Source organism: Streptomyces gardneri, from assembly GCF_006539185.1.
GTDB lineage: Bacteria > Actinomycetota > Actinomycetes > Streptomycetales > Streptomycetaceae > Streptomyces > Streptomyces gardneri.
Genome location: NZ_BJMN01000019.1, coordinates 1 through 114,690, shown reverse-complemented (window position 1 = coordinate 114,690; position 114,690 = coordinate 1). Strand labels below are relative to the sequence as shown.

Genomic DNA, 114,690 nt, shown 5'->3' with positions numbered 1-114,690 from the left:
GCTGATAGCCCGCAGGGTCGAGCCCGGCCACGAGGCCGCTTTCGAGCGGTGGGCGAAGGGCATCCTCGAGAGCGCCGCCCGCTTCCCCGGCCACCTCGGCTACGGGTTCTTCCGCTCCTCCGGGGGCGACGCCCCCTGGTTCCTGGTCCACCGCTTCCGTGACGCGGCCGCCTGCCAGGCCTGGCAGGAGTCCCCGGAGCGGGCCGCGTGGTTCGCCGACTGCCGGGGCCACCACCACACCGAGATCGCGCGACGCCGGCTGACCGGCATGGAGACGTGGTTCGCCAAGCCCGGCTCGACGCGACCGGCGCCGCCCCGGTGGAAGATGGCGATCAGCGCGACCCTGGCGATCTACCCCATCTCCCTGCTGGGCGGCTGGTTCCTGACTCCCCACCTCACCGCACTGCCGCTGGTGCTCAGCAGTGCGGTGATGGCGTGCGTCTTCAACGTCCTCATGACCTACGTGGCGATGCCGACGGTCAGCCGGCTGCTCCGCGGCTGGCTCGGCGGCGGAAGCTGAGGGCTAGGGCCTGTCGTCACATTCCCGTCTGCCCCGCGGCCCTTCGGGCGACGACGGGAATGTGACGACAGGCCCTAGGAGCGTCAGCCCCCGATCGTGATCTCCCGCTTGAGGATCTTGCCGGTGGGGCCCTTGGGCAGGCCCGGCACCAGCTGGACGATCCTGGGGTACTTGTACGGGGCCACGCGGGCCTTCACGAACTCGCGCAGTTCGTCCGCCGTGGCCTCGGCGCCCGGCCGCAGGGTGACGACGGCCGCGACCTCCTCGCCGTGCACCTCGTGCGGGACGCCCACCACGGCGGCCTCGGCCACGGCCGGGTGCTCGTAGAAGACCTCCTCGATCTCGCGCGGGTAGACGTTGTAACCGCCGCGGATGACCAGGTCCTTCTTGCGGTCCACGATGAAGTAGAAGCCGTCCTCGTCGCGCCGCGCGAGGTCGCCGGTGCGGAACCAGCCGTCGGTGAACGCGGCGGCGTCGGCCTCGGGCCGGTTCCAGTACCCGGCCATGACGTTCGGGCCCTGCACGGCGATCTCGCCGACGCCGCCGTCCGATACGTCCTTGCCCTCGTCGTCGAGGAGCCGGACCTGCACGCCGTCGATCGGGGTGCCGATCGAACCGGGCTTGCGCGGGCCGTCGAGCGCACCGAAGGTGACCACCGGGGAGGTCTCTGACAGGCCGTAGCCCTCGACGACCGCACAGCCGAAGACGGCCTCGAAACGGTGCAGCACCTCCACCGGCATCGCGGAGCCGCCGGTCACGCACAGCCGCAGACCGCCGTCGCCGTCCGCGAGGCCGGTCGAGCCGGCCGCGTCGGCGGCGGCGAGCAGGCCCAGGAACATGGTGGGCACGCCCTCCATCACCGTGACCCGGTCCCGGGAGAGGATCTCCAGCGCCTTCGCGGCGTCGAAGCGCGGCAGCAGCGTGATGCGGGCGCCGGTGAGGACCGCCGCGTTCAGCCCGCAGGTCTGGCCGAAGACGTGGAAGAACGGCAGGCCGCCGAAGACCGTGTCCGCCCCCGACATGCCGAGGACGCGGGCCACGGCCTCGGTGTTGGAACCGAGGTTCCCGTGGGTGAGCCGGGCGCCCTTGGGGCGGCCGGTGGTACCCGAGGTGTAGAGCAGTACGGCGAGGTCGTCGACCTCGCGGTCCTCGACCCCTGCGCGCGGCTCGACGCCGGCCAGCACGGCGCCGAAGGCCGGGTCCGTCACGTCGGCGCACTCGATGCCCAGCTCCGCCGCCGCGGCTCCGGCCTCGCCCATCGCCGCGCCCCAGGCGAGGATCAGCCGGGCCCCGCAGTCACCGGCGGCGTAGCCGATCTCGCCGGACTTGAGCAGCGGGTTCATCGGCACGGCGACCGCGCCGGCCCGCAGCACGCCGTAGTAGGCCACGGCGAAGTGCGGGATGTTCGGCAGCAGGATCGCGACCCGGTCCCCCGGTCCGATGCCCTTGCTCTCCAGCCAGCCGGCGACCCGGGCGCTGCGGTCGTCCAGCGACCGGTAGTCCAGGGCCTGGTCGTCCAGCTGGATCGCGATGCCGTCCGGCTGCGCCTCAGCGGTACGGGCCAGGTTGAGAGCCAGATTGGTCATCGTCGACCTCTTTCTGATCAGGGAGCCGGACGCTCAGCGGCCAGGTTACCGGCCAGTGTTTTCACCCGCTTGCCGGTCCCCAGCTTGCCGCTAGTGTCGATATATAGGGCATAAGTGCATCCTCTGTTCCCGCGCTCACCAGGTGAGGGGACGGGGACGTACGAGAGGAGCCTTCCATGTCCCGAACATTGCGGAGCGCGATAGCCCTGGCAGGGGCCGCGGCGCTGTCCCTGGGAGCGGTGTCCGTGAGCGGAGCGGCCCAGCCGGGTGCGGGTTCCGACGCGCGACAGGACGTGCGGATCGGCCTGCTGCTGCCGGAGAGCAAGACCACGCGGTACGAGAAGTTCGACCGGCCCTACATCGAGGCCAAGATCAAGGAGCTGGCGCCGGGGGCGCAGATCGACTACTACAACGCCGCCGAGAGCGCCACGACCCAGCAGCAGCAGGTCAACACCGCGCTCGCCAAGGGCGACAAGGTCCTCATCCTGGACGCCGTGGACGCCAAGTCGATCCAGTCCTCCGTGCAGAAGGCCCGTGACGCGGGCGTCAAGGTCGTGGCCTACGACCGGCTGGCGCAGGGGCCCGTCGACGCGTACGTCTCGTACGACAACCGCAAGGTGGGCGAGCTCCAGGGCCAGGCGCTCCTCGACGCGCTCGGCGACAAGGCCGGGACGGGCGAGATCGTGATGCACAACGGGTCGCCGACCGACCCGAACGCGGCCGAGTTCAAGGCCGGCGCGCACTCCGTCCTGGACGGCAAGGTGAAGATCGGCAAGGAGTACGACACGCCGAACTGGGACCCGAACAACGCCAACCAGCAGATGTCCGGCGCCATCAGCGCGCTCGGCAAGGACAAGATCGTCGGCGTCTACTCGGCCAACGACGGACTGGCCGCGGGTATCGCCACCGCCCTCAAGGCGGCCGGCATGAACGTGCCGCTGACCGGCCAGGACGCCCAGCTCGACGCGATCCAGCGGATCCTCGCCGGCACCCAGACGATCACGGTCGAGAAGCCGTACAAGCCGGAGGCCGACATCGCCGCCACGATGGCCGTCGACCTCGCCGAGGGCAAGGAGCTCCCGGCCTCGCTGGTGCCCACCACCGTCACCAGCGGCAGTGGCCAGAAGGTCCCGGCCAACCTGCTGACACCGGTCGTCGTCGACAAGACCAACATCAAGGACACCGTCGTCAAGGACGGCCTGTACACGGTCGACGAGATCTGCACCCCGACCTATGCCGCGGCCTGCGAGGAGGCCGGTCTGAAGTAGCGCCTCCAGCAGCCGCGAGGCGTTTCATCCCGGTGGGGCGGAGCGGCCCGTGCGAGCGGGCGAGCGGAGGAGGCGGTTTCGTTGCCCGAGTCAGCCGTGCTCACACTGCGGGGGATCTCCAAACGGTTCGGCGCGGTCCAGGCCCTGAAGGGCTTCGACCTGGAGGTCCACGCCGGCGAGGTCGTCGCCCTCGTCGGCGACAACGGCGCCGGCAAGTCCACCGCCGTCAAGACGATCGCCGGGGTGAACCCGCCCGACGAGGGCGTCATCGAGTGGGAGGGCCGCCCGGTCTCCATCCACCGGCCCCACGACGCCCAGAACCTCGGCATCGCCACCGTCTACCAGGACCTGGCCCTGTGCGACAACCTCGACGTCGTCGCCAACCTCTTCCTGGGCCGGGAGCTGCGCCGCTTCGGCGTGCTCGACGAGGTCCGCATGGACCAGCGCGCGCGGGAGCTGCTCGACACCCTGTCGATCCGCATCCCGAGCGTCCGGATCCCGGTGGCCTCCCTCTCCGGCGGTCAGCGCCAGACGGTGGCGATCGCCCGCTCGCTGATCGGCGCGCCGAAGGTCGTGATCCTCGACGAACCCACGGCCGCCCTGGGCGTGGAACAGACCGCGCAGGTGCTCGACCTGGTCGAGCGGCTCCGCGAGCAGGGTCTCGGGACCATCCTGATCAGCCACAACATGGTGGACGTGATGGCGGTCGCCGACCGGATCGCCGTGATGCGGCTCGGCCGGAACAACGGCTTCTTCGACAGGCGCTCCACGACCACCGAGGAGATCATCTCCGCGATCACCGGGGCCACCGACAGCGCCGTCACCCGCCGGCAGGCCCGCAAGCGGGAGGAGGAGCGATGATCCGCGACCGAGACCGCGCGGGCGGCTCCGGGGGCTCCGGCGACGCCGGCACCCAGGAACCGGCACAAGGTGCCGTACCGGCCGTGGACACACGCCTCCTGGTCCGCGAGGAGGGCATCAAGGGGTACCTCGGCGAGTTCCGCCGCAAGCTCCGCAGCGGGGAGCTCGGCTCCCTGCCCGTCATTCTGGCCGTGATCATCATCTGGACGGTGTTCGGCAGTCTCGACAGCACCTTCCTCTCGGCCCAGAACCTCTCCGACCTGAGCCAGCAGATCGTCGGCACCGGCATGATCGCCGTAGGCATCGTCTTCGTCCTGCTGCTCGGCGAGATCGACCTCTCCGTCGGCTCGGTCAGCGGCCTGTGCGCTGCGATCTTCGCCGTGCTCAACGTCCTGAACGGGATGAACGAGTGGCTGGCGCTGCTGATCGCCATCGCGGGCGGGGCGGCCGTCGGGCTCATCCAGGGGTTCTTCTTCGCCGAGATCGGCGTCCCGGCCTTCGTCGTCACGCTGGCCGGCAACCTGGCGTGGAACGGACTGATGCTCCAGGTGCTCGGCACCAGCGGCACGGTCAACATCCCGAGCGAGAGCATCGTCTCCGAGCTCTACTCGACGATCTACCACAGCCCGGCCGCGGCCTACGTGGCGGCGGCCGCCGGGGTGGGGCTGTTCCTGGCGGCCTCGCTCCTGGACGCGAAACGGCGCCGGGCGGCCCGGGTGCCGTCCCGGCCGGTCGCCGAGATCGTGCTGCGTACGGTCGTGATCGCCGCGATCGCGTTCGTCACCGCCTACATCCTCAACCAGTACCAGGGGCTCCCGCTGGCGCTCCTCGTGTTCCTGATCCTGCTCGTGGTGCTGGACTTCGTCCTGCGGCGCACCACCTACGGCCGGCGGATCTTCGCGGTGGGCGGCAACATCGAGGGTGCGCGCCGGGCGGGCATCAGCGTGCCGTTCGTCCGGATGAGCGTCTTCTCGATCGCCGGGACCATGGCGGCGGTCGGCGGCCTCTTCCTCGCGGGGCAGATCCAGTCCGCGAGCCAGACGTCCGGCGGCGGCAACCTGCTGATGAACGTCATCGCGGCGGCGGTCATCGGCGGTACGAGCCTGTTCGGCGGGCGCGGTTCGGTCTGGTCGGCGCTGCTCGGCGCGCTGGTGATCGGCTCCATCCAGTCGGGCATGAACATCATGGGCGTCAGCAACGCCGTCCAGTTCATGATCACGGGTTCCGTCCTGCTGGCCGCCGTGGTCGTCGACTCCCTGTCCCGCAGGAGCCAGAAGGCCGCGGGCCGCGCCTGATCCGCCGGAGGGCCACCCATGGGCACCGATGCGAGCAAGGACCGGCACGACGGCCGGAGCGAGACCGTGATGGAGCGCGCCGACCGACGCTGGCAGGAGGTCATCCAGGAGATCCGCGTCGTCCAGACCGGTGTGCAGATCCTCCTCGGTTTCCTCCTCACCGTGGTCTTCACCCCCCACTTCCAAGGTCTGGAACAGACGAACAAGACGATCTACATCGTCACGGTCGTCCTCGGGTCCCTGGCGACCGGCGCGCTCATCGGCCCCGTGGCCCTGCACCGGATCGTGGCCGGGAGGCAGATCAAGCCCCGGGCCGTCATCTGGGCCGCCCGCCTCACCATCACGGGCATCGTGCTCCTGCTCGCCACCCTGACGTCGGCTCTCCTCCTCGTCCTGCGCGTGGCCACGGGGGACGACTCGTACGTGCCGTGGATCGTCGCCGGTGTCCTCGCCTGGTACCTGCTCTGCTGGTTCGTCCTCCCCCTCTGGGTGCGCACCCGCTACACCAGCGGGGAGTGAGCGTCTGCGGCGGCGGGCGACCCTATGTCCCGTCGGTGTCCGACGTGCCGGGACCGATCCGCAGTTCGAAGTCGCCGTCGTACTGCTCGTGGCCCGCGATCACGGCGAGTTCGACGACCTCCACCCCCACCTCGCCGCGGACGATCAGCGGGTCCTTGCGCAGGTCCCTCATGAGCGCCACGCACATACCGATCATGACGAGCACGAACGGCGCCGCGACGAGGATGGTGAGGTTCTGGAGCCCCGCGAGCGCGTCGCCCTGGCCGTCGCCGATGAGGAGCATGATCGCCGCGACCGCTCCGGTGAGCACGCCCCAGAACACCACGACGGGGCGGGTGGGTTCGAAGGCGCCGCGCTGGGAGAGCGTGCCCATGACGAGGGAGGCGGCGTCCGCGCCCGACACGAAGAAGATCCCGACGAGGATCATCACGAGCAGGCTCATGGCACCGGCGATGGGGAACTCCTGGAGCACGCCGAAGAGTTGCCCCTCGGGAGTGGTCTCCCCCGCCAGTTCGCCCTGCTCGCTGAGCTTCATCGCCGTACCGCCGAAGACCGCGAACCAGACGAGGCTGACGGTGCTGGGCACCAGGATGACGCCGCCGACGAACTGGCGGATGGTCCGGCCCCGGCTGATACGGGCGATGAACATGCCGACGAAGGGCGTCCAGGAGATCCACCACGCCCAGTAGAAGACGGTCCAGCTGCCGAGCCAGTCGTGGATGTTCGCGCCGCTGGTCGCCTCGGTACGGCCGGCGAGCTGCGGCAGGTCGTCGATGTAGGCGGCGATGGAGGTGGGCAGCAGGTCGAGCACGATGATCGTGGGGCCCGCCACGAAGACGAAGACGGCGAGCACGACCGCGAGCACCATGTTGATGTTGGAGAGCCACTGGACGCCCTTCTCCACACCGGAGACGGCGGAGGCGACGAAGGCCACGGTGAGGACGGCGATGATGCCGACGAGCAGCCCGGTGCCGGTCTTCTCCATCCAGCCCAGTTCCTCGATGCCGCTGCCGATCTGGAGCGCGCCGAGGCCGAGCGAGGCGGCGGAGCCGAAGAGGGTGGCGAAGATGGCGAGGATGTCGATGAAGCGTCCGGGACCGCCGTACGCGCGCCGTTCGCCGATCAGCGGGACGAAGACGGCGCTGATGGTCTGGCGGCGCCTGCGCCGGAAGGTGGAGTAGGCGATGGCGAGTCCGACGACGGCGTAGATCGCCCACGGGTGGAGCGTCCAGTGGAAGAGCGTGGTGGCCATGGCCGTCTGCATGCGCTCGGCCGAGTCGACGGGGTGGGTGCCGGGCGGCGGGGTGCCGTAGTGGGCGAGGGGTTCGCTCACGCCGTAGAACATCAGGCCGATGCCCATGCCCGCGCTGAACATCATGGCGATCCACGACACGGTCCGGAACTCGGGGCCCTCGCTCTCCTGGCCGAGGGTGATCCGGCCGTAGCGGCTGATGGCGAGCCACAGCGCGAAGACGACGAAGCCGGACGCCGCGAGCATGAACGCCCAGCCGCCGTTGCGGATCAGTCCGTCGAGGAGCTCGCTGGAGACGCTCTCCAGGCTGTCGGTGGCCGTGACTCCCCAGACGACGAACGCCAGGGTGAGGACGGCGGTGACCCCGAACACGATCCGGTCGGTACGGGCGTGATGGTGGTGGTCGGGACGGCCGGGGAGGTCCGCCGTCACCGGCAGCCCTTCCCGGCCTCCCCGTTCGGCGCCTGTCCGGCGGCCGTCCGGCCTCTCGTCTTCCTGCGGCACAGAGGTCACCTTTCACTGCATTACGGAAAAACGTGACGATGTATCCGTAAGGCAGTACCACAGGCAGGGCCGGACTCGGTGGACCAACAGGCCTTCACGGCACGCGTAATGGGCCGACGACGGGGGCCGCGGGGGGTCAGCCGGCCGCGCCGCTCTCCAGGATGCCCTTGAGGGTCCGCTCGTCCTTCGGCATCTCCTTCCGCACGTGCGGGCGGACGACGAGCGGGACGAGGGCCTTGCCGATGCCGTGCCCCTCGAAGTCGAGGGAGAGGGTCAGGCGCGACCGCTCTCCGTCGTCCAGCGGTTCGATGGTGCCCTGGACGTCACCGCGTACGGGGCCGTCGATGCCGTGCACGTGCCAGTGCCTCGGCGCTTCCAACTCGATGACCTGCATGGTCGATGTGAACTCCCGCCGCCCGAGCCGCCGCGTGACGGCGACCTTCGAGCCGACGGCGAGGGGGGCCTCGCCGAGCCTGCGGACCGAGACCGCGCTCTCCTGCCACTCGGGCAGATGGGTCGGGTCGGTCACGTAGGAGAAGACGTCCGCGGGACTGCGGGAGATGTCGATGGTTTCCGTGATGGCAGCCATGGTGCCTTCTTCGTCCGACGGGAGACCTCACCGGGGCCCGAACCCCGGCGCGGGCTCGTTGTCGCTTCCTACGAAAATGGTCCCACGCGCTGCGGCGCCCCGCCAGCGACCGCCGGAGGGCCTGCCCCGGGGCCGGCCTCACAGCCCGCCCCCGGCCGCTGTGTGACCGGCGTTACGGACCATGATCGGCGCGGTTGACACAGGCGTAACGGGCATTCCGTACGGTCATGGCTCGAACGGTTCCACAGAGAGGCGCCCCCGTGACCCCACACGACACGCAGGACCCACGGGCCGACGCCACCGCCCAGGTGCGGACCGTCTGCTCGTACTGCGGTGTCGGCTGCGGCATGCTCCTCGACATCGGCCTGGGGTCCGACGGGCGCCGTACGGTCCTCAAGGCGACGGGCGACAAGGACCACCCCGCCAACCGCGGGCGCCTGTGCACCAAGGGCGCCACCACCGCCGACATGCTCGCCGCGCCCGGACGCCTGACCACCGCCCTCGTCCGGGACGACCGCGCCGGTGCGCCCGTCCCCACGGACACCGACCGGGCCATCGCCGAGACCGCCCGCCGGCTGCGGGCCGTCGTCGACGAGCACGGCCCCGATGCCTTCGCGCTCTACGTCTCGGGCCAGATGAGCCTGGAGGCCCAGTACCTGGCCAACAAGCTCGCCAAGGGCTTCATCGGAACGAACCGGATCGAGTCGAACTCCCGGCTCTGCATGGCGAGCGCCGGCACCGGCTACAAGCTCTCCCTCGGCGCCGACGGCCCGCCCGGCTCCTACGACGACTTCGAGAAGGCCGACGTCTTCCTCGTCATCGGCTCCAACATGGCCGACTGCCATCCCATCCTCTTCCTCCGCATGATGGACCGGGTCAAGGCCGGGGCGAAACTGATCGTCGTCGACCCCCGGCGCACCGCCACCGCCGAGAAGGCCGACCTCTTCCTCCAGATCAAGCCCGGCACGGACCTCGCGCTCCTCAACGGCCTGCTGCACCTCCTGCACGGCAACGGCCACACCGACCCCGCCTTCATCGCCGCGCACACCGAGGGCTGGGAGGCGATGCCGCCCTTCCTCGCCGACTACCCGCCCGCCACCGTCGCCGCGCTCACCGGCATACCCGAGCAGGACATCCTTACCGCCGCCGAATGGATCGGCACGGCGGAGGAGTGGACCAGCTGCTGGACCATGGGCCTCAACCAGTCCACCCACGGCACCTGGAACACCAACGCCCTGATCAACCTCCACCTGGCCACCGGCGCGATCTGCCGCCCCGGCTCCGGCCCCTTCTCCCTCACCGGCCAGCCCAACGCCATGGGCGGACGCGAGATGGGCTACATGGGCCCCGGCCTCCCCGGCCAGCGCTCGGTCCTCGCCGCCGGGGACCGGGCCTTCACCGAGGAGCTGTGGGAACTCCCGCCGGGCACGCTCCGCGAGGACGGCTCCGGCACCGGCACTATCGACCTCTTCCGGCGCATGGCGGACGGCGAGATCAAGGCGTGCTGGATCATCTGCACCAACCCGGTCGCCTCCGTCGCCAACCGCGCCACCGTCGTCGCGGGCCTGCGGGCCGCCGAACTCGTCATCACCCAGGACGCGTTCACCGACACCGAGACCAACGCTTACGCCGACGTGGTCCTGCCCGCCGCGCTGTGGACCGAGACCGAGGGCGTACTGATCAACAGCGAGCGGACGCTGACCCTCGCCCGGCCGGCGGCCGACCCGCCCGGCGAAGCGCTCGCCGACTGGCGGATCATCGCCCGTGTCGCCCGGGCCATGGGGTACGAGAAGGCGTTCGCGTACGAGAGCGCCGAGGAGGTCTTCGAGGAGATCAGGCGCGCCGCGAACCCGGCGACCGGCTACGACGTGAGCGGGGTGACGTACGAGCGGCTGCGCGAGACGCCCGTCCAGTGGCCCGCCGCTCCCGGCGGCCCGGACCGCAACCCCATTCGCTACGTGGACGGCGACGGCGCGGGGCCCGTCTTCCCGACGGCGAGCGGCCGGGCGGTCTTCCACGCCCGACCGCACATCGACGCCGCCGAGATGCCCGACGACGAGCATCCCTTCGTCCTCAACACCGGCCGCCTCCAGCACCAGTGGCACACCCTCACCAAGACCGGGAAGGTCGCCAAGCTCAACAAGCTCAACCCGGCGCCCTTCGTCGAGGTGCACCCCGAGGACGCCCTGCGGCTCGGCCTCGTGGAGGGCGACGCCGTGGAGATCGCCTCGCGGCGCGGCAGGGTCGTGCTGCCCGCGGTGGTCACCGACCGGGTCCGACCGGGCTGCTGCTTCGCGCCGTTCCACTGGAACGACCTGTTCGGTGAGGAGCTGTGCGTCAACGCCGTCACCAACGACGCCGTCGATCCGCTCTCCTTCCAGCCCGAGCTGAAGGTGTGCGCGGTGGCGCTGACGAAGACGGCGGGTACGCCCCCTCGGGACGAGGCGCCGCCGTCGGCCGCCGTGGCCCCGCGCGTGGTGATCCCGAGCGGGGTCGTGCCCTCCGGGCCGGCCGCCGCCTTCGGTCTCGCGCCCGCCCCGCCGCCCGTCCTCAGCGCCGAGGAACGGCAGTATCTCGTCGGCTTCCTCGCGGGCCTGGAGTCGGGCGCGCCGGGCGTGCCCGTCCTGCCGCCCGGGGCACCCTTCCGCGAGGAGCACGCCCACTGGGTCAACGGCGTGCTCGCCGGGCTGTACTCCCGCACGCCGGAGGACTCGGGGACGCCCCGGGACTCCCGGGCGGACCAGGGCGCGCCGGGTCGCGAGGTCGTCGTGCTGTGGGCCTCGCAGACCGGCAACGCCGAGGAGTTCGCGGCCGCCACCGCCGAGCGGCTCCTCGCGGCGGGCCACCGGCCGGCCCTCACCGGCATGGACGCGACCGACCTCAAGGCCCTGTCGCCCACCGCCGATCTGCTGCTGATCACCAGCACGTTCGGGGACGGGGACGCGCCCGACAACGGCTCCGGCTTCTGGGACGCGCTCACCGCTCCCGACACCCCCCGGCTCGACGGGCGGCGCTACGCCGTCCTGGCCCTCGGGGACTCCTCGTACGGAGACTTCTGCGGGCACGGGCGGCGCCTGGACGACCGGCTGGACGAGCTCGGAGCCGTACGCCTGGCACCCCGCACCGACTGCGAGCCCGACTTCGAGCCGTCCGCCCTCGCCTGGCTGGACCAGGTCCTCGCGGGCCTGTCCGAAGGCCTGTCCGAAGGCCTGCGGACACCCACGGCACGGCCCGTGCCCCCGGCCGCGCCGGCTTCGGCGCCCGCGCGCCGGCCGGGGCCCGCCACCACGCCCGCGCGGCTCGTCGGCAACCGGCTCCTCTCCCTGCCCGGGGCGGGGAAGGAGGTACGGCGGTTCACCTTCGACACGAGCGACGGCGGGGCTCCGCTCGGCTACGAGGCCGGGGACGCGCTCGGCGTCCGGCCCGTCAACTGCCCCGAGCTCGTCGCCGAATGGCTGGCCGTCACCGGTCTCGACGCGGACGCCCCCGTCGAGCTCTCCGGGTTCGGCGACATCACCTTCGGCGAGGCGCTGCACCGCCACCTGGACATCACCCGTACCCCGTCCGCGTTCCTCGGCTTCGTCACGGAGCGGACCGGCGACCGGGAGCTGAAGAGGCTGCTGCGCCCCGACAACAAGGACGGGCTCGCCCAGTGGACATGGGGCCGGCAGGCCGTCGACGTCATCGCCGAGCATCCCGTCCGCGCCTCCGCACAGGAGTGGGCCGACGTGCTGGGAAGCCTCAGGCCCCGGCTGTACTCGATCTCCTCCAGCCCGCTCACCGACCCCCACCAGGTCTCGCTGACCGTCTCCGTCGTGCGGTACGAGAACCTGCGCGGCCGCCCCCGCAAGGGCGTCTGCTCGCCGTTCCTCGCCGACGCCGAACCGGGCGCCCCCGTCCCGGTCTTCGTCCAGCGCGCGCCGCACTTCCGGCCCCCCGCGGACCCGACGACGCCGATGGTGATGGTCGGCCCCGGCACGGGAGTGGCCCCCTTCGTCGGCTTCCTCGACGAGCGCCGCGCGCTCGGGCACCGCGCCCCGAACTGGCTCTTCTTCGGCGAGCAGCACCGCGCGACCGACTTCTACTACGAGGACGAGCTCACGGCCCTCCTCGCCGACGGCACCCTGGACCGGCTCGACACCGCCTTCTCCCGCGACCAGCGCGCCAAGGTCTACGTCCAGGACCGGATGCGGGAGCACGGCCCGCAGCTGTGGTCGTGGCTCCAGTCCGGTGCGCACTTCTACGTGTGCGGCGACGCGGCCCGGATGGCGAAGGACGTCGACCGGGCGCTGCGGGACATCGCCGTGACGCACGGCGGCCACGACGAGGAGTCGGCGGCCGTCTTCGTGAAGCAGCTCGCCGCCGACAAGCGTTACGTACGCGACGTGTACTGAGGGCGGCGCCTCGTCCGGAGACCGGGTCAGGCGCCGCGTAAAGGCCGGTCAGGTCAGGTCAGGAGTGATCTGCCTCTTCCGGCTCGGCGTGGGTGCGGGCTCCGGCCGCCGTGAGCCAGGCGGCGACCTCCGCGGCTTCCGGGGTCTCCCCGGCGCGGGCGATGTCGAGCGGGGTGAGGCCGCCCCAGCCGATCCGGTCCATGTCCGCCCCGGCGGCGCGGAGCCGGACGGCGGTGGAGAGCCGGCCGCCGTGGCAGGCGCCCCAGAACGCCTCGTCGATCTCCTGCGGGGAGGGTGGCGGTGTGGCCCGCAGACCGGCCTCCACCACCTCGTCGAGGCCGAGTGTCGCGGCGTCCTGGAAGGTGGGCCTGGCACCGAGTTCGAGCAGGCGGCGGGCCGCGCGCCACTGCCCGAAGGCCCGGGCGTCGGCCAGCGGCGTCCCGCCCGCGATGACGGCTCCGTCGGCCTCGATGTCGGCGCCCGCGGCGACGAGGGCGTCGATCATCGGGACGTCGTCGTTGCTCGCCGCCCAGTGGAGGGGCGTCTCGCGGTGGGCCCCGACGAAGCGGGCGTCCGGATCGGCGCCCGCCGCGACGAGGACGGCGACGGTCTCGGGTCCGCGGGGCACGTGTCCCGGCCAGTCGGCTGCCAGGTGCAGCAGACTCCGCCCGCCGGGGCCGCATCCTTCCCGTTCCTCGACGACCCGGGCCGTGGCGAGGCCGGGATGCCCGGCGAGCAGGCGGCGCAGCGCGTCGAGGTCGCCCGAGCGGATCGCTTCGGTGACGGCCACGGCCATGGGGTCCTGGGAGCGCAGTGAGTGCGGGGTCTGCATAGGGACAGGGTGCCGCACTCAGGTGTCGTACCGGGTGCCGGTGAGGTGTCGGACCGGGTGCCGGTGAGGTGTCCCGGTATGGGGTGCCGTACGGCGTGGAGCGCGGTCCCCGCGATATTTCCGCGGTGCGCGGAGCCTTGTAAGACCCGCGGCCCGACCCTATCCTCGCCGAACAGAAAGCGCTTTCCATGTTCTCGGGAGCCCGGTATGCGGGACCGGACTCCCGTCCTCCGACGACAAGCAAGGAAGGCGACGACCATGAGACGACGAGTCGCACGGCGACTCCAGGCGGCACTGGCCACGTTGGCCCTCGCGGCCGCGACAGGGGCTGTCCTTTCGGCACCCTCGGCCTCCGCCGCGACCGGTGGCGCCACCGGCTACGCGACGCAGAACGGCGGCACGACCGGCGGCGCCGGCGGGCAGACCGTGCGGGCCACCACCGGGACCGCGATCCACGCGGCCCTGTGCGGCCGGGCCACCAGCAGCACCCCGATCACCATCGAGGTCGAGGGAACCGTCAACCACGGCAACACCGCCAAGGTGTCGGGCGGCAGTTGCAACACCGCCGCCGGGGTGATCGAGCTCAAGCAGATCAGCAACGTCACGATCGTCGGCGTCGGCGCGGGTGCCGTCTTCGACCAGCTGGGCATCCACATACGCGAGTCGAGCAACATCGTCATCCAGAACGTGACCGTACGGAACGTCAAGAAGTCCGGCTCGCCCACCTCCAACGGCGGTGACGCCATCGGCATGGAGAGCGACGTCCGGAACGTCTGGGTCGACCACGTCACCCTGGAGGCCTCGGGCGGCGAGTCGGAGGGCTTCGACGGCCTCTTCGACATGAAGGACAACACCCAGTACGTGACCCTGTCCTACAGCATCCTGCGCAACTCCGGCCGCGGCGGACTCGTCGGATCCAGCGAGACCGAGCTCTCGAACAGCTTCATCACGTACCACCACAACCTGTACGAGAACCTCGACTCGCGCGTCCCCCTGCTGCGCGGCGGCACCGCCCACATCTACAACAACCACTACCTGCGGATCAACGAATCCGGCATCAACTCCCGTGCCGGGGCCCGCGCCAAGGTCGACAGCAACTACTTCGAGGACTCCAAGGACGTCCTCGGCACCTTCTACACGGACGCGGCCGGGTACTGGCAGGTCAGCGGCAACACCTTCGACAACGTGACGTGGTCGAGCCCCGGCACCGAGAACAATCCTGCGGGACCGGACCCGCAGTCCAACACCTCGGTCTCCATCCCGTACGCCTACACCCTCGACGCGGCGAGCTGCGTCCCGAGCGTCGTGAGCCGGACGGCTGGAGCCGGCAAGGGCCTTCAGGTGTCGGACGGCGCCTGCTCACCCCAGACGCCGGCCCCGACCACCCCGGCCCCGACGACCCCGGCGCCGACCACCCCGGCACCGACCACTCCCGCTCCGACCACCCCGGCTCCGTCGACCTCCGCGCCCAGCGGGACGAACCTCAGCATCGGGGCCGGCTCCGACGGCTCGGGGAAGGCCGACGGGACGAGTTACGGCAACGTGCGGGACGGTGACCCGGCCACCTACTGGTCGCCCGCCGGGACCACCGGTTACGTCTCGATCAAGTGGGGCTCCCCCACCGCCGTGTCCAGGGTCGTCGTCAAGGAGGCGGCCGGTGCCACGGGCCGGATCGGCTCCTGGCGGCTCCTCAATGCCGACACCGGCGCCGTCCTCTCCTCCGGGAGCGGCGCGGGTGCCGTCACGTTCGCCCGGACCACCTTGAGCAAGATCACCTTCGAGATCACCGGCTCGTCGGGGACGCCTCAGGTCGCCGAGTTCGAGACGTACGCCGGATAACGGCACCGTCCCGACGCCCGCCGGGCCCCGGTCCACCAGGGCCCGGCGGGCAGCTCCATGTGCCGGCTCAGCTCACGAACTCCCGGTCGCCGTAGCGCACCTGGGCCTCGTTCCAGTCGGCGCCGAGCACGGCCGTGAACCTCTTGGCCAGCGGCAGGTCGGCGACCGGGGCGATGAGGATCAGCCGGCCGTCGAGGGTGACCGAGCCGCCGCCGAGCTTCTCGCGTGCCTCGGCGTCCGCGAGGAGCGCCGCGCGCAGATCCCCCGGGGTGACGCCCGGGACCTCGATCTCGACGGCGTCGGTCTCCGGCGACGTCCGCGGCAGGCAGCGGAAGGTGAGCACGGCCTCCTGGTCGTACTCCTTGGCGATGACGCCCGCGATGTGGTGGAGCCCGTCGCGTCCGACCCGGTTCACGTCGAACTCGCGCGACCGCTCGAACGTGGCCTGCTTCAGGTCGGTGGACCAGAAGACGCCGTCCAGGAGCTCCGAGGCGCCGGGCCGGGCTCCGTGGGCCCGGATGATCGCGCGTACCTCATGGCCGAAGCGCGTCAGGCGGGTGTCGAGCCGGGGGTCGTCGGGATCCGTGATGATCGCGGTGTTGTCGGTGGCGAAGAGCTCGGCGGTGGTGGGGCAGCTCTGCTCGCCGGGGCTCGCGTACGTGCTCTGCGTGCCCGCGATCGCCAGGGTCAGGGCGGCGAGGGCGGTGGTCAGGACGCGGAGCCCGCGCGGGGCGGTGGTGTGGTTCATGGCGTGATCAACGAGGCGTGTCGGCGGATGTTGCGTGGCCTCTGCGGCGGGCCGCAGAGACGGCCTCGCGGCCTCCTCCGGTCGAGGGCCTGGCGCTTTGGGCAGACAATGGAGGACATGGCACAGAACGCACCTCCACGCCACGGCCCCCCGACGCTGACCGTCAAAGGCCGGGCCATGCGGATCCGTACCCTCGGATTCCTCGTGCTCGCGGGTCTCGCCATCTGGTTCATCGCGGTCAACACGGGATCGGTCAGCATCCGGCTGTGGATCCCCACCGTCACCCTGCCCCTGTGGGTCGTGCTCACGGTCACGCTGCTCGTGGGCATCCTCCTCGGAATGTTCCTTTCCATGCGACGGCGAGCCAGGCGCTGAACGCGCCGCCCGGCTCGCCGTACCGCTTCGCCGCTTCGAAGCCGCCCGGGTCGTCAGCCGCGGGACAGCAGGTCGCGCAGGCCGGCGGTGAGACGTTCGTACTCCTCGGGCCGGTTGTAGATCTGCCCGGAGATCCGGATGCCTCCGCCGCCGGGCCGGTTCCAGATGAGCACGCGGCAGCCGAGCCGGGCGGCGATCTCCTCGCGCAGCGCGGCCGCCTCCTGCTTCGTGCGGGCGAGACCGGCGGGCAGGCGCAGCGACCGCATCGCCAGGCCCTCTCCGTACGGGAGGGATGTCACGCCCGGGATCCTTTCGAGCAACTCCGCTCCGTAGCGGACCAGTTCCGCGTTGTGGGCGCGGACTTGACCGGCACCCAGCCGGGCGATCAGGTCGAGGCCCTCGGGTGCGGCGAGCCAGCCGGTGTAGTCGACGGTGGCACGGAACTCGACCGCGCGCGGGAAGCCCCGGTCGTCCTCCCAGGAGGGCACGGGCGCGGCGACCCGGGCCCGGTGGGCGGGAGCCACCGCGAGGACCGCGCTGCCCGCCGGCGCGTACGCCCACTTGTGGAGGTTGCCGAACCAGAAGTCGGGTTCGCCCGCGAGTGGTTCGGCGAGCATGCCCGGCGCGTGCGCGCCGTCGACGACGGTGGTGATCCCGCGCTCGCGGAGCCCGGCGAGCAGTCGGGGCGTGGCGAGCGGCCGGGCGGTGGGCGAGGTGATCCCGTCGAGCAGGGCCACTCGCGTGCGAGGGGTGAGCGCGGCGAGCACCGCCTCGCTCACCGCGTCCTCGTCCGGCAGGTCGGGGTCGAGGCTGACGACGGCCGTCCGGGCGCGCCGGGCGGCCGCCGCGACGACCGTGCCGTAGCCGTGGTCGGTGACCAGGATCTCGTCGCCCGGGTCGAGGCGCAGGGCGTCGAGGGCGAGGTTGGCGGCCTCGGTGGCGTTGGCGACGAAGGCGATCCCGTCGGGGTCGCCGCCCAGGTGGGCCGCGACGCGCCCGCGGGCCTCGGCGATGCGGTCGGGGACGCCGACGAAGAAGGCGTCGGGGTCGGCCATGACCTCCTCCGTCAGCCGCCGTTGGGCCTCGGCGACCGGGAGGGGAACGGCGCCGAAGGAGCCGTGGTTGAGGTGGGCCACCGCCGGGTCGAGCCGGAACAGCTCTGCCCCGCCCGGGAATTCGCCTCTCTTGTGGTCCTGGACGTCCTTGCCGGCCCCGACGGAGGTGGTCATCGGACCTCGACGGTGACGGTGCGGCCGGGGGCCACGCGCGTGCGGACGACGGTGTAGGTCGCCCCGTCGATCACCTCTGTGCGGGCCTTCCCGACCACCCCGTCGACGGCGACGGCCGCGTGGGCGCCCGGGAAGCGCGCCACCCAGGTGTACGGGGCGCTGCCCGAGGTGTGGGTGAGGGTCGAGCGGCGGTCCGTGTCGTGGCGGAGGGTGAAGGCGGAGTCGCCGACGCGCAGGTCCTCGATGCTCAGCCAGTCCATTCCGGAGGGCAGGCGCGACTGGGTGGCGAGGGTGCGGGCGGGGGCGTTCGGCACGACGCCCATCAGGCCCTGGACGGTCTGGCCGACGAGGGTGAAGGAGACCTCGGGGTAGTCGCCGTTGGTGCCCTGGCGGGTGTTGACGTGCTGGACGTCCTTCTGGGCGTAGATGTGGCGCATCCACTTCCAGGCGGTGTCGGCGCGGTTGTTGGTGAGGAAGGTGTCGGGGAGGTAGGTCAGGGCCTCGATGTTGTCGGGGCGGCCTTCGCCTTCGGACTGCCGGTCGATGTAGTCGAGGTACGCCTCGCGCCGGTCACCGGGGGCGACGATCTGCTTCATCGGCATGAACCAGCTGTTCTCCTTGCCCCAGCCGGTCAGGGCGCGTCCGTCGGTGGTGTAGCCGCGCACCATGTCGGCGCCCGAACCGGTGCCGCTCCAGGTGGAGTTGAAGTAGGTCTTGAGGTCGCGCGCCTTGCGCTCGAAGCGGGCCGCGAGCGGGTGCTCGCCCTTGGCGCGGGCGAGGGAGGCCATCGCGCGGTAGGCCTGGTACTGCGAGCCGATGGCGTCGCCGGCCTCGGCCAGCGGTTCGTCGCTCTGCTCGTTGTAGCTCGCGACGCCCCGGAAGATGCCCTTGCCGGTGCCCTCGGCCACGCTCACCCGGCCGTTGTCCTTCTGCCCGTCGTGGAGGGTGACGAACTCGTCGGTGGCGTGGCGGTAGAACTCCCACAGAGCGGGGTCGTCGAGGTAGGCGGGGTCGCCGCTCCAGCGGTAGGCCTCCTCGGCCTTCTGGACCAGTTCGAAGGGGGCGGGCACCTCCCGGACGAAGAGGTTCGGGTCGCGGTAGTCGATGGAGAGGTAGGAGCGGTTGTCGAAGTTGAGCGCCCACACCGGGTAGTAGGCGTGCTCGGCGGTCGCGGAGGCGGCGAAGGCGCGGAGCATCTCCTTGTTCTCGGTGTGCAGACCCAGGACCCCGGCGCCGGAGAGCTGGTGGGCCATGTCGCGGGAGTAGTAGCCGCTGCGGTTGGCGTAACCCGCCCAGTAGGAGGGGGCGTAGACGCCGGTGCCGGTGCCGCCGGTCTGGCGCTCGTCGGCGTCGAGCGGGCCCGTGGTGCCGGGCAGGTGCACCCAGCTGTTGGCCTTGCCCTTGGCCCAGTCGAACATCTCGACGATCTCGGGGTCGCTGGAGGTGACGCGGGGGTCGGCGGGGGCGGCCGGGGAGACCATCACGTCGTCGACGTTGACCCAGCCCTGCCCGGACTCGAAGGCGATCTCCAGCCGGTCCCCGGGGGTGAGCGCGATCCTGCCGAGCGTGTGGCGGCGGTAGTTGGCGGCGGCGGGCAGGGTCCGATCGGCGACGGTGGCGCCGTTGACCCGCAGGACGTACCGGCCGCCGGGGCCGCCGGTGGCGATCCACGCGGAGACGAGGTAGCCGCCGTGGCCGGTGGCCGTCACGGTCTGGGAGACCTTCATGCCGCTGCCGGCGTCGAGGTAGGCCTGCCGTCTCCCGGCGTGCGGGTAGTTGCTCCCGACGCCCGTTCCGGAGGTGAACTCCCAGCCCGTACCGCCCTGTTCGAAGCCGGGATCGGTCACGGTCAGCACGGTGGGGGCAGGGGCGGGCGCGGCGCCGGTGGCGGGCGGGGCGGCGGTCGCCGGGGAGCCGCCCGCGGCGAGCGAGGCGAGCAGGGCGACGGCGGACAGCAGCGACAAGCGGGAACGCGTCATGGAGGTCTCCCGGGTCGGGTCGGGTCTGGTCGGGGCGGGGCGCGCGGCACGCTAGCAACACTCGAAGAGGGATTGCAATGGTTCTGCCATTGCTCAGCAGTCGATCGAACTGAAAGTTTTCACTGAAGCATTGCAAGTCGAGCGATCACCCTTGTAGTGTCCGGCCCCGTCCAGACCGCGACGAAGCGAGCGAGGGGATCCGACATGACGGACCAGCAGAGTGGAAGACAGCCGGGACGCCGGCAGGTACTGCGCGGGGGCGGCGCCCTGGCGGCGGCCGGACTCGGCGGACTCGGCCTCACCGGCCTGACGACGCTCACCGGCTGCTCGGGCAGCGGCGACACCGGCGCGGGAGGCTCGGGCGCCGCCGGGGATCCGCGCAAGGGAAAGATCACGGTCTGGTCCTGGCAGGGCCCGGCGGCCGAACTCAAGGCCCTGATACCGGACTTCAACAAGAAGTACCCGGACATCCAGGTGACCGTCGAGGACATCGGCAACCCCGCGATCTGGGACAAGATCACGACCGGTCTCGCCGCCGGCGGCCAGGGCCTCGCCGACGTCCTGCACATCGGCGTCGACTACCTGCCGGGGTATGTCGAGCGCTTCCCCGGCGGCCTCGCCGACCTCGCCCCGCTGGGCGCCACCGCCCACAAGGACGCCTTCGCCGCCGGTCTCTGGCAGACCGTCTCCCCCGACGGGAAGCGGGTCGACGCCCTTCCGTGGGAGGCCAATTCGGCGGGCTTCTACTACCGGCACGACCTCTTCGAGCGCGCCGGGGTCGACGTCGCGGCGCTCCAGACCTGGGACGAGACCATCGAGGCCGGCAAGCAGCTCAAGGCGCGCACGGGCGCCCATCTCCTCGGCATCGACAAGCCGGCCTCGCAGCCCGACGCCGCCAACTTCTTCCAGATGCTGCTCCAGCTCCAGGGCGCCTTCTACTTCGACCTGGAGGGCCGCGTCACCCTGGACTCGCCGGAGGCCGTCCGGGCGATGACGCTCATCAAGACCATGAACGACGCCGGTCTCGTCAGCAATCTGGCCGGCGGCTGGAACGCCCTGATGAGCTCCCTGAAGAAGGGCACCGCCGCCGTCCTGCCCTGGCCCACCTGGTTCGGCGGGATCATCGAGGAGCAGGTGCCCGAGGAGGCGGGCAAGTGGCGGGTCCGGCTTCCCCCGGCCGTCCGCCGCGGCGGCCCCACCGCGGCCACCGTGAACTCCACGCACCTCGCGGTCGCCGGCAGCAGCAAGCAGCAGGCGGCGGCCTGGTCCTTCGTCGAGTTCGCACTGACCCGCCCCGCCTCCCAGGTGCGGATCTACCGGGGCAAGGGCATCGCGCCCGCGCTCCTCAAGGCGTACGACGACTCCGTCTTCCACGAGCCGTCGGCCTTCTTCGGCGGGCAGCGCAAGGGCGAGATCTTCCTCGGCGCCCTCAAGGCGCCCGGCTCCGCCGTGAACTACACCGCCGACTACGCCCGCGCCCTGAAGCTCGTCACCGACGCCCAGTCGAAGGTGCTGCTGAAGGGCGCCGACCCGGCGAAGGTCCTCGGCGAGGCGGCGAGTGAGCTGGCCCGCCAGACCGGCAGGAAGAACGTGCGATGACACCGAGCGCGCCCGCCGCGGCCGTGTCCCGCCCCTCCGCGCCCCGCCTCTCCGCGCGTCGGCGCGGGCGGTGGGGCACGGCCGCCCCGTACCTCTTCGTCCTGCCCGCGGTGCTGCTCTTCGCCGGGTTCAAGCTCTACCCCATCGCGTGGTCGTTCCTCCTCAGCCTGCACCGGACGGTGGGCGGCACCGAGACCTTCGTGGGCGCCGACAACTACCTGCGCCTCGCCGACGACCCGCTGTTCTGGACCGCGCTGCGCAACACCGGAGTGATCCTCGTCGTGCAGGTGCCGCTGATGCTGGCGCTCGCCACCGGGCTCGCGGTCGCCCTCGACTCCACCCTGCTGCGCGGCCGGCCCGTCTTCCGGCTCGGCTTCTTCCTGCCGATGGTCACGGGCCTCGTCGCGTACGGCATCGTCTTCTCCGTCCTCCTCAACGAGGAGTACGGGCTCGTCAACTGGCTGCTCGGCCTCGTCGGCATCGACCCGGTGCCCTGGCTGACCGAGGGGCTCTGGGCCCGGATCTCCCTGGGCCTCGCACTGACCTGGCACTACACCGGCTACAACGCCGTGATCCTGCTCGCCCGGCTGCAGACGATCCCGCGCGAGCTGTACGACGCGGCCGCCGTCGACGGCGCCGGGGCGCTCGGCGCCTTCCGGCACGTCACACTGCCCGGGCTGCGGCCCGCGCTGCTGCTCACGACCGTCCTGTCCACCATCGGCACGCTCCAGCTCTTCGACGAGCCGTACGTCCTCACCGGCGGCGGGCCCGACAACGCGACCCTGACCATCGGCGTGTACCTCTACCAGAACGCCTTCAAGTACTTCGACTTCGGCTACGCCTCCGCCGTCGCGTACGCCCTCACGGTCCTCGTCGGAGTCCTCGGCCTGATCCAGTTCCGCCTGCTCGGGGAGAAGTCGTGACCGCCGCCCGCACACGCCACCCCGGCCGGAGCATCCTGCTCACCTCCGGGCTCGCCATCGCCCTGGCCGCCGTCGCGGTCCCCTTCTACTGGCTCGCCGTCGGCGCCACCCACAGCTCCCAGGACATCTTCGACAGTCCGCCGCCCCTGCTGCCCGGCGGCCACCTCGGGAAGAACCTCGCCACCCTCCAGGAGACGGCGGACTTCGGCCGGGTCGTGCTCAACTCCCTCGGCATCGCGAGCGTCTACACGCTCCTCGCCGGCGCCGTGTGCACCCTCGCCGGATACGGCTTCGCCACCTACCGGTTCCGCGGCCGCGAGGCGCTGTTCGGGCTCCTCATGCTCGGCCTGGTCGTGCCCGCGCAGATCACGCTCGTCCCCCTCTTCAAGATGATGGCCGAGCTGCACTGGCTCAACACCTACCAGGCCGTCATCGCGCCCAACCTGGCCCTGCCCTTCGGCATCTTCCTTATGCGCCAGTCGATGGCCGCACTGCCGAAGGAACTGCTCGACTCCGGCCGGATGGACGGCTGCGGGGAGTTCCGGCTGTTCCTGCGGGTCGCCCTGCCCCCGTTGCGTCCGGCGCTCGCGGCCCTCGCCCTGTTCCTCTTCCTCTACCAGTGGAACGACTTCATCTGGCCGCTGATCGTGCTGCGCGACGACAGCACGTTCACCATCCCGGTGGCGCTCGCCTCGCTCCAGGGCCTGGACGAGACCGACTACGGCGCCATCCTGGCCGGCACCGCCATCGCCGCCGTACCGATGGCGATCGTCTTCCTCGCGCTCCAGCGCCACTTCGTTTCCGGGCTCCTCGCGGGCGCGGTGAAGGAATGAGCACCCTCTTGAACGACACCGTGACCACCGCGCACGCGGCCCCCGCCACCGCCGAGCCGCTGCTCGACGACGTGTCGATCGCCGTCCTCGCCCCCGGCCACCCGGACGTACGGCCCGAGTGGGAGCTGACCCCTCTCTCCGACGGGCTGCGGATGCTCTCCGTACGGGCCGACGGGGTTCCCGTGGAGATCCGGCTGTCGGTGCCGCTCGGCGACGCGGCGGGCTACTGGCACCCGAAGGGCGGCTGGCGGCGGACGCTGGTGGCCGACTGGGAGGGCCTCAGCCGGGTCTGTCTGGTCGACGGGCCCGCCGTCGGCTGTCTGTACGAGCACTCCGGGGCGACCCTCCTCGCCTTCGCCGCCGCCGACCCGGTCCCCGAGGCCACGGTCCGCTTCGGTGTGTCGGAGGAGAACGACACCCACGTCGTCCATCTGACCCTGCCCGCGTCCGACGGGCCGCACCGCCTGCTGCTCGTCCCGCGCGCTCCGTCCGTCGCCGCCGCCATGCGGCCGCTGCGCACATGGTTCGCCGCCGCCTTCCCGCCGATGCCGGTGCCGGACGCGGCCCGCCTCCCCGTGTACTCCACCTGGTACGCCTTCAACCAGGACGTCACCGCCGACGCCGTCGAGGCACAGGCGGGTCCGGCCGCCGAGCTGGGCTGCGGAGTGCTCATCCTGGACGACGGCTGGCAGCGCTTCGGCAACGGCCGGGGGTACGCCGGCTGCGGCGACTGGCAGCCGGACCCCGCCAAGTTCCCCGACCTGGCCGGCCATGTGGCCCGGGTGCGCGACCAGGGACTGCGCTATCTGCTCTGGGCGGCTCCCCTGCTCATCGGTCCCGAGGCCGACTGCCACGACCGCTGGGCGTCCTCGGCACCCGCGCGGGCCACCGTGCCGGGCGCCTTCGTGCTCGACCCCCGCCTCCCCGACGTACGCCGGCACGTCGTCGAACTGTGCGTCTCGCTGGTCCGCGAGTACGGCGTCGACGGGCTCAAGCTGGACTTCCTCGACGAGGCGGCGGTCTACGCGGGCGACGGCGCCGGGGACGTCGGCCTGGCGATGACCGGGCTGCTCACCGAGGTGCGCCGGGCCCTGGAGGCCGTACGGCCCGGGCTGCTGCTCGAACTGCGCCAGCCGTACGTCGGCCCCGGCATGGCGCCCTTCGGGAACATGCTGAGGTCCTTCGACTGCCCGGCGGACGCGACCGCCAACCGCGTGCGGACCCTCGACACCTCGCTGCTCGCCGTGGGCGGCGCCGTCCACTCCGACATGCTGATGTGGTCCCGCTCGGCGCCGGTCGAGGCGGTGGCCCGCCAGCTGATCGGGGCGCTGCACGCGGTCCCGCAGCTCTCCGTGCGCCTGGACGAGGCGCCGCCGGAGCACCTGGCCGCCGTGCGGTTCTGGCTGGGGCGCTGGCACCGGCACCGGGAGCTGCTGCTCGACGGTCTCGTGGAGCCGGGGCGGCCGGACGAGCTGTACCCGCTGGTGGTGGCGGCGCGGGGCGACGAGTGTCTGGTGAGTGTGCACGGCGACCGGGTCGTGGCGCTGGACTTCGCCGCGTACCGCCGCTTCCATCTCGTCAACGGCTCGGACCGGGACCGGGTGATGGTGGACGTCACCGGGGGCGGCGGCCGGGTGGCCGCCCGCGTCCACGGGCCGGACGGCCGTATGATGGATGATCCGCTGACGCTCCTGTCGGAAGGGCCCCGCCCGCTGGCCGTCCCGCGTGGCGGTCTGGTGTCGCTCGTACTCACGGAAGGACCGCGATGAAGGTCGGTATCACCGACGTCGCAGCCCACGCACAGGTCAGCGAGGCCACGGTCAGCCGGGTGATCAACCGGCGGCAGGGCGTGTCGAAGAAGACCCGCGAGGCGGTCGAGCAGGCGATGGCCGAGCTCGGCTACGAGCGGGTCACGCAGGGGCAACTGGTCGCGGTGGTGACGGAGTTCGTCTCCAACCCGTTCTTCGCCGACGTCGCCGAGCGGATCGAGTCGGCGCTCGCGCCGCACGGTCTCAAGACGGTGCTCTGCCCCGTCTTCCCCGGTGGCGTCCAGGAGTTGGACTTCCTCACCTCCCTCGTCGACAAGGGCGTCGCGGCCGTCGTCTTCCTCTCCGCGTCCAACACGGTGGAGGGTGCGGACACGGACAGCTACGAGCTGCTGCGGCAGCGCCGCGTGCCGTACGTCGGGATCAACGGCGAGTTCGCGGACGGGGTGCCGGCCCCGGTCTTCTCCACCGACGACGCGCTCGCGGCCGAACTGGCCGTGGACCATCTGCACCGCCTCGGCCACCGGCGCATCGGCATGGCGTCGGGCCCGGCGGGGAACCGGCCCGCCGACCGGCGCGTGCGGGGCTTCGTCGAGGCCATGGGCCGGCGGGGCATCGACGACGCGGAGCGCCGCGTCGTCCGCCAGTCGTACAGCGTGGAGGGCGGGCAGGCCGCGGCCTCGACCCTGGTCGGCCTCGGTGCCACCGGGATCATCGCGGCCAGCGACTTCATGGCTCTCGGCGCCGTGCGCGGCATCCGCCGCCAGGGCCTGTCCGTGCCGGGCGACGTCTCGGTGGTGGGCTACGACGGTTCGACGGTCACCGAGTTCACCGATCCGGCGCTGACCACGGTCCGCCAGCCCGCTGACCGGCTCGCCCTGGAGGTGGGCCGCAGCGTCCTGGCCCTGGTCAGCAACCGGGAGGTCCCCACGGGCGAGCTCCTCTTCGACCCGGAGCTCGTCATCCGCGCCTCGACGGGCCCCGCGGCCTCTTAAGGCCCCGGGCACAGAACGGAAAGGGACACCGCCCGTGACGGAGACCGGGAAGACCGGGGCGGCCTCGCTCAGCGCGCGGGCGCGTGAGGCCGTGCTGCAGCGCATCGTCGACCGGCGGTACGCGCAGGGTGCCCGGCTCGTCGAACGGGAGGTCGCCGAGGAGCTCGGCATGTCCCGCGTCCCGGTGCGTGAGGCGCTGCGCGCGCTCGTCGCCGAGGGGCTGCTCGAACTGCTCCCGCACAGCGGGGTGCGCGTCCGCCGGCTCGAACGGGCCGACGTGGAGCATCTGTACGAGGTGTGGGAGCCGCTGGCGGTCCAGGCCTCGCGACTCGCGGCACGGGCCCTGGCGGCGGGCGGCGGCGAGGGACCCGCCGCGCTGGAGGCGGCCCTGCGGCAGGCCGAGTCGGCGGCCGCGGCGGGCGAGGGGACGCGGGAGGTGGCCGCCCACACGGCGTTCCACGAGGGCGTCGTTGAGCTCGCGGGCAATCCGCTCCTCGCCCGGACCATGGATCAGCTGAGCTGGCAGCTGCGGCTGCTGTTCGGCCTGCGCGCGGAGCCCGCGCACATGCGGGCCCAGCACGCGGAGATGTTCCGGCACATCGCCGCCGGGGACGCGGAGGCGGCGGCGGCCAGCACGCTGCTGCACGTGCGGGACAGCAGGGCCGTCGCGCTGCGCTCCCTCTTCGGCGACGCCTGAGAGTATTTGTATACCAAAACCAGCCCGACATCACCCCCTCGACGTGCACGAACGTCGTGAGGTGCGGATTTCGCGGGCTTGCGAGCACACCCTTGTCCGCCGACATCGGCTTGGTATACAAAAACGGGGAGCCCCTGGTCACCGGCCCCTCCCCCAAGGAGTCCCCATGCAGCCCGCCTCGTCCTCCTCGCACTCCCCCTCCGCGCTCTCCCGCCGCACGATGCTCGCCGGGGCCGCAGCCCTCGCCGGGACGACGGCCGCCATGGCCGCCACCGCGACCTCCGCCCAGGCGGCGGCCCCCGCACACGCCGAGGCCGCCGTGTCCGGCGCCGCCGGCCGCCGCGCCAAGGCCGTGGTCTTCCGGAACGTCCGCCCCTTCGGTGCGGCGAAGCCCACCGACCTGGTGGTCGTCGACGGGCGCATCGCGAACGGCCCGGCACCGCGGGGCGCGAAGGTCGTCGAGGGCGGCGGCCGGATCGCGCTGCCGTCGCTCGTGGACGCGCACATCCACCCCGACAAGACGACCTGGGGCGGCCCCTGGGTGTCGCGGCGCCCGGCGAGCAGCATCGCCGACTACGTCGCCCAGGACGTCGAGCTGTTCCGGGCCCAGCGCCGCCCCGTCGCGGAACGCGCGTACGGACTGATGGCCCACGCCGTCACCCGGGGTACGCGGGCGATGCGCGCCCATGCCGATGTCGCCCCGGCCTACGGTCTGGCCGGGGTGGAGGGCCTGGCGGACGCCCGCGAGCGGCTGCGGCACGCGCTCGACGTCCAGATCGTGGCCTTCCCGCAGCACGGCGTCATCCGCACGCCGGGCACGGTGGCGCTCCTGGAGCGGGCGGCGCGCGAGGGCACGATCGACATGATCGGCGGCATCGACCCGATCGGCTTCGACCAGGCCCTCGACGAGCAGCTCGACGCCGTCTTCGGCATCGCGGACCGCCACGGCGTCGGCGTGGACATCCACCTCCACGACCGCGGCGAGAAGGGCCTCAAGGCGATGCGCGGCATCATCGACCGCACGCGGGCCCTGTCGCTCGCCGGCCAGGTCACCGTCAGCCATGTCTTCTGCCTGCCGGGTCTGCCGGACCGCGAACTCGGCTCCCTCGCCGCCGACCTGGGCGCCCAGGACATCGCCCTCACCACCGTGGCGCCCTCCGACGCGCTGGTCCTGCCGATCGCGCGGCTGCGCGAGTACGGAGTGCGGGTCGGGCTCGGCTCGGACGGCGTCCGCGACTCGTGGAGCCCGTTCGGCAACGCGGACATGCTCCACCGCGCGCAGCTCCTCGGCTGGGTCCGGGACGTCCGTCTCGACGAGGAGCTGGAGGACTGCTACCGGGTGGCGGCCCACGGCGGCGCGGACGTCATGGGCCTCGCCCACGCCGACCTCAAGCCCGGCGCCCCGGCCGACTTCGTCCTCGTACGGGCCGAATGCCTGCCGCAGGTCGTCGTCGACATGCCTCAGCGCGACATGGTCGTGCACGGCGGAGCCGTGGTGGCCCGCAACGGCGAGTTCCTCGCCTGATCTCCACCCTCTCCTCTCTGGGAGCGCTCTCAAGCAGTGGGGGCTACGGATATCCTGGTCGGCGTCGGACCGCAGCTCAGCAGACGCCAGACGAGGAGCGACCGCCTTGCCCGATCAGACCACGGGGTCCCGCCCCACGCTGGAAGCCGTCGCCGCACGCGCGGGGGTGTCCCGCGCCACGGCCTCCCGCGTCGTCAACGGGGGTGCAGGCGTACGCGCTCCGCTGGTCGAGAAGGTGAACAGGGCGGTCGAGGAGCTCGGCTACGTCCCGAACCACGCGGCGCGCACCCTGGTCACCCGGCGCAACGGCGCGGTGGCCGTGATCATCGAGGAGCCGGAGTTCCGGATCTTCTCCGATCCGTTCTTCGAGCAGCAGGTACGCGGCATCAGCCGGGAGTTGACGGCCCACGACTCCCAGCTGGTGCTGCTGTGGGTGGAGGGTCCGGGCGACCACGAGCGGATCGCCCGCTATCTGGGCGGCGGGCACGTCGACGGGGCGCTCGCCTTCTCGCTGCACAGTGACGACGCGCTGCCCGCCCTCATCGACCGGGCCAGGATCCCGGTGGTGTTCGGCGGGCGCCCCGCTCCGGGCATCGACCCGGCCGTGCCGTACGTCGACTGCGACAACCGCGGCGGCGCCCGGGAGGCCGTGGGCCATCTGGTGGGTCTGGGCCGCCGGGCCGTCGCCCACATCGCCGGGCCCCGCGACCAGACGTCCGCCGTCGACCGGCTCCACGGCTACCACGACGTCCTGCCCGACGCCGATCCGGCGCTGCTGTGCCAGGGCTCCTTCACCGAGGACAGCGGCGCCCGCGCCATGGCCGAGCTCCTCGACCGGCGGCCGGACGTCGACGGCGTCTTCGTCGCGAACGACCTCATGGCGACGGGCGCGCTGCGCACCCTGCGGGAACGCGGGGTGCGGGTCCCCGAGGACGTCGCGGTCGTCGGCTTCGACGACATGGCCTCGGTGATCGACCGGACCTCCCCGGCGCTGACCACGATCCGCCAGGACATCGAGGGCATGGGCCGGCTGATGGTCAAGCTGCTGATGCGGCTGCTCGACGGGACCGACGGCGCGGCTCCCGCCTCCGTGATCACCCCAACGTCGCTGGTGCGCCGCGACTCGGCCTGACGCGAAAGCGGGGGCGGTGGGACCGGAGGTGTCTCCGGTCCCAGCGCCCCCGCTGTCCTCGGGGTCCGTGGGGTGTCTGGTCTGTCGTTCGGGGCGGTTCGCTCGGGTCAGTCGTTCGGGTCAGTCGAAGGGGATGACGACGACGGACCGGTCCGTGCCGGTCTGGACGCGCGAGTCGCCGTTGCCGATCGCGCTCCACACCTCGAGGCGGACCGTCCCGCCGTTCAGGTTGCCGAGCGTTCCGGTGGCGGACTTGAGACCGCGGGACTGGGCGTACTCCTCCCACCCGGTCACCGGGTCGGTGGCGAAGTAGTGGTACGTCTCCGTCCGTTCGAAGGTGCCGTCTCCGGTGAGGTCGTAGCTGATCCGGGCCTGCTGGCCGAGGCCGACGGCCGTTCCGGCGTCGATCTGGAGGCGGAAGGCGGTGGAACCACCCGCCCTGAGCGTGCCGTTGACGTTCCTGGCCTCGTAGACGAGCGGACGGCTCGGGGTCCCGTCGTGGTTCGCGCCCTGCGCCGAGAGGACGGTGTCGCTGCCCGCCGTGGCGCCGGTGGCCGTGGTGAGCGTGCCGCCGGTGCGGAGCTGGAAGGTGTTGCCCGTGGACGGCTCCGGGTCGGGATCTGGGTCCGGGTTGGCCGTGCCGTTGCCCGTCGCCGTGGAACGCGCGGGAACCGTCAGGGACTTGCCGTCGGAGAAGGTGACCGTGCGGGCGGTCGAGCCGTGGTTGTGGGCCACGTACGTCCGCGTGGTGCCCTTGGTGAGGACGGCCGAGGTGGGGATCGAGCCGGTGACGGAGGCGTCGGGGGCGCCGAGCGCGTCGAGGGTGGTGAGCCAGTGGTAGGTGTGGGCCTTGGACTCCCCCGCCTCCGGGGTGTATCCGGCGTGGCCCGCGTCCCACTTCGCCTTCGCGGCGGCCGGGTCGGCGAAGGACTGGAACTCCCAGAGGATGTCGCGCCATTCGACGGCGGGTCCGCCGTTCTCGCGTTCCAGCTCGGCGATGTTGCGCCGGACGGCGTCCTTGTGGCCGCCGAGGTGGAGTGAACCGCCGGTCACGGGCAGGACGTTGATGCCGTGGATCTCCTCGGGGTTGGCGGTCCACCAGGTGGAGTAGGCGGCGCCGCTGCCCCACACCATGCCGGCCGTGTCGTGCTGGAAGCCGGCGGGGAAGACCTGCTGGTCGGCGTCGAACCAGTACTGGGCGATGGCCTCGCCCTCCGTGGTGAGGAGGTAGGTGCCGAGGTCGCGCAGCGCGGTGTCACCGGTGGCCGAGCCCCACAGGACGAGCGCGGCGCTGAGGTTGGTCGACTCCGAGGACGACTCCTGGTTGTTGCCGGCCGCGAAGCCCTGGTGGCCGCTGGCCCAGCTGTGTCCGGCGTAGACGTCGAAGCCGCGCAGGAAGGGGAAGGCGCCGTCGGTACGGCTGGGATTGGCGGTGTCGCGGACCAGGGTCTTCACCATGGAGCCCCAGGCGGAGTCGGCGGCCCAGGCCTGGTCGTACTGGGCGACGATCGCGGCCGCGTAGACGTAGTAGCCGTAGTGGAAGTGGTGGTCGTTGAGTTCGGTGTCGCTGCCGTAGGAGGCCGGGTAGCCGGTGAGGGTCTTCCAGGCGTTGTCGTACGAGAACTCGGTGGCGCCGCCCGCCGTGAACCACTCCTGGAGGCGGCCCTTGATCAGGCCGAGCAGCTTGTCCCGGATCGCGCCCTCGCCGATCTGGTCGGCGAGCGGCACCAGCTGGGCGAGCTTGCCGAGGGCCTTGCCCGTCCAGTAGGTGTCGACGGCGCCGGAGAAGGGGTCGGAGGAGTTCGCGACCTCGTTCAGGTAGCCGCGCAGCCGGGCCGTGTCCACGCCTGCGCCGCCCGGGAGGCCGGGCAGGGTGGCGGCCGCCTTCTGGGTGGTGGTGAAGGAGGCCGACTCCCGGACCTTCATGGTGCCGCGGGGCGAGACGTACGTGTACGGGGTGAGCGGGTCGGTGGTGTGCAGCCACTGGTGCCGGTAGAGCGCCTGGAGGGTGCCGCGCTCGGCGCCCTCCTTCGCCTCGGTGGTGAGGCCGTAGGTGGCGCGGACGGTGCCCGCGTCGTAGCTCCAGTTCACCGTGGACCCGGTGACGAAGCTGTAGGCGTACTTCCGGTAGGTCGCGAGCGCGTCGGTGGAGGGCAGCACGGCGACGGAGAAGTAGTCCTTGCCGCCGAGTCCGGCGGTGAGGGTCGAGCCGGAGACGTTCCAGTCGGTGCCGCTGGGCGCGAAGAGGGCGTAGTGGTGGCCGGCGACGGTGATGCCGAGGACGTTGCCCTGGTCGGCGAAGACGGTGGGCGCGGTGGCGGTGGTGATCCGGGCGTCGCCGCCCGTGCCCTTGGCGTACACGAAGGGCATGCCGTGCCCGATGGTGGTGCGCAGGGTGCGGGTGCCGTCGGACCAGTAGGGGGTGACGGTCCAGTCGGACCAGGCGTCGACCTTGGTGTCGGGGGAGTTGAGCCCGGTGAGGCCGAGGGTCAGGTCGCGCTGGTGGGCGTACTCGTACTGGCGCCCGTCGCCGACGACGGCGGCGCTGGTCGGGTAGCCGATGTCGAGGCCGCCGGCCGCGGCCTGGTAGGTGAGCGGGTGGCCGTACATGGGGGTGGAGTACGGATTGTCCCCGTAGCGCTGGAAGGCGAGGGAGGACCACCAGTCGTTGGTGGGCACCGGCTTGCCCTGGGCGGCGGCGGTCACCTTGGGGGTGACCGGTGCGCCGGTGTTGGTGGTGGGGCCGGAGGTACCGGCGGGGCGGGTGTCGGAGTAGCTTCCGGCGCCCACGGGGACGGTGGCGGCGGCGGCCGGGGCGGCGGCGGGGCCGAGGCCCAGGGCGGCGAGGGCGGAGACCAGGGCCATGACGGCGACCGGTCGGGTGCGGGGTCCTGGTCGGGTGCGCAGGAGTGAGCGGGTGCGGGGGGCGGGCATGAACGGCACCTCATGTCGTCACGACGGATCGAGCACGGACGGGGGATGGGGGTGGTGCGGCATGCGTACGGAGTACTCCTCCCGAGAGCGCTCTCAAGCGCTTCGGATGGCCGAAAACGTAAAACTCTCGAAACGTAGGTGTCAAGACAGGCGACACAGAGGGGAGTTACTGCCTGCCCAGCGCCCGAGTCCAAGCCGTTACGCCTTCAAGTCTTGACGAGACACCCGAAGCGCGGGCACGCTCCAACCGCATTCTTGAGAGCGCTCTCAACCAGTTCTCTCGCTCGCTCCGGAGCCCAGGGAGGCCCCCATGCCCATCGACCGAGCCGTCAGATCCACCACCCTCGCCGTCCGGCTCGGGGCGGTCGTCCTCAGCGGGGCGCTGCTCGCCGCCTGCGGAGGTTCGTCGGACGGGGCGACCACGGACGCCGCGGGCGGAGACGTCACGATCACCGTGGACCTCTTCGGCTCCTTCGGATACAAGGAAGCCGGGCTCTACGCCGAGTACGAGAAGCTCCACCCGGGCGTCACGATCAAGCAGACGGACACCGAGGACGAGGCCGACTACTGGAAGTCGCTCCAGACCCGACTCGCCGGCGGTGGCGGCCTCGCCGACGTCCAGGGCGTCGAGGTGGGCCGGATCGCCTCCGTCACCCAGCAGCAGGCCGACAAGTTCGAGGACCTGAAGAAGTACGGGGCGGACGGCCTCAAGGGGCAGTTCGCCGAGGCGAAGTGGGCGGCGGCCACCGGGAAGAACGGCGAGGTCCTCGGCCTCGGCACGGACGTCGGCCCCGAGGCGATGTGCTACCGCAAGGACCTCTTCGCGAAGGCCGGACTGCCGACCGACCGCGAGGCGCTCGCCAAGGAGTGGGGCGACTGGGACGGCTACCTGGAGCTCGGGAAGCGGTACAAGGCGAAGGCCCCCGCCAAGAGCGCCTGGCTCGACAGCGTCGGCAGCCTCTACTCGATCATGATCGGCCAGGAGCAGGAGCGGTACTACGACGCCTCGGGCAAGCTGATCTGGGAGGAGAACCCCGCCCTGCGCGCCGCCTGGGACCACTCCGTCAAGGCGGCCGCGGACGGACTCAGCGCCAAGCTCGACCAGTGGTCGCCGCAGTGGAACCAGGCCTTCTCCGCCGGCTCCTTCGCCACGATGCCCTGCCCCGCCTGGATGCTCGGCTACATCAAGGGCCAGGCCGGCGAGACCGGCAAGGGCAAGTGGGACGTCGCGGCGCTCCCCGGCGGCGCGGGCAACTGGGGCGGCTCCTACCTCGCCGTCCCGAAGGCCGCCCAGCACAAGAAGGAGGCGTACGAGCTGATCAAGTGGCTCACCGCGCCCGAGCAGCAGGCCAGGCTCTTCGAGAAGCAGGGCAACTTCCCCTCCTCGACCGGCGCGATCGAGAAGGTCGCCACCGCCACGGACCCGTACTTCTCGAACGCGCCGATCGGCAAGATCTTCGGTGACGCGGCGAAGGCGGCCCCGGTGCAGGTCCTCGGTGTGCACGACCAGAACATCGCCCAGCAGATCACCAACGCGCTGAGCGAGGTCGAGCGCAAGGGCACCGCGCCCGAGAAGGCGTGGGAGAACGCGCGGAAGGGTGTCGCGAACACCCTCGGCTGATCCCGGTGCCGGACGGGTGGCCCACTCCCCCGCGTACGCCCGTCCGGCACCGACGCACTCGGGTGTACGGCGTCCACGCACCCCCGCCGTGCGCCGGCGCCGCACACCCCACCTCTCCCACCGATTCCTCCCCGAAGGGCCGCACCGTGACCCTCACCGCACCCGTGAATCCGCCGAAGGCCCTGCCCGTGTCCCGGCGGGAGTCGTCCGTCCGCAGGGCCTGGCGGAAGGCCTCTCCGTACGCCTACATCGCCCCCTTCTTCACCCTCTTCGCCGCCTTCGGCGTCTTCCCGCTGATCTACACGGCCTACGTCTCGCTGTACCGGGTCGAGCTCCAGACGCCCGGCGACATGGAGTGGCGGGGCCTCGGCAACTACACCGCGCTGCTCGGCGACGAGTTCTTCTGGAACTCGCTGCGCAACACCTTCACCATCGGCGTCCTCTCCACCGTGCCGCAGCTGGTCATCGCCCTCGGGCTCGCCCATCTGCTCAACTACCGGATGCGCGGCCGCACTTTCCTGCGGACGGCGGTCCTGCTGCCGTACGCGACCTCGGTCGCCGCCGCCACCCTCGTCTTCGCGCAGCTCTTCGGACGGGACTTCGGGCTGATCAACTACGTGCTCGGAGCGGTCGGCATCGGTCCGGTCGACTGGCAGAACGACACGGTCGCCTCGCAGATCGCGGTCTCGACCGTCGTCGTCTGGCGCTGGACCGGCTACAACGCGCTGATCTACCTGGCCGGCATGCAGTCGATCCCCGACGAGCTGTACGAGGCGGCCGCGATGGACGGGGCCTCCCGCTGGCGGCAGTTCTTCCATGTGACGCTGCCCGGGCTGCGCCCCACCATCGTCTTCACCGTCATCGTCTCCACCATCGGCGCCACCCAGCTCTTCGGGGAGCCCCTGCTGCTCGAAGGCTCGATCTCGGGCGGCATCTCGCACCAGTACCAGACGCTCGGCCTCTACATGTACGAGCAGGGCTGGGGCTTCTTCCACCTGGGCCGGGCCGCCGCCATCGCCTGGGTCATGTTCCTGCTCATCGTGGTGGTCGTCGGGGTCAACGCCCTGATCGCGCGCCGCCGTTCGCGCAAGGAGGCCGGCCGATGACCGCGCCGAGCACCACCGAGGTCCCGCGCCCTCCGGCGCCGCTCGCCACCCACGCCGCCGTGGCCCCGGCCCGGCGCGGCCGTCCCTCGCGGGCGGGCCGCACCCTGCACGCGGGCCCCGTCGCCTACGCGATCCTGATCGTCGCCGTCCTGGTCTCGGCCTTCCCCTTCTACTGGACCCTCGTCGCGGCGAGCCGCTCCAACGCCGACCTCGCGCAGGTCCCGCCGACCCTGCTGCCCGGCCCGAACCTGATCCGGAACTTCGAGGCCGTGCTCGAAGAGGCGGACATCGGCAAGGCCCTGCTCAACTCCCTGATCGTCTCCGGCTCGATCACCCTCGGCACCGTGCTGTGCTGCACCCTCGCCGGTTTCGCCTTCGCCAAGCTCCGCTTCCGCGGCCGGGGCGCGCTGCTCGCGGTCACCGTGGGCACCATGATGATCCCGCCCCAGCTCGGCGTGATCCCGCTCTTCATGATGATCGCCGAGCTCGGGTGGGTGAACCAGCTCCAGTCCGTGATCCTGCCGGGACTGGTCTCCGCCTTCGGCGTGTTCTTCATGCGGCAGTACCTCGTCCAGACGCTGCCGGACGAGCTGATCGAGGCGGCCAGGGTCGACGGCGCGTCCACCGCCCGGATCTTCTGGTCGATCGTGGTGCCGATCGCCCGGCCCGGCATGGCCGTGCTCGGGCTGCTGACCTTCATGGCCGCCTGGAACGACTTCTTCTGGCCGATCGTCGCCCTGACCTCCTCCGAGCCGACCGTCCAGGTCGCCCTGCGCCAGCTCGGCGGCGGTTACGTCCACGACCAGTCCGTGATCATGGCGGGCACGCTGCTCGGCACCCTGCCGGTGCTGCTGGTCTTCGGCCTGCTCGGCCGGCAGATCGTCGGCGGCATCATGCAGGGCGCGGTCAAGGGCTGACCCCGTCCCGTAGGCACGTCCACCTGCCGTCAGGCCTCTCGTCCATCGGCCTCTCGTTCACAGCCTGTCGTTCACAGCCCCTCGTCCATCGACCTCTCACCACCGGGAGTTCCCCCCTCATGACCGCGCTCGACGCTCGCCCCGACAGCCCGACCGCTCTCCGGTTCCCACAGGGTTTCCGCTGGGGCACCGCCACGGCGGCGTACCAGATCGAGGGTGCCGCAGCCGAGGACGGCCGCACGCCGTCCGTCTGGGACACCTTCAGCCGCACCCCGGGCAAGGTGCGCAACGGCGACACCGGTGACATCGCCGCCGACCACTACCACCGGCTCGACGAGGACATCGCCCTGATGCGGCGGCTCGGCGTCACCGACTACCGCTTCTCGATCGCCTGGCCACGCGTGGTGCCCACCGGCAGCGGTCCGTCCAACGCCAAGGGGCTCGACTTCTACCGGCGGCTCGTCGACGGACTCCTCGAGGCCGGCATCCGGCCCGTGGCGACGCTCTACCACTGGGACCTGCCCCAGGAGCTGGAGTCCGCGACCGACGGCTCGCCCGCCGGGGGCGGCTGGGCGCGGCGGGAGACCGCGTACCGCTTCGCCGAGTACGCGGGCGTCATGGCGGACGCGCTCGGCGACCGGGTGGCGACCTGGACCACGCTGAACGAGCCCTGGTGCGCGGCCTTCCTCGGCTACGGCAACGGCGTGCACGCCCCGGGGCGCACCGACGCCCTCGCCTCGCTGCGCGCCGCTCACCACCTCAACCTGGCCCACGGCCTCGCGGCGCGGGTGCTGCGCGGGGCGCTGCCGGCCTCGGCGGAAGTGTCGCTGACGCTCAACCTGCATGCGGTGAGAGCCCTTTCGGAGTCGCCCGAGGACCGGGACGCGGCCCGCCGGATCGACGCCGTCGGCAACCGGATCTTCCTCGACCCGGTCTTCCACGGCCGGCTCCCCGAGGACCTGGTGCGCGACACGGCCGGGATCACGGACTGGTCCTTCGTCGAGGACGGCGACCTGGCGACGGCGGCCGCGCCGATCGACTCGCTGGGCATCAACTACTACTCCCCCGCCGTCGTCGCGGCCGGCAGCTCCGAGTCGCCTTCGCCGTGGGCGGGCGCCGAGCGGCACGTACGGTTCGAGCCGGCCCCCGGTCCGCGCACCGCCATGGACTGGCCGGTGGACGCGAACGGGCTGTACGAGCTCCTCGTCCGGCTGCGGGACGAACTGCCGGGCGTGCCACTGGTGGTGACGGAGAACGGGGCGGCGTACGACGACTACGCGGACCCCTCGGGGAACGTGAAGGACCCGGAGCGGGTGGCCTATCTGCACGCCCATCTGGCGGCGGTGCACCGGGCCCTCGCGGACGGGGCGGACGTGCGGGGCTACTTCCTCTGGTCGCTGCTCGACAACTTCGAGTGGGCGTACGGCTACAGCAAGCGGTTCGGCATCGTGCACGTGGACTTCGCCACGCAGCGCCGGACGCTCAAGGACAGCGCCCGCTGGTACGCGGAGGTGATCGCCCGGGGCGGGCTCGAAGGCCGCGGAGACCTCGACGGCTGAGGGCGTGCCTCCGGCGGGACCGGGAACCCCGAGGGGGGGTGCCGTGGCACCCCCCCTCGGGGCCGCGGCACCCCCGGTCACCGCGGGAAGGAGGTCACTGTCGCTGCCACAGGGCCGGGACGTTCGGCGGTTCCCAGCCGGTCTGGGCCTGGTGACCCTGGAGGCAGCGGTAGGTCGCACCGCCGTAGGTGACGGTGGCGCCGGCCGCGTAGACCTTGCCGGCGGCCCAGGTGCCGCCCGGCTGCGGTTCGCCGGGCCCGGGGCCGGGGTCGGTCCCGGTGGTCTTCAGGGTCAGGCCGTAGTTCTGCAGCAGCGGGTTCAGCGGCTGGAAGAAGGTCGTGCCGCCGCTGGAGCAGTTGCCCGAGCCGCCCGAGGTCACGCCCTGGGCCTGGCTGCCGGAGATGTACGAGCCTCCGGAGTCCCCGGGCTCGGCGCAGACCGTCGTGCGGGTCACGCCGGAGATGGTGCCCTCCGGGTAGGTGACGCTGGTGTTGTGCTGCTGGATCGTGCCGCAGTGCCAGCCGGTGGTCGAGCCGGAGCGGCAGACGGAGGCGCCGACGGGCTGCAGGACCGAGCCGGTCACCTGGACGTTGGCGCCGCCGGAGCCCTTGACGTACGGGGTGGAGGTCCAGTTGGTGTTGGCGGCCACCCAGGCCATGTCGTTGCCGGGGAAGGTCGAGCCCTGGAAGCTGCCCTGGGCCACCTGGTTGAAGCCGCTGGTCGTGGTGCCGGCGCGGCCGCAGTGTCCGGCCGTGGCGAAGCCCTGGGTCGTCCCCCGGGTCACCGCGAAGCCGACGGAGCAGCGGCCGCCGCCGCCCATGTAGTACGCGTCGCCGCCCCGGATGTCGTACAGCGGGCGGGGCGCCCGGTCGGTCCGCACGACGCGCACCAGGTCGCGCGGGACGCCGGCGGCCTCGACGAGCCGCGTCCCGGCTCCGGCCCGGGTCTCCTCGACGACGAGGACGTTGGCGCGGACGTCGACGTACCGGACGGGCGCCTCGGCGGTCGCACCCCGGTCCAGGGCTCGCTTGGCCCGCTCCAGTGCGGTCAGGCTGTGCGGGACGAGCCGGACGTTCGCGCCCGTGGCGCGTATCGCGGCCGCGTCGGCGGCGCGGGTGGTGGCCACGGTCAGGGTGCCGGACTCGGCCCCGTCCACCCAGGCGCCGGCGAAGGCGCCGCCGAGGCCCTGGCGGAGCCGGGCGGCGGTGGCCCCGGCCTCGGCCTCGTTGGCGAGCCGCTTCAGGGCCTGGGGGCGGGTGAGTCCCAGGTCGCGCTGCATGGCGGAGAGGAGTTCGGGCTGGGCGGCGGCGGTGGCGAGGGTCTGAGCGGCGGTCCTCGCGGCCGGGTTCCCGTCCGGGGCCGCGGTGGCGGTTCCGGCCTGGAGGCCGGCCATCGCCATCCCGGCGGCGACCAGTGCGGTACACGCCGCGCGGGCGTGTCGTCGGAGCATGGGGTGTCTCCTCGGTTCTCGGTGGGGGATCTGCCGAAACCGTAGGGATCCCGAAGAGGGCGGCGGGAGCTGTCAGTCGGCCCCTGCCACGGCGTTATGCCCCGGGGCGGTGAGCAGGCCGGCGCTGTGGGCCAGTGCCGCCGCGTGCGCGGCCCGGGTGTGGTGGAGCACGGTCGCGGCCCGTCCGGCGGCCCGCCCCTCGGGGTGCCAGCCGAGGAGGTGGCGCCAGATCAGCGGGGCGCCGGTCAGAGGGCGGGTCACGATGCCCGGTGTCGGGGGGAAGGTGGCCCGGCACAGGCCGACGGCCCGCCCCACCTGGACGAGGTGCACGCAGGAGGCGGTGTCCGTCTCGTACACGCAGGCCGGGGTGAAGCCCGCGCGGACGCAGGCGGCGGCGAAGCAGTCGCCGAAGCAGCCGTCGCCGGGGACGTCGGTCCAGGCCTCCACCGCCAGTTCGGCCAGGTCGAGTTCGGTACGGGACGCCAGTGGGTGGTCGGCGGCCAGCATCACGTACACGGGATCGCGGGCCACCTCCGTCCAGGCGAGCCGTCCCGCCTCGGGCGGCGCGCTCTCGCCGCAGACGCCGACCAGGGCGAAGTCCAGCCGGCCGGCGGCGACTCCGCGGGCGATCTCCCGCTCCGACCAGGAGGTGTGCGTGGTGACCGGTGTGCCGGGCTCGGTGCGGGCGAGCCGGTCGACGAGGCTTCCGAGGAGCGGGCCGTGGGTGCCGCCGAGGCGGTAGCCGCCCGCGCCCTCCCGGGCGAACCGCACGGCCTCCTCCTGGAGTTCGCACACGGCGGGCAGGACGACCCGGGCGCGGTCGAGGACCAGGTCCCCGAGGGCCGTGGTCCGCACCCCCTCCCGGCTTCTCTCGAACAGCGCGCCGCCGAGAGCTCGTTCGATCCGCTTGAGCTGGGCACTGAGCGCGGGCTGCGCGAGACCGAGCGCGGTGGCGGCGCGCGTGAGACTGCCCGCGTCCGCGATGGCCCGGATCGCCTTGAGGTGCCTCAACTCCAAGTCCATACCGAGAGCTTGACGCCCCGTTCCCGATAGGTCCAGACCAGCGACGGGTGGGGGTGCTTCAGACGGGTTCGGTGAGCAGGGTCGCCAGGTGGTCGGCGAACGCGACGAGCCAGTCGAGCCCGGGACCGCCGCGGGCGCGCCGGAAGCCGTGCCGGCGGCCCCAGAACGCCGTCTGGACGGCGTGGAGTTGCGCCCAGCGCCGGACGCGCTCGCGGTCGAGTTCGGCCGCGTCCGCGAAGACGTCGAGCGCGTGATGGACGGCGGCGCCCAGGTCGTCGGCCTCCAGGAGCGCGAGGGCGCGGGACTTGAGGAGGGTTCCGCCGTCGTAGGCGGGGTCGCCCACGTACCCCTTGGGGTCGACGGCGAGCCACGGTTCGCGCTCGGCGCGCAGGATGTTGCCGGGGTGGAGGTCGCCGTGGAGGATGATGTCCGGCTGTGTGGCGCCGAGTTCACGGACGGTGGCCACGGCGGCGTCCACGACGGCGGGCGCCAGGGAGTGCGCCAGCCCGGCAGCGTCCTCGCGCAGCCCTTCCTCCCAGGCCCCCGCCTGGTCCCGCAGCCGGGGAAGGCCGGGCGGCGCGGGGACGGCCAGGCGCCGGGCGAGGCGTCCGGCGACGGTCAGGACCTCGTCCCCTTCCTCGACCTCGGCCAGGGTCGAGCGCCGGGCGCGTTCGAGCAGCATCGCGAAGCGTGCGTCGTCGCGCTCGTGGAGCAGGACGGCGCCACGCCCGCCCCAGGCCTCGAAGGCGTCCGGTTCGTGGACGTTGCCGGGGTGCGGGTACGACACCTTGAGCGCGGCGGTCCGGCCGTCCCCCCGCCGCACGGGCACGATGACGCCGACGCCGCCGTGCATGACCTCACCGTCCGGGACGCACTCCCAGCGCTCCAGCAACTCCTCGACGATGTGCGGCAGTTCGGCGAGCCACGCCGCCCCGGGCGCTCCCTCGCGCTCGACGGTGGTCCGCGCGAACGCCTCCGGTGTCCTGATCATCCGTTCACCGTACGCGGCGCCGGACGCCGTCCCACCAGGACCTTGCATGACGTTCATATCTCTGAACTGTAATCACATACACAGCTATTGACGCCCCATCGGCAGACCTCTAGCGTCCCACGGAAAGCGCTTTCTGACCCGTGCTTCCCGACCCCCACAAGCCCCTCACACAGGAGAGCAACGATGCGAACGGGACCCGTCATCGCGTGCGTCGGCCTGCTGGCCGGCACCCTCGTCGCCCTGTCCGGTACGACCGCACAGGCCGCGACCACCACCTACGAGGCCGAGGCCTCGCCCGCGGTCTGCACCGGCACCGTCGACTCCGACTGGGCCGGCTACACCGGCACCGGATTCTGCAACGGCACCAACGCGGTGGGCGCCTACGCGCAGTTCACCGTGAACGCCCCGGCCGCGGGCACCGCCACGCTCGCGGTCCGCTTCGCCAACGGCACCACCACCGCACGGCCCGCCGCCCTCACGGTGAACGGATCGGCGGTCTCGACGTCCTCGTACGAGGCGACGGGCGCGTGGACGACCTGGGTCACGAAGACGTTCACCGTGCCGGTCAACGCGGGCGCCAACACCGTACGGTTCAACCCGACCTCCGCCGCCGGCCTGCCCAACATCGACCGGCTCGACGTCGAGACGGCAGGCACCACCCCGCCGGCGGGGAGCGCGCTCTACGTGGCCCCGAACGGCACGGACGGCGCCGCCGGCACCGTATCGGCCCCCACCACGCTGAGTTCGGCGATCGCCCGCGTCACGTCCGGAGGGACGATCTACCTCCGCGGCGGCACGTACAACCACTCCCAGACGATCACCGTCCCCGTCGGCAACAACGGCACGGCCGCCGCCCGCACGAAGCTGTCCGCCTACCCCGGCGAGAAGCCGGTGCTGAACTTCTCGGCCATGACCGAGGACCCGGCCAACCGCGGCCTCGCCGTGAACGGCTCCTACTGGCACGTCAGCGGCATCGTCGTGGAGCGGGCCGGCGACAACGGCATCTTCGTCGGCGGCAGCAACAACGTCATCGAGCGGACCGTGACGCGCTTCAACCGCGACTCGGGGCTCCAGCTGTCCCGGATCGCCTCCACGACGCCCCAGAGCCAGTGGCCGTCGAACAACCTCGTCCTGAGCGCGGAATCGCACGACAACGCCGACTCCGACGGCGAGGACGCCGACGGCTTCGCGGCGAAGCTCACGGTCGGCCCCGGGAACGTCTTCCGCTACGCCGTCGCCCACCACAACATCGACGACGGCTGGGACCTCTACACCAAGACCGACACCGGCCCCATCGGGACCGTCACCATCGAGGACTCCCTCGCCTACGAGAACGGCACCCTCTCCGACGGCACGCAGAACACCGCGGGCGACCGCAACGGCTACAAGCTGGGCGGCGAGGACATCGCGGTCAACCACGTGGTCCGGCGCAGCATCGCCTTCCGCAACGGCAAGCACGGCTTCACGTACAACAGCAACCCGGGCACGATGGCGGTGTCGAACAACCTCAGCGTCGACAACGCCCAGCGCAACTACTCCTTCGACGCGGGCACTTCGGTCTTCCGCAGCAACACCTCGTGCCGCAGCGGCAGCGGCACGAACGACAAGACCGTCGGTGACGCCGACAGCTCCAACCAGTTCTGGACCGGGACGAACGGCTCCCGCTGCTCCGCCTACACCGGCGCCCTGAGCTGGTCCCACGCCACGGACGGCCGTCTCGCCGTGACCCTCGGCGGCAGGGCCGTCACCCTGTAGCCGGCCGGCGCGCCGGGCTCCCCGCTCCCGTACGCCGTTCACAGAGCGGACACACGAATGTCGTACGGGAGCGGGAATCGCCTTGCCAGGCAGGCCCGTTGGGCCTGACATGACTCTCGGAGTAGTCCTCAGCACGACCACCCGCCAGCTCCCGATCGACGACACGGTGCTCCTCGCGCGGGAGGCCTGCGACGCCGGACTGCACTCGGCGTGGTTCGGTCAGTCCTTCGCGTACGACTCCCCCTCGCTCGCCGCGATCGTCGGGCGCGAGGTGCCCGGACTGCAGGTCGGGACCTCCGCGATCCCCGTCTTCGGCCGCCACCCGCTGATCGTCTCCAGTCAGGCGCAGACCGCGCAGGCCGCCACCGGCGGGCGCTACCACCTCGGGATCGCCCTCGGCACCAAGCATCTGACCGAGGACGGGTTCGGCATCCCGTACGAGCGGCCCGTCCGGCTGCTCCGGGAGTTCCTCACCGCCCTGCGCCAGCTGGTGGAGACGGGCTCGGCGGACTTCCACGGCGAGCTGCTCACGGCCACGACGCCGTGGCCGGCGTCCGTGCCCGGCGCCGAGCCGCCGGTGCCGCTCCTCGTCGCCGCGATGGGGCCGCAGGCCCTGCGGGTCAGCGGCGAACTGGCCGACGGCATCCTGCCGTTCCTGGCCGGGCCGCGCGCGCTCGCCGAGGACATCGTCCCCGCCGTCACCGCCGCCGCCGACGCGGCGGGCAGGCCGGCGCCCCGGATCGTGGCCATCGTCCCCGGCGTGGTCACCGCCGAAGCCGAGAACGTGCGCGAGAAGGCGGCCGAGTCCCTCGCGCTGTACGAGCAGATCCCCTCCTACCGACGCGTCATCGAGCGGTCCGGCGGCACACGCGCCGCCGACCTGGCCGTGATCGGCGACGAGGAGACCGTCGCCGCCGCGGTACGGCGCTACCGCGAGGCGGGGGCGACGGAGGTGGTGTTCACGGCGACGCATCTGGGCGGCGAGGCGGACCGGGTCCGTACGTGGAAGCTGCTCGGCGAGCTGTCGAGGGAGTACGGCGCGAAGGAGCAGAGCGCGAAGGAGCAGGGCGCGGCGGGGGACAGCGCGAAGGCGTAGGACACACGTGGGCTCGGCGTGGGACTCGCGGAGGCGTAAGGCACGCGGAGACGTGGGACACGCGGGGCCCGTCGCGAGGGGGTGAAGCCCCCCGGCACCACCCCCTCGCGCCGCCCCCTCCGTCAGGAGGCGTTCGGGCCCACGTCCGCCGCCGTCAGGGGGCGGCGGACCGGGGCGAGGGTCGTGTACTCGTCGGCGCCGATGTCCCGCGCGGAGCCCCGGGCGTGCCCGTCGAGGTCCTCGGCCACGGTCACGCCCGTCAGTGTGGCCGCCCCGATCGCCGGGCTGTCCGCGGCGAGGCGGAAGACGCCGTCGGAGCCCTGCTGGAGACGCGGGTCGACGCGGACGTACCCGGCGGCGGGAAGGTTCCCGTCGGCGGCGGCGCCCCACAGGATGTTGCTCTGCCAGGTGAACCCGGTGGTCGCCCGCATCGCGACGAGGCTTCCGGCGTCCCCGACCAGGAGGTTGTCGGCGACGACCACGTCCTGGGGTGCGTGGTCCCGGGTCTCGCCCGAGAGCGTGCTCTTGTTGCCGCGCAGGGTGTTGTGCGCGATCACCGCGCGGTCGCAGGCGTCGTTGCCGCGCCGCTCCTCGGTGGTCTCGCCCTCGTGGTGGTCGCGGGTCGAGCCGCTGCCGATGACGAGGGCTCGGCCGGAGAGGCCGGCGAGGTAGTTGTTGACGACGAGGTGGTCGTTCCCGTAGACGCGCACGCCGTCGGTGCCGTCGACGATGTGGTTGCCGTCCACCGTGGTGCGGTTGCCGTGGCGCAGCACGATGCCGCCGCGGCTGTCGCGGATCGTGTTGTACCGGATCGTGTTGTCGGAGGACTTCACGGAGACGGCCTCGGGGTCGCCGTCGCAGCGCTCGAAGAGGTTGTGCTCCACGACGGCGTTCGCGCTGGACAGGGCGCGGCCGCTGACGCCGAGGCGGATCGGTTCGCCGCCGTTGGCGCCGGTGTAGCCGTGGTCGGAGAAGTGGTTCCTGAGGAGCTGGAGGCGCTGGGCCATGGCGGTGGTGCCGGGGCCGTCGACCACGACGAAGATGCCCTCGGTGGTCTTGTCGTGGAAGTGGTTCCGGTCGATCTTGGCGTCGTCGCCGCGTACGACGACCCAGTCGAGTCCGCTGATGTCGGCGAACCGGAGGTCGTTGCGGGTGAGCCGGATGCGCGGGCTGTTCGCGGGGATCTCCAGGGTGGTGCTCTGCCGCACGGCGAAGCCGCTGATGACGATGGAGCTGGAGTCGCTCAGGACGAAGGTGCGCTCGCCCTGGAGCACGGCGCCGCCGCGCGACTCGGAGACGATGGTGATGGGTGCGGCGCTCGTGCCGTTCCTCCCCGAGACGGTGATCGCGCCACCGGACGGGACGGAGTACGTGCCGCGGGCGACGACGATCCGGTCGCCGGGGACCGCGCGGTCGATCGCGCTCTGGAGGTCCTTCAGGTTCGTGACGCGGGTCTCCGTGGCCGCCGAGGCGCCGGGGGCGAGAAGGGTGTCGAGCGGCACGGCGGTGACCGCGGCTCCCAGCAGTCCGCTCTTCAGGAACGTGCGACGCCGCATGATGCCTCCTGTGATGTCCGCGTTGACGTTCCGGGCGGTACGGCAACGCCCACCCAGCTTCGCGCCCGTCGCTGACGTTCCGCTCACGCGCCGCTAACGGAGGCCGATCGGGTGGACCTCGGCGATCGGGGCGGGCGGCGACCCGCTCCCCCTCCGACGCCGGTTCACGATGGCCCCGGCGGAGCGCCCCGGTCTCCGCACCCGCTCGACCAGGTGAAGGGGGAGAGATGGCCGGCCGACGCAGGGCGATCGCCCGACTGCTGACGATGTGCCTGGTGGTGGGTGGGGCCGGCGCCTGGACTCCGGCGGTGCGCGGTGCGCTCCCCGCCGACCAGACCACGATCTCCCACGACGACCTGCGGACCGGCTGGGACCAGGACGAGCCCGGGCTCGCCCCCGACCAGGTGTCCAGCTCGGACTTCGGCCTCCAGTTCTCGACCACCGTCGACGGACAGGTGTACGCGCAGCCGCTGGTCGTCGGGCGCACGCTCGTCGCGGCCACCGAGAACAACAAGGTGTACGGGATCGACGCGGCCACCGGGGCGATCGGCTGGACCAAGGACCTCGGCGCGCCCTGGCCCGCCTCGGCGATCAGCTGCGGGGACCTGGTGCCGAACATCGGGGTGACGGCCACGCCGGTGTACGACCCGGCGAGCGACGCCGTGTACCTGACGTCCAAGGTGAACGACGGGCCGGACGTCCAGCACCCCAACTGGTACGTGCACGCCCTGGACCCGGTGACCGGCGCGGAGCGCGCGGGCTGGCCGGTGAAGGTGGCGGGCGCGCCGGTGAACGATCCGGGGCGGGCGTTCAACCCGTACACGGCGGGGCAGCGGCCGGGGCTGCTGCTCATGGGCGGTTCCGTCTACGCGTCCTTCGCCTCGCACTGCGACCGGGGGCCGTACGTCGGGTACGTCATGGGCGTGAGCACCACGACGCGCCGGACGACGCTGTGGGCCACCGAGGACTCCTCCGCCAACGGCATGGCCGGGATCTGGATGAGCGGCGGGGGTCTGGTCTCCGACGGGCCCGGCCGGATCCTCTTCACGACGGGCAACGGCGTCTCGCCGGCACCGGGCCCGGGCAGTCAGCCGCCGGGTCAGCTCGCGGAGTCGGTGGTCCGGCTCGGGGTGAACAGCGACGGGACGATGTCGGCGCAGGACTTCTTCAGTCCCGCCAACGCCTCCCAGCTCGACCTGAACGACACCGACCTGGGCTCGGGCGGTCCCGTGGCCCTGCCGGGTCCGGTGTTCGGCACCAGCCGGCATCCGCGGCTGCTCGTCCAGATCGGCAAGGACGGGCGGCTGTTCCTGCTCGACCGGGACGACCTCGGCGGCCGGAGTCAGGGGCCGGGCGGCACCGACAAGGTGCTCGGCGCCTTCGGTCCGTACGAGGGTGTCTGGGGGCATCCCGCCGTGTACGGCGGGCAGGGCGGCTACGTCTACACGATCGGCAGCGGCGGCCCGCTGCGGGCCTTCGCGTACGGGCTCAGCGGCTCGGGTCTCCCGGTCCTCACCAACACGGGGAGCAGCGCGCAGCGGTTCGGGTACACCTCGGGCTCCCCTGTCGTGACCTCGACGGGGACGAATCCGGGGTCGGCGCTCGTGTGGGCGGTCGCGTCGGACGGGGCGAACGGTGCGAACGGGCAGCTGCGGGCGTACGACGCCGTGCCGGTGAACGGGGCGCTGCGGCTGCGCTGGTCGGCGCCGATCGGGGTGGCGTCGAAGTTCGCCGTGCCCGCGACCGACGGCGGACGGATCTACGTGGGCACGCGGGACGGGCACGTGCTGGCCTTCGGGCGGCCGGCCAACACCGCGCTGACCGGTGAGCCGGTCGACGTGGGCGAGGTGGCGGTCGGGGCGGCGGGGTCCGTCACGGCCACGGTCAGGGCGACCCGGGACGTGACGATCACGGGGGTGAGCACCCCGGCGGGCGGTCCGTTCACCGCGACCTCGGCCGGGCTGCCGCGCACGCTGCGGGCGGGCGAGACGCACACCGCGCGGGTGACGTTCTCCCCCACGGCGCCCGGACCGGACACCTCGGCGCTGACCTTCGCGACCGACCTCGGCGACAGCGCGCTCGGGCTCACGGGGTACGGCACCCGGCCGGGGCTCCTCGCCTCGCCGGGCGCGCTGGACTTCGGCACGGTGCCGACCAGCACGAGCAAGACGCTCGGTGTGACGTTCACGAACACGGGGACGGCCGACGAGACCATCTCCGCGGTGAGCGTTCCCGGCGCTCCCTTCGGCGCGGAGGACCCGCCGGCCGTCGGTACGGTCGTGCGGCCCCGGCAGTCCGTCACCGTGCAGGTGGCGTACGCCCCGACCACCGCCGGGGAGCACACGGGAACGCTGTCCGTGAGCGGTGCGAACGGCACGGCGTCCGTGGCCGTGACCGGCACGGCGGTGACGGGGAGCGCGGAGCTCACGGTCACGCCCACCTCGACGTCCTTCGGCGAGGTGAAGGTCGGTCAGTCGGTCACCAGGACCTTCGACATCAGCAACACCGGCAACATCCCGCTCACCATCACCAAGGCGAAACCGCCCGCGGCCCCCTTCCACGTCACGAACCCGATCAGCGAGGGCCAGGTCCTCGGCCCGGAGGACGTGGTCCATCAGGCCGTGACCTTCTCGCCCACCTCGATCGGGGCGGTGACGGCCGCGTACGAGCTGACCTCGGACGACGGCCGGGGTCCGCGCAACGAGTCGCTGACCGGTACCGGGGTGGCGGGCACCGGGGTGACCGTGCCCTCGCCGGGCGCGGGCGGCTGGCGGCTCAACGGCGCCGCCGGGATCTCCGGCAACGACCTCCAGCTCACGCAGGCGAGCGCGTACCAGCGGGGTTCGGCGGTCTGGCCCGTCCCCGTGCTCACCGACGGCCTCAAGGCCTCGTTCACCACGGTGATCGGCGGCGGCAGCGGCGCCGACGGGCTCACCTTCGCCCTCCTCGACCCGGCCGCGACGACTCCCACCGCGCTCGGCGTCGGCGGCGGCGGCCTGGGCTACGCCGGGCTCCCGGGTGTGGCCGTCGCCTTCGACACCTACCGCAACACCGGGGACCCGTCGGCCAACTTCGTCGGTGTCGCGACCGGCGGCAGCGGCTCGGCCCTCACCTACGCGGCGACGACGTCGAGCGTCCCGAACCTGCGTGCGGGCACCCACACGGTCGCCGTCTCGGTCACCGGCAAGACGGTCACGGTCTCCGTCGACGGCACCCAGCGGCTGCAGACGACGGTGGCCTCGCTGCCCCCGGCGGCCCTGCTCGCCTTCACGGGCGGGACGGGGGGCCTGACCGACATCCACGCCGTGCGGGGCGCGGCGATCACCTCTCCCTCGTACGCGCTGCCGCCGCCGGGCCCGAACGGCTGGACGTACAACGGCAGCGCCGCGCTGTCCGGCGCGAGCCTCGTCCTCAACCCGGCCCAGGCTTACGTCAAGGGCTCGGCCGTCCAGGCCACGGCGGTGCCGTCGGCCCGGCTGCGGGCCCGCTTCACGGCGACGCTCTCGGGCGGCACCGGCGCCGACGGGCTCGCCCTGATGCTCCTCGACGCGGCCCGGACCACCCCGACGGCGCTGGGCTTCGGGGGCGGCGGACTCGGTTACAGCGGGCTGCCCGGGGTGGCCGTCGCCCTGGACACCTACCGCAACCCCGGCGAGCCCTCGTCGAACTTCGTCGGTGTGGCCACGAGCGGCTCGGCGTCCACCCTGCGGTACGCGGCGACCTCGACCGCCGCCCCCGCGCTGCGTACGGGCAGTCATGTGGTCGACGTGAACGTGACCGCCGCCGGGCGGCTCCTCGTCCTCGTCGACGGGGTGCAGGTGATCGACGTGGCGGTGCCGCTGCCGAAGAACGTCCTGGTCGGATTCGGCGGAGCGACCGGCAGCCTGACGGACCGTCATGTGATCACGGGGGTCCGCGTGGGCTACTGAGCGGGATACCCTGTCCGCCTTTCGGAGCACGTAACCGATCACTTCGTGAGGCGAGCGATACAGATGACCGAACTGAGCCGGATATTCGTGGACGAGTGCCTGCGCGGGAACGGCGGCCTCGGCGAGGCCGTCGCCCGGGCCGAGTTCCCCCCGGGCTTCGAGAAGGCCTGGCGGTCGTACCTGCTGCCCCGGCCCTGGTTCGTGGGCGCCGCGGAGACGGAGGCCTTCGCTCGGGACCTGGGGGGTCTCTTCGACCTCCTCGTGTCGCTGCCGCGGCGGCTCTTCGACGGTGACATGGAGCGGTACGGGGCGGCCATCGGGATCGACCCCCGGCTCGTGTCGCTGCTCCGCCGGGGCGGATCCGGGGTGCCCGACCGGCTGGGCCGCGCCGACGCGTACCACGACGGCACCTCGTACAAGCTCCTGGAGTTCAACCTCGGCAGCGAGGTGGGCGGTCTGGAGCTGGCCGTCTTCAACCAAGGCCTGCTGGACGTACCGGAGTTCGGGGCGTTCGCGCGGGAGCACGGGCTCGGTCACGTCGACATCGGGGCCCGGATGGCGGCGGTGCTGCGGGAGCGGGCGAAGCCCGCGCTGTCGGGCGGCGCGGAGCCGGTGGTCGGCCTGATCGAGGGGCGCGGCGGGGTCGCCGCGTACGGCCGGATGATGGTCGCGACGCAGGAGGCGATGGCCGCGCAGGGTCTCGACCTGCGGATCGGCGAGGTCGGGGACGTACGCACCCGGGCCGACGGCAAGCTGACCCTCGACGGGACGCCGCTCGACCTCGTGGTGCGGAACTTCGCGGCCGGCCAGCTCCTGGAGGATCCGGCGGGGCCGGAGGTGGCGGAGCCCTTCTTCCGCGCCCACGAGGCGGGCAGGACCGTGCTGTTCACCACCCTGGAGAGCGGCTTCTACGGAAACAAGAGCGCGCTCTCGCTGCTCACCGACCCCCGGTGGAGCGCCGCGTTCGACGCGGACGAGCGGGCCCTGGTCGAGCGTCTGCTGCCGTGGAGCCGCACGGTCAGCGGCGCGGGGCCGGCCGGGGTCGCGGAGATCGTGGACCTCTGCCGTGAGCGGCGGGAGGAACTGATCCTCAAGCCCGGAGCCGGCTACGGCGGTCTGGACACGTTCGTCGGCTGGGAGAGCACGGAAGCCGAGTGGCGGGCGGCGCTGGCCGTCGCGGTCGAGCACGGCGGCTACGTGGCGCAGGAGCGGGTCGTCCCGCGCGCCGAGCCCGTCTACGACCCGGCGACGGGGGCCGTCGAGGACTGGATCGCGGTCCTGGGGGTCTTCCTCACCGACGACGGGTACGCCGGGACGCACGCGCGGGCGAACCGGGCCGACGGGGGTGCGATCGTCGGCCTGAGCAGCAATCCGGGCACGCGCATGGTCGGTGTGTTCTCCCAGCCCTGACGGGCGCCCGGCGGGGAGGCGTCAGGGCGTTCCGTCCTTCTTCCAGGCCCTGGCCTCCCTGTCGTGCCGCGCAGCCCGCAGCCGTGGCCGACGGCGACGGCGGCGGGGAGCGTGGCGTTACGCGCGCGGGGCCTCCTGGGACAGGAGTGCCGCGGCCGCGCCCAGCGTCAGGTCCAGGGCGAAGGGGTAGCCGCTGTCCCGCATGTCGGCGGCGAGGAGGGGGAACGTCGCGGCGATGTTCGGATGGGTGTCCGGCGACAGTCGACCGTACACCGACTGCCAGACCTGCTCGTCCCCCTCCCGGGCGGCGGGCGGGAGGGCCTTCGCCGCGGCGTCCTGGGCGGCGAAGGCGAGGGCCTGGTCGACGAAGGCGTGGTAGATCCGCACGGCGAGGGCGTCGGGGAAGCCCGCGGAGCGGAGGATGCCGAGGATCCGCTCGACCGCCCGGGTCTCGTGGGGGCGGCCGGTCGTGCGGTACGCGCCGAGGACGGCGGCCTGGGGATGCGCGACGTAGATGGCGTGGATCCGCAGGCCCATCGAGCGCAGGTCCGTCCGCCAGTCGCCCGTCGCCCTCCAGCCGTCCTGCGCCCGCCCGATGAGCTCGTCGGCGATCGCGAGGAGGAGCGCGTCGGTGTTCCGGAAGTAGCGGTACAGCGCGCTGGGGTCGGCGCCGAGCGCGGCTCCGAGCCTCCGTACCGAGAGGGCGTCGGCGCCGTGCTGGGCGACGAGGCGGAGCGCCGTCTCGACGATCAGCTGCTCCGAGAGGACGGCGCCCTGCTTGGTGGGGCGGCGACGCTGCCGGCTGTCTTCGGGGACCACTCTTTCGGACATGGCCGGGACCTTACGTCAACACCATTGACGTGTAAACAGCCTTGCCGCTTCCATAGCGCCCAACCACCCGCCGCCTCACGTTCTGGAGCACTCGCATGGCCAAGGCCGATCTGGTCTTCACCCGCGGCCCCGTCTTCACGGTGGACCCGGCCCGCACCCGGGCGACCTCGCTCGCCGTCATCGGCGACCGGATCGCCGCCGTCGGCCACGACGAGGTGCGCGAGCTCATCGGCCCGGACACCGAGGTCGTCGACCTGACGGGGAAGCTCCTGATCCCCGGCTTCCAGGACGCCCACATCCACGCGGTCTTCGCCGGATCGGAACTGGCCCAGTGCGACCTGACCGAGACGGTCGGCGTCGACGACTACCTGCGGATCATCCGCGCGTACGCGGACGCGCATCCGGACCGTGAGTGGATCACCGGCGGCGGCTGGTCGATGGAGAGCTTCGAGGGCGGGCTGCCGACCCGGCAGCTGCTCGACGCGATCGTCCCCGACCGGCCCGTCCTGCTGTCGAACCGTGACCACCACGGCGCCTGGGCCAACACGCGGGCGCTCGAACTCGCCGGGATCACCGCCGACACCCCCGACCCCGCGGACGGCCGCATCGAGCGGGAGCCGGACGGCACCCCCAGCGGCATGCTCCAGGAGGGCGCCACCGGACTCGTCGGCCACCTGGTGCCGCCGAGCACGGAAGCGGACCGCCTCGCCGGGCTCCACCGCGCCCAGTCGCTGCTGCACTCCCTCGGAATCACCGGGTGGCAGGACGCGATGCTCGGCGAGTTCCACGGACAGCCCGACCCGTCCGGCGCCTACCTGACCGCCGCACTGGACGGCACGCTCACCGCCCGGGTGACCGGAGCGCTCTGGTGGGACCGCGAGCGCGGTGCCGAGCAGATCCCGGAGCTGGTGGCGCGGCGCGAGAAGCTGAACGCCGGCCGCTTCCGTGCGACGTCCGTCAAGATCATGCAGGACGGTGTCGCGGAGAACTTCACCGCCGCCATGACCAGCCCCTACCTGGACGGCTGCGGCTGCGCCACCGCCAACTCCGGGCTGAGCTTCGTCGATCCCGAGGCCCTGCGCGGGTACGTGACCGAGCTCGACGCCCTGGACTTCCAAGTCCACTTCCACGCCCTGGGCGACCGGGCGGTCCGTGAGGCCCTCGACGCGGTCGAGGCCGCCGTGGTCGCCAACGGGCGCCGTGGCAACCGCCACCACCTCGCCCACCTCCAGGTCGTCCACCCCGACGACCTCACCCGCTTCGCCGCGCTCGGCGCCATCGCCAACATCCAGCCCCTGTGGGCGGCCCACGAGCCGCAGATGGACGAGCTGACGATCCCGTTCCTCGGTGCGGAGCGCGCCGCCTGGCAGTACCCCTTCGGCGATCTCGTCCGCGCCGGGGCCACGCTCGCCGCCGGCAGCGACTGGCCCGTGAGCAGCCCCGACCCGATCGAGGGCATCCACGTGGCCGTGAACCGCCGGGACCCCGCGGCGACCGACGCGCCGGTCTTCTACCCCGAGCAGCGTCTCGACCTCGCGACCGCGCTGGCCGCCTACACCGCCGGCACCGCCCATGTGAACGGTCACGACGACGCGGGCAGCCTGCGCGCCGGGAACCTCGCCGACCTCGTGGTCCTGGACCGCGACATCCTCACGGCCCCGCCGGAGGAGATCGGCCAGGCCCGCGTGGAACGGACCTACGTCGGCGGCAGGCTCGTGCACGCGAGCTGACCGGGCCCGAGGTCAGCCGTGCTGCCGCACCGAGGAGGCCCGTACGTCGAGGCGGGTCGGGACGAGCGTCCCGGCCGGCTCCCGGCCGCCCTGCTCCAGGACCCTCACCAGGTGCTCGATGCCCGCCTCCGCGATCGCCTCGGGCCGCAGGCTCAGGGTGGTCACGGGCGGCTCGGTGTGCTCGGCCGTGACGTCCTCGCTCACGCAGGCGAGGAGCAGATCGCCGGGTACGTCGTAGCCGTGGCGGCGGGCCGCCGCCAGGACGAGGGGCGGACTCGCCTCGGCGACGACGAGCAGTGCGTCCGGTCGCCTCCCCGCCGGGTCTCCCGTCAGGGCGGTCTCGACGGCGCGGACCACCGGTCCGTTGCCGGCTTCCCCGACACGGACGACCCGCTCCGGCAGGCCGTGCTCGGCGCACCACTCCCGGTGGGCGGCGAAGACCTCGGTGTGGAAGCGGGTGGTGCTGTCGGGCACGACGAGGACGGGCCTGCGGGCGCCCTGCTCGTGGAAGTGGTCCAGGGCGGAGCGCACGGCGGCCTCGGTGTCGACGTCCACCCAGTACGCCCCGGGCCGTCCCTCCACGGAGCGGTCGCTGAAGACGGGGATCCCGGCGGCGAGCACGTCGTCGACGATCCGGTCGTCGGCATCGGGGTCGGTCACGACGACGGCGTCGAGCGGCAGGTCGGCCCACTCGCTCTGCAGGGATCCGGCGGGCAGCAGGACCATGGCGTAACCGCGTCGCAGCGCGGTCGCCGCCGTGGCACCGGTCAGCCGGGCGAAGTAGGGCGACTCCAGGAAGACCGAGCGGGCGTCGACCGCCTCCCCGACCACGTATCCGATCAACTTGGCTCGCCCCGCGCGTAGTTGACGCGCGGTGGCATTGGGCCGATAGCCCATTCTGCGCGCGGTCTCGCGGGCTTTCTCCCGTACGGCGGGAGAGAGCCTTCCGGTGTCGTTGAGAGCCGCCGAGACGGTCGTCTTGGACAGGCCCGCCTCGCGGGCGACGTCGACGAGGCGGACGCGCGGGGTGGGTGAAGAGGGCTGCCCGCCGTGCCGTGATCCATGGGTCATGGAGCGATGGTGCCACCCTCCTGACCTTTGCAAAACCGTTCCCGCAGGACCTTGTGCGGGAACGTTCCCGCATTAATACTCGCTCCAACCCCCCAGCGCCCGTCACTACACCCGTAAAGGGGTGGGTCTGCATGCGCATGCCGAGAACCATCGCGCTCCTCACCTGTACCGCCGCCCTCGCGGCCACGACCGCCGCCTGCTCCGGCGCCACCAAGCCCCAGGCCGCTCCCGGCGGCGGGGCCGGCTACGAGGTCAGCCCGACCTCGCCGCCCGCGAAGGGCACCCTGGACTCGTTCACCTGGTCCCTGTACGCCGAGCCGTACACGCTCGACTACGCCCTGGCGTACGACTACCCGCCGAACACCGTCCTCGCCAACGTCTGCGAGCAGCTGTTCCGGGTCACGCCCGACATGAAGGTCGAGCCCGGTCTCGCGGTGGCGTACAAGCAGCCCGATCCGCGCACGCTGGTGTACACCCTCCGCTCCGGGGTGAAGTTCCACGACGGCACGACGATGACCGCCGACGACGTCGTGGCCTCCCTCAAGCGCCAGATGGACCCGAAGACCGGCTCGCCCTGGGGCTCGGTGTTCAAGAACGTCGACGCGATCGAGAAGACCGGTCCGCTGGAGGTCACCCTCCGCCTCGGCAAGGCCGACGTCCTGCTGCACGAGCTGATGGCCGCCTCCCCCGGCACCATCGAGAGCGCCGCCTACCTGGCCAAGGCCGGCAAGGACTACGGCACCCCCAAGGGTGGTGTGAACTGCACCGGCCCCTTCGCCCTCGACTCCTGGGACCAGGGCGCGGGCATCACCCTCAAGAAGCACGCCGCCTACTGGGACGCGAAGCTCGCCCCCAAGTCGGACTCCGTGAAGTTCACCTTCATCGAGGACTCGGCGGCCCGCTCCAATGCCCTCAAGTCCGGCACCGCCGACGGCGGCTACATGGTGCCCTCGTCCTCGTTCGAGCAGCTGCGGTCCAGCGGCAAGGGCTCGCTCCTCTTCGGCCCCAACACCGCCGCCTCGAACCTCGCCGTCCTCGACTTCCACGGCGCCCTCGGCAACCTCAAGGTGCGCCAGGCCCTCTCCATGGCCCTCGACCGCAAGAACATCATCAAGGCCGCGGCCGGCGGAGTCGGCGTCCCCGCGAAGGCTCCCGCCGCACGCGGCGCCTGGGCCCTGGCCCCGGAGAAGACCGCCTCGCTCTACGACACGCTGCCCGAGCCGGCCTACGACGTCGCGGCGGCGAAGAAGCTCGTCCAGGACGCCGGGGCGACCGGCCGCACCGTCACCCTGGTCACCAGCACGCTCGCTCCCGAGATCAGCGTCGTCGCCAACGCCGTGCAGGCCGCCGGCCGCCAGATCGGCCTCGACGTCAAGCTGAAGTCCGTCGCACCCGAGGCGTACAGCAGCATCTTCGTCGACCCCAACGCGCGCACCGGGCTCGACCTGGTCATCACCAACGGCTACGACAACACCCCCGACCCGCTGGAGTTCTACCAGTACCTCCGCACCGGGGACTTCGGGAACTACGGCAACTGGTCGAACGCCGAGTACGACGTCGCCTTCGACCGGGCCAACTCGGAGCCCGACCCGGCCAAGCGCGCCGAGCGGACCGCCGAGCTCCAGAAGATCGCGCTGCGCGAGCTGCCGATCATCCCCGTGTACGAGGCCCCCTACTCGGTCTTCCTCGGCAAGCGCGTCACCGGTGCCCCCACCGGCATCGCCCAGCTCTACTACCCGTGGGCCGCGACGATCGGGGCCGCGAAGTAATGACCCGATACCTCGTCGGCCGGCTCCTCGGGCTGGTGGCGGTGCTGTTCGTGACCTCGCTCGTGGTCTTCGGCGCCATCCATCTGGCCCCCGGCGACCCGGTGACCTTCCTGCTCCACGGCCGCCCCGCGACGCCCGAGGCCGTGGCGGCCCTGCGCACCCAGTACCACCTGGACGACCCGCTGGCCGTCCAGTACGCGAAGTGGCTCGGCGGCGTCCTCACCGGCGACTTCGGCACCTCCGCCCAGTTCCACCAGGACGTGGCCGACCTCATCGCCTCCCGGCTGCCCGGCACGGCCCTGCTCGTCGGATACGCGGCGCTGCTCGTCGCCCTCATCGGCGTGGGCTCCGGGATCCTCGCCGCGCTGCGCCCCGGTCCGCTGGACCGGACGGTGCTCATCGGCACCGGTGTCGCCACGGCGACCCCGTCCTTCGTGACCGCGATCGCGCTCGTGTCGCTGTTCTCGGTGCAGCTGGGCTGGTTCCCCGGTCCCGGCGGCACCCCGGTGGGCCTCTCGCAGCAGCTCTACCACCTGACCCTGCCGGCCTTCGCCCTCGCGCTGACCTTCGCGGGACTGCTCGCCCGGGTCACCCGCTCGGCGATGCTCGACGAACTCGGCCGGGAGCACGTCGAGGTGGCGAGGGCGCGTGGCGTAGCGGGCCGGACCGTGGTCCGCCGGCACGTCCTGCGCAACGCCCTCGGGCCCGTCGTCACCGTCGGCGGCACGATGCTCGCCGGACTCCTCATCAGCACCTCGATCGTCGAGACGGCCTTCGACGTGCCCGGCCTCGGCTCCCTGCTGGTGTCGTCGGTGACGGCCCAGGACTTCTCGGTCGTGCAGGCGATCACCCTGCTCAGCGTGGCCGCGTTCGTCCTCGTGAACCTCCTCGTCGACCTGCTCGCGCCCCTCATCGACCCCCGGCTGTCGCTCCACGGGGAAGGCTCCTCATGACCACCACCACCTCCACGGTGCCGTACCGCAGGCCCGGCCTCCGCCGGCTGCGCGTCCTCGGCCAGGGCCCCCTCTTCACCGTCTCGGTCGCGGTGCTCGTCGCCCTCGTCCTGGTCGCCGCGCTCGCCCCCGTACTCGCCCCGTACGACCCCGAGGCCCTCGACCTCTCGTCGAGCCTCGTCGGGACGAGCGCCGACCATCTCCTCGGCACCGACCAGTCCGGGCGGGACGTCCTGTCCCGACTGCTCTACGGCGCCCGCACCGGTCTCCTCGGACCGCTGCTCGTCGTCGCCGTCTCCACCCTCCTCGGCACCCTGATCGGTGTCGTGGCGGCCTGGCGCGGCGGCTGGGCGGACACGGTCCTGTCCCGCTCGATGGACATGGTCTTCGCGATCCCCGGGCTGCTCCTCGCCATCCTGCTCGTGACCGTCGTCGGCTCCGGGATGACCGCGCCGGTGATCGCCATGGCCGTGGCGTACACCCCGTACGTGGGCCGTCTGGTGCGCGGCATCGCGCGCCAGGAGAAGGCCCGCCCGTACATCGAGGCGTACCGGGTGCAGGGCTGGTCCGGCTGGACCGTCTGCCTGCGTCACCTGCTGCCGAACATCGCCCCGACGGTCTTCGCCCAGTCCGCGATGAACTTCGGGTACGCGCTGATGGACCTCGCGGCGCTCTCCTTCCTCGGCTTCGGCGTGCAGCCGCCGACCGCCGACTGGGGCGCCATGATCAACGAAGGCCAGTCGGCCGTCCAGCAGGGGGCGATGCTGCCCGCCCTCGCGCCCTCCGCGTGCATCGTGCTCGCCGTGGTGGCGTTCGGCATCGTCGGCGAGGGTCTCGCCGACCGGATCGCGAAGCGTGAGCGGTGAACGGCATGAAGGAACACAGCGGCACCGACCGCCACAGCGGCACGACTCCGGTCCTGGAGATCGACGGCCTCGACGTCCGGCTCCCCGAGGGGCGCGCCGGGCGGCCGATCCTGGACGGCGTCAGCCTGCGCGTCGGGGCCGGGGAGAGCGTCGGTCTGGTCGGCGAGTCCGGCTCCGGCAAGTCGGTGGCCTGCCGCAGCGTCCTCGGACTGCTGCCCGGCGGCGCCCGCACGACCGGCGAGGTCCGGGTCGCGGGCCGGGACGTGCTCTCCATGAACCGCACGGAGCTGGCCGCACTGCGGGCCCGGCGGGTCTCCATGGTCTTCCAGGACCCGCGGGCCTCCGTGAACCCGCTCCGCCGCGTCGGCGACTTCCTCACCGAGGGGCTGCGCGCCGTCGGCACGCCGCCCGCAGTGGCGACCGCGCGGGCCCTGGAGCTGCTCGAAGCGGTCGGCATCCGCGATCCGAAGGGCGCCCTGCGCCGTCGGCCGCACGAGTTCTCCGGCGGCATGCTCCAGCGCGTGGTCATCGCCGCGGCGCTCGCCTCCGAGCCCGAGCTGATCGTCGCCGACGAGCCGACGACCGCCCTGGACGTCACCACCCAGGCGGAGATCATCCGGATCCTGACCCGTCTGCGGGCCGAGCGCGGCACGGGCATGCTCTTCGTCACCCACGACCTCGAACTGGCCGCCGCCGTCTGCGACCGCGTGTACGTGATGTACGCGGGCCGGATCGTGGAGACACGGGGCACGGACGAGCTCTTCGACCGGCCCCGGCACCCGTACACGGCCGGCCTGCTCGGCTGCACGCCGAGCATCGAACCGGGCGCCCCCGCGCCCCGGCCCATCCCGGGACGGCCCGTCTCCCTGGCCGAGACGCCGCCGGGCTGCGCCTTCGCCGCGCGCTGCGCCCACGCCGTGCCGCGCTGCTCCCAGGAGAAGCCGGTCCTCGCCCGGCACGGCGACGGACTCGCCGCCTGCCACCGCGCCGACGAAGGGATCATGCTGTGACCGTCTCCGCCTCCGCAACGAAGGCACCGGCCGTCGAGGGCCTCGTCGTCGAGGGTCTGCGGAAGCAGTACGGCGACCACACGGCCGTCGACGGTGTGTCCTTCACCCTGGCACCCGGCTCCTCCCTCGCGATCGTCGGTGAATCCGGCAGCGGCAAGACCACCACGGTCCGGATGCTCGTCGGTCTGGAGCGCCCGGACGGCGGCACCGTACGGCTGGACGGCCGGGACCGTTCCGCGCTCCCCCGGGGCCGGGCGGAACGGCTCGCCAGGGCCCGCGAGATCCAGATGGTCTTCCAGGACCCGTACCTCTCGCTCGACCCCCGGATCAGCGTCTCCGGCTGCCTGGACGAGGTCCTCCGCCTCCACACCGGGCTCGACACAGCCGCCCGCGCCGCCCGGGTCTCGGAGCTCCTGGACCAGGTCGGACTCGGCAGCCGCGAGGCCTCGGCGCTGCCCCGCGGGCTCTCCGGCGGGCAGCGGCAGCGCGTGGCGATCGCCCGCGCCCTGGCCGTGCAGCCCCGGGTCCTCGTCCTCGACGAGGCGGTCGCCGCGCTCGACGTGTCGATCCAGGCGCAGATCCTCGAACTCCTGGCCACGATCCGCCGCGACTCGGGCATCGGCTACCTGTTCGTCACCCACGACCTGGCCGTGGTGCGGCACATCGCGGACGAGGTGATGGTCCTCAAGTCCGGGCAGGTCGTGGAGGCCGGCTCGACCTCGCGCGTGCTGGAGTCCCCGGAACACCCGTACACCCGGCTCCTCCTGGACTCGGTGCCCCGGCGCGGCGGCTTCGCGACGACTCTCTGACCGGGCGCGAGCCCGGATCAGGCCCGCAGCCGCCGGAGGACGGAGCGCATCGCCCGTTCCACGGCGGCGCGGGAGGCGTCGGTCGGGTCGGTCAGTTCGAAGCCGTGGTGACCCAGCGGTACGTCGACGAGGTCGACCTCCACCCCGTTCTCCGCGGCGGCGTCCAGGAAGTCCTGGACGGTCGCCGCGAAGGCGGGGTGTTCGCGTCCGGCCCGGGTGAGGACGACGGGCACCGCGGCCGACTCCGGACCGAGGACGTCGACAGGGCGGAAGCGGGCCTCCACCCCGCCCCAGCCGGGCAGCGGCGCGAAGGCGGGGTAGTTCGCCGCCACGCACCGGAGCCACGGCGGTGGCGCGGCGAGCCAGTCCGCCGCGAGCAGCCCGCCGGTGGAGAAGAACCAGAGGGCGACGCGGTCCCCGTCCACGCGCGGGTCGGCGCGGACGAGTCCGACGGCCTCGGCGAGGTCCTCGGCGGCCCGCGGATAGTCGGCGAGGCCGTGCAGCCGGTGGTCCACGGTCACGCCGACGACGCCGAGGCTCGCCGCGTAGCGGCCGTATCCGAGAAAGAGCGGCGAGTCGCGCGGGGTGGGCCGCCGGTCGGGGGCGATCGGTCCGCCGTGGACGAAGACCACGGCCGGCCGGGGACGGCCCCCGAGGACGTCGGCATCCGGCAGGTGGAGGTCGACCCGTCCCCGCCGTTCGCGCGGTGCCTCCGGCGGGTCGAGGAGGAACGGCAGGAGGTGCGTCGGGACTTCGGCTGCGTGGGCGCGCTCGTCGACGCTTCCGTCGGCGCGCGGGCCGGCGGTCCCGTCGGTCGGCTCGTCGGCGCTTCCGTCGGTTCGCCGGCCGGCGGTCCCGTCGGTCGGCTCGTCGGCGCTTCCGTCGGTTCGCTGGCCGGCGCTTCCGTCGGCCCGCTCGTCGGAGCCTTCGGGAGCGCGCTCCGGGGCCTTCACCCGGTGGCCCTCGCCCGCCGCCGCGCGCAGCAGCGTCGCCGCGAGCTCCCCGGGGGCGGAGAGCATCGGCCAGTGCCCGGTGGCCAGTTCGAGGAAGCACACCCTGGCGTCGGCGAGCGCCCGGAACTGCGGCGGGCCCGACTCCACCAGCATCTCGACCAGGTCGATGCTCGACCCGTTGCCGGTGCACAGGACGCCGGTGACCGGCAGGGCGGAGGCCGCGCCGGTCAGGCGCAGGGGCCGCGTGAGCGTACCCGCCGGCTGCGGGGCGGCGAGCCGCTCCAGGCGGTCCAGCGCCTCGGCGGGGACGCCCTCGGTACTGCCCCAGCGCGGCCAACCGCCGCGCGCCGGCGGCGGCACGGGCCCGCCGTCCGCGCCCGGCCCCGCCGGGTCGGCCAGCCACGCCCGGACCTCCGGGTCGGGTACGGAGCGCACGGCGGCCTCCCCGTCCTGCGGGAGCGCCGTGTCGAGGGCGACGATCCGGGCCACGCGCTCCGGTCGCCGGTCGGCGGCGCCGAGGACCGGATGGAGGCCGTAGCCGTGCCCGACGAGGACGACGTCGGTCGTGGCGATCCCGTCGACGAGCCGCACCAGGTCCGCCACGTGCGTCCCCAGGTCCGTACCGGATCCGGCGTCGTCTCGCCGGCCGCCCATGCCGGTGAGCGTCACCGGGTACGCCTCCGCGCCCGCCGCGCGGAGCCCGCGGACCGTCTCCTCCCACACCCAGCCCCTGGTGAAGGGGCCGGACACCAGCACGAACGCCGTCATGATCGTCTCCTTGTGACTGCTGGGCGATGCGTCGCGGCCACGCTAGGAACTCCCCTCGGGGGAGATTCAAGGGAAGGCCCGGGCCGTCCCCCGGCAGCGCCACCGGCATAGGGTTCGACTCGTGCCGTACGACGACGGGTTGTGGAGCATCGGGGAACTCGCCGAGCGGGCGGGGGCCACCGTGAAGACCGTGCGTTTCTACTCCGACCGCGGGCTGCTGCCCGAGACGGGGCGCAGCTCCGGTGGGCACCGGCGCTACGGTCCCGAGGCGCTCGACCGTCTGCGGCTCATCCGTTCGCTGCGCGCCCTCGACGTGCCCGTGCCGGAGGTGGAGCGGGTGCTCGACCGGGACGAGGCTCTGGACGAGGCCTTGGAGGAGGCCGTCTCGGAGCAGTTGCGCGAGGTGGACTCCCGAATCGCCGCGCTGCGCTGGCGCGAGGCGTCCCTGCTGCTGCTCAAGGACTGCCCGGCCGGGGAGCGCGCCGAGCGGCTTCGGCTGGTCGGTGCCGTGGCCGCGCCGCCCGACACGGCCGCCCTGGCGCGGTTCTGGCGGCGGACGCTGCCGGTGCGGCTGCCGGGCCGTACCGTGGCGACGGTCCTCGACTCCGTGGTGCCGCGGCCCCCGCGGGAGCCGAGCCCCGCGCAGGTGCTGGCCTTCGCCCGGCTGCACGAGCTGGTCACCGATCCGCGCCTCGACCGCCCGGAGTTCCGTCCGGCGCCGCCGCTGCCGGACGGGGAGTACCGGCCGGTGGTGCTGTACGAGGGGCTGGCCGAGGCGTACGCGCTGGCGTCCTCCCAGGAGCGCGCCGGCCTGCGCCCGGGGGCCGGCGGGGCGCTGGACTGCTTCGTGTCCGCCTACGCCCGCGCGAGCGGCGTACGGGACACGCCGGCCTTCCGCCGCCGTCTCGTCGGTGTGCTCGCGCGGAGCGGCGGTCCCGTGATCCACCGCTACTGGAAGCTCGCCACCGGCCTCTTCGCCCCGGACGAGCCGGTCCTCGGCGCCCTCCACCATCACCTCTCCGTCGCCCTGCACGCCGAGGTCGATGCCGGGGCGGTCTGACGGGGTCGGTCATCCACATCGTGGGCTTCTGCTGTCCACGACCTGGGCGGCCAGGTGGCGGATCTCGCCAGGCTTCCGCCGTCGCCGCAGGTCAGAGGCGTACGGAGGGGCCGTCAGGTGGCGCAATACTGCGGCAACACCACCGGGGCCGGTCCCCCGCTACGTTCCGTGGCATGCCAGCCGAACCCGCCTCCGCCGCCCTCCCGCTCGCCGCCGCCCGCCGTCGGCGTCTGCGGGCGGACCGGGCACGGCAGCTCGCCGACGTGCTGCGCCACCAGATCCTGGCGGGCGGCTTCCCCGACGGGGTCCTGCCTCTCGAGGACGCGCTCGCCGCCGACTTCCGGGCCAGCCGGAACACCGTGCGGCAGGCCCTGGACCTGCTGCGCGGCGAGCAGATCGTCGCCCGGCAGCCGGGGGTCGGCACGGTGGTCGTGTGCGAGAAGTTCCCGCACGGCCTGGAGCGCCTCCAGGGGCTGGCCGAGACCCTGCACGAACACGGCAGGGTCACCAACGAGGTCCGTACCGTCGGGCCGGTCGGAGCGCCGGGTCCGGTGGCCCATCGGCTCGGCCTGCCCGAGCATGCGGACGTGCTCTGCGTCGAGCGGCTGCGCCGGCTGAACGGACTGCCGCTCTCCCTGGACCTGTCCTACCTGCCGATGGACATCGGCGCCGAACTGCTGGGCTGCGACCTGGAGAACACGGATGTGTTCCGGCTCCTGGAGCAGCTGACGGGCGGCCCGCTGGGGCACGCCGAGATCACCCTGGAGGCCGTCAACGCCGACGCCCATTCGGCGGCGGTGCTCCAGGCGCCGCGCGGGGCGGCCGTCCTGATGCTGGAGCGGCTCACCCACCTTCCCGACGGGCGGCCGGTGGACCTGGAGTTCATCCGCTTCCGCGGCGACCGCATCACCATGAGCGGCGTCCTCCGCCGCTCGCTCTGACCCGCCCTCCCCTGCCCCTACCTCTTCTCCTTCACCTCCCCTTCCCGTACCCCCTTCCTGGAGACAGCCGTGCCTCTCGTCCCCCAGCGCGCCGACGTGCCCGTGACCATCGACGAGTCGAAGTGCGTCGACGGCTGCACGCTCTGCGTCGACATGTGTCCGCTCGACTCGCTCGCGATCCGCGAGGACAACGGCAAGGCGTACATGCACGTGGACGAGTGCTGGTACTGCGGCCCGTGCGCCGCGCGGTGTCCCACCGGCGCGGTGACCGTCAACATGCCCTACCTGCTCCGGTGAAAGGCCGAACTCCCATGAACGGCAAGAGATCCCTCCCCTTCCTCCCGCTCGCCCTTCCGCTCGCTCTCCTGCTGCCGCTGGCCACCGCCTGCGGCGGCTCCGCCGGCGCGGACGGCGAGGGTGACGCGAAGACGGTCACGGTGACCGTCGGCTACCAGTCGAAGACCATCAACACCGTCACCGCCGGCACCCTGCTGCGCTCCCTCGGCTACTTCGAGGAGGAGCTCGCGGCGCGCGGGAAGCGGGACGGCGTCACCTACCGGGTGGCCTGGCAGGACTACGCGACCGGGGCCCCGATCACCGCGCAGATGACCGCCGGGAAGATCGACATCGGCTCGATGGGCGACTTCCCGCTGCTGATCAACGCGGCTCGCGGGGTCGAGCTCAAGGAGCGGACCCGGCTGGTCTCGGTGACCGGCTACAACCCGCGGGGCGGGCTCAACACCGTGGTGACGGCGCCCGGTTCACCGCTCCGCTCGCTCGACGACCTGCGGGGCAAGAAGGTGTCCACCAGCGTCGGTTCGGCGGCCGACGGCACCCTCGTCCGGGCCCTCCGGCGGGCGGGGATCGACCCGGCCAAGGACGTGGAGAAGCTCAACCAGCAGCCCAGCGTGGGTGCTTCGGCACTGACCGCGGGCAGTGTCGACGCGCTGTCGCAGTTCGTCGCCTGGCCGGGTCTCCTCGCCTTCCAGGGCAAGGCCACCGCCCTGTACGACGGGGCCGAGCTGAACCTGCCGACCTTCCACGGCGTGACCGTCCGGGAGGGCTTCGCGCAGCGGCGGCCCGGGGTCCTCGACGACTTCCTGCGGGCCCAGCGGCGGGCGACGGACGAGCTGCGGGCGCGGCCCGTCGCCGCGGCCGAGTCGGTGGCGAAGGAGACCGGCCTCCCCGCCGAGGTGGTCTACCTCTACAACGGCGCCGAGGGCATCGCCACCTTCGACCCGGCCCTCCGCCCGGAGCTGATCGCGGCGCTGAAGGACGACGTGTCGGTGCTGAAGGACGCCGGTCTGGTGAAGGGCGTCGACGTGGACGCGTTCGTCGATCCGGCGCCGCTGCGGCGGGCGGTCAAGGACGCCGCGTACCCGAAGGCGGACGCCGCCCGGTCCGAGCTGTGGCTGAAGGGGCAGGGCACCACCCGGTCGTTCGCGACGCCCGGGGAGCTCCTCAAGGCGGTCGGGGCGGCGGGCGGCGGTGACCGGGTGCGGGCGGCGTACGTGCCGGACGCGGTGACCGGGACGCTGTGGTTCGCCGACCGGGCGGTCTGGGTCACGGACGGTTCGGGACCGCGGGCCTTCGTCACCCGCTCGGGCGCCGAGCGGTACGTCTCCGCTCACCCCGGTGCCCGGATCGTCGGGTACGCGGACGCGCTGAAGGCGGCGTCGTGAGCGCGGGCCGCCGGCTGCTGCGGGTCGCCTCGCTCGCCGCGGCCCTCGGGGTGTGGCAGCTGCTGACCGCGCTGGACGTCACGCTGTGGCTGCGGTTCGAGCAGTTCCCCACGGTCGGCGAGGTGGCTTCGGCGCTCGCCGACCGGCTCGGCACCGACGTGTACTGGCAGGACCTCGGCAGCAGCCTGCGCCGGATCGTGGTGGGCTTCCTCCTCGCCGCGGTGCTGGGGGTGGCGGCCGGGACGGCCGTCGCCCGGTCCCGGTGGGCCGCCGACCTGCTCGGCCCGCTGGTGGAGGTGGCCCGGCCGGTGCCGGCCATCGCGCTGGTGCCGGTGGCGATCCTGCTCCTGCCGACCACCGAGCAGGGCATCGTCTTCATCACCTTCACCGCGGCGTTCTTCCCCGTGCTCGTGTCGACCCGGCACGCGGTGGCCGCGCTCGGCCCGGTGTGGGAGGAGGCCGTGCTGACCATGGGCGGCGGCCGGCTCCGGGTGCTGTTCTCCGTGGTGCTGCCGGGCTCCCTGCCGGGGATCTTCGGCGGTCTTTCGGTCGGCATCGGGGTCTCGTGGATCTGTGTGATCTCGGCCGAGATGATCTCCGGCGAGTACGGGGTCGGCTACCGCACCTGGCAGGACTACACGGTCGTCGACTACCCGGGGGTGTTCGTCGGCATGGCCACCATCGGCGTCCTCGGCTGGCTCACCTCCACCGCGGTCGAGGTGCTCGGCCGCCGCGTCACCGCCTGGCTCCCGCGCCCGGTCGCACGCGGGGCGGCCGGCCCCGTCCGCGCGACGGGCGGCGCCGCCCCGGCCGCCTCGGCCCTCCGGCGCACCCCCGCCGCCTCGCCCTCACCCGCCCCCTTGGGGGAGAAGGAGCCCGTGTCATGAGCGCCGTGAGCCCGTCCACCGATACGACGACGAACCCGCGCTACGGCGCTGAACCCGCCCCGCAGACCGGCGCCGAACTCGCCCTGCACGGCGTGCTGCTCGGGCACCCGGGCGGTGTGGAGGTGGCCGCGCCCGCCGGGCTGCGGATCCCGCCCGGCGAGCTGCTGACCGTGGTCGGTCCCTCCGGCTGCGGGAAGACGACGCTGCTGCGCACCCTCGCCGGGCTGCTGCCCCCGCTGGCCGGGCGGGCCACCCAGGACGGGGAGCCGATCATCCGGCCGGGCGCGGACCGGGCGCTGGTCTTCCAGCACGACGCCCTGCTGCCGTGGCGCTCGGTCCGCGCCAATGTGGAGCTGCCGCTGGCGATCCGCCGGGTCCCCCGCCCCGAGCGGCGGCGCGCGGCGGAGGAGTGGCTGGAGCGGGTCGGGCTCGCCGGGCACGCGCGGAAGCTGCCGCACCAGCTGTCCGGCGGGCAGCGGCAGCGCGTCCAGCTGGCCCGTGCGCTGGCCGGCCGCCCCCGCACGGTCCTGATGGACGAGCCGTTCGGCGCGCTCGACGCGCACACGCGCGCCGGGATGCAGGACCTGCTCGTGGAGATCCTGCGCGGCACGGGCGCGACCGTCGTCTTCGTCACGCACGACGTGGACGAGGCCCTCCATCTGGGCGACCGGGTCGTCCTGTTCGCGTCCGGGGAGGTCCTGGACGTGCCGCACCCGCGGTCGCGGGACGCCCGCCACGCACCGGCCACGGCCGCGCTGCGCCGCCGCGTCCTCGACTCCCTCTGACAGTCCCTCCGAAAGGCATCCCGTGAGCACCCCCTTGGCCGCCCCCGCCCCCGGCGTCCCGGCCGCCGCCACCCCGGCCCTCGCCATCCCCTCCCTGGCCGACGCGACCGAGCTCTCCTGCGACGTGCTCGTCGTCGGCGGCGGCACCGCAGGCACCATGGCCGCGCTGACCGCCGCCGAGCGCGGTGCGAACGTCCTGCTCCTGGAGAAGGCGCACGTCCGGCACTCGGGCGCCCTGGCCATGGGCATGGACGGGGTCAACAACGCGGTCGTCCCGGGGCGGGCCGAACCCGACGACTACGTCGCCGAGATCACCCGCGCCAACGACGGTCTCGTCGACCAGTCCACCGTCCGGCAGACGGCGACCCGCGGCTTCGCGATGGTCCAGCGGCTTGAGTCGTACGGGGTGAAGTTCGAGAAGGACGAGCACGGCGAGTACGCGGTCCGCCAGGTGCACCGGTCCGGCTCGTACGTGCTGCCGATGCCGGAGGGCAAGGACGTCAAGAAGGTCCTCTACCGGCAGCTGCGGCGCCGGGAGATGCGGGAGCGGATCCGGATCGAGAACCGGGTCATGCCGGTCCGCGTGCTCACCCACCCGGACGACGGCCGGGCCGTCGGCGTCGCCGGATTCCACACCCGTACCGGCGAGTTCGTCACGGTCCGGGCCGGCGCGGTGATCCTCGCCACCGGCCCCTGCGGCCGCCTCGGACTGCCCGCCTCCGGGTATCTGTACGGGACGTACGAGAACCCGACGAACGCGGGCGACGGCTACGCCATGGCGTACCACGCGGGAGCGGCGCTCACCGGGATCGAGTGCTTCCAGATCAACCCGCTGATCAAGGACTACAACGGCCCCGCCTGCGCCTACGTCGCCAACCCCTTCGGCGGGTACCAGGTGAACCGGCACGGTGAGCGGTTCGTGGAGTCGGACTACTGGTCGGGGCAGATGATGGCCGAGTTCGCGACCGAACTCGCCTCCGACCGGGGGCCGGTGTACCTCAAGATGAGCCATCTCCCTGAGGAGACCATCGGCGCCGTCGAGTCGATCCTCCACACCACGGAGCGGCCCACCCGGGGCACGTTCCACGAGGGGCGGGGGCACGACTACCGCACCCACGACGTCGAGATGCACATCTCGGAGATCGGCCTGTGCGGCGGCCATTCGGCCTCGGGGGTACGGGTGGACGCCCACGCCCGCACGACGGTCCCCCGGCTGTACGCGGCCGGCGACCTGGCCTGCGTACCGCACAACTACATGATCGGCGCCTTCGTCTACGGCGATCTGGCGGGCGAGGACGCAGCGGGGTATCGGGCCTACGAAGGGGAGCTTCCGGCGGACCAGTTGGCCGCCGCGCACGAGCTCGTCTACCGGCCGCTCCGGAACCCGGAGGGGCCGCCGCAGCCGCAGGTCGAGTACAAGCTGCGGAGGTTCGTGAACGACTACGTGGCGCCGCCGAAGACCGGGGCGAAACTGTCCCTGGCGGTGGAGGCGTTCACCCGGATGTCCGACGAGATCGCCGGCATGGGGGCGAACACGGCGCACGAGCTGATGCGGTGCGCGGAGGTGAGCTTCATCCGGGACTGCGCCGAGATGGCGGCTCGGGCGTCGCTGGCCAGGAAGGAGTCGCGGTGGGGGCTCTACCACGAGCGTCTCGACCACCCGGAGCGTGACGACCAGAGCTGGCTGCACCACCTCGACCTGCGCAAGTCCCCTTCCGGGGCGATGGAGTTCACGGCGCGACCGGTCGAGCCGTACGTGGTGCCGGTGGCGGAGTTCGCACCGCCGGGCGGTCCCGAGCGGCCGCTCGGCGAGGTCGAGCTCGTCCCGGTGGCGACGGCCGGCCCCCGGGACGGGGCGCCGACGGCCCGCCGGGCCACGACCGGGACCGAGCCCGCGGCGGAGCCCACGACGCCGGACTCCGCCGGGGCCGACCCGGTGGGGGCCGCCCCCGCGCCCGCACCCCGTCTCCGCCTGCTGCGCCTCCTCGCGCTCGTCGAGGAGTCCCCCGACCTCGCGGCGCTCCGGCCCTACCTCGACGACGCCGATCCGGCGGTCCGGGCCGCCGCCGTCACCGCGCTCGGGGAGACCGCCCCGGCCGGGACCGGACCGGCGCTCGCGGCGCACCTCGGGGACGCGGACCCGCGCGTGCGGGCCGCCGCCGCGGCCGCGCTGCGCGAGCTGGTCGAGGTCCTGCCCGCCGAGCCGCTGCTCGCGGCGGGGCTGCGGGAGGCACTCGCCGTGCCCGACCAGGCCGTGCGCGTGGCGGCATTGGACGTCCTGCGGGCCCTGCGGCTCGGTGACGCCGCCCTGTACGCGGCCTCGCTCGCCGACGCCGGAGTCGAGGTCCGTATCCAGGCCGTCCGTGCCCTGGTGTCCGTGGACGCGGTGGAGGAGCTCGCGGGGGCCGCCGCCGATCCGGCCCGTGAGGTACGGGTCGCGGTGGCCCGTGGACTCGCCGCCGTGCGCGCCCCCGCCCCGAAGCCGCTCGACCCGCTGCTCGACGACCCCGACCCGCTGGTCAGGGGAGCCGCGCTGGCCGCGCTGGCGGGCACGGGCTGCCCGCCGGAGTACGCGGCGCCCGCGGTGGCGGCGCTGGCCGACGCCGCCTGGCAGGTCCGGGCCGGTGCGGCGACCGCGCTGCGGGCCGCTCCGCCCGCGCCGGCGGTTCCCGCGCTCGCCGGAGCCCTTGGCGACGTCAACGCGGACGTCCGCAAGGCAACCGTCCTCTCCCTGCTCCGGCACGCCGCGGACCCGGCGGCCCGCACGGCCCTCGCCGGGGCGGCCGACGACCCCGACGCGGACGTCCGCGCCTACGCCTCCCGCGTGCCGCGCGCGTGAGGTTCGGTGGCACATGGGTGAACGCCCGCATGCGGGGCGGTCGGACGGGGAAGGGGGCGCGGGGCGGCGTCGGGCGCGCCGCCGTGGATGGTGGACCGAGGAGATGGTGAGGGTGGCGGTGAGCGCGGAGGCAATGGGCGCGCCGTGTTGGCTGAGTCTGGCCGCGCGCGATCTCGACGCGGCGGAGCGTTTCTACGGGGAGGTGCTGGGCTGGACCTTCCGCCGGGGCGCTCTCGGCGACGAGTTCGCGGTGGGCGAGCGGGACGGGGTGCCGGTGGCCGGGATCGCGGCGGTCGCCTCCGAGATGGCGGTGCCGGTGGCCTGGACGGCGTTCTTCGCGGTGGACGACGCCGACGCGGCGGTGGCGCGGATCCGGGAGCGCGGCGGCACGGTCGGTGTGGGCCCGGTCGCCTTCCCGCCCCGGGGGCGCGCGGCGCTCGCCACGGACCGGGAGGGCGCCGCGTTCGCCGTGTGGGAGGGGCGGCTGATCTCGCGCTGGCGCGTGGGCGAGCGGGCGGCGCCGGCGTGGCTGGAGCTGCACACGCGGGACGCGTTCGACGCGGCCGTCTTCTACGGCGGGGTGCTCGGCTGGGCGGACGGGAGCCCGTCCGGCTGCGAGGTCTCGTACGAGCGTGACCAGGTGGTGCTGCGGTGGCACGGCGAGGCCGTCGCCCGGCTGAACAGCGGCCCCGTCGAGTCCGCCTCGCCTCGTCCGCAGCTGCGTCCGCGCTGGCTCGTGCGGTTCCGGGTGCCCGATCTGGAGGCGGCGACGGCCGCCGTCCTGAAGCACGGCGGGGCCGTCGTGCCGGGCGGCGAGTGGGGCGGTGTGCGTGCTCCGAAGGGCGCCGACGACCATCGCGTGGTGGTACGGGACCCGGACGGCGCACTGTTCACGCTGGACGCGCCGACGGAGGCGGACACCTCCGAGGACCCCGCGGTCACGGCTGAGTGACCGTCGGGGCCCTGCGGCGGCGCGTCCGCTCCCGGCGGGGCGGTGACGGGGCTACCGCAGGGCGGCGCGCTCGGCGTCCGCACCCTCGGAACCGGCGTCGTCTGCGACCGCATCGGCCTTGCCGTCCGGGGCGGTCGACGGGGCCTTGGCCGGGATGAGCGCGGCGACCACGGCGGCCACCAGGCCGACCCCGGCGCCGATGAGCATGGCGGTGCGGAAGCCGTCCTCGGAGGGCAGGACGTGCCCGCCGAGCGTGGTGGTCATCTGGGCGAGGACGACGCCGATGACGGCGGCCGAGACGGAGGTGCCGATGGAGCGCATCAGGGTGTTGAAGCTGTTGGCCGAGGCCGTCTCCTCCTGCGGGACCGCGCCCATGATGAGCGCGGGCATCGCCCCGTAGGCGAGGCCCACCCCGGTGTTGCAGATGAGCGTCACGACCAGCAGGCCCCAGGTGGAGCCCATCAGGGCGAGGGAGGAGGCGTATCCGACGGAGATGACCAGGGCGCCGACCGAGAGGGTGACCTTGGGGCCGCGGGCGGCCGACAGCTTGGCGCCGAGCGGGGCCAGGACCATCATCATCAGGCCCGCCGGGGCCATCCAGAGGCCCATCGCCATCATCGACTGGCCGAGGCCGTAGCCGGTGGCCTCGGGCAGCTGGAGCAGCTGCGGCACCACCAGGGACTGCGCGTACATGGCGAAGCCGACGAGGACCGAGGCCGCGTTGGTCAGGAGGACGACGGGGCGGGCGGTGACCCGCAGGTCGACGAGCGGGTCCCGGGTCCGCAGTTCCCACGCGCCCCAGGCGAGCAGGACGACGGCCGAGCCGGCGAAGAGGCCGAGGGTGGTGCCGCTGCCCCAGCCCCAGGTCGCGCCCTTGGAGACGGCGAGCAGCAGGGCGACGAGGCCGACGCCGAGGCCGAGGGCGCCCGCCACGTCGAAGCGGCCGGGGGCGGGGTTGCGCGGTCCCGCGGGGACGACGCGCCAGATCAGGATGCCGACGAGGACGCTGAAGGCGGCGGCGACCCAGAAGAGCACGCGCCAGCTGGCGTTCTCGGCGACGGCGGCCGAGAAGGGCAGGCCGAGGGCGCCGCCGACGCCCATGGAGGCGCTCATCAGGGCAATGGAGCCGCCGAGCTTCTCGGGCGGCAGGACGTCCCGGAGGAGGCTGATGCCGACGGGGACGACGCCCATGCCGAGGCCCTGGAGGCCGCGTCCGACGATCATCGGGACGACGGACGAGGCGAGCGCGCAGACGACGGAGCCGGCGATCAGCGGGACGACCGAGGCGAGGAGGACCCGGCGCTTGCCGAGGGTGTCGCCGAGGCGTCCGGCGACGGGGGTGGCGACGGCCGCGGCGAGCAGGGTGGCGGTGATCACCCAGGAGGCGTTGGACGGGGCGGTGTCGAGGAGTTTCGGCAGGTCGCCGATGAGCGGCACCACCAGGGTCTGCATGAGTGCGGCCACGATGCCCGCGAGGGCGAGGACGCCGACGACGCCTCCGGTGCGGGCTTCGGGCTTGGAGCCGTCCACGGGTTCTCCCTGGGTGTTCCACGATTCACGATTTCACGTTGTCCTACGAATATGCATCATGCACATCTCGTGCTACATGCACAAGTCATGCATGATGCACATCATCTCGTCGCGAGAGAGAATGCCCCCATGGACAAGCCCGTGGACAAGCCCACTCACCTGGTCGAGTTCGAGACCATGCTGCTCGGCCGGCACGCCCACCTGTACGCACCCCGCTCCCGCGCCGCCGGGGGCCATCTCGACCGCAGCGCGTACGTCCTGCTGAGCCGCATCCGCATGCACGGGCCGATGTCCATCGGGCAGCTCAGCGACGCCTTCGGCCTCGACGCCTCCACCCTCAACCGACAGACCGCCACCATGCTCCGCGCCGGGGTCGTCGAGCGGATCCCCGACCCCGAGGGCGGCATCGCCCGCAAGTTCCGCATCACGGAGGAGGGCGAGGCCCGCCTCGACGCCGACCGGGCCTCGAACATCGAGGGCCTGGAGCGGGTCATGGAGCACTGGTCGCCCGAGGACGTGGCCCACTTCGCGAGCTTCCTCGAACGCTTCAACCGGGACATCGAGCGCCTGGAGGGCCGCCCCTGGCCCCGCCCCTGACGGGGCATCCACTCCGCACCCACACCCCAGCGGGGCCCGTGGCCTGTTCCAGGCCGCGGGCCCCGCTTCCGTCGAATCCCTTTACGGGCGGGCCCCGCAGCGGTAACTTCCGGCCACGCAAGATGTTTCTGAAAGTTTCCGACTGCGTTTCCAAGGAGCTCGTCGCCGTCCGCCCGGCGCCCGGCTCCGATCGGGGACGCGGCTGCCCCCTGCCTGGAGATTCAGATGACACGCACCCGCAGACGGCTGCCGGCCCGCCCGGTCGCCGCACTGGCGGCCGCCGCCGGCGTCCTCGGCCTGGTGGTCGCCACGCCACCCGGCGTGGCCTCGCCCCGCACCGCACCGGTCGCGGCCGCCGCCGAGAACACGGCCACGGTCTTCTACTGGACGAAGACCAAGAACTGGACGCTCCACAACCTCCATTACGCCCCCGACGGCGGCTCCTGGACGACGGTCCCCGGCGTCGCCATGGAAGCGGCCTGTACGGACTGGGTGAAGAAGACCGTCACCCTCGGTACGGCGACGGGCCTGCAGGCCACGTTCAACAACGGCAGCGGCACCTGGGACAACAACGGCGGCAGGAACTACGCCCTGGGCACCGGCTCCATCACCGTCAAGGACGGGGTCGTCGCCCACTCCGACCCCTGCGCCGGGACGGAGCCGACGCCGACCCCCACGCCGACCCCCGCGGCCAAGGCCACGGTCTACTACTCCACCGAGGCGCTCGGCTGGTCCACTGTCAACCTCCACTACCAGCCCGCGGGCGGCGCCTGGACCACCGTCCCCGGCGTCGGCATGCAGGCCGCGTGCACGGGCTGGTGGAAGCGGGAGGTCGACCTCGGGTCGGCCGCCTCCCTCAAGGCCGCCTTCAACAACGGCAACGGCACCTGGGACAACAACCGGGGCTCCGACTACACGATCGGTACGGGCGTCAGCACCGTGCGGAACAACGTGGTGACGGCGAACGCCTCCGACCCGTGTGCCGCCGCGGTCCCCGACACCCAGGCGCCCACGGCACCCGCGCGCGTCACCGCGGCCGCCGACGGCGTCTCCGTCCTGCTCACCTGGGATCCCGCCACGGACGACCGCGGGGTGACGAAGTACCAGGTGACGCGGGCCGGGGGCAGCGGCGGCACGGTCGTGACCGACGTCGGCTCCACCGTCTTCTCCGACACGGGACTCGCCGAGCGCACCACGTACAGCTACACGGTGAAGGCCGTGGACGCCGCCGGGAACGTCTCCGCCGCCTCGGCCGCCGCGACCGCGACCACGGGCGACAAGCCGCAGACCCCGTCCGCCGGGAAGCCGCTCGGCACCGACCCGCGGAAGGACCCGATCTACTTCGTCCTCACCGCCCGCTTCAACGACGGCGACGCGTCGAACAACCGCGGCGGCAGCCAGCACACCAAGTCCGGCAACGCGGCCAACGACGACCCCATGTTCCGGGGCGACTTCAAGGGGCTCATCCAGAAGCTGGACTACGTCAAGGGTCTCGGCTTCTCGGCGATATGGGTCACGCCGGTGGTCCTCAACCGCTCGGACTACGACTACCACGGCTACCACGGCTACGACTTCTACAAGGTCGACCCCCGCCTGGAGTCCGCCGGAGCCTCCTACCAGGACCTGATCGACGCCGCCCACGCCAAGGGCATGAAGATCTACCAGGACGTCGTCTACAACCACTCCTCCCGCTGGGGCGCCAAGGGCCTGTTCACGCCCACCGTGTACGGCGTCCGGGACAGTCAGTGGAGCTGGTACTACGACGAGAAGCAGCCCGGCTTCGAGTACGACGGCCTGACGGTCGACGCCAAGTCCGGGAAGTCGTACTACAACGGCGACCTGTGGTCGACGGCCGAGCCCACCGGCAACACCTGCCTGAACTGGGGCAAGCCCACCGGAGGCAAGAGCGCCGAGGGCTACACGGTCTACAACTGCCAGTGGCCGAGCCCCACGTCCGGCATGTTCCCGAAGGACCTCTTCCACCAGTGCTGGATCGGCAACTGGGAGGGTGAGGACTCGCGTTCCTGCTGGCTGCACGAGGACCTGGCCGACTTCAACACCGAATCGCCGGCCGTGCAGAACTACCTGATCGGCGCCTACAACAAGTACATCGACATGGGCGTCGACGGATTCCGCGTCGACACCGCCGTGCACATCCCCCGCACCACCTGGAACCGCCGCTTCCTGCCCGCGATCCAGGAGCGGGTGACACAGCGTCACGGCGCGGAAGCCGCCAGGAACTTCTTCGTGTTCGGTGAGGTCGCCGCCTTCGTCAACGACAAGTGGAACCGCGGCTCGGTGAACCACTCGGCGCAGTTCTTCACCTGGAAGGAGCGCAAGGAGTACGACGCCGACGACACCAAGGCCGCCCTGGAGATGTACGACTACGAGCAGCAGCAGGGCACGGGCAGCCAGCCCACCTCCACCAACGCCTTCCTGAACGGGAACGCCTACCACGCCCCCGACCACAGCCGCTTCTCCGGCATGAACGTCATCGACATGCGCATGCACATGAACTTCGGTGACGCGTACAACGCCTTCTCCAACGGCAAGGACTCGGACGACAGTTACAACGACGCCACCTACAACGTCGTCTACGTCGACAGCCACGACTACGGCCCCAACAAGTCGAGCGAGCGCTACACGGGCGGCACCGACGCCTGGGCCGAGAACATGTCGCTGATGTGGACCTTCCGCGGCATCCCGACGCTGTACTACGGCTCCGAGATCGAGTTCCAGAAGGGGAAGAAGATCGACTGCGGGCCGTCCTGCCCGCTCGCCACCACCGGCCGCGCGTACTTCGGCGACCACGTCGCCGGCTCGGTCACGGCCTCCGACTTCTCCCAGGTCTCCTCGGCCTCCGGAGCCGTGGCCACGACGCTCCAGCAGCCCCTGGCGCAGCACGTGCAGCGGCTCAACCAGATCCGCCGGGCGATCCCCGCGCTCCAGATGGGCCAGTACTCCACCGAGGGCATCCAGGGCGGCATGGCCTTCAAGCGCCGCTACACCAGCGGCACGACGGACAGCTTCGCCCTCGTCACGATCTCGGGCGGCGCCACCTACACGGGCATCCCCAACGGCACGTACACCGACGCCGTCACGGGTGACGTGCGGACCGTCTCCAACGGGACGCTCTCGGTCGGCGCGCCGGGCAAGGGCAATCTGCGGGTGTACGTCCTGAACGGCACCGGCAGGATCGGCGCCCCGGGCCCGTACCTGAAGTAACGGACGCCGTACGGGCGGGCGGCGCCGGCCGCCCCGTACCGGCCCGTTTGACACGTCCTCCGCACCGGCGGACGGTGGGATGGCGGGGGCGCGAGGGGCCCTACTCCCGCGTGAGGGAGAGGAGAGCCGGATGACTGCCGGGATGGAGTTCGCGCCGACACCGGCCATGGCCCTGCACACCTCTCCCGCGCTCGTGGCCTTCGCCTCCCTCCTCCAGCTTCCCGCCCTCGACCTGGAGGCCCGCGTCACGCAGGAGCTCACGGAGAACCCCGCGCTCGAAGAGGACCCCGCCCCGGTGTCCTGCCCGCTGTGCGGGGCTCCCGCCGCGGGCTCGGCGACGGGGTCGTTCCCATGTCCGTGCCCCTGCCTCGCGGGCGGCGCCCGTTCCGGTACGGCCCCGGCGCCGGGGCCGTACCGGATCCTGGCCGCACTGCGCGCGGCGGCACCGGCGGGTCCTCCCGGCGCTCCCCCGGGCGTTCCTCGGCCGGTACGTCTCCGGCGCTGATCGGTCCCGTGCCGGCGGGCCGTGCGCCCCACGAGCTGGCGCAACTCGCGGATGTTTCCCGGATAGTGACGCTCCGTCAAGAGCCTCTGGACGGCGGGGTCGAAGTCCTCGGCGGCGGGTGATCCGTCGCTCCGGCCCGCCTCGCGCAGGAAGTGGCGGGCGAGGGGCAGGATGTCCTCGGTGCGCTCGCGCAGGCTCGGCAGCCGGCAGGTCCAGGCGGCGATGCGGTGGTAGAGGTCGGAACGGAAGCGGCGCTCGCCCTCCTCCGTGCGCAGTTCGCGGTTGGTGGCGCAGACCAGCCGGAAGCCCGTGGTGCGACAGTCGTTGCTGCCGACCCGCTTGTACGTGCCCTCCTGCACCACCCGGAGCAGCTCGGCCTGGAGGTCCGGCGTGAGTTCGCCGACCTCGTCGAGGAAGAGGGTGCCCCGGTCGGCGAGGGCGAAGGCGCCGTCCCGGGAGGCGAGGGCTCCGGTGAACACCCCCTTCTCGTGGCCGAAGAACTCGCTGCCCGCGAGCGAGGGCACGATGGTCGTGCAGTCGAGGAGGACCAGCTGCTCGTCGCCGCGCCGGGGGTCGAGGGCGTGGACGAGCCGGGCGACCAGCTCCCTTCCGGTGCCGCTCTCCCCGGTGATCAGCACGGAGGCGTCGCTGAAGGCGGCCAGGCGAGGACGTCCGAGGCTCCGGCGCGCAGCAGGGGCCATGGGCCGGTGCCGGCGGGTGGAAGGCCACCCAGGCCCGGACGGTCTCCGGCTCCGCACCTCCGTCACTCACAGTTGCCGATCATCGCGCAGGCTGTCCGTCGCCGCACGTTCCGAAGACCGTGCGGGGGAGGGTGAGCCTCTCCGGACGCCTCCGGAGAACGCCGGAGAGCGGACAGGGATCGCCGGAGAACGAACAGGACAGGAAGGCGGATTCGCACGCCTTCCCGGCGCTGATAGGTCAACAGTACGTAACGCGAACAGGCTTCTCGGACAGAATGCTTCCTTCCGTTCCCCGAGTCTGGGATCTTGCGTCCACCCCACACATCACAGGGCCCGGCCGGCGCCACCCGCGTCACCGGGTCATCGGAGGACGCATTGTTTTCCCAGATATCCAGCCGGCTGAGAGTCTCGGCCGTCGCCGTGGCGGCGCTCGGTACGACCGTGGCGCTCGCCGCTCCCGCCGGATTCGCCCAGGCAGCAACGTCGGACACCGCGCCTGTCGCGGGTGCTTCGGCGGGGGCGAACCAGGCCACCACGACCACGACCACAGCCATGGCCGCCGCGGCACCGGCGGCGTGGGCCGCGGGCACCCGCGCCTACCTGGTGATCACCGCGCCGGGCGGCACCTCCGCCGTCAGCGGCGCCGTGGCGAGCAACGGCGGTTCGGTCTTCGCGACCTACGACGCGATCGGCGTGATCGTGGCGCACTCGACGTCCGCGTCGTTCGCCTCGTCGATGCGCACGGTCGGCGGCGTCCAGCAGGTCGGCGCGACGCGGACGTCCGACGTCCCGGCCGACGCCTACAACCCGGCGCTCCCGGCGAACCCGTCGCAGTCCGCGACGACGCTGACGGAGTCCAACCGCTGGGACATGACGCAGATCAAGGCCGACCAGGCCTGGGCCGTCACCACCGGTTCGTCGTCGGTGAAGGTCGGTGTCCTCGACACCGGCGTGGACGACCAGCACCAGGACATCGCGCCCAACTTCAACGCCGCCGACTCGGCGTCCTGCGCCTACGGCAAGGCGGACACCCGCGCCGGGGCCTGGCGTGACGTCGGCACCCACGGCACGCACGTCGCGGGCACGATCGCCGCGGCGAAGAACGGCAAGGGCGTCATCGGCGTCGCGCCGGGCGTGAAGATCTCCTCGGTCCGCATCGCGGAGCCGACCAGCAGCCTGTTCTTCGCGGAGAACACGATCTGCGGCTTCGTGTGGGCCGGTGACCACGGCTTCAAGGTCACCAACAACAGCTACTACACGGACCCGTGGGCGTTCAACTGCCCGGACAACGTGGACCAGGCCGCCATCATCGAGGGCGTCCGCCGCGCCCAGGCGTACGCCGAGGGCAAGGGTTCGCTCCAGGTGGCCGCCGCCGGCAACTCCAACTACGACCTGGCGAACAAGACGACCGACTCCGAGTCCCCCAACGACTCGACGCCGGTCACCCGCACCATCACCAACGCCTGCATGGACATCCCGACGGAGCTCCCGGGCGTCGTCACCGTCGCCGCGCAGGGCAACGGCGGCGCCAAGGCCTCGTACTCGAACTTCGGCAACGGCATCATCGACATCGCGGCCCCCGGCGGCGACGGCGCCTCCGGTGTCTACTCGACGCTCCCGGGCGGCAAGTACGGCAACATGAACGGCACGTCGATGGCCTCCCCGCACGTGGCGGGCGTCGCGGCGCTGATCGCGAGCACCAACCCGTCCTTCACCCCGGCGCAGATCCGGGACCAGCTCGGCGTCCAGGCGACGGACCGGGCGTGCCCCTCGGACGCCCGCTGCACCGGCACCTCGACCAAGAACGGCTTCTTCGGCGAAGGCGCGGTCGACGCCCTGAAGGCCGTCGGCGGCTCCACCCCGCCGCCCGGCAAGTACTTCGAGAACCTGGCGGACGTCACGATCGCCGACAACGCCACGGTCGAGAGCTCGATCACGGTCAGCGGCGTGACGGGCAACGCCCCGGCCACCCTCAAGGTCGGCGTGGACATCAAGCACACCTACATCGGTGACCTGAAGGTCGACCTGGTGGCGCCGGACGGCACCGTCTACACGGTGCACAACCGGACCGGCAGCGGCACGGACAACATCGCCCAGACGTACACGGTCAACGCCTCGGCGGAGGTCGCCAACGGCGTCTGGAAGCTCCGCGTGAACGACAACGCGAGCCAGGACACGGGCAAGATCGACGCCTGGAACCTGACCTTCTAGTACGTCCCGACCCGGGAACGGGGCCGGAGCCGCCTTGGCTCCGGCCCCGTTCGCGTACCCGGGGTAACTCCCGTGGAAGAAAGTCCGCTCCGAGGGGTAGGCCTGCCCGGGACCCTTGCTATACGTTCCGTCTAACAAGCTTGCTAGACGCGATGTCTAACAAGCTCCCGAGCCGCTCGCGCGACCCAAGGAGCCGCACCATGGCAAGCAGCACCGTTCGCCCGGACCACGAGGACGACGACGTCGCCGCGCGGCTGCTCCTGTCGGCCGCGAAGCTCTCGTACGACCCCGCCGTGGAGGTGGACTGGGACACCCCGCTCGACAAGGACTTCCACGGCCAGAGCCCCGAGTGGAACTCCCTCTACGGCACGGCCTACTGGCACGAGATGACCGAGGAGCAGCGCAAGGAGCTGACCCGGCAGGAGTCCGCCTCGGTCGCCAGCACCGGCATCTGGTTCGAGATGATCCTCCAGCAGATGGTGCTCCGCGACATCTACCTCATGGACCACACCGATCCCCGGTTCCAGTGGGCCCTCACCGAGATCGCCGACGAGTGCCGGCACTCGATCATGTTCGCCCGGGGCTCCCAGAAGCTCGGCGCACCCGCCTACCGGCCCAGGCGGGCCGTGCTGGAGCTCGGGCGCTTCATGAAGACCGTCGGCTTCGGCGAGGCCGCGTACGCCGGCATCCTCGTCGCCGAGGAGGTCCTCGACGTCATGCAGCGCGACTGGATGCGCGACGAGCGGGTCGTCCCCTTCGTCCGCACCATCAACAACATCCATGTCGTCGAGGAATCCCGGCACATGAAGTTCGCCCGGGACGAGACGCGCCGCCATCTCGCCCGCGCGAGCAGGACGCGCCGTCACTTCCAGGCCCTCGTGGTCGCCATCGCGGCGTACTACATCATCACCAGCCTGGTGAACCCGGAGGTGTACGTACGGGCCGGGCTCGACCCCGAGCGGGCCCGCCGCGAAGCGGCCGCCAACGAGCACTACAAGGCGCAGCTGCGCGCCAGTTGCTCCGGTCTCATGGAGTTCCTGGCCGACGTCGGGATGCTCACCCGGCCCGCGCTCTTCTTCTACCGGCGCGCCCACCTCATCTGACCCCCGCCCGTCCCCCGCACCAGAGTCGAGTCGACGACATGACCTATGCCATCACCCAGACCTGCTGCAACGACGCGACCTGCGTCGCCGTCTGCCCGGTCAACTGCATCCATCCGACGCCGGAGGAGCCGGACTTCGGGACCACGGAGATGCTCTACATCGACCCGAAGTCCTGCATCGACTGCGGCGCCTGCGCCGACGCCTGCCCGGTCGACGCGATCTTCCCGGCGGACCGCCTCACCGGACGCCTGCGGGAGTACGAGGCGATCAACGCGCAGTACTACGCCGACCGCACGCCCCCGCCGGCCAAGGCCTCGCCCACCTTCCACACCTGGGGCGAGCCGGCCTTCCGCCGCTCCCTGCCCTCCGACTTCGCCCCGCTGCGGATCGCCGTCGTCGGCACGGGACCCGCGGGCATGTACGCCGCCGAGGACCTGCTCCTGCACACCAACGCCGAGGTCACGCTGATCGACCGGCTGCCGGTGGCCGGCGGTCTCATCCGCTACGGCGTGGCGCCGGACCACCCGGCGACCAAGGGTGCGGGGGAGACCCTCGCCCGCTTCCACGCCCACCCCCGCGTCAAGCTGCGGCTGGGCGTGGAGATCGGCCGGGACGTCACCGTCGAGGAACTCGCCGCCCACCACGACGCGGTGATCTACGCGGTGGGCGCGCCCGCCGACCGTCGGCTCGGCATCCCCGGCGAGGACCTGCCGGGCAGCGTCTCCGCGACCTCCGTCGTCTCCTGGTACAACGCCCACCCGGAGACCGGCCCGGACGCGGTCGACCCCTCGGCCGGGCGGGTGGTGGTCGTGGGCAACGGCAACGTCGCCCTCGACGTCGCCCGCGTCCTCGTCATGGACCCCGGCTCCCTCGCCGCCACCGACATCGCCGACCACGCCCTCGCCGCGCTCCGCGGCACGCGGGTGCGCGAGGTGGTGCTGCTCGGCCGCCGGGGCCCCGGGCACGCGGCGTACACCTCGTCCGAACTGCTCGCCCTGAAGCACCTGCCGGGGGTCGAGCTGCTGGTCGACGACCGGGACCCGCGCACCGGCGAGGCCATCGACACGGCCGCGCCCGGCGACAAGGCCGCGCTCCTGCGGGACGTGCCCCGCGAGACGGTCGACTGGACGCGGGAACCCGCGCCGGACCGGCACCGGATCGTCCTGCGCTTCCACTCGGCGCCGGTCGAGGCGGTCGGTACGGAGCGGGTGCGGGCGGTCCGGGTGACGGAGGACGGCTCGCCGACGGCCACGGAGATCGAGGCGGGCCTCCTCGTCCGGGCGATCGGCTACCGCGGGGTCCGCCTGGCCGGCCTGCCGTTCGACGAGGCCACCGGCACCGTGCCCCACGAGGCCGGACGGGTGAGCGGACTGCCCGGCGGCTATGTCGTCGGCTGGATCAAGCGGGGGCCCACCGGGGGCATCGGGGCCAACCGGGCGTGTGCGGAGGAGACGGTCGGGACCCTGCTCGCGGACGCGGTCGCGGGCGCGCTGCCCTCCCCCGCGGGTACGCCGCAGGCCTTCCGCAAGCTGGTACGGAGCCGCAGCACCGGTCTCGTCGACGCGCGCGGTCTCGCGGCCATCGACCGTGCCGAGCGGGCACGGGGCCGGGACGCGGGGCGCCCCCGGGTCAAGCTGGCGACGGTGCCGGAGCTCGTCGCGGCGGCTCGGGCCGGACGGTGGCGCCACCTGGTCTGAGGTGAACTGCGATCCGCGGTCAGCCGTCTGCGGTGTCCGGCCCGGGACGGCGGGCCGGTACGGCTCAGACGGCGACGGTCGGCGCCTGGCGGACCAGGATCGCGTTGAGCCGGACGGCGAAGGGGACGACGTCCGTCAGCTCCAGGGTGGTGGCCTCGGCCTTCGGCAGTTCGACGGTCACGTCGACGCAGAAGGCGAGGGCGTAGATGTCGTCCCCGGTGTCCTCGTCCTGAAGGGCGAAGAACAGGTCCCGGTAGAAGCGGGTGCGCTGCTCGGACTCCTCGTAGAAGGAGAGTCCGGGCTGCCCCTCCTGCCCGGCGAGACCGGTGAAGGCCTCGACGAGCTCCCGCTCGACGGTCCCCCAGAAACCCGCCTCCGCGTACTCCGGCGGCAGGGCCTGCCGGACGGCCTCCTTCAAGGAGAGGACCATGACGAGGACGGGGGCGTGCTCCTGCAGGCCCCAGCCCCGGACCTGCCTGACGACGGTGGTGTCGGGGACGGCCGCGGCCGCCGCCCGTATCGCGTCGAAGTCGAAGTTGACGGTCGCGGGCGCGATCGCCTCCTGGAACACCCGGTCGATGGACCGGGCCCGTTCGAGATGGTCGGGACCCACCTCGACGACGGTCCTGAAACTGGCGGCCAAAGCTCCTCCTGCGTGATCTCGATGATCAGGAGGGGTCAGTATGCCGAGACGCCCCGCCCCCGGTGAGGGCCGTCCGCCGTGCGGACAGGGGGCTCAGCCGCGGCCGCGGCGGGGCTTGGCGGCCTTGCCGCGTCCGGCGCCACCGGTGGTGCCGCCCTTACGGGCCGTCGCGCCCTTTCCGGCGGTACGCGCGCCGCCCTTGGTGCCGCCCTGCTTGGGACCGCCACCCTGCTTGGCACCGCCCTGCTTGGCGCCACCCGCCCTGGCGGGCTTCTGGTCCTTCCTCGGCTGCTTCTGGCCCTTCTGGGCCTCGGCTCGGCGGCCCCGGGTGCTGTTCACCGTCCGGCCGCGCACGATCCCGATGAACTCGTCCACCAGGTCGGGGGCCTCCTCGGCCGCCGGCCACGACAGGGCGACGCGCGACTGCGGGACGTCGTTGAGCGTGCGGTACGTGAGGTCCTTGCGGTGGTGGAGCCGGGCGAGGGACTGCGGGACGGCGAGCACGCCGACGCCCGCGGCGACGAGGTCGATCGCGTCGGCGGTCGTCTCGGGGCGCTCGTTCGCGGGGCGGCCCGGCGGCTGCTCCCAGCCCAGGGTGTCGTCGAGGGGGTGCAGGACGAGCTCCTCGGCGAGGTCCGACGCCCAGATCTCCTCGACCTCCGCGAAGAGGTGGTCCTTGGGGACGACGACGACCGTGGTCTCCGTGTAGAGCGGGATGGCGCTGAGGTCGTCCCGGTCGACGGGCAGCCGGACGAGCCCCGCGTCCGCGGCCCCGTCCCGGAGCGCGCCGAAGGCCTCGGCGGGGGTCACGGCGAGGAGGGTCAGCGGCACGTCGGGCAGGCGCTCGTTCCAGATCCGCACCCACTTCGCGGGCGTCACTCCCGGCACGTACGCGAGCCGGAATGCCGGGGTGGAAGGGGAAGCGGCGGGGGAATCCGTAGGGGATTCCGCGGGGGAAACGTCCGAGCCTGTCACCCCGCAAGGCTACCGGTAGCGGACGTGGTCGGAGGTCGCCCGCATGCTCGATACTCTTGACTCCATGACGTCGCACCAGAACGCCCAGACGATGAAGCCCGCGACCGCGGCGAAGAAGCTGGGTGTGTACCTCGAAGCCACCCCCGCCGAGTTCCAGGAGGGTGTCGTCTCGCGCGCCGAGCTGACCGAGCTCCAGGCCAACCCGCCGGCCTGGCTCCAGGAGCTGCGCAAGAACGGCCCGCACCCCCGCCCGGTCGTCGCCAACAAGCTCGGCATCTCCATCGCCGGTCTCGCGCGCGGCGGTATCACCGAGCCGCTCACCACCGAGCAGATCGACGCGCTCAAGGAAGAGTTCCCCTCGTGGCTGCGCAAGGAGCGGGCCACCCAGTCGGAGGTCCGCGCCGAGACCGTCCGCATCAAGGAGCGGGACGCGGAGCGGGCGCGCCGCGCAGAGAGCGCCTGACGCCCCCCTTTCTCCTTCTCCACCGGCCCGTACCGAAGCGATTCGGTACGGGCCGGTGTGGCGTCCGGGCCAGTGCGGGAGGCATGTCCCCATGAGTGACACGAGCACCGCCTCCGAACCCCCGGTCGTCGTCGGCGTGGACGGGTCCGACCACAGTCTCCGCGCGCTGGAGTGGGCCCTGGGCGCCGGGGAGAGCCTCGGCGCTCCCGTGGTGGTGGCGCATGTCCGCTCCGACGCGCTCCAGCTCGGGGCCGCCCGGATCGCCTCCCTGGGCAAGGAACCCGAGCTGCCCGACACCGTGCTGAAGGCGGTCAGGACCGTGGTGGAGGAGCGCGGGCACACCGTGCCCGTCCGGTACGCCTCCCTCGACGGGGCCGTGACCGACGCGCTGCCGGCGGCGGCGCGGGGCGGCCGGCTGCTGGTGACGGGCTCCCGGGGGCACGGCGGCTTCGTGTCACTGCTGCTCGGTTCGACCAGCCGCACGCTGGCGATGACCGCGCCCTGTCCGCTCGTCGTCGTGCCGCACGAGGCGCGGACGGTCGAGCCGTCCGGCGGCCCGGACAAGGGGCGTGTCCTGCTGGGCCTGCACCCCGAGGAGACCCCGGACGAGGTGGTGGCCTTCGCCTTCGAGTCGGCCCGGCAGCGCGGCGTACCCCTGGAGGCCGTGACCGCCTTCCGGCTGCCTCCGCAGCCGGGCGCGCTGCTCGCGGCCCCCTCCCCGGCGCTCCAGGTGCCGCCGCCGCTGCCGGAGGCCGACGACTCGGCGGAGCTGCTGCGGGAAGCGGAGCTGGAGCAGGAGGAGCGGCTCCGGCCCTTCGCGGAGCGGTGGCCCGCTGTCGAGCTGATCCCCTCGGTGGTGCCGGGGGACGCGGCGGGGCGGCTCGTGGAGGGTTCGCGGGATGCGGGTCTGCTGGTCGTGGGGCGGCACCACCGGCACCGGATCGGCTCGCTGCTCATCGGTTCGGTCGCCCACGCGGTGCTGCACCACGCGCACTGCCCGGTCGCGGTGGTCCCGCCGGCCGGGGGCGCCTCCGGGCCTTCCGGGACATGACAGTCCCCGGCGGTCCGGGTCGGTTCGCGCGGTCGTCGGCCGTCGCCGACGGCTCCGTGCCCGACCGGCCCCGCCGGGGGCCTGGCCAGAGCCGAGTCAAGGGTCACGCGGGCCTTCGGACGTCTCCGTCGGCGGGTGCGGCTCTTTCCGGTTGTCCGGTGTAAGGAAGAGTTTCCTCCTTTTCGCGACCGATTCAAGGGGTTCTGGGGTTTTTGTTACCTGATAAAAAAGGATCATGTCCACCCCCGAGCAGGCCCCCTCCGCACGCAACCTCCAGCCGCCTTCCGCACAGGCCTCGCTCGGCGCGGGCGTCGTCGTGACCGACGCCTCCGGCCGGGTCCTCCTCGGGCTGCACCGCTCCGGCGTGTGGGAGCTGCCGGGCGGCAAGGTCGAGCCGGGCGAGTCCGTGGAGGACGCGGCGGTGCGCGAGCTCGCCGAGGAGACGTCCCTGGTCGCGGACGCCGCCGACGTGGAGGTGCTGGGGCTGATCCTGGACTCGGTCACCTCGGCCGCGCTGACCCGGATGACCGTGGCCACGGTGGTACGCGGCTTCCGCGGCATGCCGACCGTCACGGAGCCGGACAACGTCACCCGCTGGGAGTGGACGGAGCCGGACCGCCTGCCGACGGAGCTGTTCGTGCCCTCGGGCCAGGTCCTGAGGATGTGGCGTCCCGAACTCTCCGTGCCCGACGGCCCGTTCCACCGCTACGCGATGAGCCGCCTGCCCCGCTGACGCCGGTCGTCGGGCCGGACGGCTCAGTCCGTCAGGGTGCGGGCGAGCCGGAAGCCCACGTCGTCGATACGGAGGGTGGGGTGGCTGCGGCGCCGCACGGAGGCGCGGCAGCTCCAGCGCTCGTCGAACCAGCCGCCGCCGCGCAGCACCCGGTAGCTGCCGTACACCTCGGCGTCGTAGACGTCCCAGCACCACTCCCAGACGTTGCCGAGCATGTCGTGGAGCCCCCAGGCGTTGGGGCGGCGTCCGCCGGTCTCGTGGAGGCGCTCCCCGGAGTTCCCCCGGTGCCAGGCGATCTCGTCGAGCGGCCCGTACCGCGCCTCCGTGGTGCCGGCGCGGCAGGCGTGCTCCCATTCGGCCTCGGTGGGCAGCCGGTAGCCGTCGGCGGCACGGTCCCACTCGGCCCCGCCCGGGTCGCCGTCCGGGCCGCCGTCCGGGATCCGGTACGCGGGGGTGAGCCCCTCCCGGTCGGAGAGGGCGTTGCAGAAGCGGATCGCGTCCCCCCAGGAGACGCCCTCCACCGGGAGCCGATCACCGTGCGCGCTGCTCGGCCGCTCCCCCGTGACGTGCTCGTACAGCTCCTGCGTGACAGGGACGGCGGCCAGGCCGTACGCGTCGAGGTCGACCGTCCAGCTGCGCTCGGTGCGCCGGTCGGACAGCGTGACCCGCCCCGCCGGGACGGCGATGATCTCCTGCTCCGCGCTCGTCTTCATGGGTGCATGATCGCAGCCGGGACACGCCGTCGCCTTGCGTCACCGAGCGATGTGAGCCGGGCGTGGCTAGCGTGGCTCCTGGAACACGACATCGATCGCAAGAGAGAGAGTCACCGTCATGGCCGCACGACCTGAAGGCACGCCGGTCTGGACCGACGCGATGTTCACCGACGTCGAGGGCGCCAAGGTGTTCTACGGCGACGTGCTCGGCTGGACCTTCGGCGAGTCCTCCTCCGAATACGGCAACTACACGCAGGCGTACAAGAACGGAAAGGCGGTCGCGGCCGTCGTGCCGCCGATGCCGGGGCAGAACGGAGAGCCGCAGTCGGCCTGGTGTCTGTACTTCGCCTCGCCGGACGTCCGCGCGACGGCGGAGAAGATCCGGTCGGCGGGCGGCACGGTCCTCATGGAGCCGATGGACGTCGGCACGTTCGGGTCGATGTGCATCGCCAAGGACCCGACGGGCGCGACGTTCGGCATCTGGCAGCCCGGAGACCACAAGGGCTTCGAACTGGAGGGTGAGACCGGCTCGTTCGCCTGGGCCGAGGTGTTCACCCGGGAGCCGGCCAAGTCCGACGACTTCTTCACCGCAGTCTTCGGCTACAACGCGAAGAAGATGCAGGACGAGCACGTCGACTACAAGGTCTTCGACCTGGGCGGCGAGATGCCGGTCCTGGGGCGGATGAAGATGACGGACGAGGACTTCCCGCCGGAGTTCCCCCCGTACATCCAGATCTACTTCGCCGTCGACAACTGCGACAAGGCCGTCGAGGCGGCCGAGCGCCTCAAGGGGAAGAAGGTCTTCGGACCGATGGACAGCCCCTTCGGCCGGTTCGCGGTGATCCTCGACCCGCAGGGCGCTCCCTTCGCGGTCATCGACCTGAAGACCACGGTCGGTGATGTGCCCGAGATGATCTGAACCACCGGACCACCGGGACGGTCGGCGCGGCGCCACGGGGCGCCGCGCCGCCGTGCGTCAGGCGCTGTCGCGGACGGCGACGATGCCGTTGAAGACACCCACGTACGCGGTGCCGTCCGGGCCGATGGTGATCGGCGCCCAGTTGTTGTCGTAGGCGAGGCCGGTTCCGGTGAAGCGCGAGAAGGCCCGCTTTCCGGTGTGGAAGTCGACGGCCGTGAGGTACCAGGCGTCGATGCCGAAGGCGTTGGGGCGCTTCTCGTAGAAGTAGAGCAGTCCGTTGGCGGTGGAGAGCTTCGGGACGGTGGAGGGCGAGCGGACGTCGCTCTCCCAGACGGTGTCGCAGCCGCTGCCGTCGGCGCGGACGTCGATCCGGGTCGCGCCGCCGACGACGCTGCGGCCGAGGGCGAGCGTACTCGGGTTCTCGTAGCCGTAGTTGTTCTCGACGACGAGGCTGTTGCCCCAGCTGATCAGGGAGTTGTCGGTGGTGGAGGCCCCGGAGCGGAAGACCGGGACCTTGCATACGAGCCGTTCCGCGGTGGGAACGCCGGCGCCGCGCCGGTAGACGAGGACGTTCATCCGGTCGTCGGCGTTGTCGGTGATGGCGACGTACTGGTCCCGGTCGCCGAACAGGTCGGGAGTGGTGCCCGAACCCTGGTTCACGGAGCCGGGCTTGGTGCCGGTCCCCCGGTCGTACGTCTCGCGCCACTCGACGCGAGGGGTGCCGTCGGCGTCGACGCGGAAGCCGTACAGGGCGTGGTCGGTGACGATGGAGACGCCGTCCTCGGCGACGGAGAAGGAGTTCTGGATCTCCTCCCCGCGCACTGTTTGCGCATCCATCGCCGCGCGAACCGCCCATGCGGGGCGCTGGGGAGAAGCGATGCGGGTGATCTCGTCCACCTGCCTCCAGCAAGGCCCTGACCAGGACTTTTACCCTCCCTGCAGACGCTGGGGAGAATCCGGGGAGAATCGGCTGGCGACACAGCTCCTGCGCCTACGGCTTCGCCCCTATCCTCTTCTTCCCTGCTTAACGTCTCGCCGGTCACCCTTGCCGCCTCCCAGCAGATCACGGACAGTGACCTTGGCCTCTGAGCGGAGCCACACGTCTGGCCTACGCAGCCTCCTGACGGCGGTGACAAGTCGTGTTCTGGTCAGCTCGGCGGCTGCGCGTACCCGGTCTCATGCGCAAGCGGGCGAAGGCCCGTGCCGCCTGCCCAGAGCAAGGACGGGCTGCGACAGCCGGCGCATCGCCGAGGTCCACCCCTGCTCAATCCGGGCGCGGACTCGCGCATCATGCCCCGCACCGCTTATGCGGACGCCACAAGGGAGGCATGTCCTCCAGCCCGCAGCACCCCGCACCCGCGCCGAGGGACCTCTCTGGTGCGGATGCCGCGGATCTCGTGCTGTACCGGGAGAAGTTCCGGCGCTGCCTGCCGGAGTCACTGGACGAGCTGCACGGACCGACGCGCGGCCTCGTAGAGCCGCCTCTGCACCTGGCCTGGTCCGGGATGGCCTCGTATGACTGCCTGTACCGCACCGTCCTGCACGAGGGCCTGCACGACGACCTCCCCCGCTACCTCAATCAGGATCTGCCGCACGGTGCGCACCGTGCGACTGACGACGACACTGACTTCCCACCCGGCGACGGCCCCAGCAGTGGCATCTCCGTCTCCGTTACCGCCGGCGCCCTGCAAGCGATCCGCGAGCGGGTCGGCAAGCGGAGCGTGTCCGCATACCTGGAGAAGGCCGCAGCGGCAGATCGAGCGCGACAACCTGGACGAGCTGATCGCCGACTTCGACAAGGCCCACGGCCCCGCCGACCCGGAGGCGGTCGCCGCCAAGCGGGCCAAGCTCGCCGGCGGCACCTCCTCCGACGCCGGGGCGGCCGCGTGAGCGGCGCCCTCATCCGGGATAGCGAGGGACTGGCCAAACGACGCCGTCGATCCGGACACCGCCCCCGTCGAAGTCGCCGCCGGAGCCAAACCGCCGACGCGCTTGAGGCCCTTCCGCCCGGCTCACTGGAACCGGCTCTGCGAGAGTGCCGCAGTCAGATTTTCCAGTCGCTGACGGTGGCCGAGCTGTACGCGGACAAGGGCCTGGGGGCTGTCCGTCGGACGTATGGCCCGTGATCCGCGCGTCCTGCACGCCTGGTCGACGGCGGTGGTGGCTTGCTCTGCGGCGTTCGCTTTCGCGTCCGGTACGGCCGGGCCTACGGCTTCGGGCGGTCGGCCGAGGCCTGGTGGGTGTCCGCGCCGGAGCTGACGTGCCGCTGGGTCTCCTGCGGGCCGTGCCAGTCCAGGCATATCACGGTGGCGTCGTCCTCGAGTCGGTCGCCGGATGCGCCTCGTACCGCTGAAGTCATTGCCAGAGCGGTCTCGCGGGGGTGCAGGTTCCGGGTGCGTTCCAGAAGGCCGGGGAGATCGACGTTCTCTCCGTGGCGCTCGAGCATGCCGTCGGTGAACATGAGCAGCCGGTCGCCGGGGCGCAGGTCGACGTCCTGAGCGCGGTACGGGTGGGGCACGGGCACAGACAGTCCGAAGGGATGGTCCACCTCGCAGGGGATCGCCTTCGCGACCCCTTGGCGCAGTCGCAGTGGCCAGGGGTGACCGGCGTTGACGAGCTGGGACCGCCCCGTGTGGAGGTTGATGCGCAACAGCTGCCCCGTGGCGTGGCCCTGGCCGTGGTCGGCCAGGGCCTGGTCCGCCAGATGGGCCTGCTCCACCAGGCCGGCACCTGCGCGACGGGCGCCCCGCAAGGCGCCGACCAGCACGGTGGCGGCCAGGGCCGCGTCGATGTCGTGCCCCATGGGGTCGGTCACCGACACGTGCAGGGTGTCGCGGTCCAGGGTGTAGTCGAAGGTGTCGCCGCTGAGGTCTTCGGAGGGCTCGAGGCTCCCGCACAGGGTGAACTGGGCCGCCTCGCACGACAGGGACGGGGGAAGCAGCTGGTACTGGATCTCCGCGGCCAGGGTGGGCGGCCTGGAACGCTTGCCCCAGGTGTAGAGATCGGTGAAGCGGCCGTTGGCGATCACGACGTAGGTCAGTACGTGCGCGGCCTCCCCGATCGCGGTGAGGGTGTCCTCGCCGGGTCCGGCCGGCAGAAGGAGTTCCAGGAGCCCGATCGCGTCCCCCCGGTTGGTGACCGGTGCGATCACGCGGTGTCCGCGGTGGGTCGCCTCCTGGTACAGCCGCTGGGTACGGATCACATGTTCGTACACGCTGCCGAGCAAGGGAATCCGTTCCGCTCCCCGGCCGCTCTCCCCCACGGAGGTGGTGGACAGCCGGGCCACCGCCTTCCCCGTCAGGTCCACGATGAGGAAGGAGACCTCGACAGCCTCGAACCGCCTATGCAGATCCCGCGCGACGACGTCGACGGCATCCACCGGCGCGGCCGTCTCCGCTGCGGTCAGAAGCCGGGGAAGCTCACTCCGCCCATCACCCACGGCCACGGTCCCTTCAACGAGCCCCTCCTGCGCCGACCCGGCAATCTGCTGGGGTGAGCGCCACCAGCCAGGCTCTTCACATACACATCATCCCCCAGGAGAGAGTCGGCCACAGGTCTGCCGCATCGCGGAGATCGCCGCCCGCACGGACATCCACTTGATGGCAGCATGCCGCTGTCGTAGATCACTTCGAGTTGAGGGTGGGCCAGTGGAACGGCAGGTCAACGAGCGGGAGCTCTCAGTACTGCATGGGGTGGGAGCCAGGTCCCCCCATCGGCGTGTGGAAAACCAGCTCCTACGTCGCGCTGGCCCATCGTTCTGAGGGCCAGGGCGGCGAGTGGCGCGCGCTCGAAGCGCAGACGACGATGACCCGCCGCTCGGGAGCGAGGGCTGGCTTGTAGCGAGGGCTTGTGGGGTCCGCGAAGAACTCCAACAGTCCCCCCCGGGGGGCGGCACGGAGCCATCCATATGGCCGTGCCGCCATTCCTCGGGCACACGCACGTCTAGAAACACCGCGCTGCTGTCTGCTACCACCGATTCGCCCAATGAGAGGGCGTGCAAGCCGTCTTGCTGTTGGCTCCGCCGCAGGCTGCAGGGGTCGGCGCAGGCGCCGTGCGCTCGGCGGTGGAGAGTACCCGCTCGCCGTCCGTGATGCGCTCCCTGTGAGTGCGGGCCGGTCCCGTCGGGGGCGTCATGCGCAGGAGGAGTAGAGCGGCGTCGTCGAGCCGGTTTCGGGTGTGGGTGCTGACCGCCTCGCGCAGATCCGCCAGGGCCCGCGACAGGTCGGGCCGGTCGAGGAGGGGGCGTGGTCGGTGAGCGGGAAGAAGTCTCCGTCGGTATTGCGAGCCTCCACCGTGCCGAACGGCCCCGTCACTGCCCCGACGACCAGGCTGAATGCGCCTCGGCGAATCCGCCATGTCCCCGACTGCCCACTCGCGGTGGCCCCGGTGGCCGCTGTCCCACCGTTCCTTCGCGAGCGGGCGGAACGGGACGGGAGCGCCACTGCCGGGCCACAGCGGACGGCGGCGACCGAGTCGGCGGCGCACACGGACCGCGTCCGACCGCCGCCCCGCGTTAGGCCGGGCGGCCCATGTCCAACAGTCTCGGCCTCGTTCACGCTGGAGATACGGACCCCGGACGAAGAAGGTGGTTCCCGTCCCCACCAGAGGTCACCGCACCGACGGGCCCTGACAGCGGGCGGCTGTTCCGGCCTGACTCGTCCATCCCCCCGGGACGAAATCCTCACCGTCCCCCTCAGAGGACAGGACTGGACATGAACGATGAGACGACGAACACGCCGACGCGTACCAAGACGTGGACCCTGCGCGTGGACCTCTTCGAGGAAGGCGACGTCACGAAGGTGCACGCCGTCCTCGACACCGGTGACAACCGGCTGGAGAGCCGCACCGAAGCCCACCGCAACCCGCACGACCCTCCCGCGCCGGAAATCGGCGACGAATACGCGGCAGGACGCGCCCTGGTCGACCTCGGCCACCAGCTGCTGCGCTTCGGCACGGCCGATGCCGCCGCCAACGAACCGCCGCTACAAGGATGACCGCCATGGCTGCGCCCCTCGGCGGCCGGCTGTCCGCTCATCGCGGCGGCGTCCGGCCCTCAGGGAGGGGACGGTGCTCATAGAGCACGCAGGCGGCGGGGACTGCCGATCACCGCCGGGCCCGGCTCGGAGACATCGGCCGACGAGTGGCCCGGCGCAGGCAACCGCCCGGTCCTACTCGCAGGGACCCGGCAGACCGGGCAGCCATGGCGCCAAGGTACGTGGAGTCGTCGTCCCGTGCCGTCGACGCCGTGACTCTCGCCCGGCTGGCCGCAGCACGCGGCGCGTCCGCTGCGGAACCGCTGGGCGGCGAGCCGCAGGTGCTGTGGTTGTTCCTGGTCCAGGCGGCTGCGTCAGTCGGCGAACTCCCTGATCGCAGAAGGGGCAGGTGGATCGATCCCGCATACGGCGAAATGCTGACCGCTGTGGCGACATCAACGAGGAGGACTACCAGCGCCGCATGAGCGGCATCGCCCGTGGGCGGCGCAGGCCAGCCGCCGGACGGTCAGCCTCAAGGAGGACCGTCTTCACCGCAGGCTTCTTCCACCCGAAGACAATGCGGGACTGTCAGGTCATGGGCGCCTCCAACGCCTTCCTGGTGGCACTGTTCACCGAGATATACGGCATCCCACTCACCGTGTCTCTGCTGGGCAGCTGGCTCGGGCTCCCCGTTCCCGCTGCTCAAGGACGCCGACGGCCACCTGTGGAACGACCTGACCGGCTGGAGCAGCGACCCATACCTGAGCCCCTTCCACCTGGCCGGCTATGTCGCACTCGGCGTCGGCTTCTGGCTGATCGCCGCCTCCTGGAAGGTCCTCCACGAGGCTGCAGGCCGTCCCCCGGGCCGGGGGTGGGCCACCACCCACGACAACCCGCACGGAACACGATCAAGCTGCCGGGGCGGTGAAGCACCCGGACAATGGAAGAGGCGCGTTCCGGTGGTTGACCCGCGGCATCGAGGAAGGCGGTCGCCATGACCAGCATCACCCAACGCATCGCCACCCTGTTCCGGATCAAGGCGAACAAGGCGCTGGACAAGGCCGAGGACCCACGCGAGGTTCTGGACTACTCCTACGAGCAGCAGCGCGAGATGCTGCAGAGAGTGCGACGTGGCGTGGCCGATGTGGCGACCAGCCGCAAGCGGGTCGAGCTGCAGGTGAACCAGTTGCGGCAGTCCACGGGCAAGCTCCAGGGCCAGGCGGAACAGGCACTTGCCATGGGGCGTGAGGATCTGGCCCGTGAGGCGCTGACCCGGCGTACGGCAGTGGACTCGCAGATCACCGATCTGGAGGGACAGCAGGCGTCGCTGCAGGACCAGGAGGAGAAGCTGACGCTGGCGGCGCAGCGTCTGGAGGCGAAGGTGGAGGCGTTCCGTACCCGTAAGGAGACGATCAAGGCCACCTACACCGCCGCCGAGGCGCAGACCAGCATCACCGAGGCGGTCACCGGCATCGGCGAGGAGATGGGCGATGTGGGCCTGGCAATGCAACGCGCGCAGGACAAGACCGAGCAGCTTCAGGCGCGAGCCGGTGCGCTGGACGAGCTGATCGCCTCCGGCGCGCTGGACGACGCCACGCTGCCGGCCGGCCGTGACGACATCCAGGCCGAACTCGAGCGCGTCACCGCGGGAAGCGACGTGGAGACCGAGCTGGCCCGGATGAAGGCGGCGCTCCCGGCGTCCACAGGCCCCGCGGCGGTGGAGGGCCCCGAGGGGAAGGAGAGGTCATGATCACGCGGATTCTCGGCGAGGGCCAGTACGAGATCGCCGAAGAACACCTCGATCACCTCAATGAACTGGACTCCGCCCTGCAGGCGGCCGCTACCGCGGGCGACGAGGCGGCGTTCGCCTCCGCCCTGTCGGCCCTGCTGGACGCGGTGCGCAGCCTCGGCACACGGGTGCCGGACGAGCGGATCACTCCGTCGGAACTCGTACTTCCCGATGAGGGCACCAGTCTCGCGCAGGTGAGCGAGTTGCTCTCCGACGAGGGCCTGATCCCGGGGTGAGTGTGTGATGCGCAGCCGCTTCGAGCCCGACCGGCAGCTGACCGCCCGCATGGTGGTCACGATGTTCCTGCTCGGGCTGGTGTACGTGGCGTTCATCGCCGCGCTGATCGTGCTGCTCAAGTCCGTCGTCCTGGTGGTCATCATCGCCGCGGCGCTGCTGGGCGCGCAGTTCTGGTACTCCGACCGGATCGCCCTGTACGCCATGCACGGCCGCCTCGTCACACCCGAGGAGCAGCCCCGGTTGCACGGGGTCATCGACCGGCTGTGCGCCACCGCGGACATGCCCAAGCCCCGGGTCGCCGTCTCCGACATGGACCTGCCCAACGCGTTCGCCACCGGCCGCAACGCCGACAACGCCGTCGTCTGCGTGACCACCGGCCTCATGCGCCGTCTGGAGACCGAGGAACTCGAAGGCGTCCTCGCCCACGAGCTCTCCCACGTCGCACACCGCGATGTCGCCGTGATCACCATCGCCTCGTTCCTGGGCGTGATCGCCGGACTCGTCGTCCGCTTCGCCTTCTACTCCCAGCTGTTCGGAGGACGCGACCAGCGCGACCAGAACACCGCCGTCGTCTTCATGGCCGTGATGACGGTCTCCGCCCTCGTCTACGCCATCAGCTTCCTGCTCATCCGGGCCCTGTCCCGGTATCGCGAACTGGCTGCCGACCGCGCCGCGGCGATGCTGACCGGAAAGCCGTCCGTCCTGGCGTCGGCGCTGACCAAGGTCAGCGGCGACATCGCCCGTATCCCCACCCGGGACCTGCGCACCGCGCAGGCGTTCAACGCGTTCTTCTTCACCCCCGCCCTCGGGCCCGGCACGACCGTGGCGCACCTGTTCTCCACCCACCCCACCCTGGAACGCCGTATCGAGGCGCTCGCGGAGATCTCCGCGCAGCTGGGCGAGGCAGGCGGCGAACCGCACGCCGGGGCGTGAGGAGAAGGAGCTGGTACCCATGGGATTCCTGGACGTCCTGTTCGGCCGGAGCAAGCCAGTGAAGCCTGACCTGGACCAGCTCTTCGGTCTCCCCTCAGCGGCGATCACCCTTCAGGCAGCCGTCGGCTTCACCCCGACCGGAGCGGGCTCGGTCTGCTTCGCCGCCATCGAGGGCGGGGCGTTCGCACAGGTCCAGCAGGAGGTACGTGCCCTCCTCGGTGCGGACTTCGAACGCGGTGACGCGCCGGTGGAGTTCAGCCGCGACACCTACGGATATTCGTGGCTTCTCTCCCGCCGCGACCCCGGCGACCTGACCAGCCTGGTCAACGACCTGCACGCGGTGAACACCGCCCTTCAGGACAGCGGCTTCGGTCCACAGCTGCTCTGCTCCCTGGTCACCTTCCACGACGCCGAGCTGCGTTCCCTCGCGCTCGTCTATCTCTACAAGCGCGGCACCTTCTACCCGTTCGCTCCGCTGCCCGGAGACAGGCGCGACAATCCGCTGGAACTCCAGGTCAAGGCTGTGATCAAGGACGATCTACAGATCGAGAAGGACCTGACCCGCTGGTTCCCGCTCTGGGGCGCCCCCGGCCTATGAGGGGCGAGCCTGTCCGATCGAGGAAGGTGCCCACGTGACAGAGGCCGATGCCCGTCCTGAGGGCTGGTCGGGCTCTCGACGGCGGCATCGCGGGACGTGTCCAGATAGACGGACGCGAAAGGACCCGGCTGGCTGTACAGGAGTCGAGGAAGGGAAGTCGCATGGTCGCTCCCGAGAGGGGCTCTCGGCGCCACCAGCCACCATGCCCGTGATGCCGCCGCACCGAGGCACGTTCGGGTTGGCGTCGCGGTTCGTTCCAACTCCAGGATGCCCACGAGACAGATATCTATCCCGGTCCGGGATGCGTGATCGAGACCCGTCCGGTACGCGATCCCTCATCCGGGTAGCCCCATCGCGAGCGGCGGTGGCCGGCTTCACCGACTGCGGCTATCAGGGTTGTCGGCTGTCGCGGACACCACACGATGGCCATGGCTCCGGCCTGGTTCAGGTACGTCAACGGTGGGTCCACAGTGGTTCCACGACGGCCCATTCGCTGTCCCATTCGTCCAGGGTGGCGGCCTCGGTACGCCGCAGGCGCAGGCCGACCACGCCGGCGGCGGTCAAGGCGAGCGTCCCGGCGACGAGGGTGCCGCCGGCGACGGCGCCGAACTGTCCTTCGGCCGTGCTGCGCGGGGCGCGGGTGACCGCCCCGGCGTCGTCGACCCAGATCGTCTTCGTGGTGCCTTCTGCGGTATGGGGCTGGACGGGAACCTTGCCGGTGCGCAGTGTGCCGTCGGGGGCGCGCCAGGAGGCGTCGACGAGTACGGGGGGTGTGGCGAAGCGGGCGGCCGTCGACGAGCCGTTGGCGCGGGCGAGGGTGGTCGCGGTGGTCTCGTGGCGGTGGCCTGCCTCGTCGCGGGCGGTTCGTGCCGCGTCGCTCCACATGCGGGCACCCGCAATCACGCCGCAGATCAAGGCGATGAGCGTGGCGAGGGCGAGGCCGACGTGCCAGCGGGTGCGGGTCCGGTCGCAGGGGCGGCGCAGGGAGTTGGCGTCCGGACCGGCAGGGTCGCCGTTGCGGCCGTCGCGCCAGGGCCGCTGCGGCTGCCCGGGGGGCGGTGTCGCTCCGTCGCGCATGACGGGCCTCCAGGTGGGACGGCTCCCACCGGGCCCGCACGGGCTCAGCGGGGTGCGGTGGTTTCGGCCCCGAGGGGTGGATCCGGGACCTGGCCGGGCTTCATGTGGCGGATTCCGCTTCGTCGGCTCCCCCTGCACGGGTCACGGGAACGGTGCGGGCGCGGCTCTCCTGGGGCTGCCGGACGGCGACGCTGACGGTGAGGACGCCGTCGGCGTACTCTGCCTTCACGTCCTCGGGGTCGATCACCTCCGGCAGGCGCACCGCGCGCTCGAAGGAGCCGTAGCGGAACTCGGAGTGGTCCTTCGTCTCGCTGCTCTCCTCGTGCTCGGCGCTGACCGTGAGCACGTCGCCGTCCACAGTGATCGTGATGTCCTCGTCCGGGTCCACGCCGGGCAGCTCCGCCTTCAGCACGTACCGTCCCTCGCCGCTCGTCACCTCGATAGGGATGACGTGCCGTTCGAAAGCCGTGCGCCACATCGGGAAGCGGGGTAGGTCGCCGAACCAGTCCCTGACGTCGGGGAACTCGGGGAAGAAGCTGCGACGACGTTCCATGCCAGTTGACATGATCGTTCGCTCCTTGCGTCGTGGATCCACCTGTCATCCCCACCCTGGCGCCCGTCGGCGCGCTCTCCGAGTGCCGGACGGGCCCGAGAAGGGGCCGAACGGGGCACGGCTTCCAGGGACCTACCGGCCCCTCCGGCGCACAGCTGCAACGTCACAGCGCTCCCGAGTCGGGTCACATCGCGGCCCACATGCGCGGCAGGACGATCTGGGGTACTCCTCGAAGGAGAGGAAGGGGCGTACTTCGGCCCTCGGTCGCCGACGCTTGCGCGTCCCTTCCTGCCGCGTCGTTCGAGAGTGAGGCAGTTGTCATGGAGCCAGTCGTCACGGTCGGCCTGGACGGCTCGCCCGAGAGCATGGCGGCCGCTCATTGGGCCGCCGACGAGGCGGAGCGGCGCAAGGTCACTCTGCGCCTGATGCATGCCTGGCCCATGCTCGCGCCCGAGCCGGTCCGCGCCGCATCGGAGATTGACCAGAACTACTGGGCGAAGCGGCTCGTGCACCAGGCGCAGGCGGAACTCCAGGCCCGCCACCCGGGCCTCCTGATCGTCGGCAACCTGGTCGCCGACGACGCGCAGGACGCCCTGCTGAAGGCGGCGGCCGAGTCCGAGCTGACCGTGCTGGGTTCGCGCGGCCTGACTTCATCCGAGAGCTACTTCCTCGGCTCCGTCAGCATGGCCGTCGTGGCCCGGGCCGAACGGCCCGTGGTCCTGATCCGTGCCGAGGCCCGCGAGCAGGGCTCGTCCCCCGCCTCTCGTAGCGTCGTGGTCGCGCTGAAGCTGCACGGCCCGTGCGACGACCTGCTCGCCTTCGCCTTCGAGGCCGCCGCGGCGCGCGGCGTGCCTCTCCAGGTCGTCCACGGCCGAAGTCTGCCGCTCCACGCGCATACCCCTTGGGGAGTGGATCACGACGTCGCCAAAGAGATCACAGAGGACGCGAAGAAGGAGCTGGGTCAGGTCCTTCGCCCCTGGCGCGAGAAGTTCCCCGGCGTGGAGCCGGTCGATGCCGTCCGCCTCGAAAGCCCCGCCGAGGCCGTCGTGCGCGCCGCCGAGGGAGCCAGTCTGCTGGTCGTCGGCCGGCGCAAGCACCGTCCCCCACTCGCACCACGCCTCGGCCCCCTGGCCCACGCCGCCCTGCACCACGCGCGCTGCCCCGTCGCCGTCGTCCCCCATGACTGAGCCGACGCCGTTGGACGAGCTGATCGCGACGGTGCGCCAGGAGCACACTGCCACGCTCCGACCGGGCACCGCCTCTGGCACCGACGCGCCGCTCCCGCGGGCAGCCGTGCGCGAGACCCATACCGCGGTCGTGTTCTTCGTCGGTGACCGCGCCTACAAACTCAAGAAGCCGGTCGACCTGAAGTTCCTGGACTACACCACCGTGGAGGCCCGGCGGGAGGCGTGCGAGCGGGAAGTCGCTCTCAACCGCCGCTTCGCGCCGGATGTCTACCTGGGCGTGGGCGAGATCCGGCTCTCCGAAGCGGAGGCGCCCGAGCCCCTCGTGGCGATGCGCCGCATGCCGGCCGAGCGCCGCCTCTCCCGGCTCGTGCGGGAGGCCGTGGTTGTCGACGATGCCCTGCGAGCCGTCGCACGGCTCCTCGCCACCCGTCACGCGAGCGCGTCCCGCACACCGGAGGTGGACGCGCAGGGCACGCGGGACGCCCTGTCATCGCGCTGGGAGGCGAGCTTCGCGCAGGTGCGCGAGATGAGCGGAGAGGGCCCCGTGCCCGAGGGTGTGGAGGACGTGGAGCGGCTGGTCCGCCGCTATCTCGCCGGACGTGAGCGGTTGTTCGAGATGCGCATCGAGCAGGGCCGGATCGTCGACGGCCACGGCGACCTGCTCGCCGAGGACATCTTCTGCCTCGACGACGGCCCTCGCATCCTGGACTGCCTGGAGTTCGACGACCACCTCCGCTATGTCGACGGCCTCGACGACGCCGCCTTCCTCGCCATGGACCTCGAACAGCTCGACGCCCCGGAAGCGGCGGCGTTCTTCCTCGCCCGCTACAGCGAGTACTCCGGCGATCCCGCGCCACCCTCGCTGCGGCACCACTACGTCGCCTACCGCGCCTTCGTCCGCGCCAAGGTCTCCCTGATCCAGGCCCGCCAAGGCGCTCCGGGTGCCGACCTCGCCGCACGGCGACTGATCACCACGACCCTGCGGCACCTGCGCACCTCCGCCGTCGGCCTGACCCTCGTGGGTGGACTCCCCGGCAGCGGGAAGTCCACCCTCTCCGGCGCACTGGCCGACCGCCTGGGCGTCACCCTCCTCAGCAGCGACCGCATCCGCAAAGAACTCGCCGGCCTCCCGGCGGACCAGCCCGCTTCCGCCCCCTACGGCGAGGGCCTGTACACACCCGAGTGGACCGCCACGACCTACACGGCCCTGCTGGAACGCGCAGCCACCCTGCTGTCCCGCGGCGAGTCCGTCGTCCTGGACGCCACCTGGTCGAGCGCCGAACAGCGCGAAGCCGCCCGGCGCGTGGCTGAACGCACCCATGCCGACCTCGTGGCCCTGCATTGCCAGGTCCCGGACGAGATGACGGCGGCTCGCCTGGAACACCGCGCCGCCGGACCGTCCGACGCCAACCTCGACGTGGCCGCCGCCATCGCGGCGCGAGAGCCTCCGTGGACAGAAGCCGTCGTGATCGACACCAGCGGCCCCTTGGAGGCCGCGGTCTCCCAAGCGCTGACAGCCGTACGCCCGCACGATAGCGGCCCCCTCGTCTTCCGCCGCCCCTACATGGAGCCGGGCTAGCAGCGGAAGACACCGATGCGACCGCCCCAGCACGAGTCACCCCATCGACCGGGAGAGCCCGCTCCCGTTCACCGCAAGAAGGAGACGTCATGACCGAGAACATCACCCCGAACGAGCACGGGAGGCTGCGCACCCTGGAGGCCCAGGTGCAGGTCCTGGCTCAGGCTGTCAGAGCGCTCGCCGAAGGGCTGGAGGAGATCCCCTCGGAGGACACCGACAGGGAGAAGCAGGCGGCTCGCGGCGCCCGGCTGGCACACGAGCTGCTCCTGTCCCAGGGACTGTAGGAACCAGGCCGATGAAGGTCTCCGAAGCGATGAGCCATCCGGCGGTGTCCGTGCCCACAAGGACACCGCTGAGACAAGTCGCCCGAGAGATGGCCGAGTACGGGGTCGGTTCCGTGATCGTCACCGAGGGCGACACCCTCCGAGGCATCGTCACCGACCGCGACCTCGCGCTGGCCGCTCTCGCAAGAAGTCTCGACGCGGACGAGATGATCGATTCGGTGATGACCTCGCCCGTGATCACGGTTGACGTCACCGATGACATCCACGTGGCCTACCGAACCTTCCGCAGGTCCGGGTTCCGTCGCCTCCCCGTCCTGGACGGTCACCGGGTCGTGGGCGTCCTGACCGTGGACGACATGCTCATCGACGTCTTCCAACGGTTGGCCGACCTCCTGGGCCCGGTCGCCTGGAGCGTCCTGGAGGAACCACCCGGGCCGCCCTCCGCGGACCCCCGCTCACGCGGGGCCTGACAGCGGGACGCCTGGTTGCTCATCCCTTGACGACCCCGAGCGGTACCAGCCGGGCGACCAGCCGGGCGAGCCCCGCGCCCTCCGTGGCGACGGCCACGGCGTCGACGTCCTTGTAGGCGTCGGGCGCCTCCTCGGCAAGCGCACGCCAGGACTTCGGCCGTACAGCGATGCCGTGCGATTCCAGCTCCTCGTGCAGTTGCTCGCCGCGGACGCGGCGCAGCGCCTGGTGGCGGCTCCAGACGCGGCCGGCGCCGTGGGCGGCGGACCAGAAGGCGGCGTTGCCGACGACGCCGGCCATCACGTACGAGGCCGTGCCCATGGTGCCGGGCACAAGCACGGGCTGCCCGACCTCCGCCAGGTCGTCCGGCAGGTCCGGGTGTCCGGGCGGCAGAGCCCGGGTGGCACCCTTGCGGTGGACGCACAACCGGCGCCGTACCCCGTCCACATCGTGCGTCTCGATCTTCGCCATGTTGTGGGAGACGTCGTAGACGAGGTCGAGGCCCGCCCCTGCGACGACGGTGAAGGCGTGGCGCGCGGCCTCGGTGAGCAATTGGCGGTTGGCGCGTCCGTAGTTGGCGGCGGCGGCCATCGCCCCCAGATAGGCGCTGCCCGGCGTGGAGACGGCGGGCGCGCAGGCCAACTGCCGGTCCGGCAGCTCGATGCCGAAGGAGCGCAGGGACTGGTCCATGGCATGGACGTGGTCGCTGCACACCTGGTGCCCCAGGCCGCGTGAACCGCAGTGGATCATGACGCACACCTGGCCGGTGTGCAGCCCGAAGGCGGTCGCGGTGGGCTCGTCGTACACCCGGTCCACGGCCTGCACCTCCAGGAAGTGGTTGGCCGACCCCAGACTGCCCACCTGCCGGAGTCCCCGGTCCACGGCGCGCTGGCCGACCTGTGACGGATCGGCCCCCGGCAAGGTCCCGCGGTCCTCGCAGCGCTCCAGGTCGCGGGGCACACCCCGGCCGTGCTCGACCGCGTAGGCGGCCCCGGAGACCATGAGTTCCCCCAGCTGGGAGCGCCCCGACAGCTTCCACAGCCCGCCCGGTCCCAGGCCGCGAGGGACGGTGTCACCCAGGATGTCCATCAGGCGCCGCATCCGTGGGGCCAGCGGGCCGCGGTCGATGCCGGCGGCGAGCAGCCGTACGCCGCACGAGATGTCGAAGCCGACGCCGCCGGGCGAGATCACCCCGCCGGCATCCATGTCCGTGGCGGCCACCCCGCCGATCGGGAAGCCGTACCCCCAGTGCACGTCGGGCATGGCGTACGACGCGCGGACAATGCCCGGCAGCGTCGCCACGTTCACGACCTGTTCCAGAGCCTTGTCCCCCGCCGCCTGCGGCAGTAGCTCCCGCGTCGCGAAGACGACCCCGGGCACGCGCATCGGGACCTGCCGCTCGATGCGGAACCGGAACGGGGTCTCCTCGACCAGGGTGATGTCCATGCCCGCCACCTTCTCTTCGCGCCACGCGGGCGGCCCCGGACGCCGCCCCGGCGGCAGGCCCGTTCTTCGACACGGCGGTTCACGTGGCACGGATCCCCATCACTCCCAGTACAACGTCCGGACCGCGCTTTCGCGCGGCGGGTGCCGGGGATCCCGCCCACGCTGGGCGAGGACCGCGGCGAGATCGAAGCGGCTCTGCGCGGGGGAGCTGCCCGAGGTGGTGACGGAGGACGACATCAAGGGCGACCTGCACACCCACACCGACCTCACCGACGGCCTCGCCACGCTGGAGGAGATGGTGAGGGCCGCCGCCGCACGGGGCTACGCCTACTACTCGGTCACCGACCACGCTCCGGACCTGTCGATGCAGCACGTGACCGACGAGAAGGTCCTGGACCAGCACGACCGCGTACGGGCACTGGACCGCAGGCACCATCGGATGCGCCTCCTGCACGGCACCGCGCTCAACGTAGCCCCGGACGGGAGCGTGGACGGGCCCGACGCGTTCCTCGCTGGCTTCGACCTCTGCGTCACCTCGGTGCACTCCCACTTCAGCCTCGACCGGCAGGCGATGGTCCGTCGGCTCGTCCGCGCCTGCGAGGACCCCCACGTCGGCATCATCGGCCATCCCACCACCCGCCTCATCGGCAAGCGGCCGGGCATCGACGCCGACCTCGACGAGGTGTTCGCCGCCTGCGCCCGTACCGGCACCGCCCTGGAGATCAACGCCCAGCCCGACCGTGTCGACCTGGGCGACGAGGACACCCTCCGGGCGAGAAGTCACGGGGTGAAGTTCGCCATCGGCACCGACGCCCACTCCATCCCCCAGCTCGCCCAACTCCGCTACGGCGTCGGCACGGCTCAACGCGGATGGCTCACCCCCGACGACGTCATCAACACCTGGCCGCTGCGGCGGCTGCGGCGATTCCTGCGCAAAGACCGAACGGACCGAGCGAGCTGAGTGCGCACTCACACGTCGAGCGTCACCGAGCAGGTCCAGCCGTCCTGCCCACGGTTCAGCGCCAGTCCGTGCAGCGTGACGGCCTTCGGGGCGGCACCCGTCACCGGAAGCGACCCGGCGTCGGCCATCTGGAAGACGCCCTTCACGCCGCCGTCGACGGGGGCGAGTTCCACGTCGACCGGGACCTCGCCCTCCGTGTCCAGCCGGTAGACGACCTCGTCCAAGAGCGCGACCAGCACGTCCTCGTCCCGCTCCGCCCGTATTTCCACGTCCCGCCGGCGGACTCCCGCCGCCCCCGTCAAGTCCAGGAACGACGCGCAGACGCCTCGTACGGCCTGCGCCAGGCACTCCTCCCGGGTGGGGGCCCATGCCTCCACCCGGGAATCCGCCGTATGCGGCACATCGCGAAACCCACTGCGGCCAGCCGCGGGGTCCGGTCCCTTCACGCCCCCGTCTCCCTCGCGCGTCGCGTCCGGCAGTCAGGGAAAGGCCGTGCCACGGTAGCCCCGCCGGGGCGGCAGCTCGGGCAACACCGTGCCGGCCTGGGGACGCCGGTCCGCCGGCTCCTCCCGCACCGGGTGACCGGCCAGGGCCGCGACGATGTCGACCGCCGTCAGCACCCCGGCAAGATGCCCGTCCTCGGCCAGCACCGGAAGGGCATCGGCGCCGGTGTACGTCATCATGTCGACCGCGTGGCGTACGGTCTGCTCCACGTGCACGAGCACCGGCCCGTGGCCCCGAAGGAGTTCATCCACCCGCGCCTCCGACAGCGAAACGGCGGGAGCACCACACGCGACCGCCACATCAGCCCTCTCCAGCAAGCCGGCACAGCGACCGTCCGGACGCACCACCGGAAGGTGACGGCACCCCGACCGTTCCAACAGCTCCCACGCCACGAGCACCGTCTCACCGACGTCGACCGTGACCACGGCGGGGCGCATCACCGCGCCCACCGTCCGCGCCAGGACCTCCTCCTGCTCTTCCACGATCGCCTCCTCGGTCACAAGAGCCGGACTGCGGCTGCCCGCCTCCGCAGGGCTCGCCCGGAGGCGGGCAAGTCACCCCGAGTGGGGTTCAAGCGGTTCGGACTTCCGCACAGTTGACGCCATGCCAGCAGGCGCGACCCCGCAGCACCGATCAGCCGGTCGGCTCGAGAAGAATTGCTTGGATGTCGTGCGGGAGTTGCTCCAGTGCAGCCTCCAGGTGTCCGGGCGAGACGTGCTCGCGTACGACGCCGGTGACGACAGGAGCGATCCGGGGCACTTCCTCGGCAGTGACCTTGACCTCCTGGACGAAGCGGTTGACGTAGCCTTCGCGGTCGTACTTGACCGGTACGGTGCTGGGATCCCAGCCGTCGTAGTACGCGCCCCGCAACAGGTCGGGGAGCTGGGCGGCGAAGTGGGCGGCCACGTCGACGGTGGGTCGATCGCGGAGCGTGTGCAGCACGGGTCAAACTCGCGTGTGCAGCACGGGTCGAACTCGGCGGCCTTCCTCTGCCTGCCCTACGGGCTCCATGCTAGGGCGGGCGGAACGGGTCGGCAGCCGCAGCACCACACGGCGGCACAGGCGCCTGGGTGCATCGGGGCCGGTGGGCGAGGTGGGCTGCTGGGGGCGCCGCCCGAGCATGGTCTTGTGCCTGTCCCTATGGACGGACGACCACCTGATGGTCCGTGCTCGGTGGCCCGTACCGCACACGGCGGGGTCACCCCACGGTGCAGGGAGGGAGAACCGTGGGCCGCTATGCGCGTGTCGTGGTCAAGCTCAACGGCGAGGCGTTGGCCGGGGCGGCCGGTGCCGGGCCTGATCCGGCCTGCCTAGCGCACTTGGCGGACGAGGTCGCCTCAGTGCACGACCGCGGGGTGCAGACCGCGGTGGTCGTCGGAGGGGGAAACCTCTTGCGGGGGCGGCTCGCCGGGAGCTGGGGTATCGGGAGGGCCGAGGCGGACGACATCGGCATGCTTGGCACGGTGATGAACGCCCTGATGCTGCGAGGTGCGCTGACCGCGCGCGGCGAACCGGACGTGCGGGTGATGACGGCCGTCCCGATGCAGAGCTTCGCCGGGCCGTTCATCCGGCTGCGTGCGGACCGGCACCCGGGGCGCGGCCGGATCGTGCTGCTGGCCGGAGGCACCGGACAGCCGTATGTCACGGCCGACTACGCAACGGTGCCAAGCGCGGCGCCGAAGGCGTCTACGACAGCGATCCGAAGACGCATCCGGACGCGAAACGGTCGGCGAGGGCTCGACCGGTGCCGCCGACGATCTGGCCGGCGCCACCCAGATCGCCGTCCGCATGGTCCGCGAGTCCATGGTCCTGGAGGTACTCCAGCAACAGCGGCCGGACGGCCACCACCCCGGGGCGACAGGGAAACCGACACCGTCCCCCGCGCCCCCGTGCGGCGACGCCCGCAAACGCGCAGGGGGCGACCATGATGCGGCGATCGAGGGCGATCCACGATGAGCGGCTGTTGTCCAGGGCCGTGGGGATCCGGGTGGTGAACTTCCCGCCGTCCTTAAGGGTTCCGCTGATCGCGCCCGTGTCGTTGATGTCGACCGTCTTGACCTGGCCAGCGCCCACTCTGCCGAGGAAGTCGCTGTACGACAGCTCCGCACCTTGCGGGGACGAGGGGACACGCAGCAGGACCACGAGCAGGACCGCCAGTGTGACGATGGGCAGCAGCCAACGCGTCCAGGAGGGCTTCGGCGAGGGCTCCGACGGCCTGGGCGGCTCACGCAGCGGGCCGAACGACCCTTCCCGGGGGCTGACAGGTCCGCCTATTTGGATCGGCGCGACGACGCGCAGCATGAGCAGTCCTGAGAATCATCGTTTCGCGGAGGTGAACCGCGACCCGCACATCGCTGGTCCGCCGGCGGGGAAGGCGTGCGGCGGCGGTCCGGCACATCGAAAGCGGCAGCGCCGGACCACGCCGTACGCCACCGATGTACAGCGCCCCTGTCGAGTCCGCGTACAGGCAGGGGGCGAACAGAAGATCCGGAGCGAACGGGTTTGACACCGCCGGGGTGGTTCGCCTCCGGAGGAGTGCGGTCAGGGCATCATGCTGTTGGTCGCGGCCCGGCCCGAACCGCCCGTATAGCAGCACGACGACCGGGGCCAGACACGTGCCGACGAGGTTGTCATCATCGGAACAGTGAGGTGGAGAGCATGCCGTACGACCGCACCGTCAAGCCGGCGGGGACCTTCGAGGCGACCGTGGAGGCCGTTCGCCGTGCACTGACGGAGCAGGGCTTCGGCATCCTGACCGAGATCGACGTCCAGGCCACGCTCAAGGCGAAGCTCGACCACGACATGGAGCCCTATCTGATCCTCGGGGCATGCAATCCCCCGCTCGCCCGGCAGGCGCTGGACGCCGACCGCTCGGTCGGGCTGCTCCTGCCCTGCAACGTCGTGGTCCGCACCGACGGCGACCAGGTGATCGTCCAGGCGATCGACCCCTCCACCATGGTCGCTCTCACCGGCGTCGACGCCATGGCCCCGGTCGCGGAGGAGGCTTCTCGCCGCCTCGACGCCGCACTCGCCTCCCTCGCGGAAGGCGGTGCGTGAGCGGGCGAACACCGTGCCGGCCGACCTGCCCTCCGCGAGGGCCATCGGCCGTGGGAGGCCGTCAGTCTGCGGGGCCGCGTGCGGGCAGGGCCGTGAGCTGCCTTGCGATGTCGTCCGCCCATGCCTCGACCGCCGCCCAGTCCCGGTGGTCTCCGTAACGACAGCCGAGCAGAGAAAAGAGCACAGCCCCCTTGCGGTCCAGGTGTTCGCGCCGGATCACGCCCGAGAAGCGTCGATGCTCCCGGGGATTGACGACGTCGACGAGCGCGGCGACACGCGGCTGCACGGCGCGGTCGGCCAGCAGGCGCAAGAGCCTGGGCAGGGCGGCGGACATCCCGACGCTGAACATCCACACCGGCTGCTCACGCAACCCCTCGGCGCCGACCCGGACGGCGGCTTCCGCCGTCGGCAGCCAGGCTCCGTCATGAACCGCGCTCCCCATGACGAACGCGTCAGCCCGCGGGAGCCCCTGCCCGCCGAGGGCCGAGGCCAGCTCCCGCACGTCGACATGGTGGCCGTGAGTTCTCAGCCGAGCGCCGATCCGTGAGGCGATCTCCTGCGTGGAGTGATGCTCGGAGGCGTACAGGACGCGTACACATACCATGGTTCTGCCTCCGTGTCTGGGGTCCGCCGCGAAGGCGGCGGCACTAAGCGGAAGAAGTAGGACTCGGGAAGTCCTCTCCGGAGGGCCGCGCAGGCGACCGCCGCATCAGACCGGACTGCCTGCGGCTCTTCCGTGATCGCCTCCTAGGTCGCATGAGTCCGGACACGCAGAGGCGGACGTCCCACGTGCAGGATCGGCGTTTCCTGATCCATCGGCAGGACAGTGCACGCGTTCGCCGGACCTCTGCACGCCGACGTAGACGTAGGGGCATTACGTACCCCGGCCTCCGCCGCCACCGCGCGGGACGCTCGTCATCAGCCACGTGACCGTGCGGCTGACGTCCGACGCGGAGACGATGCCGACCAGCCTCTTCCGGTCGAGCACCAGGGCCCGATGCTCGGCGCCCGGCTGCATGCGCGGCAGCAGGTCCGCCAGGGGATCGTCCGCGCCGACGACCGTGACCTCCGTCAGCGGCAGCATGACCCGCTCCACCGTCACGGCGTGCTGCCGGTCCTCCGGCACCCTCCTGGCCAAGTCCAGAGTCATGAGGCCGACGGGCGCGGAGCCGTCGCCGGTCACCGGAAAGGCCGAATGGCGAAACCGGTACTGCGGGTCGGCCAGGAAGGCCGCCACCGTGAGGCCGACGGGAACCGTGACCGGATCCGGTGTCATGGCCTGCCGTACCGGAATGCCGGCGAGAACGGCACGCAGCTGTGCCTGCTGCCCCTCCATGGTGGCCGCGGCAACCAGGAACCAGCCGATCATCGCCAGCCACAGTCCGCCGAAGACGTCTCCCCGCACGAACAGGAACAGTCCCACCACCGTCAGGAACCAGCCGAAAGCGCGACCGGCCGCCGTCGCGCCCGCGGTCGCGCGCAGCCGGTCTCCCGTACGCCACCACAGGAAGGCACGCAGCAGGCGCCCGCCGTCCAACGGAGCGGCCGGAACGACGTTGAACACCGCCAGCAGGATGTTGATCGCCGCGAGCCAGGCCAGCGCCTCGACGGCCAGCCCCGGCGCGGCCGTCGTGTCGAGCAGCCACGCGGCAAGCGTGAAGAGCCCGCCCAGAACGAGGCTGACCAGGGGACCGACGCCCGCGATCCGCAGCTCCGCCGCCGGGTTCGGCGCCTCCGCCTTGAGCCGTGCCACACCGCCGAGCAGCCACAGGACGATGTCGTCCACCTCGACCCCGTTACGCCGGGCGACGATCGCGTGCGCCAGCTCGTGCGCGAGCAGAGAAGCGAAGAAGACCACGGCGGTCAGGATCCCTGCCGCCCAGTACGCCGGCCAGCCGTGGCCCGGGTGCGCCTCGGGCAGACGGCCCTCCGCGAGCCCGAGGGCGATCACGGCGAAAATGAGCAGAACGCTCCAGTGGACTCCGATCCGGACCCCTGCGATCCGTCCCAGAACGAACGTCGGCCGCATGGTGCTCTCCCAACGTCAGATGCGTGACGGGTCCACAGTCGCCGCGTCCCCCTCTACGGAGGCCGACGTCTGCGGACAAACTCCTCGTGCTCGGCCTGCTCCGGGATCTGTCCGGCCCCACCGTCGGGGGCACCGCGTGCCGTGGGCGACCGCGTGCTCGCGCCTACGCAAAACGCTTGGCTTCGGCCACCTCGTCCGGTGCCGCCACGCCGGCCGGCTTGCCCAGGTCGAATGCCGATACGGGCTTGGGGGCGGGCCGCGCCGTGGCGGCGGCGGTCGCTTCGCGGGCGAGGAAGGCGCCGAGGTCCCCGATGGTGCTCATCAGCGGTGCGGGGAAGACCACGGTGGTGTTCTTGCCCACACCGATCTCGATCAGGCTCTGCAGGTTGCGAAGTTGCAGGGCGAGCGGGTGAGCCATCATCGTGTCGGAGGCGTCACCCAGGGCGGCAGCGGCGAGGGACTCCCCCTCAGCGCTGATGATCTTGGCGCGCTTCTCCCGCTCGGCCTCGGCCTGTCGGGCCATCGCGCGCTTCATGGACTCCGGCAGCTGGATGTCCTTGAGCTCGACCAGCGTGACCTCGACACCCCACTCCGTAGTGGTCACGTCAAGCATCTGACGGATGTCCAGGTTGATGCGGTCCGTCGACGAACGGGATGATGAACCGCAGCCCGGGCTCGCGCGTGCCGATCAGCCGGCCGAACCGGAAGAGGACGCCCCGCTCGTACTGCCGGACGATACGTACCGCCATCGCGAGCGTGATCATTACCAGGACGACCAGCACCACCACGACGGTGATCAGAATGGTCATGTCTCGCTCCCAAGCAGGATGCGCTGCGGCGAGCGGCCGTCAGAACGAAGCATCGCCTGAGCCGGGCGTCTGTGGCGCAGAACCGTTTCCCGGTCCCACTGCGAGGCTGCCCCACTGGAACCGCCGTACGGTAGGGCCGACAGGGCCTGTATCGCCGCCGCCCGGCCCCGTGGCCGCTCGTCCGCCGCCGGTGGCTCAGCGGCGGCGTGCGGTAAGGTCCGCGTGCGTCGGGTGGCTCCACGCTCCGCCATGACGCACAGTGGCACATGACGCTGTGGTCCTCCACATGCTCGATCACGGAAGCTTGCGTCCGGAGCCCTGCTTCCTTGCTGTGGAGCCTGCGGCGGAAAGCCGTCGGGGCCAGCCGATGCAGGCATGCGTCAGGCGTCTAGGACGTGTCTGATAATTGATCTTGTGGTGGGTCGTGGTGAGCTGACGGATGCGGCGTGGGAGCGGATAGCGCCGTTGTTGCCGGGTGTTGACGGGCGAGGTCGTCCGTGGCGGGATCATCGGCAGGTGATCAACGGGTGTTGTGGCGGTTGCGGACCGGTGCTTCGTGGCGTGACCTGCCGGAACGCTATGGGCCGTGGCAGACGGTCTATGAGCGGTTCGCCCGCTGGGAGGCGGACGGCACCTGGGCCCGCCTGCTGGAGCAGGTCCAGGTCCGGGACGACTGCGTCGGAGCCGTGGAGTGGATGGTTTCGGTCGACTCCACGATCAACCGAGCCCACCAGCACGCCGCCGGAGCCCGCAAAAAGGGGCGGCGGCAGGGGACGAACTGGAAGATCCGGCATGCGCGACGGCTGGCGAGGCGCTCGGCCGGTCCCGCGGTGGGCTGACCACCAAGGTCCATCTCGCCTGCGACGGCCGTGGCCTGCCCCTGGCCGTCGTCGTCACGCCCGGTAACGTCAACGACTCCACCGTCTTCGACGAGGTCATGGACGAGGTGAGGGTGCCCCGGGCCGGCGCCGGACGGCCCCGCCGCAGGCCCGACGCGATCATCACGGACAAGACATCCCACGCGGATAAGAGTCAAGCCGCCGCTGCTCTGAGCTCTGCTGAGGACTGCTGGAAGGCGGCTGTTTCGTCGTAGGTGTGGCCGTTCTGGAGGCAGCGTCGCCCACCTCGCCTACCGGCTCTTCGCCCGGTCGACGAGCACCGCATACGAGTGCCCGGCCGGGGTGCAGCGGTGCGGCTCAGTGGGAGACCACGGCAGTTCTTGGCTACGGCATGGCGGTACGGGGCTGGCGTGAGGTGCTCAGGAGCTCGGCGAGGCCGCGGCGGGTGGCGGCGATGACGACGCGGTCCTCGGGATGCAGGACGTAGCCGGGGTGCAGCTCCCACAGGAGCTGAGGTTCGTCACCTGCCTGATGTGAGGAGGCGAGGTCGGGGCGGCGAGTCGTGGGGGCGGCGGTGTCGAGGGCGAGGACGCGCCATGCGCCGGGTCGGAAGGCGTCGGCGACGGTGTGGCCCTCCAGCTGGGGGTGGCCGGCCACGAGGAGGGCGGCGAAGAGCAGGACCTTGCGTTCGACGGGGATTGCGCCGAGGATCTGGCGGCCCATCATGGCTCCGGCGAAGGCGGGTGCGGCGAGGTGGGTGACGCTTCGGCTGCGCGTGAGGGCGTCGGGGTGCGCCGCGCGCAGGGTGCGGTAGACGGCGGTGGCGAAGTCGTCGTCGTACAGGCGCAGGGCCACGCGCAGATCTGCCTTGACCGTACGGGCGTAGAGCGCGGCCTCCAGGTTGGTGGTGTCGGAGCTGGTGAGGGCGAGCAGCGCGTGCGCCCGGTGCACCTTGGCGGCCTCCAGGACGCCGTCCTCGGTGACGTCGCCGAGGACGACGGGGATGCCCAGGCCGCGGGCGAGCGGGATGCCGCGGGCGTCGGGATCCTCCTCGACGCACACGACCGGGATGTCGAGTTCCCGCAGCCGGGCGAGGACCCGGGTTCCGATCTTGCCCAGGCCGAGGAGGACGACGTGGCCGGACAGGCCGCGGGGCGGCCGACGTAGAGCTCCGGCGGCGCGGAAGGTGCCCAGCGCCTCCAGTGCCCCGGCGACCAGGAGAGGAAGGAGAGCGAGGCCGACGAGGCCGGTCAGGAGCTGGAGAACCTGGTGGGTGACCGGCGCGCCGATCGCGGGGTCGTTGATGGAGAACAGGTCGAGCAGCGTGATGTACGCGGCCTGCACGGGATCGGCGTCGGTGAGCAGCATCGTGGTGAGCGTCAGCACGAGGACGGAGACGACGATTCCGGTGAGCGCCCAGCGCAGGCGGCTGGAGAAGAGCTCGCGCAGCGGCGCACCCCGGCGGGCCATCCGCCGGGCGGACAGGGCGGGACCGGCGTACCGGACGGTCTCCAGGACGACGCTGCCCCGTCCGGCGGCGCTCGCCACGGCCCGGTCGTCGGGCAGGAGGAGGGGGCCCTGGGGGCCGCTGGCCTCCGAGCCCTCGGTGCCCGCCGGGTCGGTGGTGGTGGACGACAGCAGGGCCAGGGTGCACAGGCCGGGGTCCGGTACCTCGCCGCGTCCGGGCGGGGTGCGTTCGGCGGCGCGCAGGAGGACGCCGTCGGCCTGGACGACCTTGCTCGTCCCGGCGACGGCGGTGGCGGCGAGCGCGGGGGCCGCGGTGTCGGCGTCGGACAGGACGGTGGTGGAGGCATCGAGAAGCGCGCGGTCGGTTCCGGGTGCGGTCAAGAGGGCCGCCTGGTCGAGGAGTTCCTCCAGCTGCTGCCCCAGCTTGCGGTTGTACATGCGGACCACGAGCCGCAGGCCCGGGCTGAGACGGCGGGCGGCGAGCGCGGCGCGGAGGTTGGTCTCGTCATCCTCGTAGAGCAGGGCGAGGGCCGCAGCCCGGTCGACGCCGGCCCTCAGCAGCGTCTCCTCGGTCGGCGCGGATGACACGACGTCATGCAGCGGCGGGGGCGCGCTGCCGAGCGTGTCCTCGGTGGCGGGTCCGCCGGACCGGCGCAGGAGCCGCGCCGCACGGGACCGCACGGCGGGCTGCTCGCCCGCCCGCTCCTCGACCTGGTCGCCGGGAGCGACGAGAACGACCCGTTGGCGGTAGACGTCTCGCAGCTCGTCGGCGAGTCGGTGCGCGAGCCCGTCGTCGCCGCAGACCACCATGTGGCCGCTGTCCCGTGGAACTCCGGCGTCCTGGTGCGGTAGCGCGATCATGATTCCCCCGGTGTCGAGATGGACCCGCCTGATCACGCGGGCGGGTCAAGTGTCGGTCGTTCCTGCCCCGGTGTGCCTCGCATGCCGACTGCCGACTGTGATGACGGGAGATCAGGGTTCGTACCAGCAGGACGAGGCATACGGCGGCGAGGGCGCCGGAGCCGATCCGCACCCAGGTCGGGGTGCCGCTGCTTGCCGCGGTCCAGCCCGACCACAGGAGGTACAAGCCCATCCCGGCGGGGCTCTCCAGGAAGTCGCGCCTGGCGTTCCGCGATGACATGCAAGCCCCTCGCTGTGCTCGCTCGTGGTCCTCGTGGTGCGGTGCCGAGTGGCGGCTCGTCGTCGGGTGCGGTGGAGCAGCGGCCGACGGCTCAGGAAGGCGCCGGCTCCTACGGCCGCCGGCGTCCAGAGTGCGAGGGAAGGTGCCGAGGTCATCGTCCCTGTCGTGCAGGACCACCATCAGTACGAAGGTGTAGGTGCCCAGAGCGGCCGGCGTGCAGGCGACTGCGGGTGCTGTAGGGCTTGCCGTGGCGGGGGCCGGCGGTCATGGACTGCCGACCCAGGAATCCAGCTTCCCGAAGAGGAGCGTCAGGCCGTCACCACCCGCCGCGAAGAGACCGAACGCCGCGAACGCGACCCGCTGGTCGTCCTTGCGTAACTCCTCGTACTGACTTCTGGTGATCGAGATCAGCCTGCGGTCAGGGTCGACGGTGTCGATCGCGGAGTAGTACCCGCGCACGGGCTCGAGTCACTGGAGGCCCGGGTCGTCCCACAACGCTCCGGTGGGCCAGGAAAGCCCCGGCGAGGCCCGCGCCCACGAGCGGTGCGTGGACGCGGTGGGGCAGGGCCCGACACCTGGTTCGCCTTGTTGCCGGCGAAGCCCCTGTTGCTCAGTTCGACCGCGATGCTGCGGAAGAGCGTCGCCAGGTGCAGGGGTACCAGCAGGGCGAGCCCGATGCCGAGCAGCAGCCACTCGTCGGCGAAGGGAGGCAGGAGCGGCACGGCGGCCAGGACTGCGGCGAGCAATCCCACTCCAGAGAGGGCCAGTTGCATGCCTGCGTGAAGCTTGAAACTGGATCTCACCGTGTCCCCCTCCCGTCACGTTCTACTCGGTGATCTCGACCGGTGTGCCGGTGGCGGCCGGAGCGGGCGCGGGCTCAGCCATCGGCTTCTTCTGGGTGATGCCCTGGAGGAGGGAGGCGAGGTCGACTCCGGTCGTGGAGGAGAGGAGTTCCATGCCCTGGGCGACGTTGTCGGTGACGGTACGGGTCAACTGGCTCGCTCCGTCGGTGGAGATGACGGTCATCTTGTCGATGGCCGACAGCGGCTCGGACGCCTTGGCGACGACCTGCGGCAGGACCTCGACGAGCATCTGGAGGACGGCCGCGTCGCCGTACCGGGCGAAGGCGTCGGCCTTCTTCTGCATGGCCTCGGCCTCCGCGGAGCCCTTGGCCGCGATC

Annotated in this window: 92 protein-coding genes and 6 pseudogenes (1 of these 98 only partly in view); 62 read left to right on the top strand and 36 right to left on the bottom strand. The window is 72.1% G+C overall.

Annotation, left to right across the window (positions count from 1 at the left end; all coding sequences use genetic code 11):
• Positions 1 to 520, top strand: the 3' portion of a protein-coding gene (locus SGA01_RS15425) for an antibiotic biosynthesis monooxygenase (RefSeq protein WP_055639767.1). It extends 59 nt beyond the left edge of the window; 520 of the gene's 579 nt are visible here — the last part of the coding sequence; its start codon lies off the left edge, out of view; the stop codon is at positions 518 to 520.
• A gap of 83 nt (positions 521 to 603) precedes the next feature.
• Here SGA01_RS15425 and SGA01_RS15420 read toward each other — a convergent pair whose 3' ends face one another.
• On the bottom strand, positions 604 to 2,106 hold the full coding sequence (locus SGA01_RS15420; RefSeq protein ID WP_141297068.1) for a long-chain-fatty-acid--CoA ligase: 1,503 nt from the start codon (positions 2,104 to 2,106) through the stop codon (positions 604 to 606).
• A gap of 176 nt (positions 2,107 to 2,282) precedes the next feature.
• Here SGA01_RS15420 and SGA01_RS15415 point away from each other — a divergent pair, with 176 nt between their 5' ends.
• The 4 genes from SGA01_RS15415 (at position 2,283) to SGA01_RS15400 (ending at position 6,049) form a co-directional block, all read left to right on the top strand.
• Complete coding sequence (locus tag SGA01_RS15415; protein ID WP_141297067.1) at positions 2,283 to 3,374, top strand: sugar ABC transporter substrate-binding protein; 1,092 nt, start codon at positions 2,283 to 2,285, stop codon at positions 3,372 to 3,374.
• A 96-nt stretch (positions 3,375 to 3,470) separates the two neighbouring features.
• Positions 3,471 to 4,235 carry an ATP-binding cassette domain-containing protein gene (locus SGA01_RS15410; protein WP_174867327.1) on the top strand — a complete coding sequence of 255 codons (765 nt, stop codon included), beginning with the start codon at positions 3,471 to 3,473 and terminating at the stop codon, positions 4,233 to 4,235.
• Entirely contained in the window at positions 4,232 to 5,530 is a 1,299-nt protein-coding gene (locus SGA01_RS15405) for a sugar ABC transporter permease (RefSeq protein ID WP_141297065.1), read from the top strand. Before SGA01_RS15410 ends, SGA01_RS15405 begins: the two co-directional genes overlap by 4 nt.
• Positions 5,531 to 5,548: 18 nt before the next feature.
• A complete protein-coding gene (locus SGA01_RS15400) occupies positions 5,549 to 6,049 on the top strand; it encodes a DUF6328 family protein (protein ID WP_141297064.1) in 501 nt (166 codons plus the stop codon).
• A gap of 22 nt (positions 6,050 to 6,071) precedes the next feature.
• Here the strand turns inward: SGA01_RS15400 and SGA01_RS15395 are convergent, their stop codons facing one another.
• Positions 6,072 to 7,739 (bottom strand): BCCT family transporter, encoded by a 1,668-nt coding sequence (locus SGA01_RS15395; protein WP_141297131.1) that lies wholly within the window; start codon positions 7,737 to 7,739, stop codon positions 6,072 to 6,074.
• A gap of 202 nt (positions 7,740 to 7,941) precedes the next feature.
• On the bottom strand, positions 7,942 to 8,394 hold the full coding sequence (locus SGA01_RS15390) for an SRPBCC family protein (RefSeq protein WP_055639776.1): 453 nt from the start codon (positions 8,392 to 8,394) through the stop codon (positions 7,942 to 7,944).
• A 347-nt stretch (positions 8,395 to 8,741) separates the two neighbouring features.
• Between SGA01_RS15390 and SGA01_RS15385 the strand changes: the two genes are divergently transcribed.
• Complete coding sequence (locus SGA01_RS15385) at positions 8,742 to 12,788, top strand: bifunctional nitrate reductase/sulfite reductase flavoprotein subunit alpha (RefSeq protein WP_229918470.1); 4,047 nt, start codon at positions 8,742 to 8,744, stop codon at positions 12,786 to 12,788.
• A 58-nt stretch (positions 12,789 to 12,846) separates the two neighbouring features.
• Here the strand turns inward: SGA01_RS15385 and SGA01_RS15380 are convergent, their stop codons facing one another.
• Positions 12,847 to 13,620 carry an ankyrin repeat domain-containing protein gene (locus SGA01_RS15380; protein ID WP_141297062.1) on the bottom strand — a complete coding sequence of 258 codons (774 nt, stop codon included), beginning with the start codon at positions 13,618 to 13,620 and terminating at the stop codon, positions 12,847 to 12,849.
• 258 nt (positions 13,621 to 13,878) lie between these two features.
• Between SGA01_RS15380 and SGA01_RS15375 the strand changes: the two genes are divergently transcribed.
• Positions 13,879 to 15,459, top strand: coding sequence for a pectate lyase family protein (locus SGA01_RS15375; protein ID WP_141297061.1), 1,581 nt, complete (start codon positions 13,879 to 13,881; stop codon positions 15,457 to 15,459).
• A gap of 67 nt (positions 15,460 to 15,526) precedes the next feature.
• Here SGA01_RS15375 and SGA01_RS15370 read toward each other — a convergent pair whose 3' ends face one another.
• The gene (locus SGA01_RS15370) at positions 15,527 to 16,207 is read right to left on the bottom strand and encodes a hypothetical protein (protein WP_141297060.1); all 681 of its coding nucleotides are present in this window, start codon (positions 16,205 to 16,207) and stop codon (positions 15,527 to 15,529) included.
• Between the two features lie 117 nt (positions 16,208 to 16,324).
• Between SGA01_RS15370 and SGA01_RS15365 the strand changes: the two genes are divergently transcribed.
• Positions 16,325 to 16,582, top strand: a complete 258-nt coding sequence (locus SGA01_RS15365; RefSeq protein ID WP_141297059.1) for a LapA family protein — start codon at positions 16,325 to 16,327, stop codon at positions 16,580 to 16,582.
• 53 nt (positions 16,583 to 16,635) lie between these two features.
• Here SGA01_RS15365 and SGA01_RS15360 read toward each other — a convergent pair whose 3' ends face one another.
• Both SGA01_RS15360 and SGA01_RS15355 read right to left on the bottom strand, forming a co-directional pair.
• A complete protein-coding gene (locus SGA01_RS15360) occupies positions 16,636 to 17,811 on the bottom strand; it encodes an aminotransferase class V-fold PLP-dependent enzyme (RefSeq protein ID WP_141297058.1) in 1,176 nt (391 codons plus the stop codon).
• Entirely contained in the window at positions 17,808 to 19,790 is a 1,983-nt protein-coding gene (locus SGA01_RS15355; protein ID WP_141297057.1) for a carbohydrate-binding protein, read from the bottom strand. Before SGA01_RS15355 ends, SGA01_RS15360 begins: the two co-directional genes overlap by 4 nt.
• Positions 19,791 to 19,994: 204 nt before the next feature.
• Between SGA01_RS15355 and SGA01_RS15350 the strand changes: the two genes are divergently transcribed.
• The 8 genes from SGA01_RS15350 (at position 19,995) to SGA01_RS15315 (ending at position 29,260) form a co-directional block, all read left to right on the top strand.
• Positions 19,995 to 21,389: an ABC transporter substrate-binding protein gene (locus SGA01_RS15350; RefSeq protein WP_141297056.1), complete on the top strand. Its 1,395-nt coding sequence runs from the start codon at positions 19,995 to 19,997 to the stop codon at positions 21,387 to 21,389.
• Complete coding sequence (locus tag SGA01_RS15345) at positions 21,386 to 22,312, top strand: carbohydrate ABC transporter permease (protein ID WP_079037258.1); 927 nt, start codon at positions 21,386 to 21,388, stop codon at positions 22,310 to 22,312. The genes SGA01_RS15350 and SGA01_RS15345 overlap by 4 nt, the downstream gene beginning before the upstream one ends.
• Positions 22,309 to 23,145 carry a carbohydrate ABC transporter permease gene (locus SGA01_RS15340; protein ID WP_055639783.1) on the top strand — a complete coding sequence of 279 codons (837 nt, stop codon included), beginning with the start codon at positions 22,309 to 22,311 and terminating at the stop codon, positions 23,143 to 23,145. The genes SGA01_RS15345 and SGA01_RS15340 overlap by 4 nt, the downstream gene beginning before the upstream one ends.
• Positions 23,142 to 24,914: a glycoside hydrolase family 36 protein gene (locus SGA01_RS15335; RefSeq protein ID WP_141297055.1), complete on the top strand. Its 1,773-nt coding sequence runs from the start codon at positions 23,142 to 23,144 to the stop codon at positions 24,912 to 24,914. Before SGA01_RS15340 ends, SGA01_RS15335 begins: the two co-directional genes overlap by 4 nt.
• Entirely contained in the window at positions 24,911 to 25,906 is a 996-nt protein-coding gene (locus tag SGA01_RS15330; protein WP_141297054.1) for a LacI family DNA-binding transcriptional regulator, read from the top strand. Before SGA01_RS15335 ends, SGA01_RS15330 begins: the two co-directional genes overlap by 4 nt.
• 34 nt (positions 25,907 to 25,940) lie before the next feature.
• On the top strand, positions 25,941 to 26,603 hold the full coding sequence (locus SGA01_RS15325) for a GntR family transcriptional regulator (protein WP_141297053.1): 663 nt from the start codon (positions 25,941 to 25,943) through the stop codon (positions 26,601 to 26,603).
• A 166-nt stretch (positions 26,604 to 26,769) separates the two neighbouring features.
• Positions 26,770 to 28,128, top strand: a complete 1,359-nt coding sequence (locus SGA01_RS15320) for an amidohydrolase family protein (protein WP_141297052.1) — start codon at positions 26,770 to 26,772, stop codon at positions 28,126 to 28,128.
• A gap of 106 nt (positions 28,129 to 28,234) precedes the next feature.
• A complete protein-coding gene (locus SGA01_RS15315) occupies positions 28,235 to 29,260 on the top strand; it encodes a LacI family DNA-binding transcriptional regulator (protein WP_141297051.1) in 1,026 nt (341 codons plus the stop codon).
• A 120-nt stretch (positions 29,261 to 29,380) separates the two neighbouring features.
• On the opposite strand, the gene SGA01_RS15310 is transcribed toward SGA01_RS15315, so the two are convergent.
• Complete coding sequence (locus SGA01_RS15310) at positions 29,381 to 32,194, bottom strand: glycosyl hydrolase (protein ID WP_174867319.1); 2,814 nt, start codon at positions 32,192 to 32,194, stop codon at positions 29,381 to 29,383.
• A 310-nt stretch (positions 32,195 to 32,504) separates the two neighbouring features.
• On the opposite strand from SGA01_RS15310, the gene SGA01_RS15305 reads away from it, so the two are divergent.
• The 4 genes from SGA01_RS15305 to SGA01_RS15290 all read left to right on the top strand — a co-directional run bounded on the left by SGA01_RS15305 (position 32,505) and on the right by SGA01_RS15290 (position 37,397).
• Entirely contained in the window at positions 32,505 to 33,815 is a 1,311-nt protein-coding gene (locus SGA01_RS15305) for an ABC transporter substrate-binding protein (RefSeq protein WP_141297050.1), read from the top strand.
• Between the two features lie 146 nt (positions 33,816 to 33,961).
• Positions 33,962 to 34,921, top strand: a complete 960-nt coding sequence (locus tag SGA01_RS15300) for a carbohydrate ABC transporter permease (protein WP_141297049.1) — start codon at positions 33,962 to 33,964, stop codon at positions 34,919 to 34,921.
• The gene (locus SGA01_RS15295) at positions 34,918 to 35,838 is read left to right on the top strand and encodes a carbohydrate ABC transporter permease (RefSeq protein WP_229918460.1); all 921 of its coding nucleotides are present in this window, start codon (positions 34,918 to 34,920) and stop codon (positions 35,836 to 35,838) included. Before SGA01_RS15300 ends, SGA01_RS15295 begins: the two co-directional genes overlap by 4 nt.
• Before the next feature lie 119 nt (positions 35,839 to 35,957).
• On the top strand, positions 35,958 to 37,397 hold the full coding sequence (locus tag SGA01_RS15290; protein WP_141297048.1) for a GH1 family beta-glucosidase: 1,440 nt from the start codon (positions 35,958 to 35,960) through the stop codon (positions 37,395 to 37,397).
• 94 nt (positions 37,398 to 37,491) lie between these two features.
• Here SGA01_RS15290 and SGA01_RS15285 read toward each other — a convergent pair whose 3' ends face one another.
• The 3 genes from SGA01_RS15285 to SGA01_RS15275 form a co-directional block, all read right to left on the bottom strand.
• Positions 37,492 to 38,847, bottom strand: a complete 1,356-nt coding sequence (locus SGA01_RS15285; protein WP_141297047.1) for a carbohydrate-binding protein — start codon at positions 38,845 to 38,847, stop codon at positions 37,492 to 37,494.
• 72 nt (positions 38,848 to 38,919) lie between these two features.
• A complete protein-coding gene (locus SGA01_RS15280; RefSeq protein WP_141297046.1) occupies positions 38,920 to 39,870 on the bottom strand; it encodes a LysR family transcriptional regulator in 951 nt (316 codons plus the stop codon).
• Between the two features lie 58 nt (positions 39,871 to 39,928).
• Complete coding sequence (locus tag SGA01_RS15275; RefSeq protein ID WP_141297045.1) at positions 39,929 to 40,861, bottom strand: aminoglycoside phosphotransferase family protein; 933 nt, start codon at positions 40,859 to 40,861, stop codon at positions 39,929 to 39,931.
• A gap of 183 nt (positions 40,862 to 41,044) precedes the next feature.
• On the opposite strand from SGA01_RS15275, the gene SGA01_RS15270 reads away from it, so the two are divergent.
• Together SGA01_RS15270 and SGA01_RS15265 are read left to right on the top strand one after the other, a co-directional pair.
• On the top strand, positions 41,045 to 42,616 hold the full coding sequence (locus tag SGA01_RS15270) for a right-handed parallel beta-helix repeat-containing protein (RefSeq protein ID WP_141297044.1): 1,572 nt from the start codon (positions 41,045 to 41,047) through the stop codon (positions 42,614 to 42,616).
• Positions 42,617 to 42,725: 109 nt separating this feature from the next.
• Positions 42,726 to 43,712: an LLM class F420-dependent oxidoreductase gene (locus tag SGA01_RS15265; RefSeq protein WP_141297043.1), complete on the top strand. Its 987-nt coding sequence runs from the start codon at positions 42,726 to 42,728 to the stop codon at positions 43,710 to 43,712.
• A 122-nt stretch (positions 43,713 to 43,834) separates the two neighbouring features.
• On the opposite strand, the gene SGA01_RS15260 is transcribed toward SGA01_RS15265, so the two are convergent.
• Positions 43,835 to 45,268 (bottom strand): polysaccharide lyase 6 family protein, encoded by a 1,434-nt coding sequence (locus tag SGA01_RS15260; protein ID WP_141297042.1) that lies wholly within the window; start codon positions 45,266 to 45,268, stop codon positions 43,835 to 43,837.
• Between the two features lie 227 nt (positions 45,269 to 45,495).
• On the opposite strand from SGA01_RS15260, the gene SGA01_RS15255 reads away from it, so the two are divergent.
• Positions 45,496 to 49,197, top strand: coding sequence for a choice-of-anchor D domain-containing protein (locus SGA01_RS15255; protein WP_141297041.1), 3,702 nt, complete (start codon positions 45,496 to 45,498; stop codon positions 49,195 to 49,197).
• 63 nt (positions 49,198 to 49,260) lie between these two features.
• Positions 49,261 to 50,607: a circularly permuted type 2 ATP-grasp protein gene (locus tag SGA01_RS15250; RefSeq protein WP_141297040.1), complete on the top strand. Its 1,347-nt coding sequence runs from the start codon at positions 49,261 to 49,263 to the stop codon at positions 50,605 to 50,607.
• Between the two features lie 117 nt (positions 50,608 to 50,724).
• On the opposite strand, the gene SGA01_RS15245 is transcribed toward SGA01_RS15250, so the two are convergent.
• Entirely contained in the window at positions 50,725 to 51,438 is a 714-nt protein-coding gene (locus SGA01_RS15245) for a TetR/AcrR family transcriptional regulator (RefSeq protein WP_141297039.1), read from the bottom strand.
• Positions 51,439 to 51,533: 95 nt separating this feature from the next.
• Here SGA01_RS15245 and SGA01_RS15240 point away from each other — a divergent pair, with 95 nt between their 5' ends.
• On the top strand, positions 51,534 to 53,168 hold the full coding sequence (locus SGA01_RS15240; protein WP_141297038.1) for an amidohydrolase: 1,635 nt from the start codon (positions 51,534 to 51,536) through the stop codon (positions 53,166 to 53,168).
• Positions 53,169 to 53,180: 12 nt separating this feature from the next.
• Here SGA01_RS15240 and SGA01_RS15235 read toward each other — a convergent pair whose 3' ends face one another.
• Complete coding sequence (locus tag SGA01_RS15235) at positions 53,181 to 54,239, bottom strand: LacI family DNA-binding transcriptional regulator (protein WP_141297037.1); 1,059 nt, start codon at positions 54,237 to 54,239, stop codon at positions 53,181 to 53,183.
• Positions 54,240 to 54,370: 131 nt separating this feature from the next.
• Between SGA01_RS15235 and SGA01_RS15230 the strand changes: the two genes are divergently transcribed.
• From SGA01_RS15230 to SGA01_RS15210, 5 genes are read left to right on the top strand one after another with little or no spacing between them, the layout of a single operon-like run.
• Positions 54,371 to 56,008, top strand: a complete 1,638-nt coding sequence (locus SGA01_RS15230; RefSeq protein ID WP_141297036.1) for an ABC transporter substrate-binding protein — start codon at positions 54,371 to 54,373, stop codon at positions 56,006 to 56,008.
• Positions 56,008 to 56,961, top strand: coding sequence for an ABC transporter permease (locus SGA01_RS15225; RefSeq protein ID WP_141297035.1), 954 nt, complete (start codon positions 56,008 to 56,010; stop codon positions 56,959 to 56,961). The genes SGA01_RS15230 and SGA01_RS15225 overlap by 1 nt, the downstream gene beginning before the upstream one ends.
• On the top strand, positions 56,958 to 57,827 hold the full coding sequence (locus SGA01_RS15220) for an ABC transporter permease (RefSeq protein WP_141297034.1): 870 nt from the start codon (positions 56,958 to 56,960) through the stop codon (positions 57,825 to 57,827). The genes SGA01_RS15225 and SGA01_RS15220 overlap by 4 nt, the downstream gene beginning before the upstream one ends.
• A 5-nt stretch (positions 57,828 to 57,832) precedes the next feature.
• The gene (locus SGA01_RS15215; protein WP_141297033.1) at positions 57,833 to 58,837 is read left to right on the top strand and encodes an ABC transporter ATP-binding protein; all 1,005 of its coding nucleotides are present in this window, start codon (positions 57,833 to 57,835) and stop codon (positions 58,835 to 58,837) included.
• Positions 58,834 to 59,646 carry an ABC transporter ATP-binding protein gene (locus SGA01_RS15210; RefSeq protein WP_229918459.1) on the top strand — a complete coding sequence of 271 codons (813 nt, stop codon included), beginning with the start codon at positions 58,834 to 58,836 and terminating at the stop codon, positions 59,644 to 59,646. The genes SGA01_RS15215 and SGA01_RS15210 overlap by 4 nt, the downstream gene beginning before the upstream one ends.
• Before the next feature lie 17 nt (positions 59,647 to 59,663).
• Here the strand turns inward: SGA01_RS15210 and SGA01_RS15205 are convergent, their stop codons facing one another.
• On the bottom strand, positions 59,664 to 61,367 hold the full coding sequence (locus SGA01_RS15205; protein WP_141297032.1) for an alpha/beta fold hydrolase: 1,704 nt from the start codon (positions 61,365 to 61,367) through the stop codon (positions 59,664 to 59,666).
• Between the two features lie 121 nt (positions 61,368 to 61,488).
• On the opposite strand from SGA01_RS15205, the gene SGA01_RS15200 reads away from it, so the two are divergent.
• The 8 genes from SGA01_RS15200 (at position 61,489) to SGA01_RS15165 (ending at position 70,513) form a co-directional block, all read left to right on the top strand.
• Positions 61,489 to 62,427 carry a helix-turn-helix domain-containing protein gene (locus tag SGA01_RS15200; RefSeq protein WP_141297031.1) on the top strand — a complete coding sequence of 313 codons (939 nt, stop codon included), beginning with the start codon at positions 61,489 to 61,491 and terminating at the stop codon, positions 62,425 to 62,427.
• 173 nt (positions 62,428 to 62,600) lie between these two features.
• Positions 62,601 to 63,368 (top strand): GntR family transcriptional regulator, encoded by a 768-nt coding sequence (locus tag SGA01_RS15195; protein ID WP_141297030.1) that lies wholly within the window; start codon positions 62,601 to 62,603, stop codon positions 63,366 to 63,368.
• A gap of 69 nt (positions 63,369 to 63,437) precedes the next feature.
• Positions 63,438 to 63,665 (top strand): 4Fe-4S dicluster domain-containing protein, encoded by a 228-nt coding sequence (locus SGA01_RS15190; protein WP_141297029.1) that lies wholly within the window; start codon positions 63,438 to 63,440, stop codon positions 63,663 to 63,665.
• Positions 63,666 to 63,679: 14 nt separating this feature from the next.
• Positions 63,680 to 65,050 carry an ABC transporter substrate-binding protein gene (locus SGA01_RS15185; protein ID WP_141297028.1) on the top strand — a complete coding sequence of 457 codons (1,371 nt, stop codon included), beginning with the start codon at positions 63,680 to 63,682 and terminating at the stop codon, positions 65,048 to 65,050.
• Positions 65,047 to 65,937, top strand: coding sequence for an ABC transporter permease (locus SGA01_RS15180; protein WP_174867317.1), 891 nt, complete (start codon positions 65,047 to 65,049; stop codon positions 65,935 to 65,937). The genes SGA01_RS15185 and SGA01_RS15180 overlap by 4 nt, the downstream gene beginning before the upstream one ends.
• Entirely contained in the window at positions 65,934 to 66,722 is a 789-nt protein-coding gene (locus SGA01_RS15175; RefSeq protein ID WP_141297027.1) for an ABC transporter ATP-binding protein, read from the top strand. The genes SGA01_RS15180 and SGA01_RS15175 overlap by 4 nt, the downstream gene beginning before the upstream one ends.
• A 22-nt stretch (positions 66,723 to 66,744) precedes the next feature.
• Positions 66,745 to 69,561, top strand: coding sequence for a fumarate reductase/succinate dehydrogenase flavoprotein subunit (locus SGA01_RS15170; protein ID WP_371866039.1), 2,817 nt, complete (start codon positions 66,745 to 66,747; stop codon positions 69,559 to 69,561).
• 103 nt (positions 69,562 to 69,664) lie between these two features.
• The gene (locus SGA01_RS15165; protein WP_141297026.1) at positions 69,665 to 70,513 is read left to right on the top strand and encodes a VOC family protein; all 849 of its coding nucleotides are present in this window, start codon (positions 69,665 to 69,667) and stop codon (positions 70,511 to 70,513) included.
• A 51-nt stretch (positions 70,514 to 70,564) separates the two neighbouring features.
• On the opposite strand, the gene SGA01_RS15160 is transcribed toward SGA01_RS15165, so the two are convergent.
• On the bottom strand, positions 70,565 to 72,043 hold the full coding sequence (locus SGA01_RS15160; RefSeq protein ID WP_141297025.1) for an MFS transporter: 1,479 nt from the start codon (positions 72,041 to 72,043) through the stop codon (positions 70,565 to 70,567).
• Between the two features lie 129 nt (positions 72,044 to 72,172).
• Here SGA01_RS15160 and SGA01_RS15155 point away from each other — a divergent pair, with 129 nt between their 5' ends.
• The 3 genes from SGA01_RS15155 (at position 72,173) to SGA01_RS41580 (ending at position 76,370) form a co-directional block, all read left to right on the top strand.
• The gene (locus SGA01_RS15155) at positions 72,173 to 72,640 is read left to right on the top strand and encodes a MarR family winged helix-turn-helix transcriptional regulator (RefSeq protein WP_141297024.1); all 468 of its coding nucleotides are present in this window, start codon (positions 72,173 to 72,175) and stop codon (positions 72,638 to 72,640) included.
• Positions 72,641 to 72,865: 225 nt separating this feature from the next.
• The gene (locus SGA01_RS15150) at positions 72,866 to 75,865 is read left to right on the top strand and encodes a carbohydrate binding domain-containing protein (RefSeq protein ID WP_141297023.1); all 3,000 of its coding nucleotides are present in this window, start codon (positions 72,866 to 72,868) and stop codon (positions 75,863 to 75,865) included.
• Between the two features lie 130 nt (positions 75,866 to 75,995).
• Entirely contained in the window at positions 75,996 to 76,370 is a 375-nt protein-coding gene (locus tag SGA01_RS41580; protein WP_218037836.1) for a hypothetical protein, read from the top strand.
• Positions 76,371 to 76,399: 29 nt separating this feature from the next.
• On the opposite strand, the pseudogene SGA01_RS42905 reads toward SGA01_RS41580, so the two are convergent.
• A pseudogene (locus SGA01_RS42905) lies at positions 76,400 to 77,071 on the bottom strand (sigma-54-dependent transcriptional regulator); the annotation flags it as partial.
• A 375-nt stretch (positions 77,072 to 77,446) separates the two neighbouring features.
• On the opposite strand from SGA01_RS42905, the gene SGA01_RS15135 reads away from it, so the two are divergent.
• The 3 genes from SGA01_RS15135 (at position 77,447) to SGA01_RS15125 (ending at position 82,082) form a co-directional block, all read left to right on the top strand.
• Positions 77,447 to 79,282: a S8 family serine peptidase gene (locus SGA01_RS15135; protein WP_229918458.1), complete on the top strand. Its 1,836-nt coding sequence runs from the start codon at positions 77,447 to 77,449 to the stop codon at positions 79,280 to 79,282.
• Positions 79,283 to 79,482: 200 nt separating this feature from the next.
• Complete coding sequence (locus SGA01_RS15130) at positions 79,483 to 80,385, top strand: AurF N-oxygenase family protein (protein ID WP_141297021.1); 903 nt, start codon at positions 79,483 to 79,485, stop codon at positions 80,383 to 80,385.
• A gap of 38 nt (positions 80,386 to 80,423) precedes the next feature.
• Positions 80,424 to 82,082, top strand: a complete 1,659-nt coding sequence (locus SGA01_RS15125; RefSeq protein ID WP_141297020.1) for an FAD-dependent oxidoreductase — start codon at positions 80,424 to 80,426, stop codon at positions 82,080 to 82,082.
• Between the two features lie 64 nt (positions 82,083 to 82,146).
• Here SGA01_RS15125 and SGA01_RS15120 read toward each other — a convergent pair whose 3' ends face one another.
• Together SGA01_RS15120 and SGA01_RS15115 are read right to left on the bottom strand one after the other, a co-directional pair.
• Positions 82,147 to 82,725 (bottom strand): Type-2Aa cytolytic delta-endotoxin, encoded by a 579-nt coding sequence (locus tag SGA01_RS15120; RefSeq protein WP_141297019.1) that lies wholly within the window; start codon positions 82,723 to 82,725, stop codon positions 82,147 to 82,149.
• 93 nt (positions 82,726 to 82,818) lie between these two features.
• Positions 82,819 to 83,700 (bottom strand): LysR family substrate-binding domain-containing protein, encoded by an 882-nt coding sequence (locus SGA01_RS15115; protein WP_141297018.1) that lies wholly within the window; start codon positions 83,698 to 83,700, stop codon positions 82,819 to 82,821.
• A 64-nt stretch (positions 83,701 to 83,764) separates the two neighbouring features.
• Between SGA01_RS15115 and SGA01_RS15110 the strand changes: the two genes are divergently transcribed.
• From SGA01_RS15110 to SGA01_RS15100, 3 genes are all read left to right on the top strand, one after another.
• Positions 83,765 to 84,163, top strand: a complete 399-nt coding sequence (locus SGA01_RS15110) for a DUF5997 family protein (protein WP_141297017.1) — start codon at positions 83,765 to 83,767, stop codon at positions 84,161 to 84,163.
• Between the two features lie 91 nt (positions 84,164 to 84,254).
• Complete coding sequence (locus SGA01_RS15105; protein WP_141297016.1) at positions 84,255 to 85,214, top strand: universal stress protein; 960 nt, start codon at positions 84,255 to 84,257, stop codon at positions 85,212 to 85,214.
• Positions 85,215 to 85,449: 235 nt separating this feature from the next.
• Positions 85,450 to 85,947, top strand: a complete 498-nt coding sequence (locus SGA01_RS15100) for a nucleotide triphosphate diphosphatase NUDT15 (protein ID WP_141297015.1) — start codon at positions 85,450 to 85,452, stop codon at positions 85,945 to 85,947.
• A 23-nt stretch (positions 85,948 to 85,970) separates the two neighbouring features.
• Here SGA01_RS15100 and SGA01_RS15095 read toward each other — a convergent pair whose 3' ends face one another.
• Positions 85,971 to 86,660, bottom strand: a complete 690-nt coding sequence (locus SGA01_RS15095; protein WP_141297014.1) for a formylglycine-generating enzyme family protein — start codon at positions 86,658 to 86,660, stop codon at positions 85,971 to 85,973.
• Between the two features lie 118 nt (positions 86,661 to 86,778).
• On the opposite strand from SGA01_RS15095, the gene SGA01_RS15090 reads away from it, so the two are divergent.
• Positions 86,779 to 87,579: a VOC family protein gene (locus SGA01_RS15090; RefSeq protein ID WP_141297013.1), complete on the top strand. Its 801-nt coding sequence runs from the start codon at positions 86,779 to 86,781 to the stop codon at positions 87,577 to 87,579.
• A gap of 57 nt (positions 87,580 to 87,636) precedes the next feature.
• Here the strand turns inward: SGA01_RS15090 and SGA01_RS15085 are convergent.
• Positions 87,637 to 88,398: pseudogene (locus SGA01_RS15085) on the bottom strand (hypothetical protein); the annotation flags it as partial.
• A 767-nt stretch (positions 88,399 to 89,165) separates the two neighbouring features.
• Between SGA01_RS15085 and SGA01_RS15075 the strand changes: the two are divergent.
• Positions 89,166 to 89,469 (top strand): annotated as a pseudogene (locus SGA01_RS15075) (hypothetical protein).
• Between the two features lie 316 nt (positions 89,470 to 89,785).
• Here the strand turns inward: SGA01_RS15075 and SGA01_RS15070 are convergent.
• Positions 89,786 to 90,958, bottom strand: coding sequence for a PP2C family protein-serine/threonine phosphatase (locus SGA01_RS15070; protein ID WP_141297011.1), 1,173 nt, complete (start codon positions 90,956 to 90,958; stop codon positions 89,786 to 89,788).
• Positions 90,959 to 92,291: 1,333 nt separating this feature from the next.
• Between SGA01_RS15070 and SGA01_RS15065 the strand changes: the two genes are divergently transcribed.
• The 5 genes from SGA01_RS15065 (at position 92,292) to pspAB (ending at position 96,109) form a co-directional block, all read left to right on the top strand.
• Positions 92,292 to 92,573, top strand: coding sequence for a dsRBD fold-containing protein (locus SGA01_RS15065; RefSeq protein ID WP_141297010.1), 282 nt, complete (start codon positions 92,292 to 92,294; stop codon positions 92,571 to 92,573).
• A gap of 973 nt (positions 92,574 to 93,546) precedes the next feature.
• A complete protein-coding gene (locus SGA01_RS15055; RefSeq protein ID WP_141297009.1) occupies positions 93,547 to 94,302 on the top strand; it encodes a PspA/IM30 family protein in 756 nt (251 codons plus the stop codon).
• On the top strand, positions 94,299 to 94,577 hold the full coding sequence (gene pspAA / locus SGA01_RS15050; RefSeq protein WP_141297008.1) for a PspA-associated protein PspAA: 279 nt from the start codon (positions 94,299 to 94,301) through the stop codon (positions 94,575 to 94,577). The genes SGA01_RS15055 and pspAA overlap by 4 nt, the downstream gene beginning before the upstream one ends.
• Before the next feature lie 7 nt (positions 94,578 to 94,584).
• The gene (gene htpX, locus SGA01_RS15045) at positions 94,585 to 95,511 is read left to right on the top strand and encodes a zinc metalloprotease HtpX (protein ID WP_141297007.1); all 927 of its coding nucleotides are present in this window, start codon (positions 94,585 to 94,587) and stop codon (positions 95,509 to 95,511) included.
• 19 nt (positions 95,512 to 95,530) lie between these two features.
• Positions 95,531 to 96,109, top strand: coding sequence for a PspA-associated protein PspAB (gene pspAB / locus SGA01_RS15040; protein WP_141297006.1), 579 nt, complete (start codon positions 95,531 to 95,533; stop codon positions 96,107 to 96,109).
• A 453-nt stretch (positions 96,110 to 96,562) separates the two neighbouring features.
• Here pspAB and SGA01_RS15035 read toward each other — a convergent pair whose 3' ends face one another.
• Together SGA01_RS15035 and SGA01_RS15030 are read right to left on the bottom strand one after the other, a co-directional pair.
• Entirely contained in the window at positions 96,563 to 97,186 is a 624-nt protein-coding gene (locus SGA01_RS15035; RefSeq protein ID WP_141297005.1) for an Rv1733c family protein, read from the bottom strand.
• A 100-nt stretch (positions 97,187 to 97,286) separates the two neighbouring features.
• The gene (locus tag SGA01_RS15030) at positions 97,287 to 97,751 is read right to left on the bottom strand and encodes an Hsp20/alpha crystallin family protein (RefSeq protein WP_229918597.1); all 465 of its coding nucleotides are present in this window, start codon (positions 97,749 to 97,751) and stop codon (positions 97,287 to 97,289) included.
• A gap of 308 nt (positions 97,752 to 98,059) precedes the next feature.
• On the opposite strand from SGA01_RS15030, the gene SGA01_RS15025 reads away from it, so the two are divergent.
• The 4 genes from SGA01_RS15025 (at position 98,060) to SGA01_RS15010 (ending at position 101,259) form a co-directional block, all read left to right on the top strand.
• On the top strand, positions 98,060 to 98,926 hold the full coding sequence (locus SGA01_RS15025) for a universal stress protein (protein ID WP_141297004.1): 867 nt from the start codon (positions 98,060 to 98,062) through the stop codon (positions 98,924 to 98,926).
• A 106-nt stretch (positions 98,927 to 99,032) separates the two neighbouring features.
• A complete protein-coding gene (locus SGA01_RS15020) occupies positions 99,033 to 100,505 on the top strand; it encodes a bifunctional aminoglycoside phosphotransferase/ATP-binding protein (protein ID WP_141297124.1) in 1,473 nt (490 codons plus the stop codon).
• An 89-nt stretch (positions 100,506 to 100,594) separates the two neighbouring features.
• Positions 100,595 to 100,789: a hypothetical protein gene (locus SGA01_RS15015; protein ID WP_141297003.1), complete on the top strand. Its 195-nt coding sequence runs from the start codon at positions 100,595 to 100,597 to the stop codon at positions 100,787 to 100,789.
• 11 nt (positions 100,790 to 100,800) lie between these two features.
• Positions 100,801 to 101,259 (top strand): CBS domain-containing protein, encoded by a 459-nt coding sequence (locus SGA01_RS15010; protein ID WP_141297002.1) that lies wholly within the window; start codon positions 100,801 to 100,803, stop codon positions 101,257 to 101,259.
• A 19-nt stretch (positions 101,260 to 101,278) separates the two neighbouring features.
• On the opposite strand, the gene SGA01_RS15005 is transcribed toward SGA01_RS15010, so the two are convergent.
• Positions 101,279 to 102,703, bottom strand: coding sequence for an RtcB family protein (locus tag SGA01_RS15005; RefSeq protein WP_141297001.1), 1,425 nt, complete (start codon positions 102,701 to 102,703; stop codon positions 101,279 to 101,281).
• A 141-nt stretch (positions 102,704 to 102,844) separates the two neighbouring features.
• On the opposite strand from SGA01_RS15005, the pseudogene SGA01_RS15000 reads away from it, so the two are divergent.
• A pseudogene (locus SGA01_RS15000) lies at positions 102,845 to 103,664 on the top strand (PHP domain-containing protein); the annotation flags it as partial.
• Between the two features lie 8 nt (positions 103,665 to 103,672).
• On the opposite strand, the gene SGA01_RS14995 reads toward SGA01_RS15000, so the two are convergent.
• The 3 genes from SGA01_RS14995 to SGA01_RS14985 form a co-directional block, all read right to left on the bottom strand.
• Positions 103,673 to 104,065 (bottom strand): archease, encoded by a 393-nt coding sequence (locus SGA01_RS14995; protein WP_141297000.1) that lies wholly within the window; start codon positions 104,063 to 104,065, stop codon positions 103,673 to 103,675.
• A 78-nt stretch (positions 104,066 to 104,143) separates the two neighbouring features.
• Positions 104,144 to 104,650 carry a CBS domain-containing protein gene (locus tag SGA01_RS14990; RefSeq protein WP_141296999.1) on the bottom strand — a complete coding sequence of 169 codons (507 nt, stop codon included), beginning with the start codon at positions 104,648 to 104,650 and terminating at the stop codon, positions 104,144 to 104,146.
• A 151-nt stretch (positions 104,651 to 104,801) separates the two neighbouring features.
• Positions 104,802 to 105,110, bottom strand: a complete 309-nt coding sequence (locus SGA01_RS14985) for a DUF2267 domain-containing protein (protein ID WP_141296998.1) — start codon at positions 105,108 to 105,110, stop codon at positions 104,802 to 104,804.
• 224 nt (positions 105,111 to 105,334) lie between these two features.
• Here SGA01_RS14985 and SGA01_RS42900 point away from each other — a divergent pair.
• A pseudogene (locus tag SGA01_RS42900) lies at positions 105,335 to 105,670 on the top strand (amino acid kinase family protein); the annotation flags it as partial.
• Positions 105,671 to 105,854: 184 nt separating this feature from the next.
• On the opposite strand, the gene SGA01_RS42065 reads toward SGA01_RS42900, so the two are convergent.
• Entirely contained in the window at positions 105,855 to 106,469 is a 615-nt protein-coding gene (locus SGA01_RS42065) for an ATP-dependent metallopeptidase FtsH/Yme1/Tma family protein (RefSeq protein WP_229918593.1), read from the bottom strand.
• A gap of 357 nt (positions 106,470 to 106,826) precedes the next feature.
• Here SGA01_RS42065 and SGA01_RS14970 point away from each other — a divergent pair, with 357 nt between their 5' ends.
• Complete coding sequence (locus tag SGA01_RS14970; RefSeq protein WP_141296996.1) at positions 106,827 to 107,225, top strand: DUF302 domain-containing protein; 399 nt, start codon at positions 106,827 to 106,829, stop codon at positions 107,223 to 107,225.
• Positions 107,226 to 107,286: 61 nt separating this feature from the next.
• On the opposite strand, the gene SGA01_RS14965 is transcribed toward SGA01_RS14970, so the two are convergent.
• The 4 genes from SGA01_RS14965 to SGA01_RS42060 form a co-directional block, all read right to left on the bottom strand.
• Positions 107,287 to 107,829, bottom strand: coding sequence for a flavodoxin domain-containing protein (locus SGA01_RS14965; protein WP_141296995.1), 543 nt, complete (start codon positions 107,827 to 107,829; stop codon positions 107,287 to 107,289).
• A gap of 270 nt (positions 107,830 to 108,099) precedes the next feature.
• The gene (locus tag SGA01_RS14960; protein ID WP_141296994.1) at positions 108,100 to 109,254 is read right to left on the bottom strand and encodes a site-2 protease family protein; all 1,155 of its coding nucleotides are present in this window, start codon (positions 109,252 to 109,254) and stop codon (positions 108,100 to 108,102) included.
• Between the two features lie 163 nt (positions 109,255 to 109,417).
• The gene (locus SGA01_RS14955) at positions 109,418 to 109,867 is read right to left on the bottom strand and encodes an SPFH domain-containing protein (protein ID WP_255325200.1); all 450 of its coding nucleotides are present in this window, start codon (positions 109,865 to 109,867) and stop codon (positions 109,418 to 109,420) included.
• Positions 109,860 to 110,063, bottom strand: a complete 204-nt coding sequence (locus SGA01_RS42060) for an SPFH domain-containing protein (RefSeq protein WP_229918589.1) — start codon at positions 110,061 to 110,063, stop codon at positions 109,860 to 109,862. The genes SGA01_RS14955 and SGA01_RS42060 overlap by 8 nt, the downstream gene beginning before the upstream one ends.
• A gap of 414 nt (positions 110,064 to 110,477) precedes the next feature.
• Here SGA01_RS42060 and SGA01_RS14950 point away from each other — a divergent pair.
• Positions 110,478 to 111,075: pseudogene (locus tag SGA01_RS14950) on the top strand (IS5 family transposase); the annotation flags it as partial.
• Between the two features lie 211 nt (positions 111,076 to 111,286).
• Here the strand turns inward: SGA01_RS14950 and SGA01_RS14945 are convergent.
• From SGA01_RS14945 to SGA01_RS14935, 3 genes are all read right to left on the bottom strand, one after another.
• A complete protein-coding gene (locus SGA01_RS14945) occupies positions 111,287 to 113,179 on the bottom strand; it encodes an NAD-binding protein (protein WP_141297123.1) in 1,893 nt (630 codons plus the stop codon).
• Positions 113,180 to 113,774: 595 nt separating this feature from the next.
• Positions 113,775 to 113,969: a hypothetical protein gene (locus SGA01_RS14940; protein ID WP_141296993.1), complete on the bottom strand. Its 195-nt coding sequence runs from the start codon at positions 113,967 to 113,969 to the stop codon at positions 113,775 to 113,777.
• A gap of 366 nt (positions 113,970 to 114,335) precedes the next feature.
• The coding region (locus SGA01_RS14935) for a flotillin domain-containing protein (protein WP_304364577.1) at positions 114,336 to 114,690 on the bottom strand (355 nt) is incomplete at its 5' end.

Excerpts from the sequence above, each read along its gene's own strand:
- SGA01_RS15420 (WP_141297068.1), bottom strand. The coding sequence starts at position 2,106 with ATGACCAATCTGGCTCTCAACCTGGCCCGTACCGCTGAGGCGCAGCCG.
- SGA01_RS15415 (WP_141297067.1), top strand. The coding sequence starts at position 2,283 with ATGTCCCGAACATTGCGGAGCGCGATAGCCCTGGCAGGGGCCGCGGCG.
- SGA01_RS15405 (WP_141297065.1), top strand. The coding sequence starts at position 4,232 with ATGATCCGCGACCGAGACCGCGCGGGCGGCTCCGGGGGCTCCGGCGAC.
- SGA01_RS15400 (WP_141297064.1), top strand. The coding sequence starts at position 5,549 with ATGGGCACCGATGCGAGCAAGGACCGGCACGACGGCCGGAGCGAGACC.
- SGA01_RS15390 (WP_055639776.1), bottom strand. The coding sequence starts at position 8,394 with ATGGCTGCCATCACGGAAACCATCGACATCTCCCGCAGTCCCGCGGAC.
- SGA01_RS15385 (WP_229918470.1), top strand. The coding sequence starts at position 8,742 with ATGCTCCTCGACATCGGCCTGGGGTCCGACGGGCGCCGTACGGTCCTC.
- SGA01_RS15380 (WP_141297062.1), bottom strand. The coding sequence starts at position 13,620 with ATGCAGACCCCGCACTCACTGCGCTCCCAGGACCCCATGGCCGTGGCC.
- SGA01_RS15375 (WP_141297061.1), top strand. The coding sequence starts at position 13,879 with ATGAGACGACGAGTCGCACGGCGACTCCAGGCGGCACTGGCCACGTTG.
- SGA01_RS15370 (WP_141297060.1), bottom strand. The coding sequence starts at position 16,207 with ATGAACCACACCACCGCCCCGCGCGGGCTCCGCGTCCTGACCACCGCC.
- SGA01_RS15365 (WP_141297059.1), top strand. The coding sequence starts at position 16,325 with ATGGCACAGAACGCACCTCCACGCCACGGCCCCCCGACGCTGACCGTC.
- SGA01_RS15360 (WP_141297058.1), bottom strand. The coding sequence starts at position 17,811 with ATGACCACCTCCGTCGGGGCCGGCAAGGACGTCCAGGACCACAAGAGA.
- SGA01_RS15355 (WP_141297057.1), bottom strand. The coding sequence starts at position 19,790 with ATGACGCGTTCCCGCTTGTCGCTGCTGTCCGCCGTCGCCCTGCTCGCC.
- SGA01_RS15350 (WP_141297056.1), top strand. The coding sequence starts at position 19,995 with ATGACGGACCAGCAGAGTGGAAGACAGCCGGGACGCCGGCAGGTACTG.
- SGA01_RS15345 (WP_079037258.1), top strand. The coding sequence starts at position 21,386 with ATGACACCGAGCGCGCCCGCCGCGGCCGTGTCCCGCCCCTCCGCGCCC.
- SGA01_RS15335 (WP_141297055.1), top strand. The coding sequence starts at position 23,142 with ATGAGCACCCTCTTGAACGACACCGTGACCACCGCGCACGCGGCCCCC.
- SGA01_RS15330 (WP_141297054.1), top strand. The coding sequence starts at position 24,911 with ATGAAGGTCGGTATCACCGACGTCGCAGCCCACGCACAGGTCAGCGAG.
- SGA01_RS15320 (WP_141297052.1), top strand. The coding sequence starts at position 26,770 with ATGCAGCCCGCCTCGTCCTCCTCGCACTCCCCCTCCGCGCTCTCCCGC.
- SGA01_RS15310 (WP_174867319.1), bottom strand. The coding sequence starts at position 32,194 with ATGCCCGCCCCCCGCACCCGCTCACTCCTGCGCACCCGACCAGGACCC.
- SGA01_RS15305 (WP_141297050.1), top strand. The coding sequence starts at position 32,505 with ATGCCCATCGACCGAGCCGTCAGATCCACCACCCTCGCCGTCCGGCTC.
- SGA01_RS15295 (WP_229918460.1), top strand. The coding sequence starts at position 34,918 with ATGACCGCGCCGAGCACCACCGAGGTCCCGCGCCCTCCGGCGCCGCTC.
- SGA01_RS15290 (WP_141297048.1), top strand. The coding sequence starts at position 35,958 with ATGACCGCGCTCGACGCTCGCCCCGACAGCCCGACCGCTCTCCGGTTC.
- SGA01_RS15285 (WP_141297047.1), bottom strand. The coding sequence starts at position 38,847 with ATGCTCCGACGACACGCCCGCGCGGCGTGTACCGCACTGGTCGCCGCC.
- SGA01_RS15280 (WP_141297046.1), bottom strand. The coding sequence starts at position 39,870 with ATGGACTTGGAGTTGAGGCACCTCAAGGCGATCCGGGCCATCGCGGAC.
- SGA01_RS15275 (WP_141297045.1), bottom strand. The coding sequence starts at position 40,861 with ATGATCAGGACACCGGAGGCGTTCGCGCGGACCACCGTCGAGCGCGAG.
- SGA01_RS15270 (WP_141297044.1), top strand. The coding sequence starts at position 41,045 with ATGCGAACGGGACCCGTCATCGCGTGCGTCGGCCTGCTGGCCGGCACC.
- SGA01_RS15265 (WP_141297043.1), top strand. The coding sequence starts at position 42,726 with ATGACTCTCGGAGTAGTCCTCAGCACGACCACCCGCCAGCTCCCGATC.
- SGA01_RS15260 (WP_141297042.1), bottom strand. The coding sequence starts at position 45,268 with ATGCGGCGTCGCACGTTCCTGAAGAGCGGACTGCTGGGAGCCGCGGTC.
- SGA01_RS15255 (WP_141297041.1), top strand. The coding sequence starts at position 45,496 with ATGGCCGGCCGACGCAGGGCGATCGCCCGACTGCTGACGATGTGCCTG.
- SGA01_RS15250 (WP_141297040.1), top strand. The coding sequence starts at position 49,261 with ATGACCGAACTGAGCCGGATATTCGTGGACGAGTGCCTGCGCGGGAAC.
- SGA01_RS15245 (WP_141297039.1), bottom strand. The coding sequence starts at position 51,438 with ATGTCCGAAAGAGTGGTCCCCGAAGACAGCCGGCAGCGTCGCCGCCCC.
- SGA01_RS15240 (WP_141297038.1), top strand. The coding sequence starts at position 51,534 with ATGGCCAAGGCCGATCTGGTCTTCACCCGCGGCCCCGTCTTCACGGTG.
- SGA01_RS15235 (WP_141297037.1), bottom strand. The coding sequence starts at position 54,239 with ATGACCCATGGATCACGGCACGGCGGGCAGCCCTCTTCACCCACCCCG.
- SGA01_RS15230 (WP_141297036.1), top strand. The coding sequence starts at position 54,371 with ATGCGCATGCCGAGAACCATCGCGCTCCTCACCTGTACCGCCGCCCTC.
- SGA01_RS15225 (WP_141297035.1), top strand. The coding sequence starts at position 56,008 with ATGACCCGATACCTCGTCGGCCGGCTCCTCGGGCTGGTGGCGGTGCTG.
- SGA01_RS15220 (WP_141297034.1), top strand. The coding sequence starts at position 56,958 with ATGACCACCACCACCTCCACGGTGCCGTACCGCAGGCCCGGCCTCCGC.
- SGA01_RS15215 (WP_141297033.1), top strand. The coding sequence starts at position 57,833 with ATGAAGGAACACAGCGGCACCGACCGCCACAGCGGCACGACTCCGGTC.
- SGA01_RS15205 (WP_141297032.1), bottom strand. The coding sequence starts at position 61,367 with ATGACGGCGTTCGTGCTGGTGTCCGGCCCCTTCACCAGGGGCTGGGTG.
- SGA01_RS15195 (WP_141297030.1), top strand. The coding sequence starts at position 62,601 with ATGCCAGCCGAACCCGCCTCCGCCGCCCTCCCGCTCGCCGCCGCCCGC.
- SGA01_RS15185 (WP_141297028.1), top strand. The coding sequence starts at position 63,680 with ATGAACGGCAAGAGATCCCTCCCCTTCCTCCCGCTCGCCCTTCCGCTC.
- SGA01_RS15175 (WP_141297027.1), top strand. The coding sequence starts at position 65,934 with ATGAGCGCCGTGAGCCCGTCCACCGATACGACGACGAACCCGCGCTAC.
- SGA01_RS15165 (WP_141297026.1), top strand. The coding sequence starts at position 69,665 with ATGGTGAGGGTGGCGGTGAGCGCGGAGGCAATGGGCGCGCCGTGTTGG.
- SGA01_RS15155 (WP_141297024.1), top strand. The coding sequence starts at position 72,173 with ATGGACAAGCCCGTGGACAAGCCCACTCACCTGGTCGAGTTCGAGACC.
- SGA01_RS15150 (WP_141297023.1), top strand. The coding sequence starts at position 72,866 with ATGACACGCACCCGCAGACGGCTGCCGGCCCGCCCGGTCGCCGCACTG.
- SGA01_RS41580 (WP_218037836.1), top strand. The coding sequence starts at position 75,996 with ATGACTGCCGGGATGGAGTTCGCGCCGACACCGGCCATGGCCCTGCAC.
- SGA01_RS15130 (WP_141297021.1), top strand. The coding sequence starts at position 79,483 with ATGGCAAGCAGCACCGTTCGCCCGGACCACGAGGACGACGACGTCGCC.
- SGA01_RS15125 (WP_141297020.1), top strand. The coding sequence starts at position 80,424 with ATGACCTATGCCATCACCCAGACCTGCTGCAACGACGCGACCTGCGTC.
- SGA01_RS15110 (WP_141297017.1), top strand. The coding sequence starts at position 83,765 with ATGACGTCGCACCAGAACGCCCAGACGATGAAGCCCGCGACCGCGGCG.
- SGA01_RS15105 (WP_141297016.1), top strand. The coding sequence starts at position 84,255 with ATGAGTGACACGAGCACCGCCTCCGAACCCCCGGTCGTCGTCGGCGTG.
- SGA01_RS15100 (WP_141297015.1), top strand. The coding sequence starts at position 85,450 with ATGTCCACCCCCGAGCAGGCCCCCTCCGCACGCAACCTCCAGCCGCCT.
- SGA01_RS15095 (WP_141297014.1), bottom strand. The coding sequence starts at position 86,660 with ATGAAGACGAGCGCGGAGCAGGAGATCATCGCCGTCCCGGCGGGGCGG.
- SGA01_RS15090 (WP_141297013.1), top strand. The coding sequence starts at position 86,779 with ATGGCCGCACGACCTGAAGGCACGCCGGTCTGGACCGACGCGATGTTC.
- SGA01_RS15065 (WP_141297010.1), top strand. The coding sequence starts at position 92,292 with ATGAACGATGAGACGACGAACACGCCGACGCGTACCAAGACGTGGACC.
- SGA01_RS15055 (WP_141297009.1), top strand. The coding sequence starts at position 93,547 with ATGACCAGCATCACCCAACGCATCGCCACCCTGTTCCGGATCAAGGCG.
- pspAA (WP_141297008.1), top strand. The coding sequence starts at position 94,299 with ATGATCACGCGGATTCTCGGCGAGGGCCAGTACGAGATCGCCGAAGAA.
- htpX (WP_141297007.1), top strand. The coding sequence starts at position 94,585 with ATGCGCAGCCGCTTCGAGCCCGACCGGCAGCTGACCGCCCGCATGGTG.
- pspAB (WP_141297006.1), top strand. The coding sequence starts at position 95,531 with ATGGGATTCCTGGACGTCCTGTTCGGCCGGAGCAAGCCAGTGAAGCCT.
- SGA01_RS15035 (WP_141297005.1), bottom strand. The coding sequence starts at position 97,186 with ATGCGCGACGGAGCGACACCGCCCCCCGGGCAGCCGCAGCGGCCCTGG.
- SGA01_RS15030 (WP_229918597.1), bottom strand. The coding sequence starts at position 97,751 with ATGTCAACTGGCATGGAACGTCGTCGCAGCTTCTTCCCCGAGTTCCCC.
- SGA01_RS15025 (WP_141297004.1), top strand. The coding sequence starts at position 98,060 with ATGGAGCCAGTCGTCACGGTCGGCCTGGACGGCTCGCCCGAGAGCATG.
- SGA01_RS15015 (WP_141297003.1), top strand. The coding sequence starts at position 100,595 with ATGACCGAGAACATCACCCCGAACGAGCACGGGAGGCTGCGCACCCTG.
- SGA01_RS15010 (WP_141297002.1), top strand. The coding sequence starts at position 100,801 with ATGAAGGTCTCCGAAGCGATGAGCCATCCGGCGGTGTCCGTGCCCACA.
- SGA01_RS15005 (WP_141297001.1), bottom strand. The coding sequence starts at position 102,703 with ATGGACATCACCCTGGTCGAGGAGACCCCGTTCCGGTTCCGCATCGAG.
- SGA01_RS42065 (WP_229918593.1), bottom strand. The coding sequence starts at position 106,469 with ATGCTGCGCGTCGTCGCGCCGATCCAAATAGGCGGACCTGTCAGCCCC.
- SGA01_RS14970 (WP_141296996.1), top strand. The coding sequence starts at position 106,827 with ATGCCGTACGACCGCACCGTCAAGCCGGCGGGGACCTTCGAGGCGACC.
- SGA01_RS14965 (WP_141296995.1), bottom strand. The coding sequence starts at position 107,829 with ATGGTATGTGTACGCGTCCTGTACGCCTCCGAGCATCACTCCACGCAG.
- SGA01_RS14960 (WP_141296994.1), bottom strand. The coding sequence starts at position 109,254 with ATGCGGCCGACGTTCGTTCTGGGACGGATCGCAGGGGTCCGGATCGGA.
- SGA01_RS14955 (WP_255325200.1), bottom strand. The coding sequence starts at position 109,867 with ATGCTTGACGTGACCACTACGGAGTGGGGTGTCGAGGTCACGCTGGTC.
- SGA01_RS42060 (WP_229918589.1), bottom strand. The coding sequence starts at position 110,063 with ATGACCATTCTGATCACCGTCGTGGTGGTGCTGGTCGTCCTGGTAATG.
- SGA01_RS14945 (WP_141297123.1), bottom strand. The coding sequence starts at position 113,179 with ATGGTGGTCTGCGGCGACGACGGGCTCGCGCACCGACTCGCCGACGAG.